Origin of the sequence: Pseudomonas sp. PDM30 (assembly GCF_019218985.1) — a bacterium.
GTDB classification, from domain to species: Bacteria; Pseudomonadota; Gammaproteobacteria; order Pseudomonadales; family Pseudomonadaceae; genus Aquipseudomonas; species Aquipseudomonas jessenii.
This window is the reverse complement of record NZ_JAHUWM010000006.1, coordinates 115,344-229,835: the sequence shown is the minus strand read 5'-3', so window position 1 is coordinate 229,835 and position 114,492 is coordinate 115,344. Positions and strand designations below refer to the sequence as shown.

The window sequence follows — 114,492 nt, the reverse complement described above, 5'->3', positions numbered from 1 at the left end:
CCTTCGCGGGGGATGCGGTAGTGGAAGGCGGTTTTCTTGCCGGCACTATCAGACGTGCGTTGCGCCTGGGTCATGTCGCCGCTGTAGCCGAGGGACATGCACAGGTTGCCGTTGACCAGGTCGGTCACCGGTTGCGACTGGAATTTGCGAATGTACGGCCGCAGTTTCATCAGCAAGTCACTGGCCGCCGCCAGGTCCGCCGGTTTGGCGCTCCGCGGGTCGCGGCCCAGGTAATTGAGCACCACGGCCAGCACTTCGTCCGGCGAGTCGATCATCGAGATGCCGCAGTCGGCGAATTTCGCCGCCAGTTCCGGTTTGAACAGCATGTCCAGGCTGTCGACCGGCGCATCCGGCGCACGCTGGGCGATCTGCCCGGCGTTGTAGGTCAGGCCGATGGTGCCCCAGGTGTACGGGACCGTGGCCTGGCGCGACTGCTCATAGTGCGAGCGCAATTTCTGCAACCCCGGCTCGACGTCGTTCAGAGCAGTAAGTTTTGACTGATCCAAGGGCTGCAAACTGCCGGCGCGCATCAGGCGTTCGGCCACGGTGTCACCGGGGAAGATCAGGTCGTAGCCGCTGCCGCCAGCGAGCATTTTCGCTTCCAGGGTTTCACTGCCGTCCATCACGTCGTAGATCACTTTGATCCCGGTTTCGGCGGTGAACTTGCTCAAGGTGTCCTCGGCGAAATAGTCGGCCCAGTTGTACAGCCGCAGGGTTTTCTCTTCGGCGTGCAACGCAGGCACCGCACAGCTCAGCGCCAGCCCCATGGCCAGGCACAGCTTGTCGATCGTGTTCATGTCACACCCCTTGGGTTGCCCAGCGTGAATGGATCTGACGACCGTCCTGGGTCAACAAGGCGCCGTACATTTCCGGACGGCGATCGCGGTAGATACCCCAGGTCAGGCGGTCCTCGCGCATGGCCGCCAGGTCCAGGCTGTGGACCAGCACGCCGGTGCTGTCGCGGTCGGCTTCGGCGAGCAACTTGCCCTTGTGGTTGCAGATGAACGACGAGCCATAGAAGCTCATTTGCAGAGTCGGGTCGGTGGTCGCCGCTTCCCGGCCGACCCGGTTGGCCGCCACCACCGGCAGCAGGTTGGCGGCGGCGTGGCCGCGCATGGTCATCTGCCAGTGATCCCGGGAATCGAGAGTGGCACAACCCGGTTCGGAGCCGATGGCCGTCGGGAACAGCAGCACTTCGGCCCCCATCAACGCCAGGCAGCGAGCGGTTTCGGGGAACCACTGATCCCAGCAGATGCCCAGGCCGATGCGCCCTAACGCGGTGTCCCAGACCCGGAAACCGCTGTCGCCGGGGCTGAAGTATTCTTTCTCCTGATAGCCGATGGCGTTGGGGATGTGGGTCTTGCGGTACACACCCAACAGGCGCCCGTCGGCGTCGGCCACGCTCAGTGAGTTGAAGTAGGCGTTGCCGGCCTTCTCATACCAGCTCAGCGGCAGCACCACGCCCAACTCTTTCGCCAATGCGGCGAAGCGCTGGAGCACGTGGCTGTCGCGATACTCCTCGGCCAGTGCCAGGTGTTTGTGGTGTTGCTCGATGCAGAAATACGGCGTGGCGAACAGCTCCTGCAACAGGATGACCTGCGCGCCCTTGGCCGCCGCTTCGCGGACCAGTTGCTCGGCCTGGTCGAGGTTGTGTTTCAGGTCCCAGGTGCAGGGCATCTGGGTGGTGGCGATGGTCAGCAGTGTCATGGCATCAACCCCGCACCGGCCAGGCCGGCTGTTGCTGGGTGATGCAATGCACGCCGCCACCGCCATGGGCCAGATGGTTGATCCGCACCGGCACCACTTCACGACCGGGGAACGCCTGCGCCAGCACTTCGGCAGCGACCTTGTCGGCATCGATGCCGTAGGCCGGCATGATGATCGCGCCGTTGGTGATATAGAAATTGGTGTAGGAGGCGCAGAACACTTCGGCCTCGGTGTCCACCGCATCGGTGGCTTCGAACAGTTCGATCAGTTCGAACTGGCGGCCCTGGGCGTCGGTGGCCAGTTCAAGGGCGCGGCGGTTCTCCCGGGCCACTTCGGCGTACACCGATTGCTTGTCGTGGGTGGCGTCCACCAGCAACACGCCGGGACGGGCAAAGGCGCACACGCCATCGACGTGGCCGTCGGTCATGTCGCCGGTCACATAGTCGGGATCGCCCGGCAGCCAGATGGTTTTCTTCACACCCAGCAGGCGGGTGAAGATCTCTTCGATCTCGGCCTTGCTCACGCCCGGGTTGCGATTGGGGTTGAGCAACACCGATTCGGTGGTGATCAGCGTGCCCTCGCCGTCCACATGAATCGCGCCACCCTCGTTGCTCAACGCCGTGCCGAAGCACTCCAGTCCCAAATGATTGAGCGCACGGCGGGCCAGGCTTTCGTCCAGATCGTGGGCCGACTTGCCGCCCCACGCATTGAAGCGCCAGCTCACACCGGCCAGGCCTTGCTGCGGGTGGCAGACGAAGCTCGGGCCGGAGTCGCGGCACCAGCTGTCGTTGACCGCCAGTTCGATCAACTCGATGTTCGGTCCGCACAAGGCTTTGGCACTGGCGATAGCTGAAGGATCGACCACCAGTTTCACCGGTTCGAAGCGGGCGATGGCGTTGGCCACCCGGGCGAAATCTTCTTGAACCTGTGGCAGTGTCACCCGCCAGCCTGACTCCCACAGGGTCTTGTTGTGCGGCCAGACCATCCAGGTGGCGGCGTGAGTGACCCACTCGGCCGGCATCGTCCAACCGCTGTTTTGAATTACGTTCTGCTGCATGACAAGCACCTCTGAGTTAAGTCATTGTGTTCAATGAAAACGGCCTTGGCGGTCTTGGCATGCATGCTACGGCTGGAAAAACAGGCAAACAAACGATGGATTTTGCAGGCAACTGATTAGAGGAGCTTATCGATATGCTCAAACACTGGCCGCCCCTGAGCACCTTGCGCGGCTTCGAAGCCGCCGCCCGGCTGGGCAGTTTTCACAAGGCTGCCGACGAGTTGCACCTCACCCAATCGGCGATCAGCCAGCAGATCCGCAGCCTTGAGGCCTACCTGGAACAACCGTTGTTCCATCGCAGCGGGCGCAGCGTCAGCCTGACCGATGCCGGGCACGATCTGCTGAGCACCACCCAGGCGTTGTTGCAGCAACTGGCGGTGGGCATTCGCCGCTTGGGGCAATACCAGAAGCCCAATCAACTGGTACTCAACACCACCCCGGCGTTTGCCCGGCACTGGTTGTTGCCACGGTTGGGGGATTTCCGCCGACAGCATCCGCAGGTCGATCTGTGGATTTTCAGCACCGATGAAGTGCCGGACATGGCCAGCCAGACCATCGACCTGGCGGTGCGCGACGACATCAGTTCCCAGGCCGAATGCAGTTTCAAGGTGCTGCACGCCGACCGCCTCTACCCGGCGTGTCACCCGAGCCTGTTGGCCGTGCCCGTGGAACAGCGCACCACCTTGCATGGCGAGCGGGAAATGGACTGGAGCCACTGGGCGGTGGAATCGGGCATAGATGTGGGGCAGATGGATCAGGGGCTGAATTTTTCCGATCCGGGTTTGCTGCTGGACGCGGCCTGTACCGGCCTGGGCATTGCGCTGGTGAGCCAGTTGCTGAGTCGGCAGGCACGGGCCACCGGGCTGTTGCAACCGATGGTGGAGCAAACCATCCGCGGCCCGAACTGGGCGCTGCTGACCCACCGTGACAGCGAGAACATCACGATGGCGCGGACCTTCACCCAGTGGCTGGTTGACAACCTGGCGGCCGAGCAGCAGACCACGGTGTGATCATTGCACCGGGAAGGTTTGCAAGTAGGCCAGCAGGTCTTCGATTTTTTCCGGGTCACTGAGGCCCCAGAAAATCATGCGGGTGCCGGGGACGACTTTCTTCGGCGCTTCGAGGTAGGCGATCAGGGTTTCGCGGTCCCAGACCAGGTTGGCGGATTTCATCGCGTCGGAATACACGTAGTCCGTGGTGACGGCGGAATGGCGACCGATCACGCCATTGAGTTGCGGGCCAAAGAAGGCGCGAGCCGATTCACCGATCTGATGGCAGCCGCTGCAGAGGCGCTTGTACACTTTCTCCCCGGCCTGGACATCGCCCGCAGCAAGGGTGGGTGTGCTGAACAGGCCCGCGATGAGCGCCGAGGCGAGGGTCAGTGCTGCGAGTTTCTTCATGTTCCGTTTCCAGTCGGGTGTTGCCGGATGGATATTGGAACATGCGGGCCGGGGATATCCCAAGTGGTCAAATGGACGCAATCCCTGTGGGAGCGGGCTTGCTCGCGAAAGCAGTAGTCCAGCCACCTACGATGTTGAATGTGAAGGCCTCTTCGCGAGCAAGCCCGCTCCCACAGGGGGCCTGCGCTCATCATGATGGTTGTGACCGATGAGGGTAGACGGTGTTCGAGGCTTGTCAGGAATCACTGACTGACGGCGCCTGGGGCACGGGGCGGGTTTTCACGGTGACGAACATTTTGATGCGGTCGCCGATTTCCTGGAGGGTATGGCGGAACGGGTCGTGTCTTTCGCTGGTGGTCGGGTCTTCGAAGCTCCAGACCATCACTTCACCGGTAAACGGCATGCGTGAGGCCTCTTCGCAAGACTTGTCGCACAGGGTGATGACGTAGTCGAATTCCTGACCTTCGAAATCTTCGAGGGACTTGCTGCGCAAGCCGCTGGCATCGACACCGATGTGATCGAGGGATTCGAATGTGCGCGGGTCGATCTCGCTGGCCTCAAGCCCGGCGCTGAAGGCCTGGAAATCGGCAGGATCGGTGTGGCGAAGCAGGGCTTCAGCCATGGGTGAGCGGACATCGTTTCGGGCGCAGACGAACAGCACGCGACGGGGGTCGGTCATGGGTTTACCTCGGCTGGCAGGTTTTTAGTGTTTGCTCATCAATCCATGCAGAACGCCGAACCGCAGACCCGGTTCCGACGCAATCATGTGCGTGATCCCGAACACCTTGAATGCCGCCAGCATCACCACCAGACCGCCGGGCAGAATGCTCAGGCGGTGGATGGGCAAACCGGCCAACTTGAGGTGTTTCACATGTTTGACTTCCAGCAGGCGCAACGACAGGCGCAACAGGCCACCGTAGGTGATGCCGCCTTGGCCGTCATCATTGAGGCCATTGGCCTTGAGCACCTTGGCCAGCATCCGCGCCGTCCCTGAAGAACCGATCGCCTGCTGCCAACCCATGGCGCGATAGCGGCGGGCAATGCGTTCGAATTGCACGGTGGCTGCGCGTTCGGCCTCCAGCAGCGCTTCGGCCACGATCCGCCCGCCGTGGAAGTAATGCGCACCGAAGGTGCCGCTGCCGATGGCAATGCTCTCGGTGACCAGCAACTGGTCGCCACGGCCGATGATCATTTCCGTGGAGCCACCGCCGATATCCACCACCAGCCGCGTGGTTTGCGCCGGCAAGGTGTGGGCGACGCCGGCGTAGACCAGTTGCGCCTCTTCGTGACCGGAAATGACGTCGATGCGAAAGCCCAGGTGCCGCTCGGCACTGGCCAGGAACAGCGGCGCATTGTCCGCCTCGCGCACCGCGCTGGTGGCCACCGCCCGCACGCGCCCGGCCTCGAAGCCGCGCAGTTTCTTGCCGAATCGCGCCAACGCCTGCCAGCCACGGTCCAGCGCCAATTCATCGAGCGCCCCGCCCTGCAGGCCCTCGGCCAGACGCACCGGTTCACGCAGGGTTTTCACTTCCTGGATGACCATCTGCTGGTTCCGTCTCACCGACTGGCCAATCATCAGGCGAAACGCATTGGAGCCCAGGTCGATGGCGGCAAACAGCGGGGCGTCTTTCATACGGGGTTCCTTGCACATTCATCTGCCGGCGGACTGACGGCCGCCGGTCACTCAAGACGGATTGCGAGGATCTTGCCATTGCTTCGATGACACCCGGATGACAGGCCTGGAGTTCTGAGCCACACCACAACAGTGGCAGGATTTTCGGCATCCTGATGGATGGCCATGAAGTTGTCATCGAATCGTCATGGACCGAGCGCCATACTCAGTCCATCCAATGCGTGCTTTAACTTTCCGCTGCCAGTCCCGGCAGCTTTTTTTTGCCTGAAATTGCCCTTACAAACACTCCTGCGCCGCACGCTCGAACGTCGACGGCACGAAGGTCGACGCCAGCAGCTTGCGCTCGTACAGGAATACCTTGCCGCCGTTCGAGGCTTTATAGGTTTCAAGCACGTTGTCCGCCGACACTTTGCTTGATATGACGATCCGGTAGCTGCGCTGGGTCTGCGACACCGTTGGGTTGAGCGCATCGTGCTGCAACTTCGGCACCACGCAATGGGTGTACTCCTCCGGTGACTTGCTGGTCTGCAAGGTCATGGTCGGATCGTTCGGCGTGGCACAACCGGCCAGCAGCAGCGAAGCGAAGGCCAGGGTCGGGGCAAAAACAGTGCGCATGAATCAGGTCCTGAATAGAAATCCACGGTGGATCGGGTTGCCCGCCGCTCAATGGACGTCGGGTTTTTTAGTTTGTTGTTGCGGTCAATCCGGCGGTTACCAGCGCCTTCAACGACGCATCGAACTGTTTCAGCGCGGTCAGTTGCAGGTCGCGTTGCTGTTCGATTTGCGCGGCGATCTCGGGCGCGGTCTTGCCATGCACCCACACCGACGGCAGTTGTTTTTCCACCGCGCCTTCGGCCTTGCCGATGTACTGCAGGTTGGCGTCGTAGAACCGCGCGGCGAAACGCGCCTCGACCCGGTCGTTACGCTGGGTCAGCAACTGGTTGTGGGTATCGAGCATCACCACCACATCGGGATGGGCCTGCACCAGGGCATCGAGATTTTCGTAGACCGTCACCGACAGAAAAGTGTGGTGCAACGAACCCATCAGCCAGTCGATGGCCAGGTCCGGATCGGAACTGTTGACGAACGCCTGGCGAATCCGCGTATCCAGTGCGTTCTTCGCACCGTTGACGGCCACCGAGTGGTATTGCTCAAGGTATTGCAGGTTTTCCACAGTGTTGTCGCTGTAGAGCACCCCGACCGTCTGACCGTATTGCAGCCTGCTGTGACCGCCGGTGATCGGCGGCAGATGGCAGGCGCGTGCGTCTTCGGCAAAGGCCGATGCGGTGGACGCAACACTGCCCAGCAACAGGGCAATTACAGCCAGTCGGGTCAAGATTTTCATCGCGCAGGTTCCTTGAGCAGCGTGTTCAATGCAGGCAATTTTCCGCCTTTGCGCACAAAACAGAACTTGCGATTCTTGATGGTGACTATTGATTGAACCAATAGTGCTGCGGCGCCAGCAGCTGCCTTTGGCGCAAAATTACCGGTCAATGTCGAACAAGCGGCTGTGCCGCACGCCCACTGTTCATTACAGTGGCGACTGCCCTCAAAACCTGATCAAGGAACGAAAAAATGGTCACTTGCTACTTGAAATACGTGCTCGATCCCTACCAGCTCGAAGCGTTCGAGCACTACGGCAAGTTGTGGATTCCCCTGGTGGAAAAGTTCGGCGGCCAGCACCACGGCTACTTTTTGCCATCGGAGGGTGCCAACAATATCGCCCTGGCGCTGTTCACCTTCCCCAGCCTGGCCGAGTACGAACATTACCGGCAGCAGTCGATGAACGATCCAGAGTGCATCGCAGCCTTCAAGTACGCCGAGGAAAAGAAATTCATCCTCAGCTATGAGCGATCGTTCATGCGGCCGGTGTTTGGCGAGCAGGCGCGCTGAGTCAGCCTTTTTGCAGATCCAGGCAATAGGTGTAGTAACCGGGGTCGCGCACCCAGCCCAGGGATTCATACAGGCGCTGGGCGGTGAAGTTGTCGGTGGCGGTTTCCAGGGTCATGCCTTTGCCACCGGCCAGCTTCGCAAAATCCCGGGCTGTGTTCATCAGCACGGTGCCGACGCCTTTGCCCCGGGCGGCGGGCGTGGTGAACAGGTCACCGAGCAGCCAGGTGCGATGGGCGTCGATCGAGGAAAAGGTCGGGAACAGCTGGACGAAGCCGAGGTTTTCACCATCGCTGTCCCGGGCAAGAAAAATCACCGATTCATCCCGGGCGAGGCGCTCGGCGATAAAGGCGCGCGATTGCGAAAGATTCGACGGCTGCTGGTAGAACATCCGGTAGGCGTCAAACAAAGGGGCGATCTGGTCGATGTGCGATGCGTCGGCGCGCAGGGCCTGAATAGCCATGAGGGTGCTCCATTGCGATCTCAAGGAATTACAGACTAGCAATGACAACGGAACTGCGAGGTAAAACTTTCTGAAAGCTCCGCCGTCCACTGTGGGAGCGAGCTTGCTCGCGATGGCGGTGGATCAGTCGACATTGACGCTGCCTGACACTCCGCCATCGCGAGCAAGCTCGCTCCCACATTAGATTTCCACATTGGTTTGCAGGTTGCGGTCAGACCCGCACATTACGCCCCGGCAGCGAAGTACGCTGGCTGCTTTCCCAGCCCTCGACCAGCCCCACCGGCACATCCGCCGACGGCAACATCTGCACGCCACGCACCAGGTCGGATGCCCGCTCGGCGAGCATGATGGTCGGCGCATTGAGGTTGCCGTTCGGCTCAGTCGGGAACACCGACGAATCGATCACCCGCAGACCGGCGATACCACGCACGCGCAACTCGGAATCGACCACCGCCATGTCGTCCTCGCCCATGCGGCACGAACCGCACGGATGGTAGGTGCTTTCCAGGTTGTCACGCACGAAGGCGTCGAGGTCTTCATCGCTGGTCACTTGCGCGCCCGGGGCGATTTCGCCGTCGCGGAAGCGGTCCATCGCTTTCTGGCCAATGATCTCGCGGGTCAGGCGAATGCAGCGGCGGAAACCTTCACGGTCCTCTTCCCGCTCCAGATAGTTGAAGCGGATTTCCGGATGCTCGTACGGATCGGCCGAGCGCACGCGCACATAACCACGGCTTTTCGGTTTGTTCGGCCCGGTCAGCACCATGAAGCCGTGGCCCTTGATCGGTTTGTTGCCGTCGTAGCGCATCGCCGCCGGCAAAAAGTGGAACTGGATGTCCGGCCAGCGCAGGCCCTTCTCGGAGCGAATGAAACCACCGGCCTCGAAATGGTTGGTTGCGCCCAGGCCGTCCTTGAACAGCAGCCAGCGCAGACCGATCATCAGCTTGCTCAGCGGGTCCATCTTGCTGTTGAGGGTCACCGGCTCCTTGCAACCGAACTGGATGTACACCTCGGCGTGATCCTGCAGGTTCTCCCCTACCCCCGGCAGGTCATGACGTACGCCGATCCCGGCCTTGCGCAGGACGTCCGCCGGGCCGATGCCCGAGCGTTGCAGCAAGTGCGGCGAACCGATCGGCCCGGACGAGATCAGCACTTCGCGGTTGCAATACACCTGGTGGGTCTGGCCGCCGTGGTCATACATGACCCCCACCGCACGCTTGCCTTCGAGGATGACCTGGCGCGTCATCGCATGGGTGATCACCGTCAGGTTCGGACGGCCCATGGCCGGGCGCAGATAGGCGTTGGCCGTGGAGCAGCGCACGCCGTTCTTCACAGTCATGTGCATGGCGCCGAATCCTTCCTGCATGTAGCCGTTGCAGTCTTCGGTCTTGATGTAGCCCGCTTCCGCGCCGGCTTCGACCCAGGCACCGTACAGCGGGTTTTTCATATGGTTGCCGTTGGTGGTGTGCAGCGGCCCGGTTTGCCCGCGATAGCTATCACCACCCGACTCGTAGCTCTCGGCGCGCTTGAAGTACGGCAGGCAGTTGCGATAGCCCCAGCCTTCGGCACCCAGGGATTCCCACTCGTCAAAGTCCAGTGCATGGCCACGGATGTACACAAGGCCATTGATCGACGACGAGCCGCCCAGCACCTTGCCCCGTGGGCAGTGAATGCGCCGGCCGTTGAGGTGGGTCTCCGGCTCGGTTTCGTAGCGCCAGTTGTACTTCTTGGTGTTCATCGGGATCGAGAATGCGCTCGGCATCTGGATCACTACGCTCTTGTCACTGCCGCCGAATTCCAGGACCAGCACCGAGGTGGTCGGGTCTTCGCTCAGGCGGTTGGCCAACACACAACCTGCCGAGCCTGCGCCAATGATGATGTAGTCGTATTTTTGCGTAGCCATTTTTTGCGTGGTCATGACTATCTCCCGACCGTTGATTCAGTGAATACCGGCATAGGCTGCTGTTTGTGGGTCAGCGTGTCGCCGGTGGTGTATTGCGGGGAGTTTTTCTCAATCTGCTGGATCACCGCTTCTTCGCGCTTGAGGTCGATCGAGCGGCTCAGCCAGTAGTACGCCAGGCCCGATACGATCAGCCCGACCAGCCAGGCGATGTCGATGCTGCCCAGCGCCTTGGCGAGCGGACCGACATACACCTCGCGCTGTTCAACGCCGTCGAAGATGTAGAAGAACGGGATCATCGAGATAAAACCGATGGCATAGGCGGCGATACCGCGCAGCCCCCAGCTGCCGTAAATGTTGCCGTGGGGCATGAAGAAGTGCGGGATGGCGTAGCGGCCCTTGCGCACGAAGAAGTAGTCGGTGAGGTTGACCGAGGTCCAGGGCACCAGGAAGTACAGCATCACCACCAGGTAGATCCCCAGTACCGACAGGCCTTTGCCGGAACTCTGGATGCTCAGGGCCACGCCCAGTTGCAGCAGGATCACGAAGCCGATGGCCAGGATGCGCGCCTTGCGGGTTGGCTCGATGTGCTTGATCGAGTCGACGCAGGTCAGCGTAGTCAGCTTGGCGCTGTAGATGTTCATCGCGATCACCGGCAGGAACGCCAGGATGGTGACGACCACCACCGCCGTGCCCACCAGCGGCGACACGGTGTTGCCGACTTGCCCGAGGGCCACCAGCACGTCAGTGGTGTGCAGGTGATCGGCCAGCCAGCCACCCACGGAAATCATCCACGCACCGGACAGCGACGCCCCAAGGAACACCACGGCGATCAGCTTGCCGCTGGAAGTATTCTTCGGCAGGTAGCGCGAGTAGTCCGACACATAAGGCGCATAGGCGATGTTGTAGCTGGCGGCCGCCGCAAACTGCGCGATGAAACCGGTCCAGTTGAAACCCAGCGGCTCCCGGGCCACTTCGCCCGCCGCCAGCGCCGGCATTACCGCGTCCGGCACCCAACCCATCAACACCGCCACGGTGACAAGGCCATACAGCGGCAGAGACAGGAACAACGCCCATTTGAAGCTGCGATGCATCCAGTCATGGCCGAGAATCGCCAGCACCGCCGCCGGTATGGTCACCGCCACCGCGATCACCGCGGGGTTGAACCCGAACAGCGTGTGCAGCCCCTGCATCATCAGCACCAGGTTGACGATGTTGAAGCCGGCGAACACGAACAGCGTCGCCAGCAGCACCAGGATCACCCCGCGATAACCGAACTGCGCGCGGGACTGGATCATCTGCGGCAGGCCAAGGTGCGGGCCTTGCGAGCCGTGGAACGCCATGAACAGCGTGCCGAACATGATGCCCAGCGTACCGGCGAGCGTGGTCCAGAGCGCGGTCAGGCCGACGCTCGGGCCAACGAAGCCGATGGTCATGGTGAAGAAGGTGAAATTGCCGAGAAACCAGAACGGGCCCTGGCTCGACAGTTTGTCGGTGCGCTCGTTCTCGGGGATGAAGTCGATCGAATGCCCCTCGACGACGGATTTTTCATCGAGGCTGGACACGCTCGGGGCGGACTTGGCGTTAGTGTTCATGATGGACTCTTATTGTTGGAAGATCATGACGAGATAACCGCGTTCTTTCGGGTGAACGACTCCCCTGTGGCCCTGAAAATGGGACTGCTGCGCAGTCCAGCGGGAGCAAGCTCCCTCGCCACAGGTTCAGTGTTGCCCGTGCCTACCTGGCGTTGTTGCTGGAACCGAAAACCTGTGGGAGCGAGCTTGCTCGCGATAGCGGAGGGTCAGGCAACACAGATGTCGAATGTGCAACCGTCATCGCGAGCAAGCTCGCTCCCACAGGAATTGAGTCAGCCCTGACTCAAGGCAGCGTGATCCACACCGCCTTGGTTTCGAGCAGGTAGTCGAGCTGCTCGGCGCCCAGGTCCTTGCCGAATCCGGACTGCTTGTAGCCACCGAACGGCATCGACGGATCGAGGGTGCCGTGGGCGTTGACGTAGACCGAACCGGCCTTGAGGCGCGGGATCAGGCTGTGCACTTTCCCGAGGTCGTTGGAATACAGTGCGGCAGCCAGGCCGTAAGGCGAGTCGTTGGCCAGGGCCAGTGCCTGCTCTTCATCGTCGAACGGTGCGGTGACCAGCACCGGACCGAAGATTTCTTCCTGGACAATGCGCATGTCATTACGGCAGTGGGCGAAAATGGTCGGCTCGACGAAGAAGCCAGGGCCATCGACCGGTTGACCGCCGTAGACCAGTTCGGCGCCTTCGGCCTTGCCGGTTTCGATGTACTCGGTCACGCGCTGCTTTTGCAGGGCCGAGACCAGCGGGCCGATGAAGCAGTCCGGGTCCAGGCCCGGGGCCATTTTCAGGGTGCGTGTGTAGGCGATCAGCTCACGCAGGAATTCGTCGTAGACACTGCTATGAATATAGGCCCGTGTACCGGCGTCGCATACCTGCCCGGAGTTGAAAAACACGCCGTTGGCGACCGCTTGGGCGGCGGCCGGGATGTCGGCGTCGGCACAGACGATGACCGGTGATTTACCACCGAGTTCGAGGGTCAGCCGCTTCATGTCATCCAGCGCTGCGCGGCCGACAGTCTGGCCGACCGGGGTCGATCCGGTGAAGGTCAGTTTGTCGATGCCGGGATGGGTGGCCATGGCCGCGCCGACCACGCTACCGCGCCCGGTGACGATGTTGATCACGCCGTCAGGGATGCCCGCTTCCTGCACCAGTTCAGCGAAACGCAGGGCCGACAACGAAGTCAGTTCGGCGGGCTTGACCACCACGGTGCAACCGGTGGCCAGCGCCGCGCCGAGTTTCCAGGCCATGGTTTGCAGCGGGAAATTCCACGGCACGATGGCGCCGACGACACCCACCGCTTCCTTGCGGGTATAGGCCAGGTAATTACCCGGCAGCGAAGGTTCGACGGTACGCCCGTGCAACTTGGTGGCCCAGCCGGCGAAGTAACGCAGGGTATCGACGGTGCCCTGGATGTCAACGTCCTTGGCGAAGGCAACCGATTTGCCCATGTCGATCGATTCGATTTGCGCCAGCTCAGTAGCGTTCTGCTCGATCAGGTCGGCCAGGCGCTGCATCATGCGCTCACGTTCCGCGGGCTTGGCCTGGCGCCAGGCGCCGCCGTCGAACTGGGCGCGGGCGGCTTGCACGGCGCGGTCCAGGTCATCGGTGGTGCCCATGGGAATGCGGGTGATCAGGCCTTCGGTCGAGGGTTCGATCACATCGGAAGTCTGGCCGTCGCTGGCCTCGACCCAGGCGCCGCCGATGAACATTTTCTGGACCTTGCAGAGGAAGGTCTGGGTGGCTTCGCTGACGCCGAATTTTTGCAGGTAACTTTTGACGATCGTGTCCATTTTTGTTCTCTCTGCCCGGCAGTCAGGGCCTGCCGGGTCACTGGTTTCGATGATCAGGCTGATGCGGTTTCGCTTTCGGCGGCGGCCCGCACCTTGCCTCGCTCGTGGAAGATGAAACCGATGCTGTTGAGCAGCAGTTGCGCGGCGAGGATCGAGGTCATGCCGGTCGGGTCGTACACCGGAGCCACTTCCACCAGGTCCATGCCGACGATGTTGCCCTTGCTGCGCTTGGCCAGGGCCTGGATGATTTCCAGCACTTCGTAGTAGAGAAAGCCGCCGTGGCTCGGGGTGCCGGTGCCGGGGGCGATGGACGGGTCGAAACCGTCAATGTCGATGGTGATGTAGTAGTTGATGTTCTGCGGGATCAGCGCCAGCACACCTTCGACGCCGAGACGACGCACATCGCGCACCGAGAGGATTTTCGAGCCGGCTTCGTGGGCCGCTTCGTAGTCATCACGGTTGGACGACGACACGTTGCGAATGCCCATTTGGGTCATGCCGACAATGTGGTTCATTTCCGAGGCACGGCGTAGCGGGTTGCCGTGGCCGTAGCGCACGCCGTGGCGCTCGTCGACGAAGTCCAGGTGCGCATCGAAGTGAATGATGTGGATCGGGCCACGGCCCTCGAAGGCCTTGATAACTGGTGCGTGCACCGAATGGTCGCCGCCGAGAACAACCGGCATGACACCAGCGTCGAGGATCTTGCGCACGGCGTATTCGGTGTTCTTGTTGCTGGTAGCCATGTCGGTGTGGACGATGTCGGCATCACCGACGTCAACCATGCGCACGTCCGATGCGGTGAGGTACATCACGTCATCTTCATGATCGTAGGCGCCGGCGTGGCCGAAGGAAAACAGCGTCGATGCTTCGCGAATCCCGCGTGGTCCGAAGCGTGCGCCGGAGCGCCACTGGGTGCCCATGTCGTTGGGCACGCCGAGCACCGCGACGTCGGCATCCAGTGCATCCCAATCGGTGCACACCGGGGATTTGCCAAAGGTGCAATGACCCACGAATGGCAGGTTCAGGCGACCGGATTCATAACCGTTGTTCGACATTTCTAGCCTCTCCACTTCTTGTTATCGGCTTGACGGACTGCAAGGCGACCGCCGTTGGAAAGACTATGGGCGCAGGTTTTCGTGGAAAAAATGCTAAACATCAGATACTCATATCGGCATTCCCGATGCATCCACATGCCGGAGGTCCAAGATGATCCAGCTGCACGACGTCGACCTGAAACTGCTCAGGGTGTTTGCCACGATTGTCCGCTGTGGCGGTTTCTCGGCCGCGCAGGCCGCGTTGAATGCCGGACAGTCGACCATCAGCGAACAGATGACCCACCTGGAAACCCGTCTTGGGGTGAAACTCTGCCAGCGTGGGCGCAGCGGCTTTCGCCTGACCGAACAAGGGGTGGCGATTCATGAAGCAACCCAGCGCCTGCTGTCGGCGGTGGAAAACTTCTGCATGGACGCCGACGTGCTCAAGCAACACATCAGCGGCAAGCTCAACCTGGGGATCATCGACACCACGATTACCGACCCCGACTCGCCGATTCCGCGCACCACACAGCGCTTCGTCTCCCGCGGGCATGACGTGCACCTGAACGTGTACGTCGGCACCCCGGCGGAACTCGAAGAACGGGTGCTCGACGGTCGCCTGCACCTGGCCATCGGGCACTTCCCGATCCATGTGCCGGGCCTGCTGCAATCACCGCTGTACCAGGAAGCCCTGGGCTTGTATTGCGGGCGGCGTCACCCGTTGTACGGCAGCCTCGCCGAAGGTGAGGAGCTGCTCGAAGAAGTCGCTGCGGGGCGCATCGTCGTGCGCGGCTACATGCAGCAATACGACCTCGAACACCTGGGCGTCAGCAAGGCGGCCGCCACCGTGGACAACATCGAAGCCACGGCGATCCTGATCATTTCCGGCGCCTATGTGGGCTTCCTGCCCGAGCACTTCGCCAGCCAGTGGGTGAAGAGTGGCGAGATGCATCAACTGGCACCCGCGAGCCTGCGCCTGAAATCACCGTTCGACGTGATCACCCGTCGCGGCACGGCACCACCGCCGATCCTCCAGGCGTTCCTGGAAGACCTGGCCGCCAGCGCCCGCAAAACCGCCAAACCGTGATGTGACACTCGCCAAATTGAAAATTTGCCGGGCATACTGATTCGGTTCGCCAACCTTGCAGGCCCGTCATGCGCATCCACGTCACCTTCATCGACCGCGTCGGAATCACCCAGGAAGTGCTGGCCCTGCTCGGTGGACGCAGTTTCAATCTGGACGCCGTGGAGATGGTGCCGCCGAACGTCTACATCGATGCGCCAACCCTCGGCGCCGAGGTGCTGGAGGAGTTGCGCGAGGCGCTTTTCTGTGTGCGCGGCGTGCAAGCGGTGACCATGGTCGACATCCTTCCGGGGCAACGCCGGCGTCTGCAACTGGACGCGTTGCTGGCAGCCAGTTCCGACCCGGTGCTGGCGGTGGATGACCGAGGTCATGTGCTGCTGGCCAACCCGGCGCTGATCGCTCTGTGCGGGCGCGAACCGGCCGGTGAATCGCTGACCGCGCTGTTCGATGATGCCGGTTTGCAACGCACCTTGATCGCTCACCATTTCCGCCTGCCAATGCACGAGGTCAGCCTCGGTGGCCAGACCTTGCTCCTGGACGCGATGCCGATCACCGACGCCGGCGCCCTGCTCACCCTGTATCAACCCAATCGCATCGGCGAACGCCTGTCGGCGCTGCACCATGACCATGCCGAAGGCTTCGATGCACTGCTGGGTGAATCACCGCCGATTCGCGCGCTCAAGGCTCGTGCCCAACGGGTGGCGGCCCTCGATGCGCCGCTGTTGATCCAGGGTGAAACCGGCACCGGCAAGGAGCTGGTGGCCCGCGCCTGCCACGCCATCAGCCCACGGCACGATGCGCCGTTTCTGGCCCTGAACTGCGCGGCACTGCCGGAGAGCCTGGCCGAGAGCGAGCTGTTCGGCTACGCCCCCGGCGCCTTCACCGGTGCGCAACGGGGCGGCAAGCTCGGCCTGCTGGAACTGGCCGATCAGGGCACCGTGTTCCTCGATGAAGTCGGGGAAATGTCGCCGTACTTGCAAGCCAAGTTGCTGCGTTTTTTGAGCGATGGCTGCTTCCGTCGGGTCGGTGGCGATAAAGAGGTCCGGGTCAATGTGCGGGTGCTCAGCGCGACCCACCGCGACCTGGAAAAAATGGTTGCCGAAGGGCGTTTTCGCGAAGACCTGTTCTACCGCCTCAACGTGCTCAACCTGCAAGTGCCACCACTGCGCGAGCGCGGTCACGACATCCTGCTGATGGCCAATCACTTCATGCAACAGGCCTGCGCGCAGATCCAGCGGCCGGCGTGTCGTTTGGCACCGAGCACCTTCAGCGCCCTGCTCGGCAACCGCTGGCCGGGCAATGTGCGGCAATTGCAGAACGTGATCTTTCGCGCGGCGGCGATTTGCGAAAATCCGCTGGTGGACATCGACGACCTCGACATCGCCCGCACCGCCGTTGAACGGCAAAATGACGGCGAAGTCGGCAGCCTGGAAGAGGCTGTGGGTGATTTTGAAAAGAACCTGCTGGAACAGCTTTATCGCAGCTACCCGTCCAGTAGGTTGCTCGCTGCACGATTGCAGACGTCCCATAGCGCCATCGCGATTCGCCTGCGCAAGTACGGGATTCCCGCCAAGCCCTGAGTGATCTGTCGGAACACATTGTCACCGACAACACATTCCCCTGTGGGAGCGAGCTTGCTCGCGATGAGGCCGTGCCAGTCGATATCAATTTTGCCTGTCACACCGCAATCGCGAGCAAGCTCGCTCCCACAGGGGATCAGTGGTGTTGCTGAATTCTTCGTCTGTAAATCGATACAGCGTAGCGAAATCAAGACAATCCCTTCCACGCCTGCAATCACGGCGCTTGCCTCCAAGGCCATACCTGCTTGTATTGAATTCAATACGAGCGAGATGTCACAAACATTACATAAACAACTCAAGCCATTGATTTAAAACAAATAAAAAACATTGGCACCACCCTTGCTATCACTCCTCCAACCCCGCTCGTCGCCCCGCCACGAGCCTTAAAACAATAAGGAGTTGAGATGAGCGAATTGCGTTTTACCGTCGATCACGAATGGCTGCGCCTTGAGAGCAATGGCCTGGTCACCGTCGGCATCACGGCCTTTGCCCAGCAGGCGCTGGGGGATGTGGTATTCGTTCAGGTGCCTGAGCTGGGCGCCTTCGATGCAGGCGCTGAAGTGTCGGTGCTGGAATCGGTGAAAGCCGCCAGCAGTATCGGCATGCCGCTGGACGGTGAAGTGGTCGAGATCAACGCGACACTGGAGAACACCCCGGAACTGGTCAACGAAGACCCATTGGGCGAAGGCTGGTTCTTTCGCTTCAAACCGGTCGATGTCCAGGCGTTGAGCGATCTACTGGATCAAGACGCCTATGAACGCCTGACCGCAGAACACGCCGACGCTTGAAGCCCCCTACGCATTTCCCGAATCCGAAAAAGGACCACACCATGTTCAGCAAGCACGACCAGATCAAAGGCTACGACGACGAACTGCTGGCGGCGATGAACGCCGAGGATGCGCGGCAGGAACACCACATCGAACTGATCGCCTCGGAGAACTACACCAGCCAGCGGGTGATGCAAGCCCAGGGCAGCGGCCTGACCAACAAGTACGCCGAAGGCTATCCGGGCAAGCGCTATTACGGCGGTTGCGAGCACGTCGATGTGGTCGAGCAATTGGCCATCGACCGCGCCAGGCAGCTGTTCGGCGCCGATTATGCCAACGTCCAGCCGCACTCCGGCAGCCAGGCCAACGCGGCGGTTTATCTGGCCCTGCTGCAAGCCGGCGACACCGTGCTCGGCATGAGCCTGGCCCACGGCGGTCACCTGACCCACGGCGCCAAGGTGAGCTTTTCCGGCAAGCTGTACAACGCCGTGCAATACGGCATCGACACCACCACGGGCCTGATCGATTACGACGAAGTCGAGCGCCTGGCGGTCGAACACAAGCCGAAGATGATCATCGCCGGGTTCTCGGCTTATTCGAAGACCCTGGACTTCCCGCGCTTCCGCCAGATCGCGGACAAGGTCGGCGCGTACTTTTTCGTCGACATGGCCCACGTCGCCGGCCTGGTGGCGACCGGTCTGTACCCCAATCCCCTGCCCTACGCCGACGTGGTCACCACCACCACCCACAAGACCCTGCGCGGCCCCCGTGGCGGTCTGATTCTGGCCAAAGCCAATCCGGAACTGGAAAAGAAGCTCAACGCCGCGGTGTTCCCAGGTGGTCAGGGTGGCCCGCTGATGCACGTGATCGCCGCCAAGGCCGTGTGCTTCAAGGAAGCGCTGGAGCCGGCATTCAAGACCTATCAGGCGCAAGTGATCCGCAACGCCCAGGCCATGGCGCAGGTGTTTATCGAGCGTGGTTATGACGTGGTGTCCGGCGGCACCGACAACCATCTGTTCCTGGTCAGCCTGATCCGCCAGGGCCTGACCGGCAAGGACGCCGACGCCGCCCTCGGTCGCGCCGGCATCACCGTGAACAAGAACGCCGTGCCCAACGATCCGCAATCGCCGTTCGTGACCTCCGGCCTGCGCATCGGTACCCCGGCGATCACCAGCCGTGGCTTCAAGGAGGCGCAGAGCATTGCCCTGGCCGGCTGGATCTGCGACATCCTCGATCACCTTGGCGATGCCGATATTGAGGCCAATGTCGCACGGCAGGCTGCCGCCCTATGTGCGGACTTCCCGGTCTACCGCGACTGATCACACCACACAAAAACCCTGTGGGAGCGAGCTTGCTCGCGATGAGGCCAATACATTCAGCATTGATGTTGAATGAAAGTCCGCCATCGCGAGCAAGCTCGCTCCCACAGGTTCCGTGCCCTGCCTGATTAGCTGTCTGCACAAGGAAAAACCATGACTGTCATTGCTGAAGCGGCGCAAAAAGGTCCAGCCAAAGTAGAGGTCGGCACCAAACTGCGCGGTGCGCAAAAGGTTGCGCGGATTCCGGTGAAAATCATTCCCACGGATGAATTCCCGCGCAAACCCGACTGGATTCGCGTGCGCATGCCGATCTCTCCCGAGGTCGACCGCATCAAGCAACTGTTGCGCAAACACAAGCTGCACAGCGTCTGCGAAGAGGCGTCCTGCCCGAACCTGGGCGAGTGCTTCTCCGGTGGCACGGCGACCTTCATGATCATGGGCGACATCTGCACCCGTCGCTGTCCGTTCTGCGATGTCGGCCATGGCCGGCCCAAGCCGCTGGACGCCAACGAGCCGATGAACCTGGCCGTGGCCATCGCCGAGCTGCGCCTGAAGTACGTGGTGATCACCTCGGTGGACCGCGACGATTTGCGCGACGGCGGCGCCCAACACTTTGTCGATTGCCTGCGCGAGATCCGCAAGCTGTCGCCCGGCATTCAACTGGAAACCCTGGTGCCGGATTATCGTGGACGCATGGACGTGGCCCTGGCGATCACCGCCCATGAGCCACCGGATGTGTTCAACCACAACCTGGAAACCGTACCGCGCCTGTACAAGGCCGCGCGGCCGGGTTCGGACTTCGAGTGGTCACTGGACCTGCTGCAGAAATTCAAGCAGATGATGCCGCACATTCCGACCAAGTCCGGCCTGATGCTGGGTCTGGGCGAGACCGACGAAGAAGTCATCGAAGTCATGCAGCGCATGCGCGAGCACGACATCGACATGCTGACCCTCGGTCAGTATCTGCAACCGTCCCGCAGTCACTTGCCGGTGCAGCGCTTCGTGCACCCGGACACCTTTGCCTGGTTCGCCGAAGAAGGCACGCGCATGGGCTTCAAGAACGTGGCGTCCGGGCCGCTGGTGCGTTCGTCCTATCACGCCGATCAACAACTTCATGGAGGTACGGACGGTTTCAAGCCATGATGGAATGACTGGTCATGCATGGAGCCGTTCCCGATGTCGCGTTCACCCTGTCTGTTGTTGCTGTGCCTGAGCCTTGCCACGCCGTGCATGGCCGACGAGTCGAAACCCGGACACATGGTGTATGTGCGCAGCGTCGACCCGGGCATCTCGCAGGACATCCGCTACGCCAGCGCGCACAACTTCACCGGGCACCCGCTCGACGGCTACCAGGCGGCGGAGTGCCTGCTGTCGCAGGATGCGGCGAAGGCGTTAACCCGAGTGCAAAACTCACTGAAAGCCGAAGGCTACGGCTTGAAGGTATTCGACTGCTATCGCCCGACCCGCGCGGTGGCGGACATGGGACGCTTCGCCAGCGAACCCGGCGACCCGCTCAAGACCGAGTTCTATCCACGGGTCGACAAGCAGGACTTCTGGCGCCTGGGTTATGTGGCCCGGGTGTCCAATCACTCCCGAGGCAACACCGTCGACCTGACCCTGACCGGCCCCGACGCCCTTCCCGCCGACACCTGGACACCTTCGGCCGCGCCCGTGGATTGCACCGCCCCTTATGGCCAGCGCTGGCGCGATGGAGCCCTCGACATGGGCACCGGTTTCGATTGCTTCGATGAGCGGGCGCACACCGACTCGGCGCTGATCAACGCCACGGCCAAGGCCAATCGCCAGCGGCTGACCAGTGCCATGGCCAAGGAAGGCTTTGTGGGTTATTCGGCCGAGTGGTGGCACTTCACGTACAGCGGGAATCCGCCGAAGCCGGACGTCATGAACTTCCCCATCACGCCGCTCGCACCATGAACACTCTCCTCAAGACCCTGTTGGTGGTGTTTTTTCCGCTGGCCGCCATGGCCCAGGGACTCGACGGCAGTGACCAACTGATCGTGGTCACCAGTAAAGGCTGGGATGACATCCAGGGTACTGCCCAGCGCTATGAACGGCACGGGCAGACCTTCCAGAAATTCGAAGCGCCCTTTACAGTGGTGCTCGGCAAGAATGGCATGGGCTGGGGCAAGGGCCAACTCAACCCCGGGCGACCTGAAGGGCCGATCAAAAAGGAAGGCGACGGCAAGGCGCCGGCCGGGATGTTCAGCCTGGGCACGGCGTTTGGCTACGAGCCTTCGGCCAATACCCGCCTGCCCTACCTGGCGCTGACAGCGACCATCGAATGCGTGGACGACAGCCAGTCGGCTCGCTACAACGAGCTGGTCGACAGCTCGGTCATTGCAAGAGACTGGAACAGTTCCGAACGCATGCGCCGCAGCGATGACTTGTATCGCCAGGGCATTTTCATCCGGCACAACACCCTGGCCACTCCCGCTGCCGGATCATGCATTTTCTTCCACATCTGGCGCGGACCCACCGCACCGACTCGCGGCTGCACCGCCATGGCCCCGGTGGATATCGCGCGGTTGCTCAACTGGCTGGACCCGGGAAAATCCCCGATGCTGGTGCAACTGCCCGAAGCGCAGTACGAACAGTTGCGCCTGCGCTGGGAACTTCCCGAACGCGAGTAAACGCTGAACCCTGTGGCGAGGGGGCTTGTCGGAACGCCGCATCGCCCCGTTGGGGCACGAAGTGCACCCAAAAAAGGGACTGCTACGCAGTCCAACGGGGGCAAGCCCCCTCGCCACAAAAGCCCTCTCGCCACAAATGCGGGAATTAACCCCGCTCAACCACCACGCCACTCATCGACGGCTTGGCCAGCGCGTAATAGATCACACCCGGCACCAGCAGCCCGACGATCCAGGAAATATCCACGCCGCCCAGCTGCGCAACCATCGGCCCGGAGTAGAAATGGGTGTCGACAAAGGGCAACTGGATCAATACGCCGATCACGTACACGCTGATCCCCAGCACGTTCCAGCGACCGTAGCGCCCTGCCGGGTCGGACAGTGCCGGGATGTCGTAACGTTCCTTGTTGATGAAGTAGTAATCCACCAGGTTGATCGCACTCCACGGGGTGAAGAACGTCAGCAAAAACAGGATGAAGTACTTGAACGAGTTGAGGAACGAGTACTGCCCCAGCAATGCCAGCGCGGTGGACGCCGCGACGATCAGCAGCACAAACAGCATGCGCTGGCGGGCGGTGATTTCCAGGCGACGACGAAAGCCGCTGATGATGGTGGCGATGCACATGAAACTGCCATAAGCGTTGAGGGTGGACACCGTGACCTTGCCGAACACAATGCTCAGGTACAGCAAGGACGCGATCACACCGCTACTGCCCAGGCCGACAATGGTCGCCACTTCGTGCCCACGGAAATTCGCCCCGGCCAGTGCGGCGGCGAACACCCCCAACACCATCGAAGTCTGAGCCCCCAGCACGGTGCCGAGGCCCACGGCGGCGAAGGTTTTCCACGATGAGGTCTTGCTCGGCAGGTAACGTGAGTAGTCCGCCACGTAGGGGCCGAAGGCGATCTGCCAGGATGCCGAGAGCGACACCGCCAGCAGGAAGGTGCTCCAGCCAAAATGACGATTGTCGAGCAGCAGGCCGATGTCGTTGAGGGTCATCAACCGGGTGAACAGGTAGGCGAACGCGATGATGCCCAGCACGCTGGCCACCCGCCCGACCAGGTGAATCACCCGATAACCGAAGATCGTCAGGAACGCGATGCAGGCGGCGAAAATCAGGATGCCGGTGCTGTCGCTGACACTGATCAACTGCGCGATCGCCTGCCCCGACAGCACCGCGCCGGTGGCGCTGAACCCCAGGTACATCAGGCACACCAGGACAATCGGGATCGCCGCGCCATACACCCCGAACTGCACTCGGCTGGAGATCATCTGCGGCAGCCCGAGCTTCGGCCCCTGCGCCGCGTGCAGCGCCACCACGGCACCGCCCAACACTTGCCCGATCAACAGGCCGATCAGCGACCAGAACACATCGCCGCCCAGCACCACGGCCAGGGCGCCGGTGACGATGGCGGTGATCTGCAGGTTGGCGCCGAGCCACAGGGTGAACTGGCTATAGAGACTGCCGTGTCGCTCAGCCTCGGGAATGAAATCGATCGAGCGGGTCTCGATCAGGGGACTGCGTTGCGCACTCATGAGGGTGTTTCCTTTGAGGAACTGTTTTTGTTGTCGGGGCTGAACTTAGAAGGTCTTGGTGGCACTGGCAACGACCGTGGCCGAGCACAGGTCGTCATAGCCGTACCAACTGGCGCACTCGCTTTTCGACAAGTCCGTGTCGATATAGCTCAGGCCCCAGGTGACGCCGACGAAGTCGCGGGTCAGCTTGGCTTCCCACTCGTAGTAAGACTCACGGCTATCGCCATTGGCGGACCAGAACGCGGGGTCATTCACATCGTTGCGCCCAAAGCGCAGGTCCAGGCCGACTTCGGCCGGCAATTCGATTTTGTAGCCCAGGTAGGTGTAAAGGGTGTCCTGGTCCTCGCCGAAGAAGTTCGGCGTGTCCTTGGAGTAATAGGCACCCAGCTTCACGCCGTACAGGTCGAGGACGGCGTAGACCTCGCTGAGGTTGAAGTCGGAATTTTTCGGGTAGTCGTACTTGATGTAGCCCAGATCCAGGCTGATGGCATCCGTCGCCTGCCAGTAATAACCGGCGTAGTACTCAAGCTCCTGGCGGGTATCGAAGCCGCCGCCGAAATCGACGTTGGAGGTCCAGGCTCCGATGTACAGGCCGCTGCTGTGCAACAGCGTTGCGCCGCCCTGCACTGCCGGATCGCCCAAGGTCTGCGAGATGCCCCGGGTGCGGTAATCGCTGACGACGCCCAGGGTCATGTCCAGGCTGAAATCATCGTTGAGGGTCAGGGCCTGGCTGGTCAGGGGGATCAATGCCAGTGTCGCGAGGGTCAATGCTGAAAGTGCGTTCATACAATTCTCTTGTTGTTATGGCGTACGGGAATTTCAGGCATGGCGATGCCAGGCCCCTCGCGCTACGAGGGGCTGGCGGTTTTTTGCGTGTGCTGGGTGTACGCAGGTCAGGACGCGGGGGCGTAGACCTGTTTGCCGGCGAAGAAGGTGTTCAGGACTTTGGTTTCGAACAGGTCGTCATCGCTGACCTTGAACACGTCGCGGTCGAGGATGATCAGGTCGGCCTGCTTGCCCGGAGCCAGCGAACCGATCTGCTGATCCAGGCGCAGGGTTTTCGCCGCGTTGATGGTGTAGGCGTAGAACATGGTCTGGCGGTCGATGCTTTCCTTGGCATTGAGTACGCCCAACGGACCTTTGCGCGTGCTGGCCTGGGCAATGGCATTGAACGGATTGGCGCTCGACACCGGCCAGTCGCTGCCACCGGCAATCGTCGCGCCGGCGTTATGCAAGGACCGCGCGGGATACTGGTAACCGTAGGCAAAGGCGCTGATGTAAGGTTTGACCAGTTCGACGGTGTAGGACTCGCCGGTGGCCCACAGCAGTTGCATCGAGGCAATCACGCCCAGTTGCTTGAAGCGCGCAAACTCCTTGGGGTTGACCAGTTGCAGGTGCGCGATGCTGTGGGGCACAGGTGTCGGGCTGAGTTTGCGCGCATACGCCACGCCATTGAGCGCTTCACGCACCGCGCGGTCGCCGACGGCATGCATGTGCACGATCCAGCCGCGTTTTTCCGCTGCCACCACCAGTTCGCCAAAGTGCGCCGGGTCGGTCAGCAGCTGACCGTCCTTGTGGCTGTTCTTGTACGGCACGACGACCGCCGCTGTTTGCCCCGGGAATTCGAGAATGCCGTCGACAAACACCTTGACGCCGGGGAACGTCAGGTTAGGCACGCCCTCGAACTGTTTCATTACCGTGGCGATCACCTCCAGGTCGGCGGGTTTGCTCTTCGGGTTGGTGACCATCAACGCGGCGACGTGGGCACTGAGTTCGCCGTTCTGCGCCAGTTCCTTGTACAGCGGCAGCACGCCGACACTTTCGGCGGTGGCATGGAAATCGAACAGCGAATCCTCACTGCCGCCGTTCGCCGCCGCGTCCATCCAGGCGGTGACGCCGAATTGATTGTTGATCTTCACCGCCTCGCGAGCGGCCTTGAGCATGGCCTCCGGGGTGGGCGCCGGAATCCCGTTGCGCACCACGTCCCAGCGGGATTCGGCAAAGTAGCCGTTAGGAGTGAAGTCCGCTTCATGGCCGATGTAACCGCGTTCCTTTTCCGGCAGGCTCTTGACCAGCGCCGTGTCGATGTCCAGGCGTTTGAGCATCGCGTTGTTGGCCCAACCGGTGTGCCCGTCGATGCCACTGAAGACAATCGGTTGATCCGCCCAGCGTCCCTGGTTGAACACCTTGCCCAGTTCACGGCTTTTCTCCCAGTAAGCCGAACTGACCCCGGCCACGCTGATCACATCGCCGGCGCGTGCGCGTCCAGCCTTGTCTTCCTCGATCAACCATTGCTCCAGTTCCGGCAAGGGTTTGACCTCGTCCAGCAGGTTGGCTTTCATGCTGTCGAAAGCGCCCACCACCGGGTGGCTGTGGGTGTCGATCATGCCCGGCATCAACACTTTGCCCGCCAAGTCGATGCGCTGGGTCTTGGTATCGGCCAGGGCATTGATTTCGGCATCGCTGCCCACTTTCAGAATCTTGCCGTCTTGCACCGCAACAGCCTGCACCAGCGCCTGGCCGGGTTCGGCGGTAAAGACCTTGCCGTTGAACAACACCAGGTCAGCGGCGGCCATCGCTTGTACCGAGGACAATGCCAGCGCGGCGGCCAACAGGTTTGGAATAAATCGCATCGGAACGCTCTCTAGTTTTTATTGGACGGATCGAGAAGTGACAACTTGGGAAACAACCTGTGGCGCCAGTCCCAGGAACGGCGCCTTGGCCCACACGACCTTGCCGCCAACCAACGTCAGCAGCACGTCATTGCGGCCCAGTTCCTCCTCGGGCACCTGCATGAAGTTCTTGTCGAGCACGATCAGGTCAGCGAACTTGCCGACTTCGACCGAGCCCAGCACCGCGTCCAGCTTCAGCTGTTCGGCGGAACTGAGGGTGATGCTGCGCAGCACCTCGGCTCGCGACAGCGCCGGATCGGCGTTGAGTCGCCCGGCATATTTGGGGCCATAGCTGTGCGGATTGCTCGGGTCGCCGGAACGGGTGACACCGACTTTCAGCGCAAGGAATTCATCCAGCGGATCGACCGGCCAATCGCTGCCAAAGGCCACGCGACCGCCGGCATGGGCGATGCTGCCCGAGGGTTCCATGCGCGCAAATCGCGCGGCACCGAGGTGATCGCTGGTACCGTCGACCGTGGACGGGGCCTGCTGCGCCCACTGGAACGACATGGTGGCCGTGACGTCCAGAGCCTTGAAACGTGCGTAATCGGCAGGGTCGACTGACTCGGCGTGAGCGATGGCCGGGCGGAAGTCTTGACCGGGCAGTTGCTGACGCACGTAGGCAACGCTGTCCAGTGCATCGCGCACCGCACGCTCGCCGGTGGCGTGCAGGTGCGGATCGAGACCGGCCTTGACCGCTTGCAGCACCAGCGGATTGAGCACCTGCGGCGGGAAGTACAGCTCGCCCAGGTTCTTGCCCGGCGTCCACTGCGGCGCCTTGTCGGTGCCGCTGTTGTGCAGGTACGGGGTCAACATGGCGCCGGTGTCCGCCGGGGCATTGATGATGCCGTCCAAGAACAGTTTGACGTGGCGCATGCTCACGCCCGGCGCGACCTTCACGTCGCCCTGGTCGTAGGTGCTGGCCAGGGCCTTGGCCTCGGCGATGGTTTTCACCGGGTCGGCGGCCGCGGCGGCCGGGTCCAGCTTGATCGCCAGCAAGGCCCGGGCGGTCAGTTCGCCGGACTGTTGCAGGCGGGTGAAGGCCTTGCCGTTTTCCGGCCCCGCCAGCGCATCGAAGAAACTGGTGATGCCTTGCTGGCGCATGGCGTCGAGGGCTGCTCGCATCTGATTGAGTTTTTCCGCGTCGGTCGCCGGCGGCACCACGGCGGCCAACGATTCGGCGGCGCCGTCTTCACAAATACCGTTCGGGTTGCCGGCGCTGTCGCGTCGGTATTTGCCGTCCTCGGGGTCGGCGGTGTTCTTGTTGATCCCGGCCAGTTCCAGGCCGCGGGAGTTGGTCAGCACGGTGTGGAAATCGGTGGAGCGCACCTGGATCGGACGCTGGGTCTTGAGCGCGTCCAGGGTCGATTTGTCGGCATCGCCGTCGAGCCCGGTCATGCCCATGCGGTCCCAGCTGCCCACTTCGAGCCAGACGTCCGGGCCCTTGTCCTTTTCGGCATCGAGGCAGGCCTGAATGCTTGCCTGAAACTGCGCGCGGGTCATAGTCTGGTATTTCAGGTCGCACAAGGTCATGGCTCGACCGCCATCCCCGGGGTGCATGTGTGCATCGACGAAGCCCGGCATCAGCATGCGTCCGGCCAGGTCGATCAGTTGTGTCTGCTTGCCGATGTAGCCGTCGACCCCGGCATCGCTGCCGACGTAGACGATCTTGCCACCTGAAATGGCGATGGCCTGCTGCACGGAATTCTGGCCATCGACGGTGTAGACGTAGCCATTGCGCATGACCGTGTCGGCGGGCGCCGCGCCCAACGCCACGCAGGAAAACGCCGTTGTCGATGCAACGGCGATGAACAACCTGGAAAGTCTCAAATGCCTCACCCCTGTTCTTATTGTTTTGAAGCGGCCCGAAGCGACTGCGCAAGCCCTTGTATAGACAGGGCCTACCCTATAGGGCGCGGCGCGCGAATGGACCTCTGCAAATGAGGAGGGGTAAGGCAAATAATTGAAACGGCGGGGATCAGTCCCGGCGCACGGACTCCGTCAGCGCACCCGGTGAACGCAGGACGGAGCCCAGTTCCACCTTGCTTTTCACACCGAGCTGCAAGTAGCAGTTACGCAAATAGGTGCGCACGGTCGCGGGGCTCAGGGCGAGCATTCTGGCGATTTCCTTGTAGGAGTGGCCCGCGGCGAACAGCATCGCCGCCGTGCGCTCCCGAGGTGCCAGGCCGTCCCCGCCCGACGGTGCTTCGAGGGACAGGATGACGTGTTCGGCGTTGGGGCTCAGGGTCAGGGCGCAGCGGCCCAGACGAATCACGCAGGGGGCTTTGGACAATTGCGCGATTACCTCCGGTGGCAGCGTGGAACCGCTCCATCCGGGCAGTTCGCGCTGGATGGCGACGCACAACCTGGCCCCCACATAGAGCAGACTGCCGTCCATGCGCGCGACGCCAAAATCACTCGCGCCGTTTTCGCTGTCGAAGCGAATCATGTCCTGCACCTGAAACCGCCACAGCTGGAACAGGTGATCGCAGAACGCCAAAAACAGCTCGGCTTCGTTCTCCTCGAACGCCTGTTCATCCTGCCCCCGGTAGAGGCAGACGAAAAACATCAGGCCGCTTTCGGGCAATTCGTAGGTGATGCTCATCAAGTGATAGAGGTCGAAGCGCCGGGCGAAATCATTGACCGCCTCGCAAGGGTCGTTGAAACCCGTGTCGCATACCACCTCACCGGGACGATTGAGCGTGGCGTAGGAGAATTGATCGTTGGCCGCCACCGGATGCCATTCGGCGGCAAAGGATTCAGGAAGATTGATGCTGCCATGCATCCAGCTTTGCATGGGCACCTCAGGACCTGGTGCAGACATTTCGCCCCACCAGGCAGATGCGAAGGGCACCAGCTGACCGAATGCCTGCAGGCCATCGGCGATGAACCGCGACGCCCCGCTCTCCCGCGCCAGCCGGCCCAGGTGCAATACGCAATGATTGAACGCCTTGAGCGTGACCATCGTTGCGTCGCCCTCGACTTTATTTCCCTCCCCCATCATTGCGTTCCCGTTCACTGCATGGCCTTTGGTTTCGACGATGCCATAGGCCCGTGACGAGCGTCCAGCACGCAATGACATCATCGGTTACTAAGTGCTGTGCAACCCGTACAGCTGTGGTCTGCGGTCCTGATGCAGGTCATTGCGCGCACTGATGCGCTTGTTGCGCGCCTCGGCGAGGTTCAGCGTGGCCAGCAACATCTGCTCGCCACCCTGCTCCGCCGGCCCGGCCAACGGGTAGCCGTCGGCATCGACGATGACCGAGCCCTGGACCCAAGCGACTCCACGCTCATGGCCATAGCGATCGCAGGCGGCGATGAACATGCGGTTCACCGAGGCATTGGCCTGCACCCGCAGCACTTCGGCCGGGCGCTCGGTCTGCGGCCGCGGACCGTCGGGCCAGTTGACCGGCGCGCACAACAGATCGGCCCCGGCCAACGCCGCAAGACGCACCCACTCGGGGAACTCTAGGTCGTAGCAAATCAGCATGCCGAGCCGTCCATGCAGCGTTTCGACCACCGGCGGTGGCGCATCGCCGGCCGTGAAGATGTCCTTCTCGGCATCCCACAGATGCGCTTTGCGGTACACCGCGCGCAGGCCGTTGGCGTCGATCATCGCCGCGCTGTTGGCCAATTCATCAGCGGGCAGGCGCTCGCAGAAGCCGCCGACGATCACCAGGTTCAGCTCACGGGCCAGGGCCTGCCACAGTTGCAAGGTCGAACCATCAACGGTTTCCGCCAGGCCCAGCGCCTCAAAGCGGTCGGCAAACAGATAGCCGCTCTGCACCAGTTCGGGCAGCACGACGACTTGCGCGCCCTGAAAGGCTGCCTGGCGAATCGCGCGTTCGGTGAGCGTGCGGTTGTAGGCCAGGTCGCCTATTTTCGGTGCCAGTTGGCAGCAGGCGACCACTGTGTTTTTAGCGTTGTTCAACGCACTGTCTCCGCAGATAAATGGGTCATGGCGACGATGTCGCTTTCGCTCAGCGCGTCGATCACCCGGCGTTCGGCGGCCAGATCAATCGAGCGACTGAGCAGGTAGTAGGTCAGCCCCGACACCACAAGACCCACCAGCCAGGCGATGTCCACGCCTTCAAGCATCCGCGCCAGCGGACCAACGAACACTTCCTTGTTGGCCGCTGCGTTGAAGATGTAGAAGAACGGCACCATCGCGGCGAAGCCGATCAGGTACGAAACGATGCCGCGAAATTGCCAGGCGCCGTAGATGCCTTTTGGCGTGAAGAAATGCGGGATCGCATAACGGCCCTTGCGCACGAAGAAGTAGTCCACCAGGTTGACGGCGGTCCACGGCACGAGGAAGTACAGCAGCAACACCAGGAAGGTGTTCAGCAGAGCGATGCCGTCACCTTTGATCGACAGCACGCAGGTCAACAGGATGACGCTGATCACACTGATCGACAGCACACGGGCGCGGGGTGTCGGGGTGATTTTTTTGATCGAGTCGACGCCGGTCAGCAGCGTCAGCATGGCGCTGTAGGTGTTGAGCGCGATGATCGGCAGGAAGCCCGCCACCGAAACGATCACCAGCAGATTGCCCAGCCCCGGAATCATCGACGAGCCGACTTGATTCAACGCCACCAGCGCATCCGCCGCTTTCAATTGCTGCGCCAGCCAGGCACCGAGGCCGATCATCCAGCTGCCCGACAACGAGGCGCCGATGAACACCGCCGCAATCAGTTTCGTCCGGCTGGTGTTTTTCGGCAGGTAACGGGAATAGTCGGACACGTAGGGCGCATAGGAAATGTTGTAGCTGGCACCGATGGCGAACAACGTGGCGAAGGCCACCCAGTTGAAGCCCAGATCAGTCGCCGGCATGACGCCTTCCTGACCGGCACCGAACATCAGGGCGATGGTCACCAGTGCGTACAGCGGCAAGGTCGCCAGCAAGGCCCACTTGAAGGCCTTGTGCATCAGGTCGTGGCCGTAGATCGACAACAGCGCGCCGATCAGCACCACGGCCACGGCCACGATGGTCGGGTCGATGCCGAACACATGTTCAAGGCCGTTCATGATCAGCGAGATGTTCACCACGTTGAAACCGACGAACACAAACATCGTCGCCATCAATGCCAGGATCACCCCGCGATAACCGAACTGCGCACGGGACTGGATCATCTGCGGCAGGCCCATTTCCGGGCCCTGGGAGCCGTGGAACGCCATGAAAATGGTGCCGAACATGATGCCCAGGGCACCGGCGAGCATGGTCCACAGCGCCGACAAGCCGAGGCTCGGGCCGACAAAGCCGATGGAGATGGTGAAGAAGTGGAAATTGCCGAGGAACCAGAATGGGCCCTGGCTGCCGAGTTTGGCGTGACGTTCGTTTTCCGGAATGTAATCGATGGAGTGGCCTTCGATGGCCAACCCGCCGCTCGCCTCGGTGGCGTGCGCAGACACTGGGGAACCTGACATACGATTGTTCCTATGCTGTTGTTTGTTGTTTTTGTGGGTACAGCGCTCGCTACGACGTCCAGTTCAGGTGAAACTCCAGAAAAAGCTGACGATGACGCTGGTTTCACGGCAATGTAGGGCGTGAGTTCTGGCAGTAAAATATCGCAGGCACACTGTTCACATAGATCGGTATCTATGTAAGCGAGAATCGGGAGCCCCCATGCTGGGAACTGTAACGGAGCTGGATCTGCGTCTGATCCGGGTATTTCTGACCGTCGTCGAAGCGGGCGGCATCTCGGCGGCACAAACCGCTCTCAACACCACGCAACCCACGATCAGCGCGCAACTGGCAACGCTGGAAGCGCGGGTCGGTTTCCGCCTGTGCGAACGCGGACGTGGCGGGTTTTCGGTAACGCCCAAAGGTACTCAATTCATCGAGGCAGCCCGGCGCTTGCTGGCGGCGGCCGAGGGCTTCCGGGTGGAAGTGCAGCACATCAATCGCAAAGTCTCGGGCAGTATCAACATCGGTTTGCTAGGGCAAATCGACCCGGTGGCGAACAGGAAAATCGGCCAGGCCATTGCCCGTTTGCGGGCGCGGCACGAGGGGCTGTACTTCCACTTCACCGAGCTGTCGTCGTCGCTGCTGGAAGAAAAAATCATCAATGGCCATATCGACCTGGCCATCGGTTACTTCTGGCACCGCTTGCCCAGCATCGATTATTTCCCGCTGTTCCCGGAAACCCAGATTGCCTACTGCGCGCCCTCGCATCCACTGTTCGAGCAGGTTGGCGCGCTGACCCGGGAAGATGTCAGCGGGTTTGACTGGGTCTGGCCGAGCCATCCGTTGCCGGAAATGCCGGCCCCCACCTCCATCGAACGCCTGACCGTGCTCACCGACAGCATGGACGGCGCGGCCCTGCTGATTCTGTCTGGCCAGCACCTGGGGTTTCTGCCGCAGCACTACGCGACCCGGCATGAACAGCTGGGGCAGTTGCACCCGCTGAACCCGGATCTGCTGCGCTATGAGGTGAGCTTTCATGCGGCGGTGCGGCATTCGGCGCGGCAGCGGGACCTGGTGAGTGCGTTCCTGAACGAGCTGATCGAGATTTTCGGAGCGGTGTAGGTCCTGTGGGAGCGGTGGGTCAGTCAACCCGATGCTGGCTGTAATGACGCCATCGCGAGCAAGCTCGCTCCCACAGGGGAAATGCGGTGGTTTCAGAAGTGGATATCCTTGGCCGGAACCACGTCGATCCGCGCCACGGAACCGGTCAGGTGCGCCAGGTCCTTGTTGTGCTCGGAAATGATGTCTTCGGCGGTCAGGTTGCCGTTGTCGACGGTGGAATGTGCGTCTGCCGCCAGCACCACGTCGTAGCCCAGCTTCAGGGCCTGGCGCACGGTGGCGTTGACGCAATAGTCGGTCTGCAGGCCGCAGATGACCAGGCGTTCGAAGTCCTGTACCGGCACCAACTGTTGCAGGTTGGTCTGATAGAACGAATCCCCGGTGGTCTTGCGCACGCGGTGGTCCTTTGGCGAGGTTTGCAGCCCTTCCGCCAGTTGCCAGCCGGCAGCGTCATGCGCCAGCGGACTGCCCGCTTCTTCATGCTGGATCAGCACCACCGGAACGCCGGCCTTGCGCGCCCGGGCAGACAGGTCATTGATGGTGTTGATGACCCGTCCAATCTCGAAGCACTCGTACTCCCCGGAACACAAAGCCTGTTGGACGTCGATGATTAACAACGCAGTGGTCATGATTTCCTTCCTTGATATGTCGAGGGATCAGGGGACGAACATAAGCCCGTCCCCCTCCGGACACAACCCTCAATAACCCAGCGACAACCCGGTGTTACGCCGTGGGTCGTTCGCCCCATAGAAACGGTTATTGCCTACCGGTTTGCCACCCAGGGATGGCGCGCCGACCAGGATCGCCGCCAGGTGGTTGGCATCCTGGGGACCGGCGAACTTGTGGCCCCAGCTCTCGAGGATTTTCACCGTGTCCGGGCTGGTGGTGAAGGTTTCCAGGTTGGTCTCCTCCGGCAGCCACTGTTGGTGGAAACGCGGCGCATCCACCGCCTCCTGGATGTTCATGCCGTAGTCGATCACGTTGAGCATGGTCAGCAATGTCGCGGTGATGATGCGGCTGCCGCCCGGAGTGCCGACCACCATCACCACTTTGCCGTCCTTGGTGACGATGGTCGGGCTCATGGATGACAGCGGCGCTTTGCCGGGCGCGATGGCGTTGGCCTCGCCCTGCACCAGGCCGTACATGTTCGGTACGCCGATCTTCGAGGTGAAGTCGTCCATTTCATCGTTGAGGATGACCCCGGTCTTGCTCGCCATCACGCCCGCTCCGAACCAGTCGTTGAGGGTGTAGGTCACCGACACTGCGTTGCCCCACTTGTCGACGATGGAGTAATGGGTGGTGTTGCTGCCTTCATGGGGCGCTACGCCGGGCTTGAGTTCACTGGATACCGCGGCTTTTTGTGGTTTGATCGCCTCGCGCAGCTTGGTCGCGTAGTTTTTATCCAGCAGGTGGGCAATCGGGTTCTTCACGAAATCCGGGTCGCCCAGGTAACTGTTGCGGTCCACATAGGCGTGGCGCATTGCCTCGATCTGATAGTGCATGCCCTGGGCCGAGTGGTAGCCCAGTTCCTTCATCGGGTAGCCTTCGAGGATGTTCATGATCTCGCAGATCACCACGCCGCCGGAGCTCGGTGGCGGTGCGGAAACCACGTGGTAGCCACGGTAGTCGCACTCGATGGGCGCCAGTTCACGGGTCTTGTATTTGTCGAGGTCGGCCTGGGTGATGATGCCCTTGTTGGCCTGGCTGGAGGTGACGATGGCGTCGGCCACCCAGCCTTTATAGAAACCGTCGGCGCCTTTGTCGGAGATCTCCCGCAAGGTCTTGCTCAGGTCCTTTTGCACCAGTTTCTGGCCGACCTGCATCGGCTCGCCGTTGCTCAAGAAGATCGAGCCGGAATCCTTGATGTCCTTCTTGAACATGTCGGTGGCGTAGTCCAGCAGATCGACATCCCCCTGCTCCAGCACGAAACCGTCTTCGGCCAGTTTGATGGCCGGGGCGATGATTTCCTTGCGCGGCTTGGTGCCGTACTTGGACAGCGCCAGTTCCATGCCCGAAACGGTGCCCGGCACGCCCACGGCCAGATGACCACGGGTACTCAGATCGGGAACGACGTTGCCCTCCTTGTCCAGGTACATGTTGGCGGTTGCGGCCAGCGGGGCTTTTTCACGGAAGTCGAGGAAGGTCTTGCGCCCGTCCGCCAGTTGAATGGTCATGAAACCACCGCCGCCAAGGTTGCCTGCCGCGGGGTACACCACTGCCAGCGCATAGCCGACCGCGACCGCCGCATCCACGGCATTGCCGCCGTTCTTGAGCACATCCACGCCCACATGGCTGGCCAGGTGCTGGGCCGTGACCACCATGCCGTTTTCCCCGGTAGCCGGGGCCACGGAGGCGGCGTGAGCAGTCAGGCAGCTGAGCGCCAATGAGGTCGCAATCAGCGATTTGGCAAAAGGTTCGTACTTCATGAGTCAGTCTCTTCTTGTTATTAAACAGGGGGAACGTTTCGAAAGCAGTAGGCAAGTATGGTCGGGATTACGTATTGCGCCTCCCCGCCGAGGCAGTATCCTTAACGCCTGTTCAGCAATTTTGCGCGAGCCCTGGCATGACCTATACCTGCACCACCGTGGCCTCCCCCGTGGGCCAGTTGAAGCTGGTCGCGAACGGTTCACGACTGGCAGCCATCCTCTGGGAAAACGACAAACCCGGGCGGGTGTGCCTGGGACCGATGAGCGAAGCGCCGGACAATCCGATCCTGGTGCGCACGGCTGCGCAGCTACGCGAATATTTTTCCGGCACCCGCGATCGCTTCGAACTGGATCTGGATTTTGCCGGCACGGAATTTCAGAAGAAGGTCTGGGCGGCGCTGCTGACCATCCCGTTCGGCGAGACGCGCAGCTACAGCCAGATCGCCGAACAGATCGGTAACCCGGCAGCGGTCAGGGCGGTGGGTGCGGCGAATGGCAAGAACCCGATTTCGATCGTGGCGCCCTGTCATCGGGTGATTGGCGCGTCGGGCAAGCTCACCGGGTTTGCCGGTGGGCTTGAGGCGAAGGCGTTGTTGCTGACCCTGGAGGGCTGCGAGTGGTCAGGCGCCAGTCGCATGGATGATTTGTTTTAGGGACGCACTGCATCTTTGTGGCGAGGGGGCTTGCCCCCGTTGGACTGCGCAGCGGTCCCAAATCCATACACCCCTGAATTCCAGGAAGGTCGCGTTCTCCGTTTTTTTACGACTGCTTCGCAGCCGAACGGGGGCAAGCCCCCTCGCCACAAAAGCCCTTCCGCCACAGGGTCAGGTTGGGGCGAACAGGTTTTTCATCGCCGCATACTGCAACAGCATGATGGTCTTGGCGTCGCAGATTTCGCCACGGTAAAACGCTTCGAGCGCGTCCTCGAACGTCCACTCCAGCACTTCCAGCTCTTCGGTTTCCGCCTCCAGCCCGCCACCGTCGCTGACTTTCGACTTCGCGTCGTATTCGGCAATGAAGAAGTGCAGTTTTTCCGTCACCGAACCGGGGCTCATGTACGCCTCGAACACCTTCTGCACATGGTGCACGCGGTAACCTGTTTCCTCCTCCGCTTCATCGCGGATGCGGTCTTCAGGTGCCGCGCCTTCCAGCAGCCCCGCCGCCACTTCGATCAACAGCCCATCGTGACCGTTGACGAATACCGGCAGGCGAAATTGCCGGGTCAGTACCACGGTTTTCTTTTCGCGGTTGTACAGGAGAATCGCCGCGCCATTGCCACGGTCGTAGACCTCCCGGACCTGGCGTTGCCACTCGCCGTTGTTGCGTTGGTAATCGAAGGTGATTTTCTTGAGCAGGTACCAGTCGTGGGACAATACCTGAGACTCAAGGATGTTGACCCGCTCGGCTGTGTTCGACATGACAACGCGTCCTGTTATTTGTCTGAGGGTCCACATGTTAAGTGAAAACGCACAGCCTTTGCCCCCTCAGGCAAGCTGCGCCTTGTACTCCTTCTCGTATTGTCCGGCCAATGACTCTTTCTGTTTGTCGTTGAGCAGCTTGCCGGCCATCTGGAAGAACTTCTGCTCTTCTTCCTCGAGGTGGTGATGCACTTTCTCCGAGAGTTTCTTTGCGGTCACCAGCCAGGCCGGGCTGGACATCTCGGTGTCGTCCAGTTCCTCCATCATTTCGTCCATTTCGTGATGTTCGGCGATGCCATGACGGCTGAGGTCGACACCGTTGTCGAGCTCCATCAACGGGATGTAGAAATGCCGCTCTTCGGCCGTGGCGTGAGCTTGCAGTTCTGACTTGAGTTGTTTGTAGGCCTCGACGCGTTCGGGGCTGTCGCCGCTGGTGTGGATCAGGGCTTTGGCGTAAGTACGTTGGCGTTCATGGCTTTCGCGCAGGGCTTCGAAAATATTCACGGCGTGTCCTCATCGGTCGCACTCTGGAATGACGCGTACTAATGAGTGACATCTGCGCGCAGGTGACGGTTCCACCTGCTTTGTGCCGATGGAACATTCGCGGCGACCACGCTAGGCTGCGGTTTCACTGCCATAAGGATATAGCCATGAACCTGCGTATCGAACTGTCGCAAAACCCCACGGAAGAACAACGCCAAGCCATTCTCAAACCCTTGCGCGCGTACAACAGCTCGAAAGCCGAAGGCAACGTGCCCGAGCACATCGCCTTGCTGGTGCGCGACGACAACGACGAGATCCTCGGCGGCCTGCATGGCCGATTGTTTTACCAGTGGCTGTACATCGACTTGCTGGTGGTGCCGGAACAGGCCCGGGGACAGGGCCTGGGTTCGAAACTGATGCAGATGGCCGAAGACCTGGCGCGGGAACGGCGCTGCGTCGGGCTGTGGCTCGACACCTTCGAATTCCAGGCACCTGGGTTCTACAAGAAATGCGGTTACACCGAGATCGGGCACATTGCCGATTACCCGCCGGGCCACAAGCACTTCTTCTTCCAGAAACGCTTGAGCTACTGATCCATACCGCCCCCCCCTGTAGGAGCGAGCTTGCTCGCGAAAAAAATCGGAACGCCGCGGGGTGTCAGGCATCCAGCGTTTTCGTTGACGACCATCGCGAGCAAGCTCGCTCCTACAGGGGGTACAGCGTCAGATCAGAGGCAAGTCGCCAACGCCGCCAAGCGGCGCTTGGCCACGAAATCGTCCTTCTGTGCGTAGTAGCTCAACACCGTGCCCGAGGCATCGGTGGTCACGTCGACGAAAGACTCCGCCGAACGGGTGTAAACCGTCGTGCCGCCCTTCTCCCCTGGTTGCAGATAGGCAGCGGCATCGACGCCGAACACGGCCTCGTCCTGCCAGGAAAACTGCACGCACTGGGCGACGTCTTTGCCCGGTTTTTCCGAGTTCAGGGTCTTGTACGGGGCCTTGGTGCGGGCGTCGTTCATCGCCGAGCCTGCGCATCCGGCCAGCAACGTCACGGCCAGCGCCACCATCAGAATTCGCATTGCATTCACTCATCAGGAAAAAGCGGACTTTATCACCCCGGCGGGCCGTATCGTTCTGCTTTACTGCATTTACACCGCGACAGCGCGCAACGATTCGCGCACCCTGTCGCGCCAATAACGCCCCATCGCACCCATGACTGGAACCCTGATGACACCTAATGCCGAGTTCTACAAACCGAGCACTGAATATGCCGACAAGCTGATCAGCCAGATCGGTCAGACGCCTTCCTGGATTGCCAAGCGAATCGGCGTCACCGACAAGCGGATTCGTTACATCCTCGACGGCGAAAGAACCGTCAAAGGCGAAACCACGCCGATCCAGATGACCTACACCGAACAGTTTGCCCTCGAATGCCTGGCGGCAGCGGCCAAGGCCAGTAAGAAGCAGTCTTCGTAAGACCATCCAAGGAGCGACCATGGCGGCAACCGAGCAGCAACATGAGCAGGCACTGAAGCGGTTTCTTGATGCGCGCCCCGAGTTGCGCGAAGAACTCGACCACCTCAACCCGCTGTTGGCCCAGGCCAAGGGTGAAACGGCGGCACAGTATCGCGAAGAACGGCTGCACGAAGCATTTGAAGCTGAAGCTGAACGCCAGCAGTTGTTCGCCTGGGAACTGACGTTGCAGTTAACTGCCGCCACGCCCCGGGACTACGAAGCGCAGCGCCTTGAAGTGCACCGGGAAGTGGCGGAAATGGCCGGCATGGACTGGCTGGAATATTGCGAGTTGAATGGGATAAAACCGTAAACACTGTTCATGGAGGCCATCGCCGATGCTGCCCAACACCGCCAGGACCCACGCCAGCCCAGGTCATTTGCACACACAGAAATGGCGCGGGCGCATAGGCTTGAGCCTGGTGGCCATGCTCTCGGTACTCGCCGGCATGACCGACGCCATCGGTTTCATGGCCAGCGGCGACTTCGTCTCGTTCATGAGCGGCAATACCACCCGGATGGCGGTCGCCATCAGTACTGGCGACCTTGGGTTGACCCTGCGCCTGGTGATCCTCATCGCCACCTTCATCGTCGGCAACGCGCTGGGCATTATCGTCAGCCGCCTGGGCAGGCGCCGGACCCTGCCCTTGTTACTGTGCATTGCCGCCCTGCTGTGCGCCGCCGCGGCCTGGTCGTATGACGAGCAACTGCCAGCCCTGCTGGCGGCGATCATCGCCATGGGCATGCTCAACGCCGCGGTGGAAGAAGTGAATGGCCTGCCGGTGGGCCTGACCTACGTTACCGGTGCCCTGTCGCGTTTCGGCCGCGGGCTGGGCCGCTGGATGCTCGGTGAGCGCCGTAGCGGCTGGCGGGTGCAGTTGATCCCCTGGACCGGCATGTTCGCCGGCGCGGTACTCGGTGCCGTGCTGGAACATCATCTTGGGCTCAAGGCGTTGTTTGCCAGTGGCCTGCTGGCTGCCGGGCTCGGGGTGCTGTCGTTGAAGATCCCGCGGCGTTGGCAGTTGGGGTATATGCCGCGCTGAGTTTGGCGGCACCCATGCGGGCCTCATCGCGAGCAAGCTCGCTCCCACAAGGGATTTGCGTCGGACACAAAATCAGCAACCACCACACGTCCACTGTGGGAGCGAGCTTGCTCGCGATGAGGCCCGCCCAGACAACATCACTTTAGCCGCCCCGCCGATAAAGCATTATCATGGCGGCAGTTTCGCTGATCGAGTCCGTCATGAAGTTCGCCATCGCCGTATTTTCCGCCGCCCATGCGCCCTCCTCGCGCCGAGCCCTGCTGTTCGCCCAGGCCGCGCTGGCCGGCGGGCACGAGATTGTCCGGCTGTTTTTCTATCAGGACGGCGTCTACAACGCATCCGCCAGCGTGGTCACGCCCCAGGATGAACTGGACTTGCCCAAGCAATGGCACGCCTTTGTCAGCGACCATCAACTTGATGGCGTGGTGTGCATCGCCGCCGCGCTGCGTCGTGGCGTGTTGAACGAGGAAGAAGCCAGGCGCTATCAGCGTGAGGCTGTAGCCGTCGGCGCACCGTGGGAATTGTCCGGCCTCGGCCAACTGCATGACGCGGCGCAAGATGCCGACCGTCTGATCTGTTTCGGAGGCGCATGACATGGCCAAATCCATATTGATCATCAGCCGCCAGTCGCCATGGTCCGGCCCAGGCGCGCGGGAAGCGCTGGATATCGTGCTGGCCGGGGGCGCTTTCGATCTGCCGATCGGCCTGTTGTTTCTCGATGACGGCGTGTTCCAGCTGGCCGCCGGTCAGAACGCCAAGGCCCTGCAACAGAAAGACCTGAGCGCCAACCTGCAAGCCCTGCCGATGTTCGGTGTCGAGGAACTGTTCGCCTGCGGCGACAGCATCACCCGGCGTGGCCTGGACCCCAGCGGCCTGTCGCTGGAAGAAGCCCAGGTATTGGCCGCCCACGAAATCACCGCCCTCATTGACCGTTACGACCAGGTGATCACCCTCTGATGTCGACTTTGCATGTGTTGTCTCATTCCCCGTTCGGCGACGAACGCCTGACCAGTTGCCTGCGCGTGATCGGCGCCAACGACGGGTTGCTGTTGTCCGGTGATGCCACCTATGCGTTGCAACCAGGCACCGCGCCGTTCACTGCGCTCAGCGCACGTGGCCTGAAGCTGTTCGTGCTGGTCGAAGATGCCCAGGCCCGTGCGCTTGCGGTTCCAGACTGGGCCAGTGCCATCGATTACCCGGCCTTCGTCGAGCTGTCGATTCACTACGACAAGGTCAACAGTTGGCTATGAAGGCATTGACGGTCGGCCCCCGCGCCATCGAACTGGACAAGGACGGTTTCCTGGTCGAACTGAGTGACTGGTCCGCCGATGTGGCCAGTGCCCTGGCGGCTGCCGAAGACATCGAGTTGACGCCCGAACACTGGGAAGTCCTCGAACTGCTGCGCAGTTTCTACGCCGAATTCCAGCTGTCACCGGCCACCCGCCCGTTGATCAAGTACACCGCCCTGAAACTCGGCCCGGAAAAAGGCAACAGCCTGCACCTGAACCGACTGTTCAAAGGCACTCCCGCCAAACTCGCCGCGAAACTGGCGGGCCTGCCCAAACCGACGAATTGCTTATGACCGATTACCCAGCACTGACACTCGAAACGCCCGCCGAGCATCCGTTCGCCCAGTTCGTAAGGATCCTTGGCAAAGGCAAGCGCGGCGCCCGTGACCTGACCCGGGTCGAGGCCCGCGAAGCCATGGGCATGGTGCTCGATGAAAAGGTCGAGGAAACCCAGCTCGGCGCCTTCCTGATGCTGTTGCGGCACAAGGAAGAAAGTTTCGAGGAGATGGCGGGCTTCACCGAAGCCTTGCGCGAACGCCTGAATCCTCCGGCAATGGCAGTGGATCTGGATTGGCCGACCTATGCCGGCAAGAAGCGGCACTTGCCGTGGTATCTGCTGGCGGCCAAGTGCCTGGCGCAAAATGGCGTGCGGATTTTCATGCACGGCGGCGGCGCCCACACGGCCGGACGCTTGTACAGCGAGCAACTGCTGGGCGAATTGAACATCCCGTTGTGCCGTAACTGGCAACAGGTGGGTTCGGCGCTGGATAACGGCGGCCTGGCCTTCATGCCATTGATGGACTGGGCGCCACAGCTGCAACGCATGATCGATCTGCGCAACACCCTGGGCCTGCGCTCGCCGATCCACTCGCTGGCGCGGATCCTCAACCCACTGGGCGCCCGTTGTGGCCTGCAGAGCATTTTCCACCCGGGTTATCAGGCCGTGCATCGCGACGCCAGTGGATTGCTCGGTGATACCGCCATTGTGATCAAGGGCGATGGCGGCGAGATCGAGATCAACCCGGACGCCGACAGTCACCTGTACGGCACCACCGGGGGCGAGAGCTGGGACGAGGAATGGCCGCAGTTGTCGGCGCAGCGTCACGTCAAACCTGCCTCGCTTGATCCTGAGCATTTGAAAGCGGTCTGGCGTGGCGACGTGGTCGACAGCTACCCGCAAATGGCCCTGATCTCGACCATGGCCTTGGCCCTGCGTGGCCTCGGCCAGACCCGCGAACAGGCCTTCGAAACCGCTGAAAAGTACTGGGCTGCGCGGGACAAATCGATTTAATCGATCATTCGCGCCCGATCTTTGCGCTTTTTGTTCGAACTCATCGGAATAGACTCGACTCCATCGATTATGGGTTTCGGGAGTTTTGAACATGGGTTTGTTAGTGGATGGCCGCTGGCAGGACAAGTGGTACGAGAGCAGCAAGGACGGCGCGTTCCAGCGCGAACAGGCGCAGCGTCGCAACTGGTTGACCGCTGACGGCAAGCCGGGACCGACCGGCGTCGGCGGTTTCGCGGCTGAGCCCGGGCGCTATCACCTGTACGTGTCCCTGGCCTGTCCGTGGGCTCATCGCACACTGATCCTGCGCAAACTCAAAGGCCTCGAAAACCTGATCGACGTTTCGGTGGTCAGTTGGTTGATGCTGGAAAACGGCTGGACCTTCGACCAGCACCTGGGGTCGACCGGCGACAAGCTCGACCATTTCGAATTCATGCACCAGCGCTACACCGCCGACACCGCCGACTACACCGGTCGCGTCACCGTGCCGGTGCTGTGGGACAAACAGCAAAAGCGTATCGTCAACAATGAATCATCGGAAATCATCCGCATGTTCAATGGCGCCTTCGACGATCTGACCGGTAACGACCTGGACTTCTACCCGGCGCCGCTGCGGGGAGAAATCGATGCGTTGAACGAGCGGATTTACCCGGCGGTGAACAATGGCGTGTACCGCGCCGGGTTTGCTACCTCGCAACAGGCTTATGAACAAGCCTTCGATGAGGTGTTTGCCGAGCTGGACCGACTGGAGCTGCTGCTGGGCGCCAACCGCTATCTGGCGGGCGAGTACCTGACCGAAGCGGACATCCGCCTGTTCACCACGCTGATTCGCTTCGACGCGGTGTACTACGGGCACTTCAAGTGCAACCTGCGGCGGATTGCGGATTATCCGAACCTGTCGAACTGGCTGCGGGAGATTTACCAGTGGCCGGGGATTGCCGAGACGGTGGATTTTGAACACATCAAGAATCACTACTACGCCAGCCACCGCACCATCAACCCGACGGGTGTGGTGCCGAAAGGCCCAGCCCAGTACTTCACCGCGACCCATGATCGGGAGCGGTTGAGTGGGAAAGGGGTTTGGCGCAGAGCTTGAGATTTGTGCAGGTTTTGAAGGCCCCATCGCGAGCAAGCTCGCTCCCACAATTGATTTGTGTCGCTCACAAATCCCCTGTGGGAGCGAGCTTGCTCGCGATGAGGGCAACTCGGTCTCAGACCTGCCCCTGAGCCCCTTCGAACCACGCCAGTTTCTCGCGCAGTTGCACCACTTCACCCACGATCACCAAGGTCGGCGCATGCACTTCATGCTCTGCCACCAGTCGTGGCAGGTCCGCCAGGGTACCGGTAAACACCCGCTGGTTGACCGTGGTGCCCTGCTGGATCAGTGCCGCCGGGGTATCGGCGGCGCGACCATGCTTGATCAACTGTTCGCAGATGATCGGCAAGCCCACCAGCCCCATGTAGAACACCAGGGTTTGCGCCGGGGCGACCAGATCGGCCCATGGCAAATCGCTGGAGCCGTCCTTGAGGTGGCCGGTGATGAAACGCACCGACTGCGCATAATCGCGGTGGGTCAGCGGAATCCCGGCATAGGCCGCGCAACCGCTGGCTGCCGTGATCCCCGGCACGACCTGGAACGGGATGCCATGGGCCGCCAGTTCTTCGATCTCCTCGCCACCACGACCGAAGATGAACGGATCGCCGCCCTTCAATCGCACCACACGCTTGCCTTTCTTGGCCAGATCCACCAATTGCTGGTTGATCTGATCCTGCGGCACCGCGTGATCGGATCGGCGCTTGCCGACGTAAACCCGCTCGGCGTCGCGACGGCACAGTTCGAGAATCGCCGGTGCCACCAAACGATCGTACAGCACCACGTCGGCTTGCTGCATCAGACGCAATGCCTTGAACGTCAGCAGGTCGGGATCACCTGGCCCTGCACCCACCAGATAGACTTCACCGGTCGCCACTGGCGCCTCACCATCGATTTTCGCCTGGAGCAACCGCTCGGCTTCACCGCCCTGCCCGGCCAGTTGCCGATCGGCAACCGGGCCCTGGAAAACATCTTCCCAGAACGCCCGACGCTGCTGCACATCCGGAAACAGGCCTTTGACCTGATGACGGAATCGCGCAGCCAGCCCGGCCAATTGACCGTAGGTGGAAGGAATCCAGGTTTCGATCTTGGCGCGAATCAAACGCGCCAGCACCGGCGCATCGCCGCCGCTGGACACAGCAATGATCAAGGGAGAACGGTCGACGATGGCCGGGAAGATCACGCTGCACAGGGCCGGCGCGTCCACCACATTGACCGGCACGCAACGCCGATGGGCATCGGCGGAAACTTGTGCGTTCAGCGTTTCGTCGTCGGTGGCGGCAATGATCAGCCCGCAACCGTCCAGATCCGCCTCGGCGTAGCCACGCAACAGGCACTCGCCACCGCTGCCGGTAACCAGCTCGCGCAATTGCGCTTCGATTTCAGGTGCAACCACCCGCAGCAGCGCACCGGCATCGGCCAGCAGGCGGGATTTGCGCAAGGCAATCTCCCCCCCGCCGACGACCAACACACGACTGCCGCGAAGGTTGTGAAACAGCGGCAGATAGTTCATTTAGCCGATGACCTCAAGGCCACCCATGTAGGGCTTGAGGACTTCAGGCACACGGATCGAACCGTCGGCCTGCTGATAGTTCTCGAGCACCGCGACCAGGGTACGGCCCACCGCCAGGCCGGAGCCGTTCAGGGTGTGTACCAGTTCCGGCTTGCCGGTTTCCGGGTTGCGGAAACGCGCTTGCATGCGGCGGGCCTGGAAGTCGCCGCAGTTGGAGCACGACGAGATTTCGCGGTACTTGTCCTGGCTCGGGATCCACACTTCCAGGTCGTAGGTCTTGACCGCGCTGAAGCCCATGTCGCCGGTGCACAGCGCCAGAGTGCGGTAAGGCAGTTCCAGCAATTGCAGGACTTTCTCGGCGTTGGCGGTCAGGCCTTCCAGCGCTTCCATGGATTTCGATGGCTCGACGATCTGCACCATTTCAACCTTGTCGAACTGGTGCTGGCGGATCATGCCGCGGGTGTCACGACCCGATGCACCGGCTTCGCTGCGGAAGCACGGCGTGTGGGCGACGAACTTGATCGGCAGCAGTTTCGAATCGACGATTTCGCCGGCGACGATGTTGGTCAGCGACACTTCAGCGGTCGGGATCAGGTACAGGTCGGCTTCGCCTTCGCGCGCGATCTTGAACAGGTCTTCTTCGAACTTCGGCAGCTGGCCGGTGCCTTGCAGCGCCGGGGCCTGGACCAGATAAGGCGTGTAGGCCTCTTCGTAGCCGTGCTCGGTGACGTGCAGGTTGATCATGAACTGCGCCAGGGCGCGGTGCAGACGGGCAATCGGGCCACGCAGCAGGGCGAAACGGGCGCCGGACAGCTTGGCGGCGGTTTCGAAGTCCAGCCAGCCGAACTTCTCGCCCAGGGCGACGTGGTCCTGAACCGGGAAATCGAAGGCAGTCGGGGTGCCCCAGCGGCGCACTTCGACGTTGCCGTCTTCGTCTTCGCCGACCGGTACCGATTCGTGCGGCAGGTTGGGGATACCCAGCAGGATCGAGTCCAGATCGGTCTGGATCGCGTCCAGTTCGACTTTACCCGCGCTCAATTCGCCCGCCATGCGCTCGACGTCCGCCATCAGCGGCGCGATGTCTTCGCCGCGCTGCTTGGCCTGACCGATGGATTTGGAGCGCGCATTACGTTCAGCCTGCAGTGCTTCGGTGCGGGTCTGGACGGTCTTGCGCTGTTCTTCCAGCGCTTCGATGCGCGCAACATCCAGGGTATAGCCACGGGATGCCAGGCGGTCCGCTACGTCCTGAAGGTTGCTACGTAACAGTTTGGAATCGAGCATGTCGGTTTCTCGTTTATCAAAGTTTGGTCAAGGACAGGCCGGCCCAGGTGGCAAGCAGCCCGCCGAATACGCTGAGCGCCGCATAGCCCAGGGCTAGCGGCACTTGCCCGCTTTCCAGCAGGCGCACCGTATCCAGTGAAAAGGATGAAAAAGTCGTCAGCCCCCCGAGGAAGCCAACGATCAACCCGGCACGCACCTCGATGGGCACCTCCGGGCGTATCAAAAACAGACCGTATAGAACGCCGATCAGCAAACAGCCCACGATATTAACGGCCAGCGTCGCGGTATAGAAGTGCCGCGGCCAATTCGCGTTGATCCAGTTGCCCGTGACGAAGCGCAACAACGTGCCGGCCATCCCGCCGACGGAAACCGCAACGATCAAGGGAAGCACTATTTTCTCCGCTGCCTTGGGCTTAAACGGTCGAGTTTCGCCAGGTGATTGAGTTTTTCGCCGATCTTCAACTCCAGGCCACGGGGCACGGGCTGATAGAACGGGATCGGGTCGAGTTCTTCCGGGAAATAGTCTTCGCCAGCGGCATAGGCATCCGGCTCATCGTGGGCATAACGGTATTCATCGCCGTAGCCCAATTGTTTCATAAGCTTGGTCGGCGCGTTGCGCAGGTGCAGCGGCACTTCCAGCGAACCGTGCTCGGCGGCGGCGCGCAATGCCGTCTTGAAGCCCATATACACCGCGTTGCTCTTTGGCGCGCAGGCCAGATAGGTGATGGCCTGGGCCACCGCCAGCTCGCCTTCGGGGCTGCCGAGGCGCTCCTGCACTTCCCAGGCCGCCAGGCACAGGCTCAGGGCGCGGGGGTCGGCATTGCCAATGTCTTCGCTAGCCATGCGCACCACACGCCGGGCCAGGTACAAGGGGTCGCAACCGCCGTCGATCATCCGTGCGAACCAGTACAAGGCGCCGTCGGGGTTGGAGCCTCGCACCGATTTATGCAGCGCGGAAATCTGGTCGTAGAACGCTTCGCCGCCCTTGTCGAACCGCCGGCGGGTATCGCCGAGCAGGCTTTGCAGCAGGTCGGTGCCGATTTCGCCGTTGTCTTCCGCCAGGTCCGAGGCGTTTTCCAGCAGGTTGAGCAGGCGCCGACCATCGCCATCGGCGGCCGACAGCAGCATCTGGAAGCCTTCGTCGCTGAGGGTCAGGTTACGCTTGCCTAATCCCCGCTCTTCGGTCAGCGCACGGTGCACCAGTTTGCGCAGAGCCGCTTCGTCGAGGCTTTTCAGCACATAGACCCGCGCCCGCGACAACAAGGCGTTGTTGAGTTCGAACGAGGGATTTTCCGTGGTTGCGCCGATGAAAATCAGCGTACCGTCTTCGACATAGGGCAGGAACGCATCCTGCTGGGACTTGTTGAATCGATGCACTTCGTCGACGAACAGAATGGTGCGGCGGCCGTACTGCGCGGCCTGTTGCTTGGCGATTTCCACCGCCTGACGGATCTCCTTGACCCCGGCCAGCACTGCCGAGACCGTTTCGAAGTGCGCGTCCGAGACTTCCGCGAGCAATCGCGCCAGGGTGGTTTTGCCCACGCCCGGCGGCCCCCAGAAAATCATCGAATGCAGGGCACCCTGCTCCAGCGCCTCGCGCAGGGGCTTGCCGCGAGCGAGCACGTGCTCCTGACCGACGTACTCGTCCAGATTGGCCGCACGCAGGCGGGCGGCCAAGGGCTGGGCGATGGGGGTGCTGCGAAACAGATCCATGACGTACGTTTAAAACCTCGGGTTATTACGTGGTACTCAAGCCTGTCAAACATCCTGTGGCGAGGGGGCTTGCCCCCGTTCGGCTGCGGAGCAGTCGCAAAACCATTACACACGGCATGTCTGATATACCGCAGTAGCAGGTTTTAGGGCCGCTTCGCGACCCAACGGGGGCAAGCCCCCTCGCCACAAAAGCTCGCTCCCACAGGTTTTGCATCAGCCGTTTATTCCTGGATTACATCGGCACCCTTGGGGATGTCGAACTTGAATTTGGACGCAGGGATCGGCTCGTTCGCCTTCACCCCGGTGAACAGGATATTGGTGCGCTGGCCGACGCTGTCGATCAGTTGCATATCATTGACCAGGCCATTGCGGAACGACAGGCGCAGGCTGTCGAACAGGGTGTCCTTGGTCTTCGGCTTCAAGGTGAAGTCAATCACGCCACCGGCTTCCTTGGCACTGATGTCGAAGCTCTGGCTGATCTTCGACACGTCACCGGACAACAGCAAGGCCGGGGTCTGGGTCAGGCGCTGGTCGAGGTTCTTGATGGTGGCCTGTTCCAGGTCCGGGTCCCACAAGGTGACTTTCTTGCCATCGGAGATCATGGTCTGTTCGGCCGGCGCATCGGTGTGCCAGTAGAACAGGCCCGGACGCTGCAGGGACATCTCGCCGGCGGTTTCCTGCAATTGGGTGCCTGTGCCATCAAGGGTCAGTTGCGAGAAACGTGCGGTCAGGGTCTGGGATTTTTCCAGCAGTTGGGTCAGGCGCGCCACGTCCTTGTCATCGGCGTTAGCCTGGAGCGTGGTCAAGGCCAGTACCGGCAGCAACAGCATGCGGATCAGACGCATGGGAGTCCTCATAACATTCGTGGGAGTGCGGGCGGCGCAAAGGCGCCCCCCTTTCATACTCGGGTCAGTCGCGCACCGGCCCCGGGGCCAGGACTTCACGCGAACCGTTGGTGTTCATGGACGTCACGACCCCGGCCATTTCCATGGCTTCGATCATGCGCGCAGCGCGGTTGTAGCCGATCTTCAGCTTGCGCTGAACCGCGGAAATGGAGGCACGACGGCTTTCCAGCACGAACTGGACCGCTTCGTCGTACAGCGCGTCGGCCTCGGGATCGTCACCGTCGCCGCCACCGCTGCTGCCTTCAAAGCCGCTGCCCGCCTCTTCGACGCCATTGAGGATGTCGTCGTTGTATTCCGGCGCACCCCGCAGCTTCCAGGCTTCCACCACGCGGTGAACCTCATCGTCGGACACGAAAGCACCGTGAACACGAATCGGCAGGCTGGTACCCGGCGGCATGTAGAGCATGTCACCGTGGCCCAGCAGTTGTTCGGCGCCGCCCTGGTCGATGATGGTCCGCGAGTCGATCTTGCTCGATACCTGGAACGCCATGCGGGTCGGGATGTTGGCCTTGATCAGACCGGTGATCACATCCACCGACGGACGCTGGGTCGCAAGGATCAAGTGGATACCGGCCGCACGAGCCTTTTGCGCGATACGGGCGATCAGTTCTTCAACCTTCTTGCCGACGATCATCATCATGTCGGCGAATTCGTCGACTACGACCACGATGGTCGGCAGCTTCTGCAGCAGTGGCGCTTCGTCGTGGATGCTTTCACGCTTGTACAGCGGATCACTCAACGGCTCGCCGGCGTCCTGGGCTTCCTTGACCTTGGCGTTGAAGCCCGACAGGTTTCGCACGCCCATCTTGGCCATCAGCTTGTAGCGGCGTTCCATCTCGGCAACGCTCCAGCGCAGGGCGTTGGCGGCGTCTTTCATGTCGGTGACAACCGGGCACAGCAGGTGCGGAATGCCTTCGTAGATCGACAGTTCCAGCATTTTCGGGTCGATCATGATCAGCTTGGCGTCTTCCGGGCCAGACTTGAACAGGATCGACAGGATCATCGCGTTCACACCCACCGACTTACCGGAACCGGTGGTACCGGCCACCAGCAAGTGCGGCATTTTCGCAAGGTCGGTGATGACCGGCTTGCCGCCGATGTCATGGCCCAGGGCCAGGGTGACCGGGGATTTGAAGTTGTCGTACTCCGGAGTCGACAACACCTCGGAGAAACGCACGATCTGCCGATCTTCGTTGGGAATCTCGATACCGACCGTGGTCTTGCCCGGAATCACTTCCACCACGCGCACGCTGGTCACGGCCAGGGAACGGGCCAGGTCTTTGGCCAGGTTGGAGATTCGGCTGACTTTTACCCCGGCCGCCGGCTGGATTTCGTAACGAGTGATCACCGGGCCCGGGTGGATCGAATCCACTGCGACTTCAACGCCGAATTCCTTGAGCTTGATTTCCAGCAAGTGGCCGACCGCAGCCAGGGATTCAGGCGAGTAATTGAGTTGTTTCTTTTCCGCCGGGTCGAGAATCGAAATCGGCGGCAAGGTGCCTTCCACGGCGCTGTCGACGAACAGCGGCGCCTGCTTCTCTTTCTCGACGCGTTTGCTCGGTGCGGCGGGCTTTGGCGGCGCGGGCGCAATCACCGGCGGCACCTGCTTCTCGCGCTCGGACATGTGCTTGCTCAGGGCTTGCTCACGTTCGATCAGGCGTTCCTTGACCTTGGCCTGCTCGCGTTTGTCGGTGACGGTCGGCGCAACCACTTCATCCATACGGTCGTCGACTTCACGCAACTGGGCAACCAGCTGTTTGCGCTCGGTACGGGCCGCCCACCAGCGATTGGCGGCGCCCTGGAACAGTTCGAACAGGTCGAGGGTGATCTTGCCGGTGATGTCCATCACCTTGAACCACGACAGGTCGGTAAACACAGTCAGGCCGAACAGGAATAACGCAATGAACAACAGCGTGCTGCCCTGGATATTCAGGGCGTTCCTGGCCAGTTCGCCGAGGCTTTCCCCCAGCGCACCGCCCGCACCGGCCGGCAGACCGGTCGCGGCATGAAAATGGATATGGGCCAGAGCAGCGCCCGACAGCACCAGGAACACCAGGCCGATCAGGCGCCAGGAGAACAGCCACCCGCTCCACTGCCACGGCTCGTGACGCTGGCGGAAGATCTGGTACGCCTTGATTGCCAGCAGCAACGGGAAGATGTAGGCGAAGTAACCCAGCACCATGAACAGGATATCGGCGCTGTAGGAGCCCGCTGGCCCGCCGAAGTTCTGCACGTCGTCGATCTTGCTGTTATGACTCCAGCCCGGATCATCCTTGCCATAGGTCAACAAGGCCATCATCAGGAACAGGCACAAGGCACCGATGGCGATCAGCGCACCTTCCTTGAGTCGGTAGTGCAAGTGCTGGCGCCAGAGCGGCACGACGGCTGGTTTGGGTGCTGCGGTGGATTTCTTCAAAACGCTTCTTTTCCTGCGCCAATGGCGCGTCCATCTGGTGAATGTCTATAAAAACCGCGAAAAAACTGCCCAATCCAGGCAGGTAATAAAGTTAACACGTGTAACCGGGACTACTTTTAACACTGCACCCCTGTTTCTATAAACACGGCGCACACTGAATATATGTAACACGCAGGGCATTGTACGGGTTTGTGCGCACGACGCCATGCTTGAGACCCTTGGATGCAGCATAGTCAACAGCACATGACATGCCATTCAATTTGAGCATGCATTCTCTTTGGTGACAAAGGCTTATGAGGTGTTTTTTATGAGCGAAGCGAAGCATTCCCGCCTGATTATCCTGGGCTCCGGCCCTGCCGGTTACAGCGCGGCAGTTTATGCCGCCCGCGCCAACCTCAAGCCGGTTGTCATTACTGGCATCCAGGCAGGCGGCCAGCTCACCACCACCGTCGAAGTGGATAACTGGCCAGGCGACGTTGAAGGCCTGACCGGACCGGTGCTGATGGATCGCATGCAAAAACACGCCGAACGCTTTGCCACCGAGATCGTTTACGACCACATCCATACCGCCAAGTTGCAACAACGACCGTTCGAGCTGATCGGCGATGGCGGCACCTACACCTGCGACGCCTTGATAATTGCCACCGGCGCCTCCGCGCAATACCTGGGCCTGCCGTCGGAAGAAGCGTTCGCCGGCAAAGGAGTTTCGGCGTGCGCGACCTGTGATGGATTTTTCTATCGCAATCAAGTGGTTGCTGTGGTCGGCGGCGGCAACACGGCGGTCGAGGAAGCCTTGTACCTGTCGAACATCGCCAAAGAAGTGCACCTGATCCATCGGCGCGACAAACTGCGCTCGGAAAAAATCCTCCAGGACAAACTCTTTGAAAAGGCCGCCAACGGCAATGTTCGCCTGCACTGGAACCAAAACCTGGACGAAGTGCTCGGCGATACCAGCGGCGTGACCGGTGCCCGCCTGCGGGACAGTCACACGGGTGAAACCCGGGAGCTGTCGCTGGCCGGGGTGTTTATCGCCATCGGCCATAAACCCAACACCGACCTGTTCACAGGCCAGCTGGAAATGCGCGACGGGTATCTGCTGGTCAAGGGTGGCAGCGAAGGCGATGCCACCGCTACGGCGATTGCAGGTGTGTTTGCCGCCGGTGACGTGGCCGACCACGTTTATCGCCAGGCCGTTACATCTGCCGGTGCCGGTTGCATGGCGGCGCTGGACGCTGAAAAATACCTGGACGACATTCCAACCGTTTGAAGGCAAACTTTATGGCGGGCCAACACCCGCCACTGCCCTCCCCTTCTGCAAGCCCGGATGCCATGCTGACTTGGTTACAACGCAATACCTTGCATTTCCCTCCACTGGAAAAGGCCATGCGCGACCCCAACGGGCTGCTGGCTGCCGGTGGTGATCTGTCCGCCGATCGGCTGATCTCGGCTTATCGCCACGGCTGCTTCCCTTGGTTTTCCGAGGGCCAGCCAATCCTCTGGTGGTCTCCGGACCCGCGTACGGTGCTGTTTCCCGACGAATTGCACGTCTCGCGCAGCCTGAACAAACTGCTACGCCAGCAACGCTATCAAGTGACCTTTGACCAGGACTTCGCCGCCGTCATCCGCGCCTGTGCCGCGCCCCGGGATTACGCCGACGGCACCTGGATCACCGAGGCCATGCAGGACGCCTACATCGAACTGCACAGGCGTGGCCACGCGCACTCGGTGGAAGTGTGGGACGGGGACGAACTGGTGGGCGGGCTCTACGGCCTGGCGATGGGCCAGCTGTTTTTCGGCGAGTCCATGTTCAGCCTCGCTGACAACGCCTCGAAATTCGGCTTTGCCACACTGGTGCGGCATCTGAAAGACTCGGGTTTTGTACTGATCGATTGCCAGATGCCCACCGATCACCTGCACAGTCTCGGAGCCCGGGCGATACCCCGCCATGAATTTGCCAACTATCTGGCCAGGCATCTGGACCAGCCCAATCGCGCTAGCTGGGTTTGCTGAGCGACTTTTGCGCAGGTGGCTTACACTTATTCAAAAGCATTATCCCGAGGGTTGATCATGACCGAGTTGGCGCGATTGAAGTTCTATGCCACTCAGCCGCACTCTTGCAGTTATCTGCCGGAGGAGCAGGCCACAACCCTGTTCCTCGACCCTAGCCAGCCCATGGATGTGCATGTCTATGCAGACCTGTCGGAGATGGGGTTTCGTCGCAGTGGCGATCATCTCTACCGGCCGCATTGCCAGAATTGCAATGCCTGCGTTCCGGCGCGCATTCCCGTAGGGCAGTTCACGCCCAACCGGCAACAGAAACGCATCTTCAAGCGCAACGTGGATTTGCAGGTACGTCCAGCCAAGCCCGGCTTCAACGAAGAATACTTCGACCTTTACCAGCGCTATATCGAACAGCGTCACGCCGATGGCGACATGTACCCGCCGAGTCGCGACCAGTTTTCGACATTCCTGGTGCGGGACCTGCCGTTTTCAAGATTTTATGAATTTCGCCTGAATGGCCGGCTGCTGGCCGTCGCCGTCACCGATTTACTGCCGAACGGTCTTTCGGCGGTCTACACCTTCTACGAACCGGCCGAAGAACGCCGCAGCCTTGGGCGCTATGCGATCCTGTGGCAAATCGCCGAGGCCAGGCGGCTGGGGCTGGATGCGGTCTACCTCGGCTACTGGATCAAAAACTGCAAAAAAATGAACTACAAGACTCAATATCGCCCTATTGAGTTGCTGATTAATCAGCGCTGGGTGGTTCTAAACTAGAGCCGCCCCTAAACCCCTTGGCTTAAACCCCATTTTTCGGGCACAATGCACGCCGCTTTTGCCTGGCGCAGTTGCACCGGGCCATTCATTGGACACCGAGGGCTTTACTGCATGTCGAAAGAAGACAGCTTCGAAATGGAAGGCACTGTCGTCGACACCCTGCCCAACACCATGTTTCGTGTGGAGTTGGAAAATGGGCACGTCGTAACCGCGCACATCTCCGGCAAGATGCGCAAGAACTACATCCGTATTCTTACCGGCGACAAAGTGCGCGTAGAGCTGACTCCTTATGACTTGAGCAAAGGGCGCATCACTTACCGCGCTCGATAAGGTTGGAGCGAGCTTGCTCGCGAAAAACCTGACGGTACCGCGTCAAGTCAGAGTCCCCGCATCATCATTGACGAACATCGCGAGCAAGCTCGCTCCTACAGAGATAGGGCTCACTCGCTAAGCAAGTCAATACAAAACGCCCGGCTTATGCCGGGCGTTTTTGTTTGCCTGCGATTTAATGCCCCCCTGTGGGAGCGAGCTTGCTCGCAATGAGTGCGGCACATTCAGTAAATGCGCAATCTGTCCCGCCGCCATCGCGAGCAAGCTCGCTCCCACAGGCTTTGATGTGTATTTCGCAGACAACAAAAAGGCGCCAACCGGCGCCTTTTTGCTTTATTGCGGTTTAACGTCAGGCCATCTCGGCCGTGGTCTCGAACTCGAAAGTCAGCTCCCCGTCCTTGATGTCGATGTGTACCACACCGCCATGCTCGGCCAGTTCGCCAAAGAGAATCTCCTCCGCCAGCGGACGCTTGATCTTGTCCTGGATCAGGCGAGCCATTGGGCGAGCACCCATCGCCGCGTCGTAGCCACCTTCGGCCAGCCAGTTGCGGGCTGCATCGGTGACTTCCAGCAACACACGCTTGTCTTCCAGTTGCGCCTGAAGCTCGGTAAGGAACTTGTCCACCACGCTCTTGATAACCTCATGACTGAGGCGACCAAACTGGATGATGGTGTCCAGACGGTTGCGGAATTCCGGCGTGAAGCTCTTCTTGATCACTTCCATCGCATCGGACGAGTGATCCTGATAGGTGAAACCGATAGAAGCGCGGGCTGCGGTCTCGGCACCGGCGTTGGTCGTCATGATGACGATTACGTTACGGAAATCCGCCTTGCGCCCGTTGTTATCGGTCAACGTACCGTGGTCCATGACCTGCAACAGCAGGTTGAAGACTTCCGGATGCGCCTTCTCGATTTCATCGAGCAACAACACGCAGTGTGGCTGCTTGGTGATGGCTTCGGTGAGCAGACCGCCCTGATCGAATCCGACATAACCAGGAGGCGCACCGATCAGACGCGATACGGTGTGGCGCTCCATGTATTCGGACATGTCGAAACGAATCAGCTCGACACCCAAGGCCTTGGCCAACTGACGCGCCGCTTCGGTTTTACCGACACCGGTAGGCCCTGCGAACAGGAACGAACCGACAGGCTTGTCAGGGGATTTGAGACCGGCACGGGACAGCTTGATCGCGGTTGCCAGCGAATCGATCGCGGCATCCTGACCGAACACGGTCAACTTCAGGTCACGTTCCAGGTTACGCAGCAGCTCCTTGTCGGAACTGGTGACGTGTTTTGGCGGAATCCGCGCGATTTTCGCGACGATGTCCTCGACTTGCGGCACTTCGATGCGCTTCACACGCTTCTCGACCGGTTGCAGGCGCTGATAGGCACCCGCCTCGTCGATGACATCGATAGCCTTGTCCGGCATATGACGGTCGTTGATGTAACGCGAGGCCAGTTCGGCAGCCGCGCGCAGGGCCTCATCACTGTATTCGATATTGTGATGGCTTTCGAAACGCCCCTTCAGGCCGCGCAGAATGCCAATGGTGTCTTCCACCGAAGGCTCCGACACATCGACCTTCTGGAAGCGTCGGGCCAAGGCACGATCCTTCTCGAAGATGCCGCGGAATTCCTGGAAGGTGGTTGAACCGATGCAACGGATATCACCCGAGGACAGCAGCGGCTTGAGCAGGTTCGAGGCATCCATGACGCCACCGGACGCGGCACCCGCACCAATGATGGTGTGGATCTCGTCGATGAACAGGATTGCCTGCGGACGTTTTTTCAGTTCATTGAGCAACGCCTTGAAGCGCTTCTCGAAATCGCCACGATACTTGGTGCCCGCGAGCAGAGCGCCAAGATCGAGGGAATAAACAACACTGTTTGCCAGCAGATCCGGCACCTGGTCGTCGACAATGCGCTTGGCCAAGCCTTCGGCAATCGCGGTTTTACCCACGCCCGCCTCGCCCACCAGCAGCGGATTGTTTTTGCGCCGACGCGCCAGGATCTGCGCAACGCGCTCGACTTCCAGCTCACGCCCCACCAGCGGATCGATGCGACCCTGGCGCGCGAGTTCGTTGAGGTTGCTGGCATAAGCATCCAGGGGATTGCCTGAGGAAGAAGACTCACCGCCCTCGTCGTCCTGCATATCTTGCTCACCTTCAGAGTGATCGCCATGCCCCGGCACTTTGGAAATGCCATGGGCGATGTAGTTGACGACATCTATACGGGCAACGCTCTGCTGTTTCAGCAGGAACACCGCCTGACTCTCTTGCTCACTGAAGATCGCGACCAGCACGTTGGCGCCAGTCACTTCGCGTTTGCCCGAGCTCTGTACGTGAAACACAGCACGTTGCAGTACACGCTGGAAGCCCAGGGTTGGCTGGGTTTCGCGATCCTCGTCATGCACGGGGATCAATGGCGTGGTGGAGTCGATGAACTCCTGCAGGTCATGCTTGAGTTTGTCGAGGTTTGCGCCGCACGCACGCAGAACGGTGGCGGCAGCCTCATTGTCCAATAGGGCCAGCAAGAGGTGCTCGACGGTCATGAACTCATGACGCTTCGAACGAGCTTCCTTGAAGGCAAGATTGAGGGTGACTTCGAGCTCGCGGTTTAACATAGCTTCACCTCATACCCAAGTGTCCGGCGATTAACCGTCCTTCTCGATTTCACAGAGTAGCGGATGCTGGCTTTCCCTGGCGTACTGGTTGACCTGCATGGCCTTGGTCTCGGCGATGTCGCGGGTAAACACTCCACATACTGCCCGTCCTTCTGTGTGGACGGCCAGCATGACCTTGGTCGCCAGCTCGCGATTCAGGTTAAAAAACACCTCGAGCACTTCGACGACGAAATCCATCGGTGTGTAGTCATCATTGAACAAAACCACCTTGTACATCGGCGGCGCCTGTAAAGCAGGCTTGGCCTCCTGAACAGCAATGCCTGCGGAATCGTCGTCGTGTTCCTCCGGGCGATCCTTCTGGAGAGTCGGGCGATCCTGATTGAATGTTAGTCGAATCTGGCTGATTGCATGCATGGAAAGAAAGGTTCGTCAGTTGTTCAAATACAGTGGTGGGGGCGGCTATCAGCGATTTCAACTCCGACTGCCGGGTCAGCTTGACTATCGGCAAAACGGTGTTACAACCAATAGAGCCCACAGTGGGTAAAAAAGGTCCGCGGAGTCAATCTTATTTACAGATTCGACTGCGGATGTACTGGATGATACTCCAGTGATGGAGTCTGTTGCAGAGGGAGTTGGGTATGTCAGGCGGCAAGGTCAGCGGCAAGGTCAAATGGTTCAACAATGCCAAGGGTTACGGTTTCATCAATGAGGACGGCAAGACAGAAGACCTGTTTGCCCACTACTCCGCCATCCAGATGGAAGGTTATAAAACCCTGAAAGCCGGGCAAGCTGTCGTATTCGACATCATCCAGGGCCCCAAAGGCCTGCACGCGGTCAACATCGGCAGCCCGGTGGGCGCTTCGAAAGCGACGGCATCCGCCCCGCAACAGACCGTTACAGTGTAAGTCCACACCGTCATAGCGCCATAAAAAAACCGCCTGACTCATCTACTTGAATCAGGCGGTTTTTGTGTGCCTGCGTTTTGTTACATGTGCGAGATCAGCGCATCACCGAAGCCGGAAGACGACACCAGTTTGGCGCCTTCCATCAGACGCTCGAAGTCATAGGTCACGGTCTTGGCGGAAATCGCGCCGTTGGTGCCCTTGATGATCAGGTCGGCCGCTTCGGTCCAGCCCATGTGGCGCAGCATCATTTCAGCCGACAGGATCAACGACCCCGGGTTGACCTGGTCCTTGCCGGCGTACTTCGGCGCCGTACCGTGCGTGGCTTCGAACATGGCGACGGTGTCGGACAGGTTGGCACCCGGCGCAATACCGATACCGCCCACTTCCGCCGCCAGGGCGTCGGAGAGGTAGTCGCCGTTCAGGTTCAGGGTCGCGATCACATCGTACTCGGCCGGGCGCAGCAGGATCTGCTGGAGCATGGCATCGGCGATGGCATCCTTGACGACGACGTTCTTGCCGGTTTTCGGGTTCTTGAACTGCATCCACGGACCGCCGTCGAGCAGGGTTGCGCCGAACTCTTCAGCCGCCACTTCGTAGGCCCATTCCTTGAAGGCACCCTCGGTGAACTTCATGATGTTGCCTTTGTGCACAATGGTCAGCGAATCGCGATCGTTGTCGACCACATATTGCAGGGCCTTGCGCGCCAGACGCTTGGTGCCCTGCAGGGACACCGGCTTGACGCCGATACCGCAGTTCTCGTCAAAACGGATCTTGGTAACGCCCATTTCTTCTTTCAGGAACTTGATGACCTTGGTGGCTTCCGGCGTACCGGCCTTCCACTCGATGCCCGCGTAGATGTCTTCGGAGTTCTCGCGGAAGATGGTCATGTCGACATCGCCTGGCTTCTTGACCGGGCTAGGCACGCCTTCGAACCAACGCACCGGGCGCAGGCAGACGTACAGGTCGAGCTGCTGACGCAGGGCCACGTTCAGGGAACGGATGCCGCCACCGACCGGGGTGGTCAGCGGGCCCTTGATGGAAACCACGTAATCCTTGACCGCATCCAGGGTTTCCTGAGGCAGCCAGGTGTCCTGATCGTAAACCTGAGTCGCTTTCTCCCCGGCGTACACCTCCATCCAGGAAATCTTGCGTTCGCCACCGTAGGCCTTCTTAACAGCAGCATCGACAACCTTGATCATGACCGGGCTGATGTCGACACCAATGCCGTCACCTTCGATGAAGGGGATGATCGGGTTATTAGGAACATTGAGAGAATGGTCTGCATTGACGGTGATTTTGTCGCCGACGGCTGGAACCTGAATCTTCTTGTAACCCATGCTGAACTCCATTGATTGGATTGAACATCTGGCTTGGTTCGAGCGTAACCCAGTTGAATCGGCGCGCAAACCCTATGTTCCATCGATCTGGCGCAAAGCCTTGCAACTCGCGCGCTACAAGCCTGAAAGCAAAGGGAAAAGCGCCAAAAACAAGCACGACGAGTGACCTTACGCCCTGCTCGCCCCTGCGACCTTTAGACCAATGGACGACATTCGTTGCATATGAACCATCGGCAGATTGCCAGCTACCTATGTATAATGCCGCCCGCTGACCACAGGGTCACGACGGCTGAAGTGCTCTACGATGAGACTTTCCGCCCGGCAAGCCGGCCTGTTATCGCAGTCCGGCTACTTGACGCCCTACTGATGCACCCAACATCACAGCAACGAAACCTCGATATTCGGCTCATGGATGACTTTGAACGAACGCGCTTACCCGGCGCCCTCGAGTTTCTGCGCACGCTTTAGCAAAGAAGAGAGAGTTAATCCGAATATGCCCACCCGCTCGAAGATCATCTATACCTTCACCGACGAAGCTCCTGCCCTCGCCACCTATTCACTGTTGCCTATCGTAGAGGCGTTCACCGCCTCGGCTGATATCGCCGTTGAAACCCGCGATATCTCTCTTGCAGGGCGCATCCTGGCCAGCTTCCCCGAGCAACTGGGTGACAAAGCCGTAGCCGACCACCTCGCCGAACTGGGCGCCCTGGCCGTTACGCCTGAAGCCAACATCATCAAATTGCCGAACATCAGCGCCTCGGTTCCGCAACTGCAAGCCGCGATCAAAGAGCTGCAAGCTCAAGGCTTCGCACTGCCGGACTACCCTGAGACTGTCACCTGCGACGCCGACAAAGAAGCCAAGGCGCGTTACGACAAGATCAAGGGCAGCGCCGTGAACCCGGTCCTGCGCGAAGGCAACTCCGACCGCCGCGCGCCGTTGTCGGTCAAGAACTACGCACGCAAGCACCCGCACAAAATGGGCGCGTGGGCCAAGGACTCCAAGTCCCACATCGCGCACATGAGCACCGGCGATTTCTACGGCAGCGAAAAAGCCGCCCTGATCGACGCCGCTGATGCCGTGAAAATCGAACTGATCGCCCAAGACGGCACCGCTACCGCCCTGAAAGAAAAGACCAACGTACAAGCCGGTGAGATCCTCGATTGCGCGGTACTGAGCAAAAACGCCCTGCGCAGCTTCATCGCGGCTGAAATCGAAGACGCCAAGGCACAAGGCGTGCTGCTGTCGGTTCACTTGAAAGCCACCATGATGAAGGTCTCCGACCCGATCATGTTCGGCCAGATCGTTGCCGAGTTCTATAAAGACGCACTGGCCAAGCACGCTGACGTGCTGGCACAGATCGGCTTCAACCTGAACAACGGCATCGGCGACCTGTACGCTCGTATCAAGGCTTTGCCTGCCGAGCAGCAAGCGCAGATCGAAGCTGACATCCAGGCGGTCTACGCCGTTCGCCCTTCCCTGGCGATGGTCAACTCCGACAAAGGCATCACCAACCTGCACGTGCCGAGCGACGTGATCGTCGACGCCTCGATGCCGGCAATGATCCGTGACTCCGGCAAGATGTGGGGCACCGACGGCCAGTTGCACGACACCAAAGCCGTGATCCCGGACCGTTGCTACGCCACCATTTACCAGGCCGTGATCGAAGATTGCAAAGCCAACGGTGCGTTCGATCCGACCACCATGGGCAGCGTGCCGAACGTTGGCCTGATGGCGAAGAAAGCCGAAGAGTACGGCTCTCACGACAAGACTTTCCAGATCAAGGCTGACGGCGTTGTTCGCGTCACCGACAGCAAGGGCAACCTGCTGATGGAACAGGCTGTTGAAGCCGGCGACATCTTCCGCATGTGCCAGACCAAAGACGCGCCGATCCAGGACTGGGTCAAACTGGCCGTCAACCGTGCTCGCGCCAGCAGCACCCCGGCGATCTTCTGGCTGGACCCGATGCGCGCCCACGACGGCGTAGTGATCGAGAAAGTTCAGGCTTACCTGAAGGACCACGACACTGCCGGCCTGGACATCCAGATCATGGCCCCGGTCGACGCGATGAAGTCCACCCTGCAGCGTACCCGCGCCGGCAAGGACACCATCTCGGTAACCGGCAACGTACTGCGCGACTACCTGACCGACCTGTTCCCGATCATGGAACTGGGCACCAGCGCCAAGATGCTGTCGATCGTGCCGCTGATGAACGGCGGTGGCCTGTTCGAAACCGGCGCCGGCGGTTCGGCTCCGAAGCACGTTCAGCAACTGCTGGAAGAAAACTTCCTGCGCTGGGATTCGCTGGGTGAATTCCTGGCCCTGGCCGCGTCCCTGGAACACCTGGGCGTGACCTACAACAACCCCAAGGCGCTGGTTCTGGCCAAGACCCTGGACCAGGCCACCGGCCAGTTCCTGGACAACAACAAGTCGCCATCGCGCAAAGTCGGCAATATCGACAACCGCGGCAGCCACTTCTATCTGGCGCTGTACTGGGCTCAGGCCCTGGCTGCCCAGACCGAAGACGCTGCACTGCAAGCGCAGTTCGCGACCCTGGCCAAGACCCTGACCGAAAACGAGGCGACCATCGTTGCCGAACTCAACGCCGTTCAGGGCAAGCCAGTGGACATCGGCGGTTACTACCACGCCGACGCCGAGCTGATCAGCAAGGCCATGCGCCCAAGCGCAACCTTCAACGCGGCTGTTGCTGCGCTGGTTTAAGGTTGTAAGGGAACATCACAAACCCCGGCCCTGTGCCGGGGTTTGTGTTTTCCGGACCTCACACAATACCGAATAAACACACAACCCCTGTGGGAGCGAGCTTGCTCGCGATAGCGGTATATCATCCAACACCTCTGGTGACTGACTCGCCGCCATCGCGAGCAAGCTCGCTCCCACAGGGATAGTGTTTCAACATTCAAAACTGAGGAAGTTTTATGGACTGGAAACCCCACATCACCGTCGCCACCATCGTCGAAGACAACGGCCGCTTCCTGATGGTCGAGGAACTCAAGCACGGACGCGTGGTGCTCAATCAGCCCGCCGGCCATCTGGACCCGAACGAAACCCTGACCGAAGCCGCCGTGCGCGAAACCCTCGAGGAAACCGGCTGGGACGTCGAACCGACCGGCGTACTGGGCATTTACCTCTACACCGCCCCGAGCAATGGCGTGACCTACCAGCGGGTCTGCTTCATCGCCAAACCACTGAAACACCACGCGGATTATCAACTGGATGACGGCATCGTCGGCGCCAAGTGGTTGACCCGTGAGGAATTAATCGAGCAGCGCGACAACTGGCGCAGCGAGCTGATCATCCGCTGCATCGACGACTATCTGGCAGGCCAACACTTCGGCCTCGAATTGATCCGTCCTTCTCTTTAGCCTTGCGGGCCCGAGCCTGCTAGAATCGCGTCCTTTTTCAAGACACTCATTGAATCCCTATGCGTGATCCAGCCCCTTCTGACACACAAAAGAAGCGCGTCATTGTCGGCATGTCCGGCGGCGTGGACTCTTCCGTTTCCGCCCTCCTGCTGATCGAGCAGGGTTATGAGGTGGAAGGCCTGTTCATGAAGAACTGGGAAGAAGACGATGGAACGGAATACTGCACCGCCATGGATGACCTGGCGGACGCCCAGGCCGTGTGCGACAAGATTGGCATCAAGCTGCACACCGCCAACTTCGCCGCCGAGTACTGGGACAACGTGTTCGAGCATTTCCTGGCGGAATACAAGGCCGGACGCACGCCGAACCCGGACATCCTGTGCAACCGCGAAATCAAGTTCAAGGCGTTCCTCGACTACGCCATGATGCTTGGCGCCGACCTGATCGCCACCGGCCACTACGTGCGTCGCCGCGACATCGATGGTCGCACCGAACTGCTCAAGGGCCTGGACCCGAACAAGGACCAGAGCTACTTCCTGCACGCCGTCGGTGGCGAACAGATCGCCAAGACCCTGTTCCCGGTCGGCGAGCTGGAAAAACCGCAAGTGCGCGCCATTGCCGAGAAGTACGAGCTGGCGACCGCGAAGAAAAAGGATTCCACCGGGATCTGCTTTATCGGCGAACGCCGCTTCAGCGACTTCCTCAAGCAATACCTGCCGGCCCAGCCAGGCGAGATCAAGACCACCGAAGGCGAAGTCATCGGTCGTCACCACGGCCTGATGTACCACACCATCGGCCAGCGTCAGGGCCTGGGCATCGGCGGCCTGAAAGACGCCGGTGACGAGCCGTGGTATGTGCTGATCAAAGACCTGGAACACAACGAACTGATCGTTGGCCAGGGCAATGATCACCCTTACTTGTTCTCCCGCGCCCTGCTCGCCTCGGACATCTATTGGGTCAACCCGATCGATTTGACCGAGCCGCGCAAACTGACCGCCAAGGTGCGTTATCGCCAGAGCGACCAGCCCTGCACCCTGGAAAAAACCGCCACCGGTTATCGCGCGACCTTCGATGATCCGCAACGCGCGGTCACTCCGGGCCAGTCCGTGGTGTTCTATGACGGTGAAATCTGCCTCGGCGGCGGCGTGATTGAAGTAGCCGAGCCGTGGACGAGCAAGGGCCAGGCCCTATGAACCCGATTCAGGAGCAACTGACGGCACTGGGCGGGGTGTTTCTCGCCGCGGTGCTGGTGGACAGGATCGCCAAGACCGGCCAGACCAACGAAGCCGGCCTGAGCTGCATGCTCGGTAGCCTGCTGATCCGCGACCCCAAGGACACGCTGGAAGTCTATGGTGGCGACGACATCAACCTGCGCGAAGGCTACCGCGCACTGATCGGCGCCCTCGAACGCGACCCAAGCGCCCTGCAGCGCGAGCCCCTGCGTTATGCCCTGGCGATGCTCGGCCTTGAGCGTCAGTTGGCCAAACGTGGGGACATGCTCGACGTGATCGGCAAACGCCTGCCGCAGATTCAGTCCCAGGTCGAACACTTCGGCCCGACCCACGAAAACGTGATCGCCGCCTGCGGCGCGCTGTATCAGGACACCCTGAGCACACTGCGCCAGCGCATTCAGGTGCACGGCGACATGCGCAACCTGCAACAACCGAGCAACGCCTCGAAAATTCGCGCCCTGCTGCTGGCCGGCATTCGCTCAGCACGCCTGTGGCGGCAATTGGGCGGTCATCGCTGGCAACTGGTGATCAGCCGCCGCAAATTGCTCAAAGAGCTTTACCCCTTGATGCGTAACGAATAACCCGCATCGACAGAACCGAACTCAGCAATACGCGTAATACGCCGGTCAGTTGGCGACGGACCGGCGGATTTTTTCATGTATGATACGCGCCCCATTTCGTTGCCCGACTGTCCGAGAACACCCCATGCAGCTTTCTTCGCTCACTGCGGTTTCCCCTGTTGACGGCCGCTACGCCGGCAAAACCCAGGCCCTGCGCCCAATTTTCAGCGAGTACGGCCTGATCCGTGCCCGCGTTCTGGTTGAAGTGCGCTGGCTCCAGCGCCTGGCCGCTCACCCTGCCATCAGTGAAGTGCCGGCGTTCTCCGCCGAAGCCAACGCTGTGCTCAACACCCTGGCGGAAAACTTCTCTCTGGAGCACGCCGAGCGCGTCAAAGAGATCGAGCGCACCACCAACCACGACGTCAAGGCCATCGAGTACCTGCTCAAAGAGCAAGCGGCCAAGCTGCCGGAGCTGGCCAAGGTCAGTGAATTCATCCACTTTGCCTGCACCAGCGAGGACATCAACAACCTGTCCCACGCCCTGATGCTGCGCGAAGGCCGTGATGAAGTGATGCTGCCGCTGATGCGCCAGACTGCCAACGCCATCCGCGAACTGGCCATCCGTTTCGCCGACGTGCCGATGCTGTCGCGCACCCACGGTCAGCCGGCCTCGCCGACCACCCTGGGCAAAGAGCTGGCGAACGTGGTTTACCGCCTGGAGCGCCAGATCGCTCAAGTCGCTGCCGTTCCGCTGCTGGGCAAGATCAACGGCGCTGTCGGCAACTACAACGCCCACCTGTCGGCCTACCCTGAGATCGACTGGGAAGCCAACGCCCGCGCCTTCATCGAAGACGAGCTGGGCCTGGGCTTCAACCCGTACACCACGCAGATCGAACCGCACGACTACATTGCCGAGCTGTTCGACGCGATCGCCCGCTTCAACACCATCCTGATCGACTTCGACCGCGACATCTGGGGCTACATCTCCCTGGGTTATTTCAAACAGCGCACCATCGCTGGCGAAATCGGTTCGTCGACCATGCCGCACAAGGTCAACCCGATCGACTTCGAAAACTCCGAAGGCAACCTGGGTATCGCCAACGCACTGTTCCAGCACCTGGCGAGCAAACTGCCGATCTCCCGCTGGCAGCGCGACCTGACCGACTCCACCGTACTGCGCAACCTCGGTGTCGGCTTCGCCCACAGCGTGATCGCGTACGAAGCCAGCCTCAAGGGCATCAGCAAGCTTGAGCTCAACGAGCAGAAGATTGCCGCCGACCTGGACGCCTGCTGGGAAGTATTGGCCGAGCCGATCCAGACCGTGATGCGTCGCTACAACATCGAAAACCCGTACGAAAAGCTGAAAGAACTGACCCGCGGCAAGGGCATCAGCCCGGAAGCGCTGCAGACTTTCATCGACGGCTTGGACATGCCAGCCGCCGCCAAGGCCGAGCTGAAATTGCTCACCCCGGCGAACTACATCGGCAACGCTGTAGAACAAGCCAAACGCATCTGATCGACCGCTAGACCCTTTATAAGACGCCCGGCCGCGCCGGGCGTTTTTATTCCCGTCTGAAAAGTGCATTCTTTCAATAGGTTACACATGAATCCTGATATTCCTCTTCAACTTCTGGGCGGCATCACGGCACGGGAATTCCTGCGCGACTACTGGCAGAAAAAGCCGCTGCTGATCCGTCAGGCCATTCCTGATTTCGAAAGCCCGATCGACGCCGACGAACTGGCCGGCCTGGCGCTGGAAGAAGAAGTCGAATCGCGACTGATCATCGAGAATGGCGAGCGCCCGTGGGAACTGCGTCGCGGCCCGTTCGCCGAAGATGAATTCAGCAAGCTGCCTGAAACTGACTGGACCCTGCTGGTTCAAGCCGTGGATCAGTTCGTCCCGGAAGTCAGCGAACTGCTGGAAAACTTCCGCTTTCTGCCGAGCTGGCGCATCGACGACGTGATGATCAGCTACGCCGCACCGGGTGGCAGCGTTGGTCCGCACTTCGACAACTACGACGTGTTCCTGCTGCAAGGCCACGGCAAGCGCAACTGGAAGATCGGCCAGATGTGCAACACCGAGAGCCCGATGCTGGCCCACGCCGACCTGCGCATCCTCTCCGAATTCGAAGCCACCGATGAATGGGTGCTGGAACCGGGCGACATGCTCTACCTGCCACCGCGCCTGGCCCATTGCGGCGTTGCCGTTGATGAATGCATGACCTACTCGGTCGGTTTCCGCGCACCGAGCGCCGCTGAAGTGCTGACCCACTTCACCGACTTCCTCAGCCAGTTCCTGTCGGACGAAGAACGCTACACCGACGCCGACGCCTTGCCGGCCGCCGACCCTCACCAGATCCAGCGCGACGCACTCGACCGCCTCAAAGGCCTGCTGGCCGAGCACATGAGCGACGAGCGCCTGCTGCTGACCTGGTTCGGCCAGTTCATGACCGAGCCACGCTACCCGGAACTGGTGGTGGGCCCGGAAGACGTCGAAGAAGAGGACTTCATGTCCGCCCTGGAACAAGGCGCGATCCTGATTCGTAACCCGAGCGCACGCCTGGCGTGGTCTGAAGTCGATGACGACCTGCTGCTGTTCGCCAGCGGCCAGAGCCGTTACCTGCCGGGCAAACTCCGCGAATTGTTGAAGATGATCTGCGCCGCCGACGCGCTGCACGCCGACAACCTTGGCGACTGGCTGAGCGACGAAGAGGGTCGCGGACTGCTGTGCGAACTGGTCAAGCAAGGAAGCCTGGGGTTTGCCGATGAATAAGATTCACGTACGTGTCGCAGACTGGCAAAAGGACAACGCCGAGATCCGGCGCATTCGTGAGACGGTGTTCGTCGCCGAGCAATCCGTTCCGCCCGAGCTGGAATGGGATGCCGACGATGTAACGGCCGTGCATTTCCTCGCCCTCGAAGGCGACTTTCCGATTGGCACCGCCCGCCTGCTGCCTGACGGTCACGTCGGCCGGGTATCGGTACTCAAGGACTGGCGCGGCCTGAAAGTCGGCGATGCGCTGATGCACGCAGTGATTGGTGAAGCCGAAGAGCGCGGGCTGAAGCAGCAGATGCTCAGCGCCCAGGTACAAGCCACGGCGTTCTATGAGCGGCTGGGCTTTCACATGGTCAGTGAGGAGTTCCTGGAAGCCGGGATTCCGCACGTGGACATGGTTCGCCATTCGGCATAAGGCCCAGGTGCCGCCATCGCGAGCAAGCTCGCTCCCACATTGGATTTGTGAGTTGCTGAAGATTTCAGCAACACCATCGATCCCTGTGGGAGCAAGCTTGCTCGCGATGGCGGCCTGAGGAACACCACAAAACGCCCCGCTATCTTCGGATACCGGGGCGTTTTGCTGTCTACGATTCAACTTACCCCACCCCAGGCCGACAAACTGTAGGAGCGAGCCTGCTCGCGATGGTCTTGAGAACGCCGCGGGGGTGTCAGACTTCCAGCATTATCGTTCACGCCCATCGCGAGCAAGCTCGCTCCTACAAACCCCGGGCCGACAAAGTGGCAATATCAAGCCTTTAGAACGCGGAGATAACGGACATGTCCCTACGCACCCTGCTCACCACCCTACTGCTCGGCTGCAGTTTTTCGGTGCTGGCTGCCACAGAAATCATCCCCCTCAAATACCACACCAGTGCCGACCTGCTGCCGGTGGCGCAGGATTTCGTCGGCAAGGACGGACAGGTCAGCGCCTACGGCAATCAATTGATCGTCAACGCCGATCAACGCAAGATCGACGAACTTAAAGCCCTTATTTCCCAACTCGACACCGCACACAAGCGCCTGCTGATCACCGTCGACACCAGCGACAACAACTTCCAGGGCGACCAGGGTCATTCGGTGAACGGCGCCAAGCCAAGCCAGACCCGCATCATCAACTACACCACCGACAGTCGTGACGGCGGCATTCAGCAGGTGCAGGCCAGCGAAGGCACACCGGCGCTGATCCAGGTCGGCCAGAGCGTGCCGCTGACCAGTTCGCAGACCGATTCCTATGGCGACCTGCGCAGCCAGACCGAATACCGCAACGTCACTCAGGGCTTCTACGTCACCGCAAACGTCACCGGCGACATCGTTCACCTGTCGATCAGTACCAACCGTGACCGCATGAGCCAGGAACGTCCCGATGTAGTGAACATACAAAGCACCGACACAACCGTCACCGGCCACCTCGGCGAGTGGATCCTGCTGGCCGGGGTCAACGGCCAGACCCAGGCCGACAAACAGGGCCTGACCCGCAGCTATTCGACTCAGAGCCGCAACGACATGACTTTGCGGGTGAAAGTCGACACCTTGGACTAAAGCACCAAAAACTGACTGACGAGTCGTATTAGACCAAAGATGTAGTGCCTGAAAAAAAGCACTACAAAACGTTTGACGAGCCAAAAAAGCGAAGGCATGATGGCCTCGCTCCCGCTAATCAGAGGCCCTGGCAAGGGCCTTCGAGGCGATGTTCGCACCTACCCCGCGAACCGCTTCGTGTCTGTACCGCCCACAAGGTGTGTTTGACGAGGTTGTCGACTGGAACGAAGTTGTCCCGAGGGACGGAAGCGTAATAGGTAACCCGGCACCACACTGATGTTCGCACCAAGGCCCACGACGCCCGAATGCGCCCGCAGTTCGCCTTTACCTGCTCACTTCCCCTCGAGCCGATCGTTCATCCCGTCGCCCTCCCCGCCGAATCCGACTTGACCGCTTAAGCTTCTGGTCAGCGAGCGCAGGAATTTTCCACCGCAGAACAACTTTTCATAAAGACGCGACGAGGTTTATCTCCCATGGCACTGACACGCGAACAGCAAATTGCAGCCCTCGAAAAAGACTGGGCTGAAAACCCGCGCTGGAAAGGCGTGACACGCACTTACTCCGCTGCTGACGTCGTCCGCCTGCGTGGCTCGGTTCAACCTGAGCACACCTTTGCAAAAATGGGCGCCGAGAAGCTGTGGAACCTGGTGACCCAGGGTGCCAAGCCAGCCTTCCGTCCTGAGAAAGATTTCGTCAACTGCATGGGCGCCCTGACCGGCGGCCAGGCTGTACAACAAGTCAAGGCCGGCATCCAGGCGATCTACCTGTCTGGCTGGCAAGTGGCTGCGGACAACAACTCCGCCGAATCGATGTACCCAGACCAGTCGCTGTACCCGGTGGACTCGGTTCCAACCGTGGTCAAGCGCATCAACAACTCGTTCCGTCGTGCCGACCAGATCCAGTGGAAAGCCGGCAAGAACCCGGGCGACGACGGTTACATCGACTACTTCGCGCCAATCGTGGCTGACGCCGAAGCCGGTTTCGGCGGCGTACTGAACGCTTACGAGCTGATGAAGAGCATGATCGAAGCAGGCGCCGCCGGCGTTCACTTCGAAGACCAACTGGCTTCCGTAAAAAAATGCGGCCACATGGGCGGCAAGGTACTGGTTCCTACCCAGGAAGCCGTACAGAAGCTGACCGCTGCCCGTCTGGCTGCTGACGTTGCCGGTACTCCGACCATCATCCTGGCCCGTACCGACGCTAACGCCGCTGACCTGCTGACGTCCGACTGCGACCCGTACGACCAGCCATTCGTGACTGGCGAACGTACCCAGGAAGGTTTCTACAAAGTGCGCGCCGGCCTGGATCAAGCCATCGCCCGTGGCCTGGCCTACGCTCCGTACGCCGACCTGATCTGGTGCGAAACCGCCAAGCCGGATCTGGACGAGGCTCGTCGCTTCGCTGAAGCGATCAAGAAGGAATACCCGGACCAACTGCTGTCGTACAACTGCTCGCCTTCCTTCAACTGGAAGAAAAACCTGGACGACGCGACCATCGCCAAGTTCCAGCGCGAACTGTCCGCCATGGGTTACAAGCACCAGTTCATCACCCTGGCCGGCATTCACAACATGTGGCACAGCATGTTCAACCTGGCGCACGACTACGCCCGCAACGACATGACTGCCTACGTGAAGCTGCAAGAGCAGGAATTCGCTGACGCATCCAAGGGTTACACCTTCGTGGCGCACCAGCAGGAAGTGGGCACCGGCTACTTCGACGACATGACCACCGTGATCCAGGGTGGCTCGTCCTCGGTAACCGCACTGACCGGTTCGACTGAAGAAGAACAGTTCCACTGATCTGCTTCGCCTGAGACATCAGCCGCTGCGGACCGAATAGAAAGCTAACCGCAGCGCTGCACCTCTGACGCCCCGACTGGTTCGGGGCGTTTTTTTGCCTGCGATTCAATGAGCGCCCCTCTGTAGGAGCGAGCCTGCTCGCGATGAACCTGAGGACGCCGCTGGGTTTCAGGCCCCCAGCGTCATCGTTGACCACCATCGCGAGCAGGCTCGCTCCTACAGGGGATGGTGGTGACCTGGAAAAACATTGATCCAGAGCGCTACGACCGTCAGAAAAATCCGCTAAAACGCTCTCCGCCGCTACTTGCTGTAACGCCCATATAAGACAACTTCCGGAGTATCCGAAGGATAAGCAGTTTAAAAACCAAGCCAAACAATATTGATTATCATTTAGCACCAACTATGTTCGTTACATTCCCTACAAAACATAATTGACGAAATGCCGGCTAATGCCCAAGGCGCAAGGCCTGCGGGGCTTTTGAAGCGCGCTATGTCCTTATTCCTATAAATAATTTCGCTATAGGAATTTTACTTGCCGGGTGTTTAGCCATAAAATCAGCGGGATTGATTGCTGCGACATATCGTCACTGCTTTTGTTTCTTTTCAAGCTCAGAGACCTTTGCTCTCTGTTAAGGATTACCAGCATGCCCGAAGCGACAGGACTCATGGCCCACAACTGGGGCTTTGCCATTTTCCTTCTAGGCGTCGTCGGCCTCTGTGCCTTCATGCTGGGCGTCTCCAGCCTCCTTGGGTCAAAAGCCTGGGGCCGCAGCAAAAACGAACCGTTCGAGTCCGGCATGCTACCTACAGGTGGCGCCCGCTTGCGGCTCTCAGCCAAATTCTATCTGGTCGCGATGTTGTTCGTGATCTTCGATATCGAAGCCCTCTTTCTCTTTGCATGGTCTGTGTCCGTCCGCGAAAGCGGCTGGACCGGATTCGTCGAAGCTCTCGTTTTCATAGCAATTCTGTTGGCAGGCCTTGTCTACCTATTCCGAGTGGGCGCCCTTGACTGGGCTCCGGAAGCTCGGCGCAAGCGGCAAGCGAAGCTGAAACAATGAGGCTTTGGCAATGCAATACAATCTCACCAGGATCGACCCCGATGCTCCTAACGAGCAGTATCCGATTGGCCAGCGGGAAACCGTTTCCGATCCGTTAGAAGATCAAGTCCACAAAAACATTTTCATGGGCAAGCTCGAAGACGTGCTTAACGGCACGATCAACTGGGGGCGCAAGAACTCCCTGTGGCCGTATAACTTCGGTCTTTCGTGCTGCTACGTGGAAATGACCACCGCCTTCACGGCGCCCCACGACATCGCGCGCTTTGGCGCCGAGGTTATCCGGGCATCGCCGCGTCAGGCGGATTTCATGGTTATCGCCGGTACCTGCTTCATCAAGATGGCGCCGATCATTCAGCGTCTCTACGAGCAAATGCTCGAGCCTAAATGGGTCATCTCCATGGGTTCGTGCGCCAACTCCGGTGGCATGTACGACATCTACTCCGTCGTTCAAGGGGTGGACAAGTTCCTGCCCGTGGACGTCTACGTGCCTGGCTGCCCGCCCCGCCCTGAGGCTTTCCTGCAAGGCTTGATGCTGTTGCAGGAGTCGATTGGACAGGAGCGTCGCCCGCTTTCCTGGGTCGTTGGTGATCAAGGCGTCTATCGCGCCGAGATGCCTTCCGAGAAGGAAAAGCGCCGCGAACAGCGAATCGCAGTCACCAACCTGCGCAGCCCCGACGAAGTCTGATCCAGATCTGCTTCTTAAATAGAACGAGAACCTGGCTTCATTCTTTACGTTGACCGAAAGCGATAAATAACCATGACTACAGGCAGTGCTCTGTACATCCCGCCTTACAAGGCAGACGACCAGGATGTGGTCGTCGAACTGAACAACCGTTTTGGCCCGGAGGCGTTCACCGCCCAGCCGACCCGCACCGGCATGCCGGTGCTTTGGGTTGCCCGCGCCAAACTCGTCGAAGTCCTGACCTTCCTGCGTAACCTGCCCAAGCCGTACGTCATGCTCTATGACCTGCACGGCGTGGACGAGCGTCTGCGCACCAAGCGTCAAGGGCTGCCGAACGGCGTCGACTTCTCCGTGTTCTATCACTTGATGTCGATCGAACGTAATAGTGACGTAATGATCAAGGTTGCCTTGTCCGAGGGCGACCTCAGCTTGCCGACCGTCACCAGCATCTGGCCGAACGCCAACTGGTACGAGCGTGAAGTCTGGGACATGTTCGGCATCGACTTCAAAGGTCACCCTCACCTGTCGCGCATCATGATGCCGCCGACCTGGGAAGGTCACCCGCTGCGCAAGGACTTTCCGGCCCGTGCCACCGAGTTCGACCCGTTCACCCTGAACCTGGCCAAGCAACAGCTCGAGGAAGAGTCCGCGCGCTTCAAGCCGGAAGACTGGGGCATGAAGCGTTCCGGCCCGAACGAGGACTACATGTTCCTCAACCTCGGCCCGAACCACCCGTCCGCGCACGGTGCGTTCCGCATCATCCTGCAGCTGGACGGTGAAGAGATCGTAGACTGCGTACCGGACGTCGGTTACCACCACCGTGGTGCCGAGAAGATGGCCGAGCGTCAGTCCTGGCACAGCTTCATCCCGTACACCGACCGTATCGACTACCTCGGCGGCGTGATGAACAACCTGCCCTACGTGCTCTCGGTCGAGAAGCTGGCCGGCATCAAGGTGCCGGAGAAGGTCGACGTCATCCGCATCATGATGGCCGAGTTCTTCCGGATCACCAGCCACCTGCTGTTCCTGGGTACTTACATCCAGGACGTCGGCGCCATGACCCCGGTGTTCTTCACCTTCACCGACCGCCAGCGCGCGTACACGGTGATCGAAGCCATTACCGGTTTCCGTCTGCACCCGGCCTGGTACCGCATCGGTGGCGTCGCCCACGACCTGCCGCGGGGTTGGGAAAAACTGGTCAAGGATTTCGTCGAGTGGATGCCCAAGCGTCTGGACGAATACCAGAAAGCCGCACTGGACAACAGCATCCTGCGTGGCCGGACCATCGGCGTCGCCGACTACAACACCAAAGAGGCCCTGGAATGGGGCGTCACCGGTGCCGGCCTGCGTTCGACCGGTTGCGATTTCGACTTGCGTAAAGCACGCCCGTACTCGGGCTACGAGAACTTCGAATTCGAAGTGCCGCTGGCCGCCAACGGCGATGCCTACGACCGCTGCATCGTGCGTGTCGAGGAGATGCGCCAGAGCATCAGGATCATCGACCAGTGCCTGCGCAACATGCCGGAAGGCCCGTACAAGGCGGATCACCCGCTGACCACGCCGCCGCCGAAAGAGCGCACCCTGCAGCACATCGAAACCTTGATCACGCACTTCCTGCAGGTTTCGTGGGGCCCGGTCATGCCGGCCAACGAATCCTTCCAGATGATCGAAGCGACCAAGGGCATCAACAGTTATTACCTGACGAGCGATGGCGGCACCATGAGCTACCGCACCCGGATTCGTACCCCAAGCTTCCCGCACTTGCAGCAGATCCCTTCGGTGATCAAAGGCAGCATGGTCGCGGACTTGATTGCGTACCTGGGTAGTATCGATTTCGTTATGGCCGACGTGGACCGCTAAGCATGAACAGCACGCTTATCCAGACAGACCGTTTCACCTTGAGTGAAACCGAGCGCTCGGCCATCGAGCACGAGCTGCATCACTACGAAGACCCGCGCGCGGCGTCGATCGAAGCCTTGAAGATCGTCCAGAAGGAACGTGGCTGGGTGCCGGACGGCGCCCTGTACGCCATCGGCGAGATCCTCGGCATCCCGGCCAGCGACGTTGAAGGCGTGGCGACGTTCTACAGCCAGATCTTCCGTCAGCCAGTGGGCCGTCACATCATCCGCGTCTGCGACAGCATGGTCTGCTACATCGGCGGCCACGAGTCCGTGGTCAGCGAAATCCAGAGCAAGCTCGGCATCGGCCTGGGTCAGACCACCGCCGACGGTCGTTTCACCCTGCTGCCGGTCTGCTGCCTCGGCAACTGCGACAAGGCGCCGGCGTTGATGATCGACGACGACACTTTCGGTGATGTGCAGCCTGCAGGCGTTGCCAAATTGCTCGAGGGCTACGTATGACCCTGACTTCCTTCGGTCCGGCCAACCGCATCAAGCGTTCGGCCGAGACTCACCCGCTCACCTGGCGCCTGCGTGATGACGGCGAAGCCGTATGGCTCGACGAGTACCAGGCCAAGAACGGTTACGCCGCTGCGCGCAAGGCCTTCGCCGACATGGCCCAGGACGACATCGTCCAGACCGTGAAAGACTCCGGCCTCAAAGGCCGCGGCGGTGCAGGCTTCCCCACTGGCGTGAAGTGGGGCCTGATGCCAAAGGACGAATCCATCAACATCCGCTACCTGCTGTGCAACGCGGATGAAATGGAGCCCAACACCTGGAAAGACCGCATGCTGATGGAGCAACTGCCCCATCTGCTGATCGAAGGCATGCTGATCAGTGCCCGCGCACTGAAAACCTACCGTGGCTACATCTTCCTGCGTGGCGAATACACCACCGCCGCCAAGCACTTGAACCGTGCCGTGGAAGAAGCCAAGGCAGCCGGCCTGCTGGGCAAGAACATCCTGGGTTCGGGTTTTGATTTCGAGCTGTTCGTTCACACCGGCGCCGGGCGTTATATCTGCGGTGAAGAAACCGCACTGATCAACTCCCTCGAAGGCCGTCGCGCCAACCCGCGCTCCAAGCCGCCCTTCCCTGCCGCCGTTGGCGTGTGGGGCAAGCCGACTTGCGTGAATAACGTCGAAACCCTGTGCAACGTGCCGGCGATCATTGCCGACGGCGTGGACTGGTACAAATCGTTGGCTCGCGAAGGCAGCGAAGACATGGGCACCAAGCTCATGGGCTTCTCCGGCAAGGTCAAGAACCCGGGCCTGTGGGAACTGCCGTTCGGCGTCACCGGTCGCGAGCTGTTCGAAGACTACGCCGGCGGCATGCGCGACGGTTACAAGCTCAAGGCCTGGCAGCCTGGCGGCGCCGGTACCGGTTTCCTGTTGCCGGAACACCTGGACGCACAAATGTACGCCGGCGGCATCGCCAAAGTGGGCACCCGCATGGGTACCGGCCTGGCCATGGCGGTGGACGACAGCGTCAACATGGTGTCCCTGCTGCGCAACATGGAGCAGTTCTTCGCCCGCGAATCCTGCGGCTTCTGCACCCCTTGCCGCGATGGCTTGCCATGGAGCGTCAAGCTCCTGATGGCCATCGAGAACGGTGAAGGCCAGCCAGGCGACATCGAGACCCTGCTGGGTCTGGTCGGTTTCCTCGGCCCAGGCAAGACCTTCTGTGCTCACGCACCGGGCGCCGTGGAACCGTTGGGCAGCGCAATCAAATACTTCCGCCATGAGTTCGAAGCCGGTATCGCACCAGTCAGCGCCGCCGTCCCGCCTCTGGCAAGGCCGATCGTAGTCGGCGCGTAAACGCTTAAAAAAGCGAAGGGTCCGTGCCCTTCGCTTTTCGTGTGATGACGCCTTTAACGGCTGTGTTGATTCACACGGATAACAAGATTCCATTAGCCACGCCCGCTGACACCGGGCCAACGAAGAACTTTGAACCATGGCCACTATCCACGTAGACGGCAAAGCGCTCGAAGTCGATGGGGCAGACAACCTGTTACAGGCATGTCTGTCTCTGGGCCTCGATATTCCGTATTTCTGCTGGCACCCTGCCCTCGGCAGCGTTGGCGCTTGCCGCCAGTGCGCGGTCAAGCAATACACCGACGAGAACGACACCCGTGGTCGTATCGTGATGTCCTGCATGACCCCTGCCACCGACAACACCTGGATCTCCATCGAAGATGAAGAATCCAAGGCCTTCCGCGCCAGTGTTGTCGAATGGCTGATGACCAACCACCCTCACGACTGCCCGGTCTGTGAAGAAGGCGGTCACTGCCACCTGCAAGACATGACGGTAATGACCGGCCACAACGAGCGCCGTTACCGCTTCACCAAGCGTACCCACCAGAACCAGCAACTGGGCCCGTTCATTTCCCACGAAATGAACCGCTGCATCGCTTGCTACCGCTGCGTGCGCTTCTATAAGGACTACGCCGGCGGCACCGATCTCGGTGTGTTTGGCGCCCACGACAACGTGTACTTCGGTCGCGTTGAAGACGGCACCCTGGAAAGCGAGTTCTCCGGCAACCTCACCGAGGTCTGCCCGACCGGTGTGTTCACCGACAAGACTCACTCCGAGCGCTACAACCGCAAGTGGGACATGCAGTTCTCGCCGAGCATCTGCCATGGCTGCTCCAGCGGTTGCAACATCTCCCCGGGCGAGCGTTACGGCGAACTGCGTCGTATCGAAAACCGTTTCAACGGTTCGGTGAACCAGTACTTCCTGTGCGACCGTGGCCGTTTCGGCTATGGCTACGTCAACCGCGAAGACCGCCCACGCCAGCCGCAGTTGGCGGGCGGCACCAAGCTGAGCCTCGACGAAGCGCTGGATAAAGCCGCGGACCTGCTGCGCGGTCGCAACATCGTCGGTATCGGTTCGCCCCGCGCCAGCCTCGAAAGCAACTACGCGTTGCGCGAACTGGTCGGTGCCGAGCACTTCTACTCCGGTATCGAAGCTGCCGAGCTGGAGCGTATCCGTCTGGTCCTGCAAGTGCTCAAAGACAGCCCGCTGCCAGTACCGAACATGCGCGACATCGAAGACCACGACGCCGTGTTCGTCCTCGGTGAAGACCTGACCCAGACTGCTGCGCGCATGGCGCTGTCCCTGCGTCAATCGGTCAAGGGCAAGGCCGAAGACATGGCCGACGCCATGCGTGTCCAGCCTTGGCTCGACGCCGCGGTGAAAAACATCGGCCAGCACGCGCTGAACCCGCTGTTCATCGCCAGCCTGGCTGAAACCAAGCTCGACGACATCGCTGAAGAATGCGTTCACGCTGCTCCAGACGACCTGGCCCGCATCGGTTTCGCCGTGGCTCACGCCCTCGACGCCAGCGCTCCAGCCGTTGAAGGCCTGGATGCTGAAGCACTCGAACTGGCCAAGCGCATTGCCGACGCCCTGCTCGCTGCCAAGCGTCCATTGATCATTGCCGGTACCTCGTTGGGTTCCAAGGCGTTGATCGAAGCTGCTGCGAACATCGCCAAAGCGTTGAAGCTGCGCGAGAAGAACGGTTCCATCAGCCTGATCGTGCCAGAGGCCAACAGCCTCGGCCTGGCCATGCTCGGTGGCGAATCGGTCGACGCCGCGCTGCAAGCCGTGATCGATGGCCGTGCCGACGCCATCGTCGTGCTCGAAAACGATCTGTATACCCGTACCGACAAGGCCAAGGTCGATGCCGCCCTGACCGCCGCCAAAGTGCTGATCGTCGCCGACCATCAGAAGACTGCCACCAGCGATCGCGCGCACCTGGTTCTGCCAGCCGCCAGCTTCGCTGAAGGCGACGGCACCCTGGTCAGCCAGGAAGGCCGCGCCCAGCGCTTCTTCCAGGTCTTCGATCCGAAGTACATGGACGCGAGCATCCTGGTTCACGAAGGCTGGCGCTGGCTGCATGCCCTGCGCGCGACCCTGCTGAACCAGCCGATCGACTGGACCCAACTGGACCACGCCACCGCCGCCGTCGCTTCCAGCACTTCGATCCTGAATCGCATCGTCGATGCCGCACCGTCCGCCGCGTTCCGCATCAAGGGCATGAAACTGGCCCGCGAACCGCTGCGTTACTCCGGTCGTACCGCCATGCGCGCTGACATCAACGTGCACGAACCGCGTGCCCCGCAAGACAACGACACCGCGTTCAACTTCTCGATGGAAGGTTACTCGGGCTCGGTCGAACCGCGTCAGCAAGTGCCATTCGCCTGGTCTCCGGGTTGGAACTCGCCGCAGGCCTGGAACAAGTTCCAGGACGAAGTCGGTGGTCACATCCGCGCTGGCGACCCGGGCACCCGCCTGATCGAAAGCAGCGGTGACTCGCTGAACTGGTTCGCCAGTGTTCCGCGCGCGTTCAACCCGGCACAAGGCACCTGGCAAGTCGTGCCGTTCTTCCACCTGTTCGGCAGCGAAGAGAACTCTTCGAAAGCCGCGCCGGTTCAGGAACGCATCCCGGCCGCCTACGTGTCGCTGGCCAAGTCCGAAGCCGACCGCCTGGGTGTCAATGACGGCGCGATGCTGAGCTTGAATGTCGCTGGCCAGACCCTGCGTCTGCCGCTGCGCATCAACGAAGAGCTGGGCGCCGGTCTGGTGGCACTGCCTGCGGGCATCGCCGGCATTCCGCCAGCGATCTTTGGCAAATCCGTTGACGGTCTGCAGGAGGCAGCTCAATGACCTGGTTCACTCCTGAAGTGATCGACATCATCATCACGGTCCTCAAGGCCGTGGTGATTCTGCTCGCCGTGGTGGTTTGCGGTGCCCTGCTGAGCTGGGTCGAGCGTCGTCTGCTCGCCCTCTGGCAGGACCGTTACGGTCCGAACCGCGTCGGTCCGTTCGGCGCGTTCCAGATCGCCGCCGACATGATCAAGATGTTCTTCAAGGAAGACTGGACGCCTCCATTCGCCGACAAGATGATCTTCACCCTGGCACCGGTAGTCGCCATGAGCGCCCTGCTGATTGCCTTCGCGATCATCCCGATCACCCCGACCTGGGGCGTGGCGGACATCAACATCGGTATCCTGTTCTTCTTCGCCATGGCTGGCCTGTCGGTCTACGCGGTGCTGTTCGCCGGCTGGTCGAGCAACAACAAGTTCGCCCTGCTGGGCAGCTTGCGCGCCTCGGCGCAGACCGTGTCGTACGAAGTGTTCATGGGCCTGTCGCTGATGGGCATCGTGATCCAGGTCGGCTCGTTCAACATGCGCGACATCGTTGAATATCAAGCGCAGAACCTGTGGTTCATCATTCCGCAGATCTTCGGCTTCCTGACCTTCTTCATCGCTGGCGTGGCCGTGACTCACCGTCACCCGTTCGACCAGCCGGAAGCGGAACAGGAACTGGCAGACGGTTACCACATTGAATACGCCGGCATGAAATGGGGCATGTTCTTCGTCGGCGAGTACATCGGCATCGTGCTGATCTCGGCGCTGCTGGTGACCTTGTTCTTCGGTGGCTGGCACGGTCCGTTCGGCATCCTGCCGCAGATCCCGTTCATCTGGTTCGCACTGAAAACCGCGTTCTTCATCATGATGTTCATCCTGTTGCGCGCTTCGATTCCGCGCCCACGGTATGACCAGGTGATGGATTTCAGCTGGAAGTTCTGCCTGCCGCTGACCCTCGTCAACATGCTGGTGACCGCTGCGATCGTGTTGCTCAACACGCCCGCCGTCGCGGCTCAGTGAGGATAGAGAATCATGAAGTACATATTTGACATCGTGCATGGCTTCTTCACACAGCTTCGCAGCCTGGTGATGATTTTCGGCCACGCCTTCCGCAAGCGCGACACGCTGCAGTACCCGGAAGAACCGGTCTACCTGCCGCCGCGCTACCGTGGTCGTATCGTCCTGACCCGCGACCCCGACGGCGAAGAGCGTTGTGTAGCCTGTAACCTGTGCGCCGTGGCGTGCCCGGTCGGTTGCATCTCGCTGCAGAAAGCTGAAACCGAAGACGGTCGCTGGTACCCGGACTTCTTCCGCATCAACTTCTCGCGCTGCATTTTTTGCGGCCTCTGCGAGGAAGCCTGCCCGACCACCGCGATCCAGCTGACACCGGATTTCGAAATGGCCGAGTTCAAACGTCAGGACCTGGTTTACGAGAAAGAAGATCTGCTGATCTCCGGCCCCGGCAAAAACCCTGATTACAACTTCTATCGTGTTGCAGGTATGGCGATTGCCGGGAAGCCGAAAGGCTCCGCGCAGAACGAAGCCCAGCCGATCAACGTGAAGAGCTTGCTGCCTTAAGGAAGAAAGATGGAATTCGCTTTCTATTTCGCATCGGGTATCGCTGTGGTGTCCACGCTTCGCGTGATCACCAACACCAACCCTGTGCACGCCCTGCTCTACCTGATCATTTCGCTGATTGCCGTGGCGATGACCTTCTTCGCCCTCGGCGCGCCGTTCGCCGGCGTCCTGGAAGTGATCGCCTACGCTGGCGCCATCATGGTGCTGTTCGTGTTTGTGGTGATGATGCTGAACCTTGGCCCGGCCTCGGTTCAGCAAGAGCGCGTCTGGCTCAAGCCCGGTATCTGGGGCGGCCCGGTCCTTCTCGCCGCGCTGCTGCTGGTGGAACTGCTGTACGTGCTGTTCTCCCACCAGACCGGTGAAGCCATTGGCCACACCACCGTAGACGCCAAGGCCGTGGGCATCAGCCTGTTCGGTCCGTACCTGCTGGTGGTCGAACTCGCCTCGATGCTGCTGCTCGCCGCAGCCGTCACGGCGTTCCACTTGGGCCGCAACGAAGCCAAGGAGCAATGACGATGCCTGCTATCCCCATGGAGCATGGTCTGGCGGTCGCCGGCATCCTGTTCTGCCTCGGTCTGGTCGGCCTGATGGTCCGCCGCAACATCCTTTTCGTGCTGATGAGCCTGGAGGTCATGATGAATGCCTCCGCGTTGGCGTTCATCGTTGCCGGTAGCCGCTGGGCACAGCCGGATGGACAGATCATGTTCATCCTGGTGATCAGCCTGGCAGCCGCCGAGGCCAGTATCGGCCTGGCGATCCTGCTGCAACTGTATCGCCGCTTCCACACGCTCGATATCGACGCTGCCAGTGAGATGCGCGGATGAATCTTCTCTATCTGACTTTCCTGTTCCCTCTCATCGGTTTCCTGCTGCTGGCGTTTTCTCGCGGCCGTCTCTCGGAAAACCTTTCGGCGCTGATCGGCGTCGGTTCCGTCGGCTTGTCCGCCATCGTCGCGGCTTACGTGATCTGGCAATTCAATGTCGCACCACCTGAAGGCGGTCACTACACCCAGGTGTTGTGGCAGTGGATGGCGGTGGAAGGCTTCACGCCGAACTTCGCCCTGTACCTGGACGGCCTGTCGCTGACCATGCTCGGTGTGGTGGTCGGCGTGGGTTTCCTGATCCACCTGTTCGCGTCCTGGTACATGCGCGGTGAAGCCGGTTACTCGCGCTTCTTCGCCTACACCAACCTGTTTATCGCCAGCATGCTGTTCCTGGTGCTGGGCGATAACCTGTTGTTCCTGTACTTCGGCTGGGAAGGCGTGGGCCTGTGCTCCTACCTGTTGATCGGTTTCTACTACAGCAACCGCAACAACGGTAACGCCGCACTCAAAGCCTTTATCGTGACCCGTATCGGTGACGTGTTCATGGCCATCGGCCTGTTCATTCTGTTTGCCCAACTGGGCACGCTGAACGTTCAGGAACTGCTGGTGCTGGCTCCGCAGAAATTCCAGTCCGGCGACTTCTGGATGGTCATGGCCACCCTGATGCTGCTCGGTGGTGCTGTCGGTAAATCCGCGCAACTGCCGCTGCAAACCTGGCTGGCGGATGCGATGGCCGGTCCTACCCCGGTTTCGGCACTGATCCACGCCGCAACCATGGTGACCGCCGGTGTCTACCTGATCGCCCGTACCCACGGCCTGTTCACCCTGGCGCCGGAAATCCTGCACCTGGTGGGCATCGTCGGCGGTGTGACCCTGGTCCTGGCTGGCTTCGCAGCCCTGGTCCAGACCGACATCAAGCGTATCCTCGCCTACTCGACCATGAGCCAGATCGGCTACATGTTCCTGGCCCTGGGCGTCGGTGCCTGGGATGGCGCGATCTTCCACCTGATGACCCACGCCTTCTTCAAGGCCCTGCTGTTCCTTGCGTCCGGTTCGGTGATCGTTGCCTGCCACCACGAGCAGAACATCTTCAAGATGGGCGGTCTGTGGAAAAAGCTGCCACTGGCCTACGCCAGTTTCATCGTCGGCGGCGCGGCCCTGGCGGCCCTGCCACTGGTAACCGCAGGCTTCTACTCCAAGGACGAAATCCTCTGGGAAGCGTTCGCCAGCGGCAACAACGGTCTGCTCTACGCAGGTCTGGTCGGCGCATTCATGACTTCGTTGTACACCTTCCGCCTGATCTTCATCGCGTTCCACGGTGAAGCGAAGACCGAAGCCCACGCCGGTCACGGCATCGCTCACTGGTTGCCACTGTCGGTGCTGATCGTACTGTCGACCTTCGTCGGCGCGATGATCGTTCCACCGCTGCACGGCGTACTGCCGCAAAGCGTCGGCCATGCCGGCGGCGAAGCCAAGCACAGCCTGGAAATCGCCTCGGGCGCCATTGCCCTGGCCGGTATCCTGCTGGCCGCATTGCTGTTCCTCGGCAAGCGTCGCTTCGTCACCGCCATCGCCAACAGCGGCATCGGCCGTATCCTCTCGGCCTGGTGGTTCGCTGCCTGGGGCTTCGACTGGATCTACGACAAACTGTTCGTCAAGCCGTACCTGGCGATCATCCACATCCTGCGCAAAGACCCGCTGGACCAGACCATCGGTCTGATCCCGCGAATGGCCAAAGGCGGTCACACCGCCCTGAGCCGTACCGAGACCGGTCAACTGCGTTGGTATGCCGCCTCGATGGCTGCTGGTGCCGTGCTGGTTATCGGCGCCGTCGTGCTGGTAGCGGTCTGATATGAACCTTGCGAACTTGCGAAAGGAATTGAGCCCGTCATGATTCTGCCTTGGCTAATCCTGATCCCCTTCATCGGCGGCCTGCTGTGCTGGATGGGTGAGCGTTTCGGCGCCACCCTCCCCCGCTGGATTGCGCTGATCACCATGTCCCTGTTGCTCTCCCTCGGCCTCTGGCTGTGGGCCAACGGTGATTATTCATTTGCCCCGGCGCCTGGCGCCGACCCGACCTGGGCGCTTGAGTTCAAGCACGTCTGGATCCAGCGCTTCGGCATCAACGTGCACCTGGCCCTCGACGGCCTGTCGCTGTTGATGATCATGCTGACCGGTCTGCTGGGTGTCCTCTCGGTACTCTGCTCGTGGAAAGAGATCCAGCGTCACGTGGGCTTCTTCCACCTGAACCTGATGTGGATCCTGGGCGGTGTCGTCGGCGTGTTCCTCGCCCTCGACCTGTTCATGTTCTTCTTCTTCTGGGAAATGATGCTGGTGCCGATGTACTTCCTCATCGCGCTCTGGGGTCATAGTTCTTCGGACGGCAAGAAAACCCGGATCTACGCGGCGACCAAGTTCTTCATCTTCACTCAGGCTTCCGGCCTGATCATGCTGGTGGCGATCCTGGGTCTGGTACTGGTCAACTTCAACGACACCGGCGTGATTACCTTCAACTACGCCGACCTGTTGAAAACCAAGATGTCGACGACCACCGAGTACATCCTGATGCTCGGCTTCTTCATCGCCTTCGCGGTGAAGCTGCCAGTCGTGCCGTTCCACTCCTGGTTGCCTGACGCTCACGCCCAGGCGCCGACTGCAGGTTCCGTCGACCTCGCCGGTATCTTGCTGAAAACCGCGGCCTACGGTCTGCTGCGTTTCGCCCTGCCGCTGTTCCCGAATGCTTCGGCCGAGTTCGCGCCGTTTGCAATGGCCCTGGGTCTGATCGGGATTTTCTACGGTGCGTTCCTGGCGTTCGCGCAAACCGACATCAAGCGTCTGATTGCCTTCTCGTCCGTTTCCCACATGGGCTTCGTTCTGATCGGCATCTACTCCGGCAGCCAACTGGCGCTGCAGGGCGCGGTGATGCAGATGCTCGCCCACGGTCTGTCGGCGGCGGCACTCTTTATCCTGAGTGGCCAGTTGTACGAACGCACCCACACCCGCGACATGCGTGAAATGGGTGGCCTGTGGTCGAAGATCGCCTACCTGCCAGCTCTCAGCCTGTTCTTCGCCGCTGCGTCGCTGGGCTTGCCGGGTACCGGCAACTTCGTCGGTGAGTTCCTGATCCTGATCGGCACCTTCCCGATCGCTCCATGGGTCACCATCATCGCGACGTCCGGCCTGGTGTTCGGTTCGGTCTACTCGCTGATCATGATCCATCGTGCCTACTTCGGCCCGGCCAAATCGGACGCGGTACTGCATGGCATGGATGGTCGCGAACTGATCATGGTGGCCGGTCTGGCAGCGCTGCTGATTTACATCGGCGTCTATCCACAACCGTTCCTCGATACCTCTGCCGCTACGATGCATGGCGTGCAGCAGTGGCTCGGCACCGCCTTCACTCAACTCGCTTCGGCCCGGTAAGAGCGCTATGGAATTCACGACTCAACACTTTATCGCGCTAGCGCCGCTGTTGATTACCAGCGCCACGATCATCGTGGTGATGCTGGCAATTGCCTGGCGCCGCAACCACTCCCAGACCTTCCTGCTGTCGGTGGCGGGTCTGAACCTGGCGTTGCTGTCGATCCTGCCAGCCTTGAAGGTCGCGCCACTGGCTGTGACCCCACTGCTGCAAATCGATAGCTTCGCTTGCTTGTACATGGCGCTGATCCTGGTCGCCACCCTCGCTTGTGTCACCCTCGCCCACGCCTACCTCGGCGATGGCGGCACGGGTTACCCGGGCAACCGTGAAGAACTGTACCTGCTGATCCTGATGTCCGCCGCCGGTGGCCTGGTGCTGGTCAGCGCACAGCACCTGGCCGGGTTGTTCGTCGGTCTGGAACTGCTGTCGGTGCCGGTTTATGGTCTGGTGGCCTATGCCTTCTTCAACAAGCGTTCGCTGGAAGCCGGTATCAAGTACATGGTGCTGTCGGCTGCCGGCTCCGCGTTCCTGTTGTTCGGCATGGCACTGCTGTACGCAGACTCGGGTTCCCTGAGCTTCGTCGGCATCGGTCAGGCGCTGGCGGCTACCGGTCTGCCAAGCTCGCTGGCACAACTGGGCCTGGGCATGATGCTGATCGGCCTGGCGTTCAAGCTGTCGCTGGTACCCTTCCACCTCTGGACTCCGGACGTTTACGAAGGGGCCCCGGCGCCGGTTGCCGCGTTCCTGGCGACCGCTGCCAAAGTGGCGGTGTTCGCGGTCATGGTGCGCCTGTTCCAGATCTCCCCTGCTGCAAGCAGCGGCGTCCTGAGCAACGTGCTGACCATCATCGCCATCGCGTCGATCCTGTTCGGTAACCTGCTGGCCCTGACCCAGAGCAACCTCAAGCGTCTGCTGGGTTACTCGTCCATCGCCCACTTCGGCTACCTGCTGATCGCCCTGGTGGCGAGCAAGGGCCTGGCCGTGGAAGCCATCGGCGTGTACCTGGTCACCTACGTGATCACCAGCCTCGGTGCTTTCGGTGTGATCACCCTGATGTCCTCGCCATACAAAGGCCGTGACGCAGACGCCCTGTACGAATACCGTGGCCTGTTCTGGCGCCGTCCGTACCTGACCGCTGTGCTGACCGTGATGATGCTGTCCCTGGCCGGTATCCCGCTGACCGCGGGCTTCATCGGCAAGTTCTACATCATCGCCACCGGCGTCGAGTCCCATCAGTGGTGGCTGGTCGGTTCGCTGGTACTGGGCAGTGCCATCGGCGTGTTCTACTACCTGCGAGTGATGGTCACCCTGTACCTGATCGAGCCAAACCTGCGCCGCGTCGACGCTCAATTGCACTGGGAACAGAAGGCAGGCGGCGTGATGCTGCTGGCCATCGCGGTACTGGCTTTCTTCCTCGGCCTGTACCCACAACCGCTGCTGAACCTGGTTCAACAGTCGGGCCTGGCGGGTTGATCGCTTAAGCGTTCTCGGTAACAAACAAAAACAGCACCTTCGGGTGCCGTTTTTGCGTTTGTAGGATATGTTACCGGCGCGCTCCCCTCCTCCGACAATCCCCGAAAGCTCATGCGGGATTACCCGCCTCGTCCTACATCCAGCATTGAGCACTTGGTTCTATCTTGAATGACTTCTAGATTGATAAACCAATGCGAGAACTAACAATAAAACGTGAGATTTTTTCCGAAATCGTAGAGGGTTTCGATGCCTTTGCTGCCGAACGCAAAGGTAATGTCGGGCAGCGAATCGGAACGATGAAAGGCAAATTGGTGCTTCCAGAAGATTTTGACGCGCCACTACCAGTTGAAATGCTTGATGTTTTTGAAGGCACTCACGAATGAGGCTTCTACTCGACACGCGTAATTTACTCTGGACACTCAGTGATGATCCGCAGCTTTCGGGTAAAGCCAGAAAGCTCATTGAGAACGCTGCCGACATTTATGTCAGCGCAGCGGATGGCCTGTTCGCGAGCCTGCTCCGGGGGCGATCCGGGGGCACTGGCCAAACAAATCGGCACCTCCGAGTGGCGTTTTTGCGTTTGGTTTTTTTAAGATCGATGCCCACCCTATTGCCGGAGAATATCTGTATGTCCCATCAGAAATCGCCGACAGCAAGAACCAAGCATTGCAAGCAGCTATTGATTCAGGTTTCCGAAGGGATGCTTCCCATGTGAACGTCAGTTCTTGTCACATATATTCAATCTTTATTCGGCGTTTGCATCACGTCCCCTAAAGACTGAGTCAGAAAGTCCTCGCATTCATAGTGAATTGAGGCCGGCGACGGATAAAAACCCAAACAAACAAAAATGTTATTGCATAATTCTTACATTTTGCCGTTCGACAACACCTGAGTACCGAGTTTAATTTATCGCCCAGATCAACTACAAGAAACGGGCCACAATGAAAAACGCACTCGTGATTCGACACTTAAACTTTGAAGATCTTGGCACACTTGAACAGCCGTTGATTCAACGCAACTATAATATTCATATTATTGATGCCTCTTCGGAAGAGCTGCGGGCAGTTGATCCCATAACGCCTGATCTGATGGTGATATTGGGAGGGCCGATCGGTGCTTATGATGAAAAAAAATACCCATTCATAGAAAATGAAATTGCACTTATCAACGCACGTTTGCAAAGCAACAAGAAAACGTTGGGAATCTGTCTTGGTGCCCAGCTGATAGCGAGGGTGTTGGGAGCCTCCGTTTATCCAATGGGGCACTTGGAGATTGGCTTCAGCCCTTTACAGTTGAGTAATGACGCCCCCCCTTCCTGCCTTGATCTATTGAACGACGATGTCGCCGTATTGCATTGGCACGGAGATCAATTCGACATCCCCAAAGGGGCTCATCACTTGGCGAGCAGTAAACTCTGTGCCAATCAGGCGTTTAGTGTCGGCAAAAACATACTGGGTCTGCAGTTCCACCTGGAAATTGATCCTGACCGCTTTGAACAATGGCTGATCGGTCACGCAGCCGAATTGAACATGGCCTCAATTGACCCTCGCGACTTGCGTCGACAGGTAGCTTTACACGGTAAGTCATTGAAAACCGTTGCCCCGAAAATCATTTCAAACTGGCTCGACCTGCCACTCTAACAAAGCTCATCGGGCCGACTATTTAGAACAAAAGGTAACTATCATGAACACTCACGACATTCAAACTTACTCGGTTGCACAGATGCTCGAAAAACTTTCGGTGCTTTGGAGCACCCGAGCCGCAGTCAATAACAAACAACCTACTTATTCCGAGCTAGCCTTCGATCCCGGCAAAAACGACTTTTGCGAGAGCTTGCTTCCCTTCAGAAATCACCCTGCCTGGATCGAAGCCTCTCCCGAAATGAAATCAACATGCCTTTCCTATGCATGGATCATCTACAACCTGAAAACCATTTATATCGAATGCGACATCGTCACGCCAGCCTGCGAAGACATCATCAAAACGCCACCCAGCGCAACCAGGAATCGAGCATTGCTTCAGGAGTCCATCTCCGAAGCACTGCTTGACGAAGCACTGCACACCAAGATATCGGTCACCGCATGCAACTACATTTATCACCACAGAGATCTTGCACACCTGAATTTCACCGACTTCAACCTGATCAAATGGAAGAATTGGGTGCTATCGTCCTGTTCTGCCGAATGGGAGCGCAGACTCACTCGCTTCGGTATCGCCTGCGCCAGTGAAACGCTGATTACGGACTATCTTAAAACGCTGGCCGAAGACAGTTCCGTTCAAAGCATTTGCCATCAAGTCACCAAGACCCATGCGATGGATGAATGGAGTCATTCCAGTGTATTCAGTTATGTAGCGGCAGATCTGATATCGACGCTATCTCAACATGAAAAAACGCATTTAAAGGCCATTATTAAAAAAACCGTATCAATGTTTGCAAACAATGAAATGGGGGCGTGGGAAATGGCTTTTTCTCATGCTCGCCTGCCTCGCTATGCGGACATCATCCACGACACGGCGACACTTGGCGAAGTCAACGTTTACACCGAATCGGTCGACAAATTACTGAGCAGAATAGGTCTCGAAGAAACCCACTGATATCAGCTGGCACTTCTTGAACAACTCATTAAAAAACGTACTTATCTCTTTACCATGAAGGGGACGACCATGGAGCGGCTTACGTTCTTGAGTTGCGAGAAAATCTCAGATGCAGCAACCAACACGAAGACTTACCTGCTGCGATTGCCCCAATGCATTGAACCCAATGAATTAAAGCCGGGACGATATATTGCGATCAATCACCCAGACCGCTCTGGCACGGCACAACAACGTAATTACTCGATCACGGCGGTGCGAGATATCAATCAAATTGAAATCACGGTCAAGCGCACCGGCAACAATGGAGTATCGGACACTTTGTATTCGAACGTCGGCTGCGGATCACTCCTTTGTTTTTCCAACGTTGGTGGCAACATCACTTCGGACAGTATTATCGCCTACCGGCATGTCTTGATGCTGGCAGGCGGTATCGGCATCACATTGCCGATCGCGCTGATCCGTAGCCTTGTCGAGCTTGAAAGCAAAGATAAACCCATTCCCAGAGTAACGCTGCTGGTTAGTTCACCTACGATTGCGAGCATACCTTTCCTCGCGGAACTCCTCGCCTTAGCGTTTCGATCGAACTGGTTCAACGTTCGTTTTTTTATTACTCGAGAATCAATCGATACACACTCTCACCACTTTACCGGAGGACGGCTGGTTAAACTTTCCTTACCGGATTCAGTTCCCGTCGACGCGGCAGTCATTTGCGGCAGCCATGGCTTTTCCGTCGCCCAGCAGGTATTGGTCAAGGAGCTGAACAACAACATCCCCTGTTACATCGAAGCGTTCAGCAGCATGGAACAATCAGGACCGGCAGCCGAACACAGCCCGCTGACCACTGTCTGTGCTCGATCAAATCAGCAGGACCACCATTTCCAGGTCAGTAGTGGACAAACGCTGCTTGATGCGTTGGAAGCCAACCAGGTACCCATCCGCAGTCAGTGTCGCTCAGGCATCTGTGGCAGTTGCAGGATCAAGGTTATTTCCGGGGCATGCAAAAGAGCGCCTGACTTCTCGCTCAGCACTACGGAACTGGAGGCGGGTTTCGCATTAGCTTGTTGCACATATGCCGAGGGTGGCGAGCTCTCAATTGAGATCTGACCGGCTTGCACGAACCGAGGGTGGCGCGGTGATCTGAACTATCGACATCGTTTCAACGACGTTTTCGCTGCGATGCGGCGACCCAACAAGCCAACTTGCCGGCGAATGCGGTGACACAAGCAACTATAAAAAACGGCACCTCCCGGTGCCGTTCGCCTTTCACAACTCCAGTGCTTTACTTGCGCGCCGCCTCCCACGATTTCAGCAGTTCGGCGTAGCTCACGGTTTCACCCTTAGGCTTTTCGTTCGCCAGTTTCGGCTTCGGTGCGCCCGGTTGGTCGAACCAGTATTGCGCATCGCGTTCGGGGTTCATTTTCGGGGCGCAGGTGGCTTGTGCCTTCGAGCGTTCCAGACGGGTCATGATTGCGTCCTGATCCTTGGCCAGGCCATCCAGCGCCTCTTGCGGGGTTTTCTCGCCGCTGGCGGCTTCGGCGATGTGGCTCCACCACAACTGCGCGAGGCGAGGATAATCAGGCACGTTGGTCCCGGTCGGGGTCCATTGCACGCGGGCCGGGCTGCGGTAGAACTCCACCAGGCCACCGAGTTTCGGCGCCAGGTCGGTCATGGCCTGGGAGTTGATGTCCGATTCGCGGATCGGGGTCAGGCCGACGATGGTTTTCTTCAGCGAAACGGTTTTCGAGGTCACGAACTGCGCGTACAGCCAGGCCGCCAGTTTTTGTTTCTCAGGCGTGGACTTCATGAATGTCCAGGAGCCGGCGTCCTGATAACCGAGCTTCATGCCCTCTTCCCAATATGGACCTTTCGGCGAAGGCGCCATGCGCCATTTCGGCGTGCCGTCGGCGTTCATCACCGGAAGGCCAGGCTTGGTCATGTCGGCGGTAAATGCGGTGTACCAGAAGATCTGCTGGGCAATGTTGCCCTGGGATGGCACGGGACCTGATTCGGAGAAAGTCATGCCCGCCGCTTCCGGTGGCGCGTACTTCTTCATCCAGTCAACGTACTTGGTGGTCGCATACACTGCTGCCGGGCCGTTGGTGTCGCCACCGCGGGTCACGCTGGAGCCGACCGGATGACAATCCTCGACGCGGATCCCCCACTCGTCCACCGGCAAGCCGTTAGGTATGCCTTTATCGCCAGCGCCTGCCATGGAGAACCAGGCATCGGTGAAACGCCAACCCAGCGACGGGTCTTTCTTGCCGTAATCCATGTGCCCGTAAACGCGCTTGCCGTCGATTTCCTTGACGTCTTCGCTGAAGAATTTGGCGATGTCTTCATAGGCCGACCAGTTCACCGGTACGCCCAACTCGTAGCCGTACTTTTCCTTGAACTTGGCCTTCAGGTCCGCACGCTCGAACCAGTCGGCGCGGAACCAGTACAGGTTGGCGAACTGCTGGTCGGGCAATTGATAGATCTTGCCGTCCGGCGCGGTGGTGAAGGAGATGCCGATGAAGTCCTTGATGTCTAGGGTCGGCGAGGTGAAGTTCTTGCCCTCGTTGGCCATCAGGTCGGTGATCGATTCGGTCTTGCCGTAACGGAAGTGTGTACCGATCAGGTCCGAGTCGTTGACCCAGCCGTCATAGATGTTCTTGTCCGACTGCATCTGGGTCTGCAGCTTTTCCACCACGTCGCCTTCCTGCAGCAGGTCGTGGGTCAGCTTGATCCCGGTGATCTCGGTGAAGGCCTTGGCCAGCACCTTGGACTCATACTCGTGGGTGGCGATGGTTTCCGACACCACTTTGATGCTCATCCCGCGAAACGGCTCCGCCGCCTTGATGAACCACTTCAGCTCTTCGAGTTGTTGATCGGCCGTCAGGGTGGACGGCTTGAATTCACTGCCGATCCATTTCTTCGCCGCGTCTTCATAGGCATCGGCCCAGGCAGATGCGCTCAAACCGCTGAGTGCCAGCATGGCTGCCAATGAAATGCTATGTCGCAGCTTATTGTTTTTGTCGAACATAGAGACCTCCTTATTGAGTTTCGGAGCAACATTGCCGAGCGATTCGACTAGCCCCAACGCATCACAGCCAACAGCCACACCAGGGACATCGCGAAGGCGACCCAGATGCTCCAGTCGGTGACGCCGATTACCAGCAGATGCAGGTAGGCGCTGCCGAGAAGACCGATAAACAACCGATCGCCACGGGTGGTTGCAATCGGCAGAAAACCTCGCCTGAGCACGCTCGGCGAACGCAATTCCCAGGTGGTCATGCCCACCAGGATCAAGGCAATGACACCGAAGAACGCCGCCGTGGGGACGGTCCAACTCATCCATTCCATCATCAGTTCCTCATACCCGACCCAGGGCAAAGCCCTTGGCCACGTGGTTGCGAACAAACCAGATCACCAGCATGCCCGGCAGGATGGTCAACACCCCCGCCGCCGCCAGCACGCCCCAGTCGATACCGGATGCCGAGACCGTGCGGGTCATCACCGCTGCGATCGGTTTGGCGTTCACCGAAGTGAGGGTTCGCGCCAGCAGCAGTTCGACCCAGGAAAACATGAAGCAGAAGAACGCCGTGACGCCGATGCCGGAGCCGATCAGCGGGATGAAAATCTTCACGAAGAACTTGGGGAAACTGTAGCCGTCGATGTAGGCGGTTTCGTCGATCTCCTTGGGCACGCCGGACATGAAGCCTTCGAGAATCCACACCGCCAGCGGCACGTTGAACAGGCAATGGGCCAGGGCCACGGCGATGTGGGTATCGAACAGCCCGATCGAGGAATACAGCTGGAAGAACGGCAACAGGAACACCGCCGGTGGCGCCATGCGGTTGGTCAGCAGCCAGAAGAACAGGTGCTTGTCACCGAGGAAGCGGTAGCGCGAGAACGCATAGGCTGCCGGCAAGGCCACGGTCAGGGAAATGATCGTGTTCAGGCTCACGTAGTACGCCGAGTTGATGTAGCCGGTGTACCAGCTTGGATCGGTGAAGATCACCTTGTAGTTCGCCAGGGTGAAATCCTGCGGAAACAACGTCAGGCCACCGAGGATTTCGCTGTTGCTCTTGAAGGACATGTTCAGCAGCCAGTAGATCGGCACCAGCAGGAACAGGATGTAGATCAGCAGTGGAATCAGCTTTCTCTTGCTCATGATGGCCTCAGCGGTTGGCGTCGGAGTGAGTCATGGCGGTGTAGAACAGCCAGGACACCAACAGGATGATCAGGAAGTACACCAGCGAGAATGCGGCGGCCGGCCCCAGGTCGAACTGCCCGATCGCCATTTGCGTCAGGGTCTGGCTCAAGAAGGTCGTGGAATTGCCCGGACCGCCACCCGTAAGCACGAAGGGCTCGGTGTAGATCATGAAACTGTCCATGAAGCGCAGCATCACCGCGATCAGCAGCACACTCTTGAGCTTGGGCAACTGGATATGCCGGAACACCGCCCAGGCCGAGGCACGGTCGATCCGCGCCGCCTGGTAATACACATCCGGAATCGCCCGCAGGCCGGAGAAGCACAACAGCGCCACCAGCGAGGTCCAGTGCCAGACGTCCATCACCAGTACGGTGACCCAGGCGTCCATGGTGTTCGCCGCATAGTTGTAGCTGATGCCCATGGTCTTGAGGCTCGCCCCCAGCAGACCGATGTCGGCCCGGCCGAAGATCTGCCAGATGGTGCCGACCACGTTCCACGGGATCAGCAACGGAATCGCCAGGATGATCAGCACCACCGACGACCAGCGCCCCTTGGTCGGCATGGTCAGGGCAATCGCAATCCCCAGCGGGATTTCGATCAACAGCACGCAGGCCGAGTAGATGAACTGACGCAGCAACGAGTCGTGCAGGCGCGGATCGAGCAGCACCTGCTTGTACCAATCGGCGCCGACGAAGTAGCGGCTGGACTGGTCGAAGATGTCCTGCACCGAATAGTTGACCACGGTCATCATCGGGATCACCGCACTGAACGCCACCAGCAGGAACACCGGCAGCACCAGCCACCAGGCCTTGTTGTTCTGCACCTTGTTCATGGCTGCGCCTCTTGGTTGGCATTGGCTTCGAGCAGGAATTCATCGGCGTAGACCATCAGCCACTGTGCCGGAAAACTGATGTACGCCGTGCCTTGCGGCACCGGCTTGTCTTCGGCCAGGCGCACTTTCAGGGGGACGCCATCGAGGTTGAGGGTCATGATCTTGTAGGTGCCCAGGTCTTCGACGTGTACGACCTGTGCCCGCAGAGCGTCATCAAAGGCTTCGTCCCACACATGGACGAACTCCGGGCGAATGCCGACCTTCAGGGTTTTCCACTCCGATTCAGCAATACGCTGCTGCATCGCCTCGGACAGCGGCAGGTGAGTCGAGGCGAAACCGACGCCACCCGGTTGCGGCTGCACCTCGATCAGGTTCATCCCGGGGCTGCCAATGAAGTAGCCGACAAAGGTGTGGCTCGGGCGCTCGAACAACTCCCTTGGCGTACCGAACTGCACGATCTGCCCGCCGTACATCACCGCAATCTTGTCGGCGAAGGTCGAGGCCTCCAGCTGATCGTGGGTGACGTAGACCATGGTGATGTTGAACTGTTCGTGGATCTGCTTGAGCTTGCGCCGCAGTTTCCACTTGAGGTGCGGGTCGATCACCGTCAGCGGCTCATCGAACAGAATCGCCGACACGTCGTCGCGCACCAGCCCACGCCCCATGGAGACTTTCTGTTTTTCGTCGGCGGTGAGGTTGCGGGCCTTTTTGCTCAACAGGTTCTGCAGGTCGAGAACTTCGGCGATTTCCTGCACCTTGCTATGCACCCGGGCCTCGGCCATGCCCTGATTGCGCAGCGGAAAGGCCAGGTTGTCAAACACCGTCATGGTGTCGTAGACCACCGGGAACTGGAAAACCTGGGCGATGTTGCGCTTCTCCGGGGTCAGGTTGTTGACCGCTTTACCGTCGAACAGCACATGGCCCTGGGACGGGCTGAGCAGCCCGGAAATGATGTTGAGCAAGGTCGATTTGCCACAGCCCGAAGGGCCAAGCAACGCGTAGGCGCCACCCTGCTCCCAGATGTGGTCCATCTCGCGGATCGCGTAGTCCTCCGGCCCCGCCGGAGTCTTGGTGTAGCTGTGGGCGAGGTTCTGCAAACGGATTTCGGCCATCAGGCAACCCTCGTGACACGCCGGCCCGGCGCCTGGACCAGCCGCCCCTGCGTATCGAACACAAACAGTTTATGGGTCGGGATGTAGATGCGGATCGGCGCATCGACGTCGTATTCGTGAACGCCGGGCAAGTGCAGCACCAGCAGGAAATGCTCGTTGCGCACGTGCAGAAAGGTTTCCGAGCCACTGATTTCCGCGACTTCGACAGTCACCGCCAATTCGAGGTCATCGTCGTTGCTCGGCACCAGCGAGATATGGCTGGGTCGCACGCCGAAACGGAACTCGCCCTCGCCTACCGGGCGCAGATCGACATTCAGCGGGAAGTGCACGAAATTGGCGAAACTCACTTCGTTGCCGGCAATGCGCCCCGGCATCAGGTTGATCGGCGGCTCGGAGAACAGCTCCGCCGCCAGCACCGTTTGCGGCTGATGATAGACCGACGAAGACTGGCCGCTCTGGATCACCCGGCCTTCGTGAAGAATGGTGGTGGTGCCGCCCAGGGCCAGGGCCTCGTTGGGCTCGGTGGTGGCGTAGATCGCGATGGTGTGGCGCGCCTTGAACAGCTCGCGCATTTCCTGGCGCAGTTCTTCGCGCAACTTGTAGTCGAGGTTGACCAGCGGCTCGTCGAACAGGATCAGCTCGGCATCCTTGACCAGCGCCCGGGCCATGGCCGTGCGTTGTTGCTGACCACCGGAAAGCTCCAGCGGATAGCGTTTGAGAAACCTCTCGATGCGCAGCATCTTCGCGGTTTCCAGCACCTTGCTCTGAATTTGCTCGCTGGAAACACCGGCCTGACGCAGCGGCGAGGCGATGTTGTCGAACACTGTCATGGTCGGGTAGTTGATGAACTGCTGATAGACCATCGACACATTGCGCAAGCGCACGGGCCGTTGGGTGACGTCGACGCCGTTCATCAGGATGCGGCCGCTGTCGGGCTTGTCCAGACCGGCCATCAGGCGCATCAGGCTGGTTTTGCCGGACAAGGTGCGACCCAGCAAAACGTTGAAGGAACCGGGTTCAAAACTCAGGTTGGCATCGTCGATCCAGGTCTGGCCCTCGACGGTGCGGCTGACGTGTTCCAGGGTGAGTGACATGGCTCGGCCTTTTTCTTATTGGAGTCAAGCGACCGGAGCTGTATAGCGACATTTGTGCCAGAAATTGCAAACGATTGATTCAGTTTGAAATTCCTGAAAATGACTACAGAGTCACGTTCATTGCTGAACACAAATGAACAACCGCGACTGAACAACTGAACACTTCAACGGTTGACAATGAACATTAGTGAACAACACTCTACAGACCGTATTCCGGCCCTTGTAGGAGTGAGCTTGCTCGCGATGGAGGTCAACGTGACGAGGGCTGCCTGAAGGAACGAGGCGACCTCACGTCCATCGCGAGCATGCTCGCTCCTACACAGGGCGCCATGTGTAATTGAATAACAACAATAAAAGCTTGCTCAGAGATCGACTGCCATGGCCGCACCCGCATCGCCGTTGTCCCACGACGCCATCATCCAGGACTCCTGGTCCCGTTGCCGCGCGTTCGGCCTCAGTCATCAGAGCACGCCGGCATTCGACCAATTGCCGGCCGCAGGCATCGCGCAATTGCTGGAGAGCCAGCATTCACTGGTGCAAACCACCCATCAGGAAGTGCTGCCCTACTACGAGAACATCCTGAGCAACTCCAATTGCCTGATCATGCTCGCCGACCATCAGGGCCAGGTGCTCACGTCGTGGGGCACCCAGCGCTTTATCGAACCGAAACTGGCCCGGGGTTTCAGCGCCGGCGCCAGCTGGATGGAACGCTGCACCGGCACCAACGCCATTGGCACCGCCCTGGCCTGCGAGCAAGCGGTGCACATCGAGCACGACGAACATTTCCTCAAGGCCAACCGCTTCATGACCGGTTCCGCCGCGCCGATATTCGATACCGAGCGCAAGGTGATCGCGGTGCTGGACGTGTCCAGCGACAGCTACCTGCCGCCCTCCCACACGCTGGGCATGGTCAAGATGATGAGCCAGACCGTGGAAAACCGGTTGATCCTCAACCTGTTCCATGGCCAGCATTTTCAGCTGACGTTCAACACCGGGCTGAACAACCTCGACAGTCAGTGGGCCGGATTGCTGATATTCGATGAAACCGGCCAGGTGCTGTCGGCCAACCGCCGGGCCGACAACCTGCTGGGCATCAGCCTGTCGCGGGTCAGTGTCGAAAGCCTGTTCAAGGTCTCGCTGCTGGAGTTGCTGAATCAACCCGAAGGCTTGCCCTTCTCGCTGCAGGCTTCCGGGCGCAACCGCTTCCAGTGTCTGCTGAAAAGACCCAAGCAGGTTCCGATTCAGCCGCGAGTGTTCGCCGAACCTGCCGTGACTGCGCCAACACCGGCCGCGATCAGCCTCAACACCCTGCACTTCGGCGACAGCCGCGTGGAAAAAGCTGTGCGCCAGGCCGAGCGGTTGCTGGAAAAAGACATTCCGCTGTTAATCCACGGCGAGACTGGCGTCGGCAAGGAAGTTTTCGTCAAAGCCCTGCATCAGGCCAGCTCTCGCAGCAAACAGGCGTTTATTGCGGTGAACTGTGCAGCGATCCCCGCCGAACTGGTCGAGTCAGAGCTGTTCGGCTACGAGAAAGGCGCGTTCACCGGCGCCAACCAGAAAGGCAGCATCGGCCTGATCCGCAAGGCTGACAAAGGCACGCTGTTCCTCGATGAAATCGGCGATATGCCACTGCCAACCCAGGCGCGACTGTTGCGGGTGTTGCAGGAGCGCTGCGTGCAGCCCGTGGGCAGCAGCGAGTTGTTTCCTGTGGACTTGCGCATCATTTCAGCGACCAATCGCTCGTTGCGCGAACAGGTACAACTGGGGCGGTTTCGTGAAGATCTGTATTACCGCATCGGCGGCCTGACCCTGGAACTGCCACCGTTAAGAGAGCGCAGTGATAAAGAGGCGTTGTTCAAACGCCTGTGGGAACAGCATCGCGAGCCAAGCCAATGGGCCGGACTGAGCCGCGAGGTATTGGAGCTGTTCGAGCGCCATCCGTGGCCGGGAAACCTGCGTCAGGTCAGCAGCGTGATGCAGGTGGCGTTGGCCATGGCCGAGGAACAACCGATAAGGCCGGAGCATTTGCCAGATGATTTTTTTGTCGATCTGGAGATGGAACCGGTGGAGTCGCAGGAGCCGTTGGCGGTTGATCTTGATGATGCCGAGGAGTTGAATCGGCAGCTGCAGGCGGTTGGGGGGAATATTTCCCATCTGGCGCGGCGGTTGGGGGTTAGTCGCAATACCCTTTACAAGCGGTTGCGCCAGACTGAATGACGAGTGAATCGCAGCGGTAATATTCGGCTTGAGACCATCGCGAGCAAGCTCGCTCCCACAGTGTCCGTGTCGAACACAAAATCTGCGCATACCACAGAACCTGTGGGAGCGAGCTTGCTCGCGGTGGCGTCTGCCCTGTCAACACAAGCCTGGAGTCCAACCGCAAAAACAAAAACCCGCACAAGGCGGGTTTTGTTTTACAGCGGGATCAAGCAATCAGTCAGCCAGACGCCAGGTCGTGCCGCCCTTGCCGTCCTCCAGCACCACGCCCATGGCGGTGAGCTGGTCGCGGATGCGGTCGGATTCGGCCCAGTCCTTGCCGGCGCGTGCCGCCAGACGCGCGGCAATCAGCGCCTCGACTTCAGCGGCATCCACGCGCCCTTCGGCGCCGGCCTGCAGGAAGTCATCGGCTTCGAGTTGCAACACACCCAACACGCTGGCCAGTTCTTTCAAACGGGCTGCCAGACCGGCCGCTGCGTTCAGATCGCTCTCGCGCAGACGGTTGATCTCGCGAACCATCTCGAACAGCACCGCGCAGGCTTCCGGCGTACCGAAGTCGTCGTTCATCACCTGGGTGAAGCGCTCGACGAAGGCTTCGCCGCCCGCCGGAACCACGTTCGGCAGGCCTTTCAACGCGTGGTAGAAACGCTCCAGGGCGCCTTTGGCGTCCTTGAGGTTGTCTTCCGAGTAGTTGATGGCGCTACGGTAGTGGCTCGACACCAGCAGGTAACGCACGACTTCCGGGTGGTACTTGTCGAGCACGTCGCGAATGGTGAAGAAGTTGTTCAAGGACTTGGACATCTTCTCGCCATTGATACGGATCATGCCGCAATGCATCCAGGCGTTGGCGTAGGTCTTGCCGGTGGCCGCTTCGCTTTGGGCAATTTCGTTTTCGTGGTGCGGGAACTCAAGGTCGCTGCCGCCGCCATGAATGTCGAAGGTCTCGCCCAGGCAGCAGGTGGACATCACCGAGCACTCGATGTGCCAGCCCGGACGCCCGGCGCCCCACGGTGATTCCCAGCTCGGTTCGCCCGGTTTGGCGGCTTTCCACAATACGAAGTCCAGCGGGTCCTGCTTGGATTCGTCGACTTCGATGCGTGCGCCGATGCGCAGGTCTTCGATCTTCTTGCGCGACAGCTTGCCGTAGCCCATGAACTTGCCGACGCGGTAGTACACGTCGCCATTGCCCGGGGCGTAGGCGTAGCCCTTGTCGATCAGGGTCTGGATCATCGCGTGCATGCCAGGGATGTGATCCGTGGCACGCGGCTCCATGTCCGGCTTCTTGATGTTCAGGCGCGCTTCATCTTCGTGCATCGCCGCGATCATGCGCTCGGTCAAGGCTTCGAACGACTCGCCGTTCTCGTTGGCCCGATTGATGATCTTGTCGTCGATGTCGGTGATGTTGCGCACGTAGGTCAGGTCGTAGCCGCTGAAGCGCAACCAGCGCGTCACCAGGTCGAACGCGACCATGCTGCGGCCGTGGCCCAGGTGGCAATAGTCGTACACGGTCATGCCGCACACGTACATGCGCACCTTGTTGCCATCGAGTGGCTTGAAGACTTCTTTGCTCTTGGTGAGCGTGTTGTAGATCGTAAGCACGTTTATTCCTTGACGCTAAATCACTGGCCCCACGAATCACGCAGGGTCACGGTACGGTTGAATACCGGCTGACCTGGTTTCGAGTCCTTGAGATCGGCGACGAAGTAACCTTCGCGCTCGAACTGGAAACGGTCTTCCGGCTGTGCATTGCCCAGCGAAGGCTCGGCACGACAACCGGTGAGTACCTGCAGCGAATCAGGGTTGATGTTGTCCAGGAAACTGGCGCTGTCTTCGGCCTTCTCCGGGTTCGGAGAACGGAACAGACGATCGTACAGACGCACTTCGCACTCGACGCTGGCAGCGGCCGGCACCCAGTGGATCACGCCTTTGACCTTGCGACCTTCCGGGTTCTTGCCCAGGGTGTCCGGATCGTAGGAGCAACGCAGTTCGACGATGTTGCCATCGGCGTCCTTGATCGCTTCGTCGGCGCGGATCACGTAGCTGCCACGCAGACGCACTTCACCGGCCGGCTCCAGGCGCTTGTAGCCCTTCGGCGGCTCTTCCATGAAGTCGTCACGGTCGATGTAGATTTCACGGGCGAACGGCAACGCGCGCACGCCCATGTCTTCTTTCGGGTGGCACGGCAGTTCGAGGTTCTCGACCTGGCCTTCCGGGTAGTTGGTGATCACGACTTTCAGTGGACGCAACACGCACATGGCGCGCGGGGCGCTGTGGTCGAGGTCGTCGCGGATGCTGAATTCGAGCATGCCGAAGTCGACCACGCCGTCGGAACGGTTGGTGCCGATCATTTCGCAGAAGTTGCGGATCGATTTAGGCGTGTAGCCACGGCGGCGGAAACCCGACAGCGTGGACATGCGCGGGTCGTCCCAGCCGTTGACGTGCTTTTCATCGACCAGCTGCTTGAGCTTGCGCTTGCTGGTGATGGTGTAGTTCAGGTTCAGGCGGCTGAACTCGTACTGGCGCGGGTTGGCCGGTACCGGCAAGTGCTCGAGGAACCACTCGTACAGCGGACGGTGGCTTTCGAACTCCAGGGTGCAGATCGAATGGGTGATGCCTTCGATGGCGTCCGACTGACCGTGGGTGAAGTCGTAGTTGGGGTAGATGCACCACTTGTCACCGGTCTGGTGGTGGTGCGCGTGACGGATGCGATACATGATCGGGTCACGCAGGTTCATGTTCGGCGAGGCCATGTCGATCTTGGCCCGCAGCACCCGTGCGCCGTCCTTGAACTCGCCGGCTTTCATGCGGGCGAACAGGTCCAGGTTCTCTTCGACGCTGCGGTCGCGGAACGGGCTGTTCTTGCCCGGCTCGGTCAGGCTGCCACGGTATTCCTTGGCTTGTTCCGGGGTCAGGTCGTCGACGTAGGCATTGCCGGACTTGATCAACTCCACCGCCCAGTCATGCAACTGGTCGAAATACTGCGAGGCGTAGCGCACTTCGCCGGACCATTCGAAGCCCAGCCATTTGACGTCGCTTTCGATCGCGTCGATGTATTCCTGGTCTTCCTTGGCCGGGTTGGTGTCGTCGAAACGCAGGTGCGTGACGCCGCCGAACTCCTGGGCCAGGCCGAAGTTCACACAGATCGACTTGGCGTGGCCGATGTGCAGGTAGCCGTTGGGTTCAGGCGGAAAACGGGTGACGATCTGCGTGTGCTTGCCCGAGTCCAGGTCTGCCTGGATGATCGGCCGCAGGAAGTTGACCGGCACGGCAGGGCCGGTCTTGGCATTCGAGGTAGGGTCGACAGTGGGCTTGCTCATAGGATCCTTGAACGTACAAGTGCGTGGCCGTAATGAAGGCCGGACAAAACAAAGCCGCTATCATAGCCGATGCCGTCAAGTACCTGACAGAGCGCACTCTGTAAACCGTCGCATTTAATAGGCCGCAAATGAAAAAACAGCCTCGAAATTCGCGTCTGGCACGCTAAACTGCGCACCTTGGCCAAAAAGGCTGAACCGGTGGCGGGACGAGATGTTCCAACACCACGAATTCCTCTAGTGAGTAACGATCATGACCCAAGTCAAACTGACTACCAACTTCGGTGACATCGTCCTCGAACTGAACGCCGACAAAGCCCCGATCACCGTGGCCAACTTCGTTGAGTACGTTAAAGCCGGTCACTACGAAAACACCGTTTTCCACCGTGTCATCGGTAACTTCATGATCCAGGGCGGCGGTTTCGAGCCAGGCATGAAAGAAAAGAAAGACAAGCGCCCAAGCATCCAGAACGAAGCCGACAACGGTCTTTCCAACGACAAATACACCGTCGCCATGGCCCGCACCATGGAGCCGCATTCGGCTTCCGCACAGTTCTTCATCAACGTGGCGGACAACAGCTTCCTGAACCACAGCGGCAAGAACGTTCAGGGCTGGGGCTACGCGGTATTCGGTAAAGTGACCGCCGGCACCGACGTTGTCGACAAGATCAAAGGCGTGGCCACCACTTCCAAGTCCGGCCACCAGGACGTACCGGCAGACGACGTGATCATCGAGAAAGCCGAGATCATTGAGTGATATTGCTGATTTCAGATTTACATCTGGAAGAGGAGCGCCCGGACATTACCCGGGCGTTTCTGGATTTGCTCGCCGGACGCGCCCGCTCGGCGAGTGCGTTGTACATTCTGGGCGACTTCTTCGAGGTGTGGATTGGCGACGACGCCATGACACCCTTCCAGCGTTCCATCTGCCAGGCCCTGCGCGAATTGAGCGACAGCGGCACGGCCATTTTCCTGATGCACGGCAATCGCGACTTCATGTTGGGCAAGGCCTTCTGCAAAGCAGCCGGCTGCACCTTGTTGAAGGATCCGAGTGTCGTGCAGTTCAACGGCGAGCCGGTGCTGCTGATGCACGGCGACAGCCTCTGTACCCGCGACGAAGCCTATATGAAGCTGCGTCGCTACCTGCGCAACCCGATCACCCTGTTCATCCTGCGGCATCTGCCGCTGCGCACCCGGCACAAGCTGGCGCGCAAACTGCGCAGTGAAAGCCGTGCGCAAACGCGGATGAAGGCCAATGACATCGTCGATGTCACGCCCGAAGAGATTCCGCGGATCATGCAGGAATTCGGCGTGAAGACCTTGATCCACGGGCACACCCACCGCCCCGCGATTCACAAGTTGCAGCTTGGCGAGCAAGCGGCCCGGCGCATTGTGCTGGGGGATTGGGATCGTCAAGGGTGGGCATTGCAGGTGGATGAGCAAGGGTTTGCGCTGGCGCCGTTTGATTTCACTCCGCCACCGCAACTGGCAGCACCCGCGAACTGAAGGCTGTAGGAGATCCATGTGGGAGCGAGCTTGCTCGCGATAGCGGATTAACATCCAACATCTTTGTTGACTGATCCACCGCTATCGCGAGCAAGCTCGCTCCCACATGGGTTCCACTGCGTTTGTCAGTGCCCCGCGGAAGCCTCTGGCCCGGCCTTCGCCGTAAACGGCGGCTTCGCCAGCCAGACAATCAGTATCAACCCCACGAACATCCAGCCCAGCAAGGTGAAGTAGTCCACCGTGGACATGATGTACGCCTGGCTGATCACCATCTGGTCCAGCTGCGTATAGGCCTTGGCCCCTGCCCCGCCCAGGTGGGTCAGCGCTTCGCGGGTCGCCGGATCGAAGGGGGTGATGCTTTCGGTCAGGTAGGCGTGGTGCTGGTCCGCCCGACGAATCCAGATCCAGGTGGTCAACGACGCCGCGAAACTGCCGCCCAAGGTCCGCAAGAACGTCGCCAGCCCCGAACCGTCGGCAATCTGGTTCGGTGGCAGGTCCGAAAGCAGGATGGTCAGGGTCGGCATGAAGAACAGCGCTACGCCGATCCCCATGAACAGCTGCACCATGGCGATGTGCTGGAAGTCCACTTCATTGGTGAAGCCTGCGCGCATGAAACAGCTCAGGCCGATGGCCAGGAACGCCCCGCCCGCCAGCAGGCGCATGTCGAATTTCGGTGCGTACTTGCCGACAAACGGCGCCAGCAGCACCGGCAGGATCCCCAGCGGGGCCACGGCAAAACCGGCCCAGGTCGCGGTATAGCCCAGCCGCGTTTGCAGCCACTGCGGCAAAATCAGGTTGATCCCGAAGAACCCGGCATAGCCCAGGATCAGCACGATGGTGCCGTAGCGGAAGTTACGATGGGCGAACAGGCGCAGGTTGACCACCGGGTGTTCGTCGGTCATTTCCCAGATCACGAAGAACGCCAGGGCCACCACCGAAATCACCGAGCCGATCACGATGAAGCTGGATTCGAACCAGTCGGCATCATTGCCCTTGTCGAGCACGATCTGCAGAGCCCCGACGCCAATGATCAGCGCGATCAGACCGACGTAATCCATCGGTTGGCGGCTGGTGACCACCGGGCGCTTTTTCATCTGCTGGGTGACCACCCATGCCGCGAACAGGCCGATCGGCACGTTGATGAAGAAAATCCACGGCCAGCTGTAGCTGTCGGTGATCCAGCCGCCGAGGATCGGCCCGGCAATCGGCGCGACCACCGTGACCATCGCCAGCAGCGCTAGCGCCAGCCCCCGTTTCGCCGGGGGGTAAACCGCGATCAGCAGGGTCTGGGTCATCGGGTACAGTGGCCCGGCCACTACCCCTTGCAGCACCCGGAAGCCCACCAGCTCCGGCATCGAGGTGGAAATCCCGCACAGGAACGAAGCCAGCACGAACAGCAATGTCGCCCAGACAAACAGCTTCACTTCGCCGAAACGCCGACTGAGCCAACCGGTCAGCGGCAAGGCGATGGCGTTGCTCACCGCAAACGAGGTGATCACCCAGGTGCCCTGCTCCGAACTCACGCCCAGGTTGCCGGAGATCGTCGGCAACGCCACGTTGGCGATGGTGGTGTCGAGCACTTGCATGAAGGTCGCCAGCGACAGGCCGATGGTGCTGAGCAACAGGCTGGGCGGTGTGAAAGACGCGTTATTGCTCATCGCAAATCCTTTGAAACTCGGCTAGCGCCGCTAACCCTGTGGGAGCGAGCTGTGGCGAGGGGGCTTGCCCCCGTTTGAGTGCGCAGCACTCACAAGATCTTCGATACATCGGAAATTTTGGGACTGCTTCGCAGCCCAACGGGGGCAAGCCCCCTCGCCACAGCTCGCTCCCACAATTTCCGGTTGATGACGGACTGGCGAATCAGCGTTGCGCGGTCTTGCTGACCGCGGCGCTGTTGTCGTGGATCAACTGGGTGATCATCGCGTCGGCCTCGGTCAGCTGACGGTCGTAGACGCTGGTGCTGAACGAAGCCTTCTGCGGCGGCTGTTGTGCCAGCACCGGCCCGCTCTGGTCGTGCAGGTCCACATCGACCATGGTCGACAGGCCGACCCGCAGCGGATGTTTGGCCAGCTCCTCGGCGTTGACGTGGACTCGCACCGGCACGCGCTGCACGATCTTGATCCAGTTGCCGGTGGCGTTTTGCGCTGGCAGCAAGGCAAACGCACTGCCGGTCCCGGCGCCGAGGCTGTCGATGGTGCCGCTGTATTTGACGCTGCTGCCGTACAGATCTGTCTCGATCTCCACCGGTTGGCCGATGCGCATGTCACGCAACTGGGTTTCCTTGAAGTTGGCGTCGATCCACAGCTGATCCAGGGGAATCACCGCCATCAACGCGGTACCCGGTTGCACGCGCTGGCCAAGTTGTACAGAACGCTTGGCCACGTAACCGGTCACCGGCGCAATCAAGGTGCTGCGGGCGTTGTTCAGGTAGGCCTGACGCAGTTGCGCGGCGGCGGCCATCACGTCCGGGTGCGATGAAACCACGGTGTCATCGACCAGCGCGCTGGTGGTCTTGAGCTTTTGTTCGGCATTGGCCAGGGCGTTTTGCGCCGAGGTCAGGTCGTCGCGGGCGTGGGACAGCTCTTCCTGGGAAATCGCCCCGCCGGCGGCGAGGTTCTTGCGGCGGCTGAAGTTGTCCTGGGCCTTTTGCACTTCGGCTTTCTGGGCGTTGACCTGGGCCTTCATGCCGTCCACATCGCTATACAAGCCACGCACCTGACGCACGGTACGCGCCAGATTGGCCTGGGCATTTTGCAGACCGATTTCGGCGTCGTTCGGGTCGAAGTTCACCAGCACCTGGCCTTCGTGCACCAGATCGCCATCATCGGCGCCGATGCTGACCACGGTGCCGGTGACCAGCGGCGTGATTTCCACCACGTTGCCGTTCACATAGGCGTCGTCGGTGCTTTCGCTCCAGCGCCCGTAGAATTCGTGGTAGGCCCAGACACCCGCGCAACCGAGCACGACGACGGCAGCCAGGACCAGCAGCATGAACTTGCGCTTGCCCGAATTGGGGTTGCCCTGGGTGTTTTCAGGAGGTTGAGTTGTATCGGCAGTGGCCATGACAAGTACCTTGAATTAGTGGGTCAGCGTGGCTGACGTGGCGTTGGCCGAGGCGATGGCCTCAGGCTGGAAACCGCCGCCCAGCGCCTGCATCAATTGGATCGACAGGTCAATCTGCTCGGCATTCAGGTTGGCCAACTGGCGCTGGGCCTGGAGCAATTGCTGCTCGATGCTGAGCACGTCCAGGTAGTTGCCGATGCCGGAACCGTAACGCTGGACCACGGTGTTGTAGGAATCCTGGGCGATGTCGGTGGCGTGCTGCTGGGCGGCGATCTGCCGGCCGATGTCACGCAGCTGGTTGACGCTGTCGCTGACATCCCCCAGCGCCTTGACCAGGCTTTTGTTGTACTGCGCCACGGCGAGGTCGTAATCGGCGTCGCGGGAATCGAGGTCGGCGCGCAAGCGGCCACCGTCGAAGATCGGCACAGAGATCGTCGGTGCAATGTTGAAGAAGCGGCTGGCCGAACCAAATATCGCATCGCCCAGCAAGGATTCGGCGCCGGCAGCGGCACTGAGGTTCAGGTTGGGATAGAACCGGGTCTTGCCGGCGTCGATGCTTTTGCTCGCCGCTTCGACCCGCCAGCGCGCGGCCACCAGGTCCGGGCGACGCCCCAGCAACTCGGCCGGCAGCACCGAAGGTAGCGCTACCGCACTCGGCTGAAGAATGTTGGGTCGGGCAATTTCATTGCCGCGGTCCGGGCCTTTGCCGAGCAGAACGGCCAGGGCAATTTTCGCGCTGTTCAAGCGTTTTTCGGCGTCGATCAGGTTGGCCTGGGAAGTGGCTTCCAGGCTTTCGGTCTGCTGGAACTGGTACTGGCTGTCGATCCCGGCAGTCAGGCGCCGCTGGCTGAGGTCGAGCATTTGCCGGGTGCGCTTGAGGTCTTCGTTGGACAGGTCGTAGACGATGTGCGCCTGACCGAGATCGCTATAGGCCCGGGCGACATCGGCGGCCAGCGTCAGTTGCGCAGCCTGCTGGTCGACTTCGGCGGCGCGAGCCTGGCCGAGGGCCGCTTCCCAGGCATCGCGTTGACCGCCCCACAGGTCGAAGTCGTAGTTGAAACCGGTGCTGATGTTGCGAACGGTGGCGTAAGCGTCACCCTGCCCGAGCGGGTCCTGGTCCCGGGCCAGGCGCGAGCGGCTGATACCAGCGCTGGCATCCAGGGTCGGCATCCTCGCAGCGTCGGCTGCAGAAGCGGCAGCGCTGGCCTGATGGGCACGGGCATCGGCGATCTGCATGTCCGGGCTGTCGCGCAGGGCCTCGCGGATCAGGCCATCGAGTTGTGGGTCGCCGAGGCTTTTCCACCAGTCGCTTTTTGGCCAGGCCGCGGGGGACAACGTCACACCGCTGAGGGATTGCCCGGCCTTGAGGGTCTTCGCGTCGAGGCTGACGCCTTCGGTTTTCAGGCCGCTGTAACTGGCGCAACCGGCGACGCTCATGGCCAACAGCACCAGGCTCAAGCCGGTACGCAAGGGGTTACTGCTCATTTGTCACCTACCCGCAGCAGCGTGATCGCGTCACCGGCTGCCACCAAAATTTTCTTCAGGATCAACTCCAGGGTTTTCAGTTCTTCCGGAGTGATGGCACCGGCCAGTTCATTCATGGCTTCGGCGCCGATGTGCGGCAACCGCCCGGCGAGCTTCTGCCCTTCTTCCGTGAGCACAAGCTGCACCTGGCGGCGATCTGCCTCGGAGCGTTGGCGGGCAAGGAAACCTTTCTGTTCCAGACGATCGAGCATGCGCGTCATCGAGCCGCTGTCCAGGGACAGGTGACGGCATAACTCGCCCGGCGAATCGACGCCGTACTGGGCGATGATGATCAACACCTTGAACTGCGCAGCGGTGATGCCGTGGGGTTCCATGTGGGTGTCGATGATCCGGTCCTTGAGCAGCGCGGCACGCCCGAGCAACAGGCCGAGATGGCAATTCTGGAAATCTTCCGGGGAGAAATGTTTCATCTGACCACCAATTAGCTGCCTAGGCAGTGAATGTATGTCAAGATGTTACTGCCTAGGCAGCGAATGTCAACGCAATAGTTAGCATGCTTAGTAAATAGCTGATCAATGGCGTCGGAATTTGTTGCGGCCACACTGACGCCATCGCGAGCAAGCTCGCTCCCACAGGGATCGCACTGGACCTTGTAGGAGCGAGCCTGCTCGCAATGGGGGCGACTCGGTTTTAACGAAAACGCAGGCCTAGAAATCCCGCTTGTAGAAGATGTCCAGCGAACTGGCCACGCCGCCGGCGGCTTCGAGGTAGACCCTCTTGCTCAGTTTGTAGCGCAGGGCAATGGTGTTGGCCGGTTCGAACACGCCGACGCCATAGCGCAGGCTGAGCTTCTCGGAAATATTGCCGCTGGCCACCACACTGGTGGCATCGCCACTGCCCTGGGTGTCCAGCTGGAAGTCCTGGATGCCCAGGTTCTTGGCGATGCCGCTGGTCACCCCGGAGCTACCCATCAAGCCCAACCCGAGGGCCGCCTGGGCGAGCATGTTGTTGTCTTCGCCATTGCTGCTCAGCGGACGCCCGAGCACCAGATAGGACAGGGCCTGCTCCTGGCTCATGGCCGGTTCGGAGAAGATCTGCGTGGTCGGCTGCTCGGCGCTGCCACTCAAACGAATGCCGGCGATGATGTCGTCGGTCTTGCGAATGGCCTCGATGTCCAGGTACGGCTGATCGATGGGACCTGCAAACAGCAAGCGTGCCCGGCGCACCGATAGCCGCTGGCCGTAGGCGCGATATCGCCCATCGTTGAGCCACAGCTCGCCACGGGTGTCCATGTTGTCGCCGATGTGCACATGCCCCTGCACGTTCGCGGTCAGGCCAAATCCTGCAAAGCTCAGCTTGTCCTCACCGACCAGCACTTCGATGTCCATTTTCATTGCCAGCGGCGGCTTGCCCTCCTCGGTCTGCTGACCGACGATCACCGTGTCATCGGAGACCTTGACCGTCGATGGCGGCAACTCGCGAATGGTGATGTCGCCCCTGGGCACCAGCACTTTGCCGGCGATGGCCAACTCATCGCCCTTCATCGAGATTTTCAGGTCAGGCGCGACTTCCAGCTTGGCGTAAGGCTCGACGGTGACTGGCAACTGCGAACCCTTGAGCGCCAGATCCACCACCAGCGCCTGGCCCCACGCGACGTTGCCGTTCAGGCTGCCATGCCCGGCCTTGCCGCTGTCCCAGCCACCGTTCAGTTGCACGCTTTCACCGGCGATGAGCGCCTGGAGGTGCAGATTTTTCAGCTCCATCGGCAATTCAGGCCCGGAGATCTGACCGTCGCTGAGTTGCAGGCTGCCATTGACTTGCGGTGCCAGCAGCCCACCGGAAATCGTGCCGCTGCCATTCAAGCGCCCGGTCAGTTTTTCGACCATCGGCACGAACGGTCGCGCCACCGACAGGTCCAGCCCGCTCAAGCGGAACGAGCCGCTCAACGGTTTGTTCTTCGGCAACGGATTGAGCTGCGCCTGCACCATCAGTTCGCCGAGTTTGCCACCGACGAAGTTGAGCTCGGTGTCGATGCGCTTGGGCGTGAGTTTGCTGGTGAGTTTCAGGGTCTGGTACGGGAAGTCCAGCCACTGATCCTTGTCCTTGATGCGCAACGTGCCGCCGCCGGCATCGACGCTGACCTGGCCGTTCGGGCCACTGGCCGGCAGGTCCAGTTGCAGGTCGGCGTTGAGCCGGCCCTGCCAGGCGAAATCCTTCGGCAACCACTGCGCGAGGCTGTCGATCGGGAATTGCTTGAGGTGATAACGCAGCTTCGGCTCGGGCATCAGGCGCGAGTCTTCACCGCAGAGGCTGGCCTGGCCGGAGGCCCAGCAATGGGCGCCAAAGGTGATTTTGCCGTCCGCCAGACGTTCGAGTTTCGCCGGCCCTTGCAGCTTCCAGTCCTGGCCACCGGCCTGGATATCACCGCTGGCCAGGCGTCCGCGCCAATTGCCTTTGTCCAGCGCACCGTCCAGACCCAGCGCCAGTTTCAGCTTCGGCCCTTGCAGATCGAGGTTCAGCTTCTGGTTCTTGATATCGCCCTGGCCGCTGGCGGTCAGGGTTCCCAGTGAAGTGTCACCGGCCCGGATGCCGCTGCCCTTGAGGTCGACTTTCGCCCGTTGCGCACTGTCCAGCGTGGCGTCCAGGTTCAGGCTTTGCAGGCGATTGTCCTGGAAAGCCAGTTGCGAACCTTGCAGGTCAAGCTTGCCTTGGGGCGCCTTGAGTGTGCCGGCGACATCCACGCGGCCATTGAGCTGGCCCCGCAGTTGCGGCCAGAGCTGGGCCAGGCGCGGCAACTTGAGATCGATCTGGCCGGCGAGTTTCTGTTGCAGGCTGCCTTTGCCGCTGATGCTGTTGTCGCCGAGGCGAACTTGCAGGGTATTGAGGTTCCATTGCTCGCCATGGCCATCGGCCTTGGCCTGGATCACTGCTGGCTGACCGCGCAGTTTGCCCTTGAGGTCCAGGTCGGCATTGAGGCTGAGCACCTCGTTCTTCATCTCACCCGTGCTGCGCAACGGCCCGGCCAGTGTGCCCGGCAGCTCCGCGACCCAGTACGCCGGGTTGATCGCCGACAGGTCCAGCGCGGTGTCCCAGGCAATGCCGTCGGCAAATTGCAGGTTCAGGTGCCCTTCAGCCTTGCCCTGCCCAGCCTGGAGTTGAATCTGTTGCAGGTAGATTTTCGTCAGATCGCCCGCGAAAGGGCTGGCCAGGGTGAAGGCGCCGGCCGGACCATCCGCCGCCGCGGCGAAATGCCCGAGGTACTTGCCGTCGGTGTAAGAGACTTCGCCGGTGAACGTGCGAAGCGCTACCTGCGGTTCGTCGATGAGCGGATAGAGCCTGTGCCACGGGAAATCCAGCCAGTCGATCTTCGCCTCGGCGCTCAAGCCCTTGCTCCAATCCAGCTGTCCGGTGAGCTTGAGGCTTTGCTTGTCGTTGGCGGTCAGGTCCAGCGCGGCGATCTGCGCGCCCTTGGCGTCGACCTTGCCTTGCAGCGCCAGGGTGACGGGCCCTTGCTCAGCGGGCAGCGTGGCTTTGCCGAGCAGCGCGTAGCCGTTCTTCAAGTCGCCTGCCCCCGTGAGTTCAAGCTGATTGAGTTGCAGGGTGTCCGGCAGATCGGCACTGGGCTTGAAGCCGTCGGCGGTGATCCGCACCTCGGCCGGCAGGTTTTCCACCAGCGGTTGCAGTTCGCCGGCCAGTTGCCCGTTGAGGTAACCGCTGCTGTCGGCGTTCAGGTTCAGGGTCTTGAGCAGGTCGCCGTCGACCTTCAGCGCCAGCGCCAGCGGCTCAGGCGTCGACAACAGGGTCAACTTGCCGGAGGCGCTGAGGGGCCAGTTGCCGGAGGGCTGCAACAGGCCGGACAGGTTCAGGCTCAGGTCATCGCGCTGCAACGACACCGCGTCGATCTTCAAACCGGCCGTCGTCCAGTGCGCCGCCAGTTGCAAGCCCTTGAGCTCTTCGCTGCCGTTGAACAACAGGCTGCCGACCTTGATCTCTCCCAGTTCGAGGGCCAACGGTAACTTCAGCTCCGGGAGCGTGATCGGGCCGCTGTCTGGCTCTTCGGCACCCGGCGGGAACGTCAGGCTGACCTGATCGGCCTGCAATTGCTCGATGCACAGGGTCATGCGGGTCAGGCACAACGGCGACCAGGCGAAAATCACCTTGCTCAGTTCAACCCGGTTGCTGTCCTGCTGCCACAGCACCCGGTCGGCACTCCACTGCCCGCCCAGCCGGCCCTGGAAGTTTTCCAGGGTCAAGCCCGGCACGAAACCCAATGCCCAGCGGCTGCCCGTCGCCGTGCCCAGCACCGTGGCCAGCGTCAGGACAACCACTGCCAGCAGCGCCGCCATCGTCAGCAGTGTTGCTTTCAAACCACGCTTCACAACTCAGGCCCCATGGAAAAGTGCAGTCGAATACCGCCATCGTCGTCCAGCGCGTGGGCCAGGTCGAGGCGGATCGGCCCCACCGGCGATACCCAGCGCACGCCGATACCGACCCCGGTCTTGAGGTTCGGCAGTTCGAGTGTGTTGAAGGAGTTGCCCTGATCGACAAAGGTCGCGATCCGCCATTTTTCGGCGATGGAATACTGATACTCCGCGCTGGCGGCGACCATGTAGCGGCCACCAATGCGGTCGCCGTCGGAGTTTTCCGGGGACAGGCTCTGATAGTCGTAGCCACGCACGCTCTGGTCGCCACCGGCGAAGAAGCGCAGCGATGGCGGCACCGATTTGAAACCGTTGGTGGCACTGCCGCCGACCTGCACCCGCCCGAGGAGGCGGTGTTTATCGAACACCGTGGTCAGGCCTTTGACCAATGCCGTGCCGTAGAGCAGGTTGCTGTCGGAACCCAGACCTTCCTTGGCCACTTTGGATTCGAATTGCAGGCGATAGCCGTTGTGCGGGTCGATGCGGTTGTCGCTTTTGAGGTACGAATAGCTCACACCGGGCATCAGCAAGGTACTGAGTCCCGAGTCATCGCCCAGTTGGTAATCCTCGCGCTGCCACTTCAGCGACACCACCCGTTGCCAGCCGCTGGGCAGTTTGCTGTGCCACTCGGGGCCGAGGGTCAGCAGCTTGCTGTGGCTGTCCTTATCGGCGATTTCTTCATTCTGGTAGCCACCGGCAAAACGCAGTTTGTCGGTCAGTGGCGGGTCCAGCGGAATGTCGTAGAACAGCCCGACGTTTTGCCGAGGTGCCGAGACTTCGGTTTCCCAGCCATAACTGTGCCCTTGCGCGTTGACCCAGTGCCGGGTCCAGTTGGCCTTGGCCCGCGGGCCGACGTCGGTGGAGAAACCCAGGCCCAGGCCCATGGTCCGCGGCTTGCGGGTTTCGAGCTTGACGTCCACCGGGATCGCCTCGTCCCTGGACGCCGTGGGTGCCGCGTCCACGCGCACGCCTTCGAAGTAGCCGCTCGATTGCAGGTTCTGGTTGAGTTCGGCGATCAGCTCCGAGTCATACGGCGTGCCGGTCTTGAACGGCACCATGCGTTGCAACAACTCGTCATCGAACGGCGTATCGCCCTCGAAACTGACCTTGCCCAAGGTATAGCGCGGACCGCTTTCATAGATCAGTTCGATATCGGCGACGCCGGCACGGGGGTCGACCGACAGTTTTGAACGGGTGAAACGGCCGCTGAAAAAGCCATAACGCGAAGCCTGATTCTGGATCAGGCGCTTGGCGTCCTCGTAATGCCCATGGTTGAGCACGGCGCCGGGCTTGAGCGCGTCGCTTTTGGGAATTCGAAAGGCCTTGAGGGAGGCTGCCGGACCGTCGACACGTACCGTGACGTTGCGCAAGTGCACCGGCTCGCCGGGGTCGACCGTCAACACCAGGCGCGGCTTTTCGCCGCCCTTCACTTCACTGTCGATGTGCGGCTGATAATAGCCCAAGGCCTGGGCGGCCTTGCGCGCCTGTTCTTCGGCGCCACGGCTGAAGCGCAGCAACGCTTCTTCATCGCGATCGCCGAGGCTGCCGATATAGCCTTCGATATTGGCTTTCAGCTCGTCATTGGACGGTTTGATCCGTACATCCAATTCGCTTTGTGCCAGCGCTGCGCAGCTGGTCATCAGCATCAGCACACCGCTGGTAATTCTTCCTGGAAACTTCATAGGCGCGGATGCTATCACGAGCATGGATCATGAACATGGAAGCGTGATAGAGCCTGACATGCAAAGAAAGTTCGCCGTTCAAGCGGTTGCAGTATGTAACACCTGGGGATTGGGGTGAAAAAACACGTGCTCGCGAATCGGTCCTACGGCAACTTCACCGATTTCCTGATAGCCCTGGCGCTTATAGAACTCCAGGTAGCGAGGGTTCCCGGTATCGAGGATCACGCCCTGTGAATTTTCATCCACTGCGCACCAGTTGTGCACGGCTTGCAATAGTTGTTCACCGAAATGTTTTCCCTGGAACTGCGGATGAACCCCCAGCAACGGCAGGACGTGCACCGAGTCGTTCGGTAGACAGGCTTCCACGGCATCGTGATATTCGAGGTAGCGACGGGTGCAGCGAAATCCTGTGCTGAGCACCATGCGCAGGCGCCAGGCCCAACTTTCGGTGACGCCGAGGCGACGTTGCGGCGGTGCGATCAGGGCGATACCGATCAGGCGGTCGTTGACCAGCAGGCCGATGGCCGGCAGGTCCTGAAAAAAGTGCTGGGTCACCAACTCGCGCACTGTGGCGCGAACCCGCTGTTCGTAGCCGGGGCGCTCGGCTTCGAACAGATAGCCGAAGGTCGGCTCGTGTCGATAAGCCTGGTACAGCAACGAACGCGCTTCGCGGCCGTAGCCGCTGTCGAGCATGTGAATATCGGCGATGGCGGTCGAGGTTTCGGGCATGACGGTTGATCTCCCCGGCACAGCTCGGGTGGCTGCGCTCTTGTTGTTACGAGCCTGTTGGCGCTGACACAGTTCCGAAATGAGTGTAGGCAATGAAATCGCCTTCGCGAGCAAGCCCGCTCCCACAGGTGATGCGCCAGCCTTGCTTTTGTGGGAGCGAGCTTGCTCGCGAAAGGGCCATCACTGCCCATACACATCTGACAGGCAAAACCGAATCCCCTCACCCCACTCTGGCCCGATTCCCACATGTCAGCTAGCATCGCCCTTTTGCCAGGACTGCCGACCATGAAGATCGTCTCCTTCAACATCAACGGGCTGCGCGCCCGCCCCCATCAGCTGGCGGCGCTGATCGAAAAGCACCAGCCCGATGTGATCGGCTTGCAGGAAACCAAGGTCCACGACGAACAGTTCCCGCTGGCCGAGGTGCAGGC

106 protein-coding genes and 1 pseudogene (2 of these 107 running past the window's edge) are annotated in these 114,492 nt (G+C 60.4%); 58 read left to right on the top strand and 49 right to left on the bottom strand.

Translation table 11 applies throughout. From position 1 onward, the window contains the following. The 3 genes in view from KW840_RS16400 to KW840_RS16390 are tightly spaced (at most 4 nt apart) and all read right to left on the bottom strand, a layout consistent with a single transcriptional unit that may run on beyond the window. A protein-coding gene (locus KW840_RS16400) for an extracellular solute-binding protein (protein WP_150814775.1) crosses the window boundary here: on the bottom strand, positions 1–797 show its 5' portion. Its footprint begins 304 nt before the window's first position; the window shows 797 of its 1,101 coding nt (coding positions 1–797); the start codon lies at positions 795–797; its stop codon lies beyond the left edge, outside the window. A gap of 1 nt (position 798) precedes the next feature. Then, a complete protein-coding gene (aguB, locus tag KW840_RS16395; protein ID WP_218496269.1) occupies positions 799–1,707 on the bottom strand; it encodes an N-carbamoylputrescine amidase in 909 nt (302 codons plus the stop codon). A 4-nt stretch (positions 1,708–1,711) separates the two neighbouring features. Further along, positions 1,712–2,764 carry an agmatine/peptidylarginine deiminase gene (locus tag KW840_RS16390; protein WP_218496266.1) on the bottom strand — a complete coding sequence of 351 codons (1,053 nt, stop codon included), beginning with the start codon at positions 2,762–2,764 and terminating at the stop codon, positions 1,712–1,714. Positions 2,765–2,898: 134 nt separating this feature from the next. Between KW840_RS16390 and KW840_RS16385 the strand changes: the two genes are divergently transcribed. Further along, entirely contained in the window at positions 2,899–3,774 is an 876-nt protein-coding gene (locus tag KW840_RS16385; RefSeq protein ID WP_218496264.1) for a LysR family transcriptional regulator, read from the top strand. Here the strand turns inward: KW840_RS16385 and KW840_RS16380 are convergent, their stop codons facing one another. The 5 genes from KW840_RS16380 to KW840_RS16360 all read right to left on the bottom strand — a co-directional run bounded on the left by KW840_RS16380 (position 3,775) and on the right by KW840_RS16360 (position 7,142). Beyond that, on the bottom strand, positions 3,775–4,164 hold the full coding sequence (locus tag KW840_RS16380; RefSeq protein ID WP_218496263.1) for a cytochrome c family protein: 390 nt from the start codon (positions 4,162–4,164) through the stop codon (positions 3,775–3,777). Between the two features lie 235 nt (positions 4,165–4,399). Further along, a complete protein-coding gene (locus KW840_RS16375; RefSeq protein ID WP_218496262.1) occupies positions 4,400–4,843 on the bottom strand; it encodes an arsenate reductase ArsC in 444 nt (147 codons plus the stop codon). Positions 4,844–4,867: 24 nt separating this feature from the next. Beyond that, positions 4,868–5,797, bottom strand: a complete 930-nt coding sequence (locus KW840_RS16370) for a phosphatase (protein ID WP_090456546.1) — start codon at positions 5,795–5,797, stop codon at positions 4,868–4,870. Between the two features lie 276 nt (positions 5,798–6,073). After that, a complete protein-coding gene (locus KW840_RS16365) occupies positions 6,074–6,412 on the bottom strand; it encodes a hypothetical protein (RefSeq protein WP_218496261.1) in 339 nt (112 codons plus the stop codon). 67 nt (positions 6,413–6,479) lie between these two features. Beyond that, entirely contained in the window at positions 6,480–7,142 is a 663-nt protein-coding gene (locus KW840_RS16360) for an ATPase (protein ID WP_218496259.1), read from the bottom strand. Between the two features lie 230 nt (positions 7,143–7,372). On the opposite strand from KW840_RS16360, the gene KW840_RS16355 reads away from it, so the two are divergent. Then, positions 7,373–7,690 (top strand): NIPSNAP family protein, encoded by a 318-nt coding sequence (locus tag KW840_RS16355; RefSeq protein ID WP_218496257.1) that lies wholly within the window; start codon positions 7,373–7,375, stop codon positions 7,688–7,690. A 1-nt stretch (position 7,691) separates the two neighbouring features. Here the strand turns inward: KW840_RS16355 and KW840_RS16350 are convergent, their stop codons facing one another. The 5 genes from KW840_RS16350 to speB all read right to left on the bottom strand — a co-directional run bounded on the left by KW840_RS16350 (position 7,692) and on the right by speB (position 14,489). Continuing rightward, positions 7,692–8,150, bottom strand: coding sequence for a GNAT family N-acetyltransferase (locus KW840_RS16350; RefSeq protein ID WP_218496250.1), 459 nt, complete (start codon positions 8,148–8,150; stop codon positions 7,692–7,694). 211 nt (positions 8,151–8,361) lie between these two features. Then, the gene (gene betA, locus KW840_RS16345; protein ID WP_218496518.1) at positions 8,362–10,050 is read right to left on the bottom strand and encodes a choline dehydrogenase; all 1,689 of its coding nucleotides are present in this window, start codon (positions 10,048–10,050) and stop codon (positions 8,362–8,364) included. 17 nt (positions 10,051–10,067) lie between these two features. Further along, positions 10,068–11,642, bottom strand: a complete 1,575-nt coding sequence (locus tag KW840_RS16340; RefSeq protein WP_218496248.1) for a cytosine permease — start codon at positions 11,640–11,642, stop codon at positions 10,068–10,070. Positions 11,643–11,925: 283 nt separating this feature from the next. Continuing rightward, positions 11,926–13,434 (bottom strand): aldehyde dehydrogenase, encoded by a 1,509-nt coding sequence (locus KW840_RS16335; RefSeq protein WP_218496246.1) that lies wholly within the window; start codon positions 13,432–13,434, stop codon positions 11,926–11,928. 53 nt (positions 13,435–13,487) lie between these two features. Beyond that, the gene (gene speB, locus KW840_RS16330) at positions 13,488–14,489 is read right to left on the bottom strand and encodes an agmatinase (protein WP_057714206.1); all 1,002 of its coding nucleotides are present in this window, start codon (positions 14,487–14,489) and stop codon (positions 13,488–13,490) included. Positions 14,490–14,640: 151 nt separating this feature from the next. On the opposite strand from speB, the gene KW840_RS16325 reads away from it, so the two are divergent. The 7 genes from KW840_RS16325 (at position 14,641) to KW840_RS16295 (ending at position 21,869) form a co-directional block, all read left to right on the top strand. After that, on the top strand, positions 14,641–15,555 hold the full coding sequence (locus tag KW840_RS16325) for a LysR family transcriptional regulator (protein ID WP_218496244.1): 915 nt from the start codon (positions 14,641–14,643) through the stop codon (positions 15,553–15,555). Positions 15,556–15,623: 68 nt separating this feature from the next. Continuing rightward, complete coding sequence (locus tag KW840_RS16320) at positions 15,624–17,132, top strand: sigma-54-dependent transcriptional regulator (RefSeq protein ID WP_218496243.1); 1,509 nt, start codon at positions 15,624–15,626, stop codon at positions 17,130–17,132. Between the two features lie 404 nt (positions 17,133–17,536). After that, positions 17,537–17,920, top strand: a complete 384-nt coding sequence (gene gcvH, locus KW840_RS16315; protein ID WP_057714203.1) for a glycine cleavage system protein GcvH — start codon at positions 17,537–17,539, stop codon at positions 17,918–17,920. A 41-nt stretch (positions 17,921–17,961) separates the two neighbouring features. Then, positions 17,962–19,218: a serine hydroxymethyltransferase gene (gene glyA / locus KW840_RS16310; RefSeq protein ID WP_218496242.1), complete on the top strand. Its 1,257-nt coding sequence runs from the start codon at positions 17,962–17,964 to the stop codon at positions 19,216–19,218. Positions 19,219–19,371: 153 nt separating this feature from the next. Continuing rightward, complete coding sequence (gene lipA / locus KW840_RS16305) at positions 19,372–20,361, top strand: lipoyl synthase (RefSeq protein ID WP_057714201.1); 990 nt, start codon at positions 19,372–19,374, stop codon at positions 20,359–20,361. Positions 20,362–20,394: 33 nt separating this feature from the next. Continuing rightward, the gene (locus KW840_RS16300; RefSeq protein ID WP_057714200.1) at positions 20,395–21,153 is read left to right on the top strand and encodes a M15 family metallopeptidase; all 759 of its coding nucleotides are present in this window, start codon (positions 20,395–20,397) and stop codon (positions 21,151–21,153) included. Continuing rightward, complete coding sequence (locus tag KW840_RS16295) at positions 21,150–21,869, top strand: L,D-transpeptidase (RefSeq protein ID WP_057714199.1); 720 nt, start codon at positions 21,150–21,152, stop codon at positions 21,867–21,869. The genes KW840_RS16300 and KW840_RS16295 overlap by 4 nt, the downstream gene beginning before the upstream one ends. Before the next feature lie 145 nt (positions 21,870–22,014). Here KW840_RS16295 and KW840_RS16290 read toward each other — a convergent pair whose 3' ends face one another. The 7 genes from KW840_RS16290 to KW840_RS16260 form a co-directional block, all read right to left on the bottom strand. Then, a complete protein-coding gene (locus tag KW840_RS16290) occupies positions 22,015–23,403 on the bottom strand; it encodes a cytosine permease (protein WP_057714198.1) in 1,389 nt (462 codons plus the stop codon). Between the two features lie 45 nt (positions 23,404–23,448). Further along, positions 23,449–24,189 (bottom strand): TorF family putative porin, encoded by a 741-nt coding sequence (locus KW840_RS16285; RefSeq protein WP_057714197.1) that lies wholly within the window; start codon positions 24,187–24,189, stop codon positions 23,449–23,451. A gap of 107 nt (positions 24,190–24,296) precedes the next feature. Beyond that, positions 24,297–26,036 (bottom strand): amidohydrolase, encoded by a 1,740-nt coding sequence (locus KW840_RS16280; RefSeq protein ID WP_057714196.1) that lies wholly within the window; start codon positions 26,034–26,036, stop codon positions 24,297–24,299. Positions 26,037–26,054: 18 nt separating this feature from the next. Then, positions 26,055–27,905 carry an amidohydrolase gene (locus KW840_RS16275; protein WP_079246735.1) on the bottom strand — a complete coding sequence of 617 codons (1,851 nt, stop codon included), beginning with the start codon at positions 27,903–27,905 and terminating at the stop codon, positions 26,055–26,057. A 148-nt stretch (positions 27,906–28,053) separates the two neighbouring features. Beyond that, positions 28,054–29,076, bottom strand: coding sequence for a helix-turn-helix transcriptional regulator (locus tag KW840_RS16270; RefSeq protein ID WP_057714195.1), 1,023 nt, complete (start codon positions 29,074–29,076; stop codon positions 28,054–28,056). A gap of 90 nt (positions 29,077–29,166) precedes the next feature. Next, positions 29,167–30,006 carry a nitrilase-related carbon-nitrogen hydrolase gene (locus KW840_RS16265; protein ID WP_218496241.1) on the bottom strand — a complete coding sequence of 280 codons (840 nt, stop codon included), beginning with the start codon at positions 30,004–30,006 and terminating at the stop codon, positions 29,167–29,169. Further along, a complete protein-coding gene (locus tag KW840_RS16260) occupies positions 30,003–31,502 on the bottom strand; it encodes a cytosine permease (protein ID WP_218496240.1) in 1,500 nt (499 codons plus the stop codon). The genes KW840_RS16265 and KW840_RS16260 overlap by 4 nt, the downstream gene beginning before the upstream one ends. Positions 31,503–31,701: 199 nt before the next feature. On the opposite strand from KW840_RS16260, the gene KW840_RS16255 reads away from it, so the two are divergent. Continuing rightward, positions 31,702–32,604, top strand: coding sequence for a LysR family transcriptional regulator (locus KW840_RS16255; protein WP_218496235.1), 903 nt, complete (start codon positions 31,702–31,704; stop codon positions 32,602–32,604). A gap of 92 nt (positions 32,605–32,696) precedes the next feature. On the opposite strand, the gene KW840_RS16250 is transcribed toward KW840_RS16255, so the two are convergent. Beyond that, on the bottom strand, positions 32,697–33,230 hold the full coding sequence (locus KW840_RS16250; protein ID WP_057714191.1) for a cysteine hydrolase family protein: 534 nt from the start codon (positions 33,228–33,230) through the stop codon (positions 32,697–32,699). A 69-nt stretch (positions 33,231–33,299) separates the two neighbouring features. Then, entirely contained in the window at positions 33,300–35,027 is a 1,728-nt protein-coding gene (ggt, locus tag KW840_RS16245) for a gamma-glutamyltransferase (protein ID WP_218496232.1), read from the bottom strand. A 137-nt stretch (positions 35,028–35,164) separates the two neighbouring features. Between ggt and KW840_RS16240 the strand changes: the two genes are divergently transcribed. Beyond that, on the top strand, positions 35,165–35,680 hold the full coding sequence (locus KW840_RS16240) for a methylated-DNA--[protein]-cysteine S-methyltransferase (protein ID WP_218496227.1): 516 nt from the start codon (positions 35,165–35,167) through the stop codon (positions 35,678–35,680). A gap of 171 nt (positions 35,681–35,851) precedes the next feature. Here KW840_RS16240 and KW840_RS16235 read toward each other — a convergent pair whose 3' ends face one another. After that, complete coding sequence (locus tag KW840_RS16235) at positions 35,852–36,445, bottom strand: NUDIX domain-containing protein (RefSeq protein WP_150814738.1); 594 nt, start codon at positions 36,443–36,445, stop codon at positions 35,852–35,854. A gap of 66 nt (positions 36,446–36,511) precedes the next feature. Then, positions 36,512–36,949, bottom strand: a complete 438-nt coding sequence (locus KW840_RS16230) for a hemerythrin domain-containing protein (protein WP_218496225.1) — start codon at positions 36,947–36,949, stop codon at positions 36,512–36,514. A gap of 146 nt (positions 36,950–37,095) precedes the next feature. Between KW840_RS16230 and KW840_RS16225 the strand changes: the two genes are divergently transcribed. Continuing rightward, complete coding sequence (locus KW840_RS16225; RefSeq protein ID WP_218496220.1) at positions 37,096–37,521, top strand: GNAT family N-acetyltransferase; 426 nt, start codon at positions 37,096–37,098, stop codon at positions 37,519–37,521. A 134-nt stretch (positions 37,522–37,655) separates the two neighbouring features. Here KW840_RS16225 and KW840_RS16220 read toward each other — a convergent pair whose 3' ends face one another. Further along, on the bottom strand, positions 37,656–38,006 hold the full coding sequence (locus KW840_RS16220) for a hypothetical protein (RefSeq protein WP_090456593.1): 351 nt from the start codon (positions 38,004–38,006) through the stop codon (positions 37,656–37,658). A 148-nt stretch (positions 38,007–38,154) separates the two neighbouring features. Between KW840_RS16220 and KW840_RS16215 the strand changes: the two genes are divergently transcribed. From KW840_RS16215 to KW840_RS16175, 9 genes are all read left to right on the top strand, one after another. Beyond that, complete coding sequence (locus tag KW840_RS16215) at positions 38,155–38,403, top strand: hypothetical protein (RefSeq protein ID WP_008015571.1); 249 nt, start codon at positions 38,155–38,157, stop codon at positions 38,401–38,403. Positions 38,404–38,422: 19 nt separating this feature from the next. Beyond that, positions 38,423–38,752, top strand: a complete 330-nt coding sequence (locus KW840_RS16210) for a DUF6388 family protein (RefSeq protein ID WP_102670523.1) — start codon at positions 38,423–38,425, stop codon at positions 38,750–38,752. A gap of 25 nt (positions 38,753–38,777) precedes the next feature. Further along, the gene (locus tag KW840_RS16205) at positions 38,778–39,482 is read left to right on the top strand and encodes a YoaK family protein (RefSeq protein WP_090456597.1); all 705 of its coding nucleotides are present in this window, start codon (positions 38,778–38,780) and stop codon (positions 39,480–39,482) included. A gap of 200 nt (positions 39,483–39,682) precedes the next feature. Beyond that, complete coding sequence (gene tusD, locus KW840_RS16200) at positions 39,683–40,075, top strand: sulfurtransferase complex subunit TusD (protein WP_218496514.1); 393 nt, start codon at positions 39,683–39,685, stop codon at positions 40,073–40,075. A gap of 1 nt (position 40,076) precedes the next feature. Further along, positions 40,077–40,439: a sulfurtransferase complex subunit TusC gene (gene tusC, locus KW840_RS16195; RefSeq protein ID WP_218496218.1), complete on the top strand. Its 363-nt coding sequence runs from the start codon at positions 40,077–40,079 to the stop codon at positions 40,437–40,439. Next, a complete protein-coding gene (gene tusB, locus KW840_RS16190; RefSeq protein WP_218496216.1) occupies positions 40,439–40,732 on the top strand; it encodes a sulfurtransferase complex subunit TusB in 294 nt (97 codons plus the stop codon). Before tusC ends, tusB begins: the two co-directional genes overlap by 1 nt. Then, on the top strand, positions 40,729–41,064 hold the full coding sequence (locus KW840_RS16185) for a TusE/DsrC/DsvC family sulfur relay protein (protein ID WP_057714179.1): 336 nt from the start codon (positions 40,729–40,731) through the stop codon (positions 41,062–41,064). The genes tusB and KW840_RS16185 overlap by 4 nt, the downstream gene beginning before the upstream one ends. Then, a complete protein-coding gene (locus KW840_RS16180) occupies positions 41,061–42,062 on the top strand; it encodes a glycosyl transferase family protein (RefSeq protein WP_057714178.1) in 1,002 nt (333 codons plus the stop codon). Before KW840_RS16185 ends, KW840_RS16180 begins: the two co-directional genes overlap by 4 nt. Before the next feature lie 91 nt (positions 42,063–42,153). After that, positions 42,154–43,155, top strand: coding sequence for a glutathione S-transferase family protein (locus KW840_RS16175; RefSeq protein WP_218496215.1), 1,002 nt, complete (start codon positions 42,154–42,156; stop codon positions 43,153–43,155). 115 nt (positions 43,156–43,270) lie between these two features. Here KW840_RS16175 and cysG read toward each other — a convergent pair whose 3' ends face one another. The 6 genes from cysG to KW840_RS16145 form a co-directional block, all read right to left on the bottom strand. Next, a complete protein-coding gene (cysG, locus tag KW840_RS16170) occupies positions 43,271–44,665 on the bottom strand; it encodes a siroheme synthase CysG (protein ID WP_218496214.1) in 1,395 nt (464 codons plus the stop codon). Then, a complete protein-coding gene (serS, locus tag KW840_RS16165) occupies positions 44,666–45,946 on the bottom strand; it encodes a serine--tRNA ligase (protein WP_057714175.1) in 1,281 nt (426 codons plus the stop codon). A 16-nt stretch (positions 45,947–45,962) separates the two neighbouring features. After that, positions 45,963–46,337: a fluoride efflux transporter CrcB gene (crcB, locus tag KW840_RS16160; RefSeq protein WP_057714174.1), complete on the bottom strand. Its 375-nt coding sequence runs from the start codon at positions 46,335–46,337 to the stop codon at positions 45,963–45,965. After that, the gene (locus tag KW840_RS16155) at positions 46,337–47,659 is read right to left on the bottom strand and encodes a replication-associated recombination protein A (RefSeq protein WP_090456609.1); all 1,323 of its coding nucleotides are present in this window, start codon (positions 47,657–47,659) and stop codon (positions 46,337–46,339) included. The genes crcB and KW840_RS16155 overlap by 1 nt, the downstream gene beginning before the upstream one ends. Positions 47,660–47,880: 221 nt before the next feature. Then, the gene (lolA, locus tag KW840_RS16150) at positions 47,881–48,504 is read right to left on the bottom strand and encodes an outer membrane lipoprotein chaperone LolA (RefSeq protein ID WP_008049385.1); all 624 of its coding nucleotides are present in this window, start codon (positions 48,502–48,504) and stop codon (positions 47,881–47,883) included. Positions 48,505–48,568: 64 nt separating this feature from the next. Beyond that, positions 48,569–50,980, bottom strand: coding sequence for a DNA translocase FtsK (locus tag KW840_RS16145; RefSeq protein ID WP_057714172.1), 2,412 nt, complete (start codon positions 50,978–50,980; stop codon positions 48,569–48,571). A gap of 307 nt (positions 50,981–51,287) precedes the next feature. On the opposite strand from KW840_RS16145, the gene trxB reads away from it, so the two are divergent. The 4 genes from trxB to infA all read left to right on the top strand — a co-directional run bounded on the left by trxB (position 51,288) and on the right by infA (position 54,085). Next, the gene (trxB, locus tag KW840_RS16140) at positions 51,288–52,247 is read left to right on the top strand and encodes a thioredoxin-disulfide reductase (RefSeq protein WP_218496213.1); all 960 of its coding nucleotides are present in this window, start codon (positions 51,288–51,290) and stop codon (positions 52,245–52,247) included. A 62-nt stretch (positions 52,248–52,309) separates the two neighbouring features. Further along, entirely contained in the window at positions 52,310–52,990 is a 681-nt protein-coding gene (gene aat / locus KW840_RS16135) for a leucyl/phenylalanyl-tRNA--protein transferase (RefSeq protein ID WP_057714170.1), read from the top strand. Positions 52,991–53,047: 57 nt separating this feature from the next. Beyond that, complete coding sequence (locus KW840_RS16130) at positions 53,048–53,755, top strand: arginyltransferase (protein ID WP_102670534.1); 708 nt, start codon at positions 53,048–53,050, stop codon at positions 53,753–53,755. Positions 53,756–53,866: 111 nt separating this feature from the next. Then, a complete protein-coding gene (infA, locus tag KW840_RS16125) occupies positions 53,867–54,085 on the top strand; it encodes a translation initiation factor IF-1 (protein ID WP_002553999.1) in 219 nt (72 codons plus the stop codon). Between the two features lie 349 nt (positions 54,086–54,434). On the opposite strand, the gene clpA is transcribed toward infA, so the two are convergent. After that, complete coding sequence (clpA, locus tag KW840_RS16120) at positions 54,435–56,705, bottom strand: ATP-dependent Clp protease ATP-binding subunit ClpA (protein WP_057714168.1); 2,271 nt, start codon at positions 56,703–56,705, stop codon at positions 54,435–54,437. A 30-nt stretch (positions 56,706–56,735) separates the two neighbouring features. After that, positions 56,736–57,119: an ATP-dependent Clp protease adapter ClpS gene (gene clpS / locus KW840_RS16115; protein WP_020799529.1), complete on the bottom strand. Its 384-nt coding sequence runs from the start codon at positions 57,117–57,119 to the stop codon at positions 56,736–56,738. Between the two features lie 224 nt (positions 57,120–57,343). On the opposite strand from clpS, the gene cspD reads away from it, so the two are divergent. Continuing rightward, positions 57,344–57,610: a cold shock domain-containing protein CspD gene (cspD, locus tag KW840_RS16110; protein ID WP_057714167.1), complete on the top strand. Its 267-nt coding sequence runs from the start codon at positions 57,344–57,346 to the stop codon at positions 57,608–57,610. Positions 57,611–57,690: 80 nt separating this feature from the next. Here the strand turns inward: cspD and icd are convergent, their stop codons facing one another. After that, complete coding sequence (gene icd, locus KW840_RS16105) at positions 57,691–58,947, bottom strand: NADP-dependent isocitrate dehydrogenase (protein WP_057399856.1); 1,257 nt, start codon at positions 58,945–58,947, stop codon at positions 57,691–57,693. On the opposite strand from icd, the gene KW840_RS16100 reads away from it, so the two are divergent. The 28 genes and pseudogenes from KW840_RS16100 (at position 58,946) to KW840_RS15970 (ending at position 89,515) form a co-directional block, all read left to right on the top strand. Next, on the top strand, positions 58,946–59,113 hold the full coding sequence (locus KW840_RS16100) for a hypothetical protein (protein ID WP_218496212.1): 168 nt from the start codon (positions 58,946–58,948) through the stop codon (positions 59,111–59,113). The two genes, icd and KW840_RS16100, sit on opposite strands and share 2 nt — an antisense overlap. Before the next feature lie 327 nt (positions 59,114–59,440). Next, on the top strand, positions 59,441–61,666 hold the full coding sequence (locus tag KW840_RS16095) for an NADP-dependent isocitrate dehydrogenase (RefSeq protein ID WP_218496211.1): 2,226 nt from the start codon (positions 59,441–59,443) through the stop codon (positions 61,664–61,666). A 215-nt stretch (positions 61,667–61,881) separates the two neighbouring features. Next, the gene (locus KW840_RS16090; protein ID WP_057714165.1) at positions 61,882–62,328 is read left to right on the top strand and encodes an NUDIX hydrolase; all 447 of its coding nucleotides are present in this window, start codon (positions 61,882–61,884) and stop codon (positions 62,326–62,328) included. Between the two features lie 59 nt (positions 62,329–62,387). Continuing rightward, entirely contained in the window at positions 62,388–63,521 is a 1,134-nt protein-coding gene (gene mnmA / locus KW840_RS16085) for a tRNA 2-thiouridine(34) synthase MnmA (protein ID WP_150812620.1), read from the top strand. Beyond that, on the top strand, positions 63,518–64,141 hold the full coding sequence (hflD, locus tag KW840_RS16080; protein ID WP_218496209.1) for a high frequency lysogenization protein HflD: 624 nt from the start codon (positions 63,518–63,520) through the stop codon (positions 64,139–64,141). Before mnmA ends, hflD begins: the two co-directional genes overlap by 4 nt. 124 nt (positions 64,142–64,265) lie before the next feature. Further along, positions 64,266–65,636 carry an adenylosuccinate lyase gene (gene purB, locus KW840_RS16075; RefSeq protein ID WP_218496207.1) on the top strand — a complete coding sequence of 457 codons (1,371 nt, stop codon included), beginning with the start codon at positions 64,266–64,268 and terminating at the stop codon, positions 65,634–65,636. Positions 65,637–65,723: 87 nt separating this feature from the next. Beyond that, positions 65,724–66,893, top strand: coding sequence for a cupin domain-containing protein (locus tag KW840_RS16070; RefSeq protein WP_218496205.1), 1,170 nt, complete (start codon positions 65,724–65,726; stop codon positions 66,891–66,893). Continuing rightward, positions 66,886–67,311, top strand: coding sequence for a GNAT family N-acetyltransferase (locus tag KW840_RS16065; RefSeq protein ID WP_057714161.1), 426 nt, complete (start codon positions 66,886–66,888; stop codon positions 67,309–67,311). The genes KW840_RS16070 and KW840_RS16065 overlap by 8 nt, the downstream gene beginning before the upstream one ends. 362 nt (positions 67,312–67,673) lie before the next feature. Next, entirely contained in the window at positions 67,674–68,435 is a 762-nt protein-coding gene (locus tag KW840_RS16060; protein WP_218496203.1) for a secretin N-terminal domain-containing protein, read from the top strand. Positions 68,436–68,908: 473 nt separating this feature from the next. Beyond that, on the top strand, positions 68,909–70,234 hold the full coding sequence (gene aceA, locus KW840_RS16055; protein ID WP_034146910.1) for an isocitrate lyase: 1,326 nt from the start codon (positions 68,909–68,911) through the stop codon (positions 70,232–70,234). A 644-nt stretch (positions 70,235–70,878) separates the two neighbouring features. Then, positions 70,879–71,292, top strand: coding sequence for an NADH-quinone oxidoreductase subunit A (locus KW840_RS16050; protein ID WP_003223812.1), 414 nt, complete (start codon positions 70,879–70,881; stop codon positions 71,290–71,292). 10 nt (positions 71,293–71,302) lie between these two features. Beyond that, entirely contained in the window at positions 71,303–71,977 is a 675-nt protein-coding gene (locus KW840_RS16045; protein WP_046037844.1) for an NADH-quinone oxidoreductase subunit B family protein, read from the top strand. 72 nt (positions 71,978–72,049) lie between these two features. Continuing rightward, complete coding sequence (gene nuoC / locus KW840_RS16040; protein WP_057714159.1) at positions 72,050–73,834, top strand: NADH-quinone oxidoreductase subunit C/D; 1,785 nt, start codon at positions 72,050–72,052, stop codon at positions 73,832–73,834. A gap of 2 nt (positions 73,835–73,836) precedes the next feature. Beyond that, a complete protein-coding gene (gene nuoE, locus KW840_RS16035; RefSeq protein WP_008020715.1) occupies positions 73,837–74,334 on the top strand; it encodes an NADH-quinone oxidoreductase subunit NuoE in 498 nt (165 codons plus the stop codon). Continuing rightward, positions 74,331–75,686, top strand: a complete 1,356-nt coding sequence (gene nuoF / locus KW840_RS16030) for an NADH-quinone oxidoreductase subunit NuoF (RefSeq protein ID WP_057714158.1) — start codon at positions 74,331–74,333, stop codon at positions 75,684–75,686. The genes nuoE and nuoF overlap by 4 nt, the downstream gene beginning before the upstream one ends. A 136-nt stretch (positions 75,687–75,822) precedes the next feature. After that, positions 75,823–78,537 (top strand): NADH-quinone oxidoreductase subunit NuoG, encoded by a 2,715-nt coding sequence (gene nuoG, locus KW840_RS16025; RefSeq protein ID WP_218496202.1) that lies wholly within the window; start codon positions 75,823–75,825, stop codon positions 78,535–78,537. After that, positions 78,534–79,541, top strand: a complete 1,008-nt coding sequence (nuoH, locus tag KW840_RS16020) for an NADH-quinone oxidoreductase subunit NuoH (RefSeq protein ID WP_090456620.1) — start codon at positions 78,534–78,536, stop codon at positions 79,539–79,541. The genes nuoG and nuoH overlap by 4 nt, the downstream gene beginning before the upstream one ends. A 12-nt stretch (positions 79,542–79,553) precedes the next feature. Next, complete coding sequence (nuoI, locus tag KW840_RS16015; protein WP_191622226.1) at positions 79,554–80,099, top strand: NADH-quinone oxidoreductase subunit NuoI; 546 nt, start codon at positions 79,554–79,556, stop codon at positions 80,097–80,099. Positions 80,100–80,108: 9 nt separating this feature from the next. Next, complete coding sequence (gene nuoJ / locus KW840_RS16010; RefSeq protein ID WP_053161453.1) at positions 80,109–80,612, top strand: NADH-quinone oxidoreductase subunit J; 504 nt, start codon at positions 80,109–80,111, stop codon at positions 80,610–80,612. Positions 80,613–80,614: 2 nt separating this feature from the next. Further along, positions 80,615–80,923, top strand: coding sequence for an NADH-quinone oxidoreductase subunit NuoK (gene nuoK, locus KW840_RS16005; RefSeq protein WP_007946416.1), 309 nt, complete (start codon positions 80,615–80,617; stop codon positions 80,921–80,923). Continuing rightward, complete coding sequence (nuoL, locus tag KW840_RS16000) at positions 80,920–82,773, top strand: NADH-quinone oxidoreductase subunit L (protein ID WP_218496200.1); 1,854 nt, start codon at positions 80,920–80,922, stop codon at positions 82,771–82,773. Before nuoK ends, nuoL begins: the two co-directional genes overlap by 4 nt. A 39-nt stretch (positions 82,774–82,812) precedes the next feature. Further along, positions 82,813–84,345: an NADH-quinone oxidoreductase subunit M gene (gene nuoM / locus KW840_RS15995; protein WP_090456623.1), complete on the top strand. Its 1,533-nt coding sequence runs from the start codon at positions 82,813–82,815 to the stop codon at positions 84,343–84,345. 7 nt (positions 84,346–84,352) lie between these two features. Beyond that, entirely contained in the window at positions 84,353–85,816 is a 1,464-nt protein-coding gene (gene nuoN, locus KW840_RS15990) for an NADH-quinone oxidoreductase subunit NuoN (protein ID WP_090456625.1), read from the top strand. Positions 85,817–86,007: 191 nt separating this feature from the next. Then, positions 86,008–86,199 carry a hypothetical protein gene (locus KW840_RS15985; RefSeq protein WP_218496526.1) on the top strand — a complete coding sequence of 64 codons (192 nt, stop codon included), beginning with the start codon at positions 86,008–86,010 and terminating at the stop codon, positions 86,197–86,199. After that, a pseudogene (locus KW840_RS28515) lies at positions 86,196–86,312 on the top strand (PIN domain nuclease); the annotation flags it as partial. The gene KW840_RS15985 and the pseudogene KW840_RS28515, both read left to right, overlap by 4 nt. Positions 86,313–86,757: 445 nt before the next feature. After that, positions 86,758–87,456, top strand: coding sequence for a glutamine amidotransferase (locus KW840_RS15980; protein ID WP_218496199.1), 699 nt, complete (start codon positions 86,758–86,760; stop codon positions 87,454–87,456). Positions 87,457–87,499: 43 nt separating this feature from the next. Then, positions 87,500–88,411, top strand: coding sequence for a diiron oxygenase (locus KW840_RS15975; RefSeq protein ID WP_256353376.1), 912 nt, complete (start codon positions 87,500–87,502; stop codon positions 88,409–88,411). Positions 88,412–88,480: 69 nt separating this feature from the next. Continuing rightward, complete coding sequence (locus tag KW840_RS15970; protein WP_218496196.1) at positions 88,481–89,515, top strand: 2Fe-2S iron-sulfur cluster-binding protein; 1,035 nt, start codon at positions 88,481–88,483, stop codon at positions 89,513–89,515. A gap of 175 nt (positions 89,516–89,690) precedes the next feature. Here KW840_RS15970 and KW840_RS15965 read toward each other — a convergent pair whose 3' ends face one another. From KW840_RS15965 to KW840_RS15940, 6 genes are read right to left on the bottom strand one after another with little or no spacing between them, the layout of a single operon-like run. Then, positions 89,691–91,433 (bottom strand): ABC transporter substrate-binding protein, encoded by a 1,743-nt coding sequence (locus KW840_RS15965; RefSeq protein WP_150755568.1) that lies wholly within the window; start codon positions 91,431–91,433, stop codon positions 89,691–89,693. Positions 91,434–91,480: 47 nt separating this feature from the next. Next, a complete protein-coding gene (locus KW840_RS15960; protein ID WP_057716585.1) occupies positions 91,481–91,753 on the bottom strand; it encodes a DUF2160 domain-containing protein in 273 nt (90 codons plus the stop codon). A 10-nt stretch (positions 91,754–91,763) separates the two neighbouring features. Then, positions 91,764–92,564 (bottom strand): carbohydrate ABC transporter permease, encoded by an 801-nt coding sequence (locus KW840_RS15955; RefSeq protein ID WP_008046506.1) that lies wholly within the window; start codon positions 92,562–92,564, stop codon positions 91,764–91,766. Positions 92,565–92,571: 7 nt separating this feature from the next. Then, positions 92,572–93,438 carry a carbohydrate ABC transporter permease gene (locus KW840_RS15950; RefSeq protein WP_218496195.1) on the bottom strand — a complete coding sequence of 289 codons (867 nt, stop codon included), beginning with the start codon at positions 93,436–93,438 and terminating at the stop codon, positions 92,572–92,574. Continuing rightward, entirely contained in the window at positions 93,435–94,550 is a 1,116-nt protein-coding gene (locus KW840_RS15945) for an ABC transporter ATP-binding protein (RefSeq protein ID WP_057714146.1), read from the bottom strand. Before KW840_RS15945 ends, KW840_RS15950 begins: the two co-directional genes overlap by 4 nt. After that, complete coding sequence (locus tag KW840_RS15940) at positions 94,550–95,644, bottom strand: ABC transporter ATP-binding protein (RefSeq protein ID WP_218496194.1); 1,095 nt, start codon at positions 95,642–95,644, stop codon at positions 94,550–94,552. Before KW840_RS15940 ends, KW840_RS15945 begins: the two co-directional genes overlap by 1 nt. A 378-nt stretch (positions 95,645–96,022) precedes the next feature. On the opposite strand from KW840_RS15940, the gene KW840_RS15935 reads away from it, so the two are divergent. After that, entirely contained in the window at positions 96,023–97,861 is a 1,839-nt protein-coding gene (locus KW840_RS15935) for a sigma-54-dependent Fis family transcriptional regulator (protein WP_218496193.1), read from the top strand. Positions 97,862–98,077: 216 nt separating this feature from the next. On the opposite strand, the gene cysS is transcribed toward KW840_RS15935, so the two are convergent. Both cysS and KW840_RS15925 read right to left on the bottom strand, forming a co-directional pair. Further along, positions 98,078–99,460 carry a cysteine--tRNA ligase gene (gene cysS, locus KW840_RS15930; protein ID WP_218496192.1) on the bottom strand — a complete coding sequence of 461 codons (1,383 nt, stop codon included), beginning with the start codon at positions 99,458–99,460 and terminating at the stop codon, positions 98,078–98,080. Positions 99,461–99,480: 20 nt separating this feature from the next. Then, a complete protein-coding gene (locus KW840_RS15925; protein ID WP_150812606.1) occupies positions 99,481–101,178 on the bottom strand; it encodes a glutamine--tRNA ligase/YqeY domain fusion protein in 1,698 nt (565 codons plus the stop codon). 250 nt (positions 101,179–101,428) lie between these two features. Between KW840_RS15925 and KW840_RS15920 the strand changes: the two genes are divergently transcribed. Together KW840_RS15920 and lpxH are read left to right on the top strand one after the other, a co-directional pair. Further along, a complete protein-coding gene (locus KW840_RS15920) occupies positions 101,429–101,932 on the top strand; it encodes a peptidylprolyl isomerase (RefSeq protein ID WP_008053603.1) in 504 nt (167 codons plus the stop codon). Beyond that, positions 101,929–102,681 carry a UDP-2,3-diacylglucosamine diphosphatase gene (lpxH, locus tag KW840_RS15915; RefSeq protein ID WP_090456633.1) on the top strand — a complete coding sequence of 251 codons (753 nt, stop codon included), beginning with the start codon at positions 101,929–101,931 and terminating at the stop codon, positions 102,679–102,681. The genes KW840_RS15920 and lpxH overlap by 4 nt, the downstream gene beginning before the upstream one ends. Positions 102,682–102,806: 125 nt before the next feature. Here lpxH and KW840_RS15910 read toward each other — a convergent pair whose 3' ends face one another. From KW840_RS15910 to KW840_RS15880, 7 genes are all read right to left on the bottom strand, one after another. After that, positions 102,807–104,339: a DHA2 family efflux MFS transporter permease subunit gene (locus KW840_RS15910; protein WP_090456635.1), complete on the bottom strand. Its 1,533-nt coding sequence runs from the start codon at positions 104,337–104,339 to the stop codon at positions 102,807–102,809. Between the two features lie 202 nt (positions 104,340–104,541). Next, positions 104,542–105,744 carry an efflux RND transporter periplasmic adaptor subunit gene (locus KW840_RS15905; RefSeq protein WP_057714140.1) on the bottom strand — a complete coding sequence of 401 codons (1,203 nt, stop codon included), beginning with the start codon at positions 105,742–105,744 and terminating at the stop codon, positions 104,542–104,544. Between the two features lie 15 nt (positions 105,745–105,759). Further along, positions 105,760–107,229 (bottom strand): efflux transporter outer membrane subunit, encoded by a 1,470-nt coding sequence (locus KW840_RS15900; protein ID WP_218496190.1) that lies wholly within the window; start codon positions 107,227–107,229, stop codon positions 105,760–105,762. Continuing rightward, positions 107,226–107,699, bottom strand: coding sequence for a MarR family winged helix-turn-helix transcriptional regulator (locus KW840_RS15895; protein ID WP_090456640.1), 474 nt, complete (start codon positions 107,697–107,699; stop codon positions 107,226–107,228). The genes KW840_RS15900 and KW840_RS15895 overlap by 4 nt, the downstream gene beginning before the upstream one ends. A gap of 237 nt (positions 107,700–107,936) precedes the next feature. Then, the gene (locus KW840_RS15890) at positions 107,937–111,608 is read right to left on the bottom strand and encodes a translocation/assembly module TamB domain-containing protein (protein WP_218496189.1); all 3,672 of its coding nucleotides are present in this window, start codon (positions 111,606–111,608) and stop codon (positions 107,937–107,939) included. Further along, complete coding sequence (locus KW840_RS15885; RefSeq protein WP_102671588.1) at positions 111,605–113,332, bottom strand: autotransporter assembly complex family protein; 1,728 nt, start codon at positions 113,330–113,332, stop codon at positions 111,605–111,607. The genes KW840_RS15890 and KW840_RS15885 overlap by 4 nt, the downstream gene beginning before the upstream one ends. 78 nt (positions 113,333–113,410) lie before the next feature. Next, positions 113,411–114,061 carry an N-acetyltransferase gene (locus KW840_RS15880; protein WP_218496187.1) on the bottom strand — a complete coding sequence of 217 codons (651 nt, stop codon included), beginning with the start codon at positions 114,059–114,061 and terminating at the stop codon, positions 113,411–113,413. Positions 114,062–114,346: 285 nt separating this feature from the next. Between KW840_RS15880 and xthA the strand changes: the two genes are divergently transcribed. Further along, positions 114,347–114,492: the 5' end (the start) of an exodeoxyribonuclease III gene (gene xthA, locus KW840_RS15875; protein WP_057714133.1), read on the top strand. Its footprint extends 667 nt past the window's final position; 146 of the gene's 813 nt are visible here — the first part of the coding sequence; the start codon lies at positions 114,347–114,349; its stop codon lies beyond the right edge, outside the window.

Excerpts from the sequence above, each read along its gene's own strand:
- KW840_RS16215 (WP_008015571.1), top strand. The coding sequence starts at position 38,155 with ATGACACCTAATGCCGAGTTCTACAAACCGAGCACTGAATATGCCGAC.
- infA (WP_002553999.1), top strand. The coding sequence starts at position 53,867 with ATGTCGAAAGAAGACAGCTTCGAAATGGAAGGCACTGTCGTCGACACC.
- KW840_RS16360 (WP_218496259.1), bottom strand. The coding sequence starts at position 7,142 with ATGAAAATCTTGACCCGACTGGCTGTAATTGCCCTGTTGCTGGGCAGT.
- KW840_RS15905 (WP_057714140.1), bottom strand. The coding sequence starts at position 105,744 with ATGGCCACTGCCGATACAACTCAACCTCCTGAAAACACCCAGGGCAAC.
- KW840_RS16260 (WP_218496240.1), bottom strand. The coding sequence starts at position 31,502 with ATGTCAGGTTCCCCAGTGTCTGCGCACGCCACCGAGGCGAGCGGCGGG.
- KW840_RS15880 (WP_218496187.1), bottom strand. The coding sequence starts at position 114,061 with ATGCCCGAAACCTCGACCGCCATCGCCGATATTCACATGCTCGACAGC.
- nuoE (WP_008020715.1), top strand. The coding sequence starts at position 73,837 with ATGAACAGCACGCTTATCCAGACAGACCGTTTCACCTTGAGTGAAACC.
- KW840_RS16070 (WP_218496205.1), top strand. The coding sequence starts at position 65,724 with ATGAATCCTGATATTCCTCTTCAACTTCTGGGCGGCATCACGGCACGG.
- KW840_RS16290 (WP_057714198.1), bottom strand. The coding sequence starts at position 23,403 with ATGAGTGCGCAACGCAGTCCCCTGATCGAGACCCGCTCGATCGATTTC.
- KW840_RS16065 (WP_057714161.1), top strand. The coding sequence starts at position 66,886 with ATGAATAAGATTCACGTACGTGTCGCAGACTGGCAAAAGGACAACGCC.
- speB (WP_057714206.1), bottom strand. The coding sequence starts at position 14,489 with ATGTCGAACAACGGTTATGAATCCGGTCGCCTGAACCTGCCATTCGTG.
- nuoI (WP_191622226.1), top strand. The coding sequence starts at position 79,554 with ATGAAGTACATATTTGACATCGTGCATGGCTTCTTCACACAGCTTCGC.
- icd (WP_057399856.1), bottom strand. The coding sequence starts at position 58,947 with ATGGGTTACAAGAAGATTCAGGTTCCAGCCGTCGGCGACAAAATCACC.
- lipA (WP_057714201.1), top strand. The coding sequence starts at position 19,372 with ATGACTGTCATTGCTGAAGCGGCGCAAAAAGGTCCAGCCAAAGTAGAG.
- serS (WP_057714175.1), bottom strand. The coding sequence starts at position 45,946 with ATGCTCGATTCCAAACTGTTACGTAGCAACCTTCAGGACGTAGCGGAC.
- cspD (WP_057714167.1), top strand. The coding sequence starts at position 57,344 with ATGTCAGGCGGCAAGGTCAGCGGCAAGGTCAAATGGTTCAACAATGCC.
- KW840_RS16300 (WP_057714200.1), top strand. The coding sequence starts at position 20,395 with ATGTCGCGTTCACCCTGTCTGTTGTTGCTGTGCCTGAGCCTTGCCACG.
- KW840_RS16130 (WP_102670534.1), top strand. The coding sequence starts at position 53,048 with ATGACCGAGTTGGCGCGATTGAAGTTCTATGCCACTCAGCCGCACTCT.
- tusC (WP_218496218.1), top strand. The coding sequence starts at position 40,077 with ATGGCCAAATCCATATTGATCATCAGCCGCCAGTCGCCATGGTCCGGC.
- KW840_RS16365 (WP_218496261.1), bottom strand. The coding sequence starts at position 6,412 with ATGCGCACTGTTTTTGCCCCGACCCTGGCCTTCGCTTCGCTGCTGCTG.
- KW840_RS15970 (WP_218496196.1), top strand. The coding sequence starts at position 88,481 with ATGGAGCGGCTTACGTTCTTGAGTTGCGAGAAAATCTCAGATGCAGCA.
- KW840_RS16225 (WP_218496220.1), top strand. The coding sequence starts at position 37,096 with ATGAACCTGCGTATCGAACTGTCGCAAAACCCCACGGAAGAACAACGC.
- KW840_RS16380 (WP_218496263.1), bottom strand. The coding sequence starts at position 4,164 with ATGAAGAAACTCGCAGCACTGACCCTCGCCTCGGCGCTCATCGCGGGC.
- cysG (WP_218496214.1), bottom strand. The coding sequence starts at position 44,665 with ATGAACTATCTGCCGCTGTTTCACAACCTTCGCGGCAGTCGTGTGTTG.
- KW840_RS16280 (WP_057714196.1), bottom strand. The coding sequence starts at position 26,036 with ATGCGATTTATTCCAAACCTGTTGGCCGCCGCGCTGGCATTGTCCTCG.
- nuoH (WP_090456620.1), top strand. The coding sequence starts at position 78,534 with ATGACCTGGTTCACTCCTGAAGTGATCGACATCATCATCACGGTCCTC.
- KW840_RS16155 (WP_090456609.1), bottom strand. The coding sequence starts at position 47,659 with ATGGATCTGTTTCGCAGCACCCCCATCGCCCAGCCCTTGGCCGCCCGC.
- nuoG (WP_218496202.1), top strand. The coding sequence starts at position 75,823 with ATGGCCACTATCCACGTAGACGGCAAAGCGCTCGAAGTCGATGGGGCA.
- KW840_RS15960 (WP_057716585.1), bottom strand. The coding sequence starts at position 91,753 with ATGGAATGGATGAGTTGGACCGTCCCCACGGCGGCGTTCTTCGGTGTC.
- KW840_RS16325 (WP_218496244.1), top strand. The coding sequence starts at position 14,641 with ATGATCCAGCTGCACGACGTCGACCTGAAACTGCTCAGGGTGTTTGCC.
- aguB (WP_218496269.1), bottom strand. The coding sequence starts at position 1,707 with ATGACACTGCTGACCATCGCCACCACCCAGATGCCCTGCACCTGGGAC.
- glyA (WP_218496242.1), top strand. The coding sequence starts at position 17,962 with ATGTTCAGCAAGCACGACCAGATCAAAGGCTACGACGACGAACTGCTG.
- KW840_RS15920 (WP_008053603.1), top strand. The coding sequence starts at position 101,429 with ATGACCCAAGTCAAACTGACTACCAACTTCGGTGACATCGTCCTCGAA.
- KW840_RS15975 (WP_256353376.1), top strand. The coding sequence starts at position 87,500 with ATGAACACTCACGACATTCAAACTTACTCGGTTGCACAGATGCTCGAA.
- KW840_RS15955 (WP_008046506.1), bottom strand. The coding sequence starts at position 92,564 with ATGAGCAAGAGAAAGCTGATTCCACTGCTGATCTACATCCTGTTCCTG.
- nuoC (WP_057714159.1), top strand. The coding sequence starts at position 72,050 with ATGACTACAGGCAGTGCTCTGTACATCCCGCCTTACAAGGCAGACGAC.
- lolA (WP_008049385.1), bottom strand. The coding sequence starts at position 48,504 with ATGCGTCTGATCCGCATGCTGTTGCTGCCGGTACTGGCCTTGACCACG.
- KW840_RS16390 (WP_218496266.1), bottom strand. The coding sequence starts at position 2,764 with ATGCAGCAGAACGTAATTCAAAACAGCGGTTGGACGATGCCGGCCGAG.
- KW840_RS15900 (WP_218496190.1), bottom strand. The coding sequence starts at position 107,229 with ATGAGCAGTAACCCCTTGCGTACCGGCTTGAGCCTGGTGCTGTTGGCC.
- KW840_RS16180 (WP_057714178.1), top strand. The coding sequence starts at position 41,061 with ATGACCGATTACCCAGCACTGACACTCGAAACGCCCGCCGAGCATCCG.
- KW840_RS16355 (WP_218496257.1), top strand. The coding sequence starts at position 7,373 with ATGGTCACTTGCTACTTGAAATACGTGCTCGATCCCTACCAGCTCGAA.
- KW840_RS16370 (WP_090456546.1), bottom strand. The coding sequence starts at position 5,797 with ATGAAAGACGCCCCGCTGTTTGCCGCCATCGACCTGGGCTCCAATGCG.
- nuoJ (WP_053161453.1), top strand. The coding sequence starts at position 80,109 with ATGGAATTCGCTTTCTATTTCGCATCGGGTATCGCTGTGGTGTCCACG.
- KW840_RS16045 (WP_046037844.1), top strand. The coding sequence starts at position 71,303 with ATGCAATACAATCTCACCAGGATCGACCCCGATGCTCCTAACGAGCAG.
- KW840_RS16185 (WP_057714179.1), top strand. The coding sequence starts at position 40,729 with ATGAAGGCATTGACGGTCGGCCCCCGCGCCATCGAACTGGACAAGGAC.
- nuoM (WP_090456623.1), top strand. The coding sequence starts at position 82,813 with ATGATTCTGCCTTGGCTAATCCTGATCCCCTTCATCGGCGGCCTGCTG.
- KW840_RS16320 (WP_218496243.1), top strand. The coding sequence starts at position 15,624 with ATGCGCATCCACGTCACCTTCATCGACCGCGTCGGAATCACCCAGGAA.
- hflD (WP_218496209.1), top strand. The coding sequence starts at position 63,518 with ATGAACCCGATTCAGGAGCAACTGACGGCACTGGGCGGGGTGTTTCTC.
- KW840_RS16270 (WP_057714195.1), bottom strand. The coding sequence starts at position 29,076 with ATGGGGGAGGGAAATAAAGTCGAGGGCGACGCAACGATGGTCACGCTC.
- KW840_RS16205 (WP_090456597.1), top strand. The coding sequence starts at position 38,778 with ATGCTGCCCAACACCGCCAGGACCCACGCCAGCCCAGGTCATTTGCAC.
- KW840_RS16060 (WP_218496203.1), top strand. The coding sequence starts at position 67,674 with ATGTCCCTACGCACCCTGCTCACCACCCTACTGCTCGGCTGCAGTTTT.
- aat (WP_057714170.1), top strand. The coding sequence starts at position 52,310 with ATGCTGACTTGGTTACAACGCAATACCTTGCATTTCCCTCCACTGGAA.
- KW840_RS15895 (WP_090456640.1), bottom strand. The coding sequence starts at position 107,699 with ATGAAACATTTCTCCCCGGAAGATTTCCAGAATTGCCATCTCGGCCTG.
- gcvH (WP_057714203.1), top strand. The coding sequence starts at position 17,537 with ATGAGCGAATTGCGTTTTACCGTCGATCACGAATGGCTGCGCCTTGAG.
- KW840_RS16255 (WP_218496235.1), top strand. The coding sequence starts at position 31,702 with ATGCTGGGAACTGTAACGGAGCTGGATCTGCGTCTGATCCGGGTATTT.
- nuoL (WP_218496200.1), top strand. The coding sequence starts at position 80,920 with ATGAATCTTCTCTATCTGACTTTCCTGTTCCCTCTCATCGGTTTCCTG.
- KW840_RS16350 (WP_218496250.1), bottom strand. The coding sequence starts at position 8,150 with ATGGCTATTCAGGCCCTGCGCGCCGACGCATCGCACATCGACCAGATC.
- mnmA (WP_150812620.1), top strand. The coding sequence starts at position 62,388 with ATGCGTGATCCAGCCCCTTCTGACACACAAAAGAAGCGCGTCATTGTC.
- nuoK (WP_007946416.1), top strand. The coding sequence starts at position 80,615 with ATGCCTGCTATCCCCATGGAGCATGGTCTGGCGGTCGCCGGCATCCTG.
- KW840_RS15940 (WP_218496194.1), bottom strand. The coding sequence starts at position 95,644 with ATGTCACTCACCCTGGAACACGTCAGCCGCACCGTCGAGGGCCAGACC.
- KW840_RS16100 (WP_218496212.1), top strand. The coding sequence starts at position 58,946 with ATGCTGAACTCCATTGATTGGATTGAACATCTGGCTTGGTTCGAGCGT.
- betA (WP_218496518.1), bottom strand. The coding sequence starts at position 10,050 with ATGGCTACGCAAAAATACGACTACATCATCATTGGCGCAGGCTCGGCA.
- KW840_RS15965 (WP_150755568.1), bottom strand. The coding sequence starts at position 91,433 with ATGTTCGACAAAAACAATAAGCTGCGACATAGCATTTCATTGGCAGCC.
- tusB (WP_218496216.1), top strand. The coding sequence starts at position 40,439 with ATGTCGACTTTGCATGTGTTGTCTCATTCCCCGTTCGGCGACGAACGC.
- KW840_RS16175 (WP_218496215.1), top strand. The coding sequence starts at position 42,154 with ATGGGTTTGTTAGTGGATGGCCGCTGGCAGGACAAGTGGTACGAGAGC.
- trxB (WP_218496213.1), top strand. The coding sequence starts at position 51,288 with ATGAGCGAAGCGAAGCATTCCCGCCTGATTATCCTGGGCTCCGGCCCT.
- tusD (WP_218496514.1), top strand. The coding sequence starts at position 39,683 with ATGAAGTTCGCCATCGCCGTATTTTCCGCCGCCCATGCGCCCTCCTCG.
- nuoN (WP_090456625.1), top strand. The coding sequence starts at position 84,353 with ATGGAATTCACGACTCAACACTTTATCGCGCTAGCGCCGCTGTTGATT.
- clpA (WP_057714168.1), bottom strand. The coding sequence starts at position 56,705 with ATGTTAAACCGCGAGCTCGAAGTCACCCTCAATCTTGCCTTCAAGGAA.
- KW840_RS15885 (WP_102671588.1), bottom strand. The coding sequence starts at position 113,332 with ATGAAGTTTCCAGGAAGAATTACCAGCGGTGTGCTGATGCTGATGACC.
- KW840_RS15945 (WP_057714146.1), bottom strand. The coding sequence starts at position 94,550 with ATGGCCGAAATCCGTTTGCAGAACCTCGCCCACAGCTACACCAAGACT.
- KW840_RS15925 (WP_150812606.1), bottom strand. The coding sequence starts at position 101,178 with ATGAGCAAGCCCACTGTCGACCCTACCTCGAATGCCAAGACCGGCCCT.
- aceA (WP_034146910.1), top strand. The coding sequence starts at position 68,909 with ATGGCACTGACACGCGAACAGCAAATTGCAGCCCTCGAAAAAGACTGG.
- KW840_RS16240 (WP_218496227.1), top strand. The coding sequence starts at position 35,165 with ATGACCTATACCTGCACCACCGTGGCCTCCCCCGTGGGCCAGTTGAAG.
- clpS (WP_020799529.1), bottom strand. The coding sequence starts at position 57,119 with ATGCATGCAATCAGCCAGATTCGACTAACATTCAATCAGGATCGCCCG.
- KW840_RS16340 (WP_218496248.1), bottom strand. The coding sequence starts at position 11,642 with ATGAACACTAACGCCAAGTCCGCCCCGAGCGTGTCCAGCCTCGATGAA.
- KW840_RS16335 (WP_218496246.1), bottom strand. The coding sequence starts at position 13,434 with ATGGACACGATCGTCAAAAGTTACCTGCAAAAATTCGGCGTCAGCGAA.
- KW840_RS16375 (WP_218496262.1), bottom strand. The coding sequence starts at position 4,843 with ATGACCGACCCCCGTCGCGTGCTGTTCGTCTGCGCCCGAAACGATGTC.
- KW840_RS16210 (WP_102670523.1), top strand. The coding sequence starts at position 38,423 with ATGGCGGCAACCGAGCAGCAACATGAGCAGGCACTGAAGCGGTTTCTT.
- KW840_RS16090 (WP_057714165.1), top strand. The coding sequence starts at position 61,882 with ATGGACTGGAAACCCCACATCACCGTCGCCACCATCGTCGAAGACAAC.
- KW840_RS16250 (WP_057714191.1), bottom strand. The coding sequence starts at position 33,230 with ATGACCACTGCGTTGTTAATCATCGACGTCCAACAGGCTTTGTGTTCC.
- KW840_RS16285 (WP_057714197.1), bottom strand. The coding sequence starts at position 24,189 with ATGAACGCACTTTCAGCATTGACCCTCGCGACACTGGCATTGATCCCC.
- KW840_RS16220 (WP_090456593.1), bottom strand. The coding sequence starts at position 38,006 with ATGCGAATTCTGATGGTGGCGCTGGCCGTGACGTTGCTGGCCGGATGC.
- KW840_RS15910 (WP_090456635.1), bottom strand. The coding sequence starts at position 104,339 with ATGAGCAATAACGCGTCTTTCACACCGCCCAGCCTGTTGCTCAGCACC.
- purB (WP_218496207.1), top strand. The coding sequence starts at position 64,266 with ATGCAGCTTTCTTCGCTCACTGCGGTTTCCCCTGTTGACGGCCGCTAC.
- KW840_RS15985 (WP_218496526.1), top strand. The coding sequence starts at position 86,008 with ATGCGAGAACTAACAATAAAACGTGAGATTTTTTCCGAAATCGTAGAG.
- KW840_RS16050 (WP_003223812.1), top strand. The coding sequence starts at position 70,879 with ATGCCCGAAGCGACAGGACTCATGGCCCACAACTGGGGCTTTGCCATT.
- KW840_RS16385 (WP_218496264.1), top strand. The coding sequence starts at position 2,899 with ATGCTCAAACACTGGCCGCCCCTGAGCACCTTGCGCGGCTTCGAAGCC.
- ggt (WP_218496232.1), bottom strand. The coding sequence starts at position 35,027 with ATGAAGTACGAACCTTTTGCCAAATCGCTGATTGCGACCTCATTGGCG.
- KW840_RS16095 (WP_218496211.1), top strand. The coding sequence starts at position 59,441 with ATGCCCACCCGCTCGAAGATCATCTATACCTTCACCGACGAAGCTCCT.
- KW840_RS16295 (WP_057714199.1), top strand. The coding sequence starts at position 21,150 with ATGAACACTCTCCTCAAGACCCTGTTGGTGGTGTTTTTTCCGCTGGCC.
- KW840_RS15950 (WP_218496195.1), bottom strand. The coding sequence starts at position 93,438 with ATGAACAAGGTGCAGAACAACAAGGCCTGGTGGCTGGTGCTGCCGGTG.
- KW840_RS16235 (WP_150814738.1), bottom strand. The coding sequence starts at position 36,445 with ATGTCGAACACAGCCGAGCGGGTCAACATCCTTGAGTCTCAGGTATTG.
- KW840_RS15980 (WP_218496199.1), top strand. The coding sequence starts at position 86,758 with ATGAAAAACGCACTCGTGATTCGACACTTAAACTTTGAAGATCTTGGC.
- nuoF (WP_057714158.1), top strand. The coding sequence starts at position 74,331 with ATGACCCTGACTTCCTTCGGTCCGGCCAACCGCATCAAGCGTTCGGCC.
- KW840_RS15935 (WP_218496193.1), top strand. The coding sequence starts at position 96,023 with ATGGCCGCACCCGCATCGCCGTTGTCCCACGACGCCATCATCCAGGAC.